Origin of the sequence: Lysobacter sp. CA199 (assembly GCF_052078715.1) — a bacterium.
In the GTDB taxonomy this organism is placed as follows: domain Bacteria; phylum Pseudomonadota; class Gammaproteobacteria; order Xanthomonadales; family Xanthomonadaceae; genus Lysobacter.
This window is the reverse complement of the sequence record NZ_JBQJIL010000007.1, coordinates 1-112,908: the sequence shown is the minus strand read 5'-3', so window position 1 is coordinate 112,908 and position 112,908 is coordinate 1. Positions and strand designations below refer to the sequence as shown.

The 112,908-nt window shown below is 66.5% G+C and carries 101 protein-coding genes, 1 pseudogene and 1 riboswitch (1 of these 103 only partly in view); of the genes and pseudogenes, 51 read left to right on the top strand and 51 right to left on the bottom strand.

The features are described from left to right. Window positions 1-2,332: the 3' portion of an ATP-binding protein gene (locus tag ACTOWJ_RS13820; RefSeq protein ID WP_441335209.1), read on the top strand. Its footprint begins 539 nt before the window's first position; 2,332 of the gene's 2,871 nt are visible here — the last part of the coding sequence; the start codon falls outside the window, past its left edge; it ends in the stop codon at window positions 2,330-2,332. Window positions 2,333-2,384: 52 nt separating this feature from the next. Then, on the top strand, window positions 2,385-2,795 hold the full coding sequence (locus ACTOWJ_RS13815; RefSeq protein WP_441335208.1) for a hypothetical protein: 411 nt from the start codon (window positions 2,385-2,387) through the stop codon (window positions 2,793-2,795). On the opposite strand, the gene ACTOWJ_RS13810 is transcribed toward ACTOWJ_RS13815, so the two are convergent. The 3 genes from ACTOWJ_RS13810 to ACTOWJ_RS13800 all read right to left on the bottom strand — a co-directional run bounded on the left by ACTOWJ_RS13810 (window position 2,792) and on the right by ACTOWJ_RS13800 (window position 5,134). Next, window positions 2,792-3,247, bottom strand: coding sequence for an ankyrin repeat domain-containing protein (locus tag ACTOWJ_RS13810; protein WP_441335207.1), 456 nt, complete (start codon window positions 3,245-3,247; stop codon window positions 2,792-2,794). The two genes, ACTOWJ_RS13815 and ACTOWJ_RS13810, sit on opposite strands and share 4 nt — an antisense overlap. Before the next feature lie 126 nt (window positions 3,248-3,373). Further along, window positions 3,374-4,105 carry an ankyrin repeat domain-containing protein gene (locus ACTOWJ_RS13805; protein ID WP_441335206.1) on the bottom strand — a complete coding sequence of 244 codons (732 nt, stop codon included), beginning with the start codon at window positions 4,103-4,105 and terminating at the stop codon, window positions 3,374-3,376. Between the two features lie 45 nt (window positions 4,106-4,150). Then, complete coding sequence (locus tag ACTOWJ_RS13800; protein WP_441335205.1) at window positions 4,151-5,134, bottom strand: hypothetical protein; 984 nt, start codon at window positions 5,132-5,134, stop codon at window positions 4,151-4,153. A 172-nt stretch (window positions 5,135-5,306) separates the two neighbouring features. On the opposite strand from ACTOWJ_RS13800, the gene ggt reads away from it, so the two are divergent. From ggt to ACTOWJ_RS13785, 3 genes are all read left to right on the top strand, one after another. Next, on the top strand, window positions 5,307-7,055 hold the full coding sequence (ggt, locus tag ACTOWJ_RS13795; protein WP_441335204.1) for a gamma-glutamyltransferase: 1,749 nt from the start codon (window positions 5,307-5,309) through the stop codon (window positions 7,053-7,055). Between the two features lie 452 nt (window positions 7,056-7,507). Beyond that, window positions 7,508-7,587, top strand: a riboswitch (S-adenosyl-L-homocysteine riboswitch). A 12-nt stretch (window positions 7,588-7,599) separates the two neighbouring features. Further along, window positions 7,600-8,607 (top strand): ATP-grasp domain-containing protein, encoded by a 1,008-nt coding sequence (locus ACTOWJ_RS13790; protein ID WP_441335203.1) that lies wholly within the window; start codon window positions 7,600-7,602, stop codon window positions 8,605-8,607. Window positions 8,608-8,733: 126 nt separating this feature from the next. Then, window positions 8,734-9,087: a gamma-glutamylcyclotransferase family protein gene (locus ACTOWJ_RS13785; protein ID WP_441335202.1), complete on the top strand. Its 354-nt coding sequence runs from the start codon at window positions 8,734-8,736 to the stop codon at window positions 9,085-9,087. 36 nt (window positions 9,088-9,123) lie between these two features. Here ACTOWJ_RS13785 and ACTOWJ_RS13780 read toward each other — a convergent pair whose 3' ends face one another. From ACTOWJ_RS13780 to tet, 8 genes are all read right to left on the bottom strand, one after another. After that, window positions 9,124-10,497 (bottom strand): XVIPCD domain-containing protein, encoded by a 1,374-nt coding sequence (locus ACTOWJ_RS13780; RefSeq protein WP_441335201.1) that lies wholly within the window; start codon window positions 10,495-10,497, stop codon window positions 9,124-9,126. After that, entirely contained in the window at window positions 10,494-11,036 is a 543-nt protein-coding gene (locus ACTOWJ_RS13775; RefSeq protein WP_441335200.1) for a hypothetical protein, read from the bottom strand. The genes ACTOWJ_RS13780 and ACTOWJ_RS13775 overlap by 4 nt, the downstream gene beginning before the upstream one ends. Before the next feature lie 196 nt (window positions 11,037-11,232). Continuing rightward, window positions 11,233-11,571, bottom strand: coding sequence for a DUF4189 domain-containing protein (locus ACTOWJ_RS13770; RefSeq protein WP_441335445.1), 339 nt, complete (start codon window positions 11,569-11,571; stop codon window positions 11,233-11,235). A 180-nt stretch (window positions 11,572-11,751) separates the two neighbouring features. Next, window positions 11,752-12,243 (bottom strand): DUF4189 domain-containing protein, encoded by a 492-nt coding sequence (locus ACTOWJ_RS13765; RefSeq protein ID WP_441335199.1) that lies wholly within the window; start codon window positions 12,241-12,243, stop codon window positions 11,752-11,754. Continuing rightward, on the bottom strand, window positions 12,240-13,364 hold the full coding sequence (locus ACTOWJ_RS13760; protein ID WP_441335198.1) for a type IV secretion system protein: 1,125 nt from the start codon (window positions 13,362-13,364) through the stop codon (window positions 12,240-12,242). Before ACTOWJ_RS13760 ends, ACTOWJ_RS13765 begins: the two co-directional genes overlap by 4 nt. A 43-nt stretch (window positions 13,365-13,407) precedes the next feature. Beyond that, window positions 13,408-14,148 carry a hypothetical protein gene (locus tag ACTOWJ_RS13755; protein ID WP_441335197.1) on the bottom strand — a complete coding sequence of 247 codons (741 nt, stop codon included), beginning with the start codon at window positions 14,146-14,148 and terminating at the stop codon, window positions 13,408-13,410. Between the two features lie 145 nt (window positions 14,149-14,293). After that, window positions 14,294-14,926, bottom strand: a complete 633-nt coding sequence (locus tag ACTOWJ_RS13750; protein ID WP_441335196.1) for a response regulator — start codon at window positions 14,924-14,926, stop codon at window positions 14,294-14,296. A gap of 376 nt (window positions 14,927-15,302) precedes the next feature. Then, on the bottom strand, window positions 15,303-16,484 hold the full coding sequence (gene tet / locus ACTOWJ_RS13745) for a Tet(A)/Tet(B)/Tet(C) family tetracycline efflux MFS transporter (protein ID WP_441335444.1): 1,182 nt from the start codon (window positions 16,482-16,484) through the stop codon (window positions 15,303-15,305). Window positions 16,485-16,593: 109 nt separating this feature from the next. Here tet and ACTOWJ_RS13740 point away from each other — a divergent pair, with 109 nt between their 5' ends. Next, window positions 16,594-17,217, top strand: a complete 624-nt coding sequence (locus tag ACTOWJ_RS13740) for a TetR/AcrR family transcriptional regulator C-terminal domain-containing protein (protein WP_441335195.1) — start codon at window positions 16,594-16,596, stop codon at window positions 17,215-17,217. Continuing rightward, the gene (locus ACTOWJ_RS13735) at window positions 17,198-17,773 is read left to right on the top strand and encodes a hypothetical protein (protein WP_441335194.1); all 576 of its coding nucleotides are present in this window, start codon (window positions 17,198-17,200) and stop codon (window positions 17,771-17,773) included. Before ACTOWJ_RS13740 ends, ACTOWJ_RS13735 begins: the two co-directional genes overlap by 20 nt. Before the next feature lie 37 nt (window positions 17,774-17,810). On the opposite strand, the gene ACTOWJ_RS13730 is transcribed toward ACTOWJ_RS13735, so the two are convergent. Continuing rightward, on the bottom strand, window positions 17,811-19,298 hold the full coding sequence (locus ACTOWJ_RS13730; protein WP_441335193.1) for an AAA family ATPase: 1,488 nt from the start codon (window positions 19,296-19,298) through the stop codon (window positions 17,811-17,813). 315 nt (window positions 19,299-19,613) lie between these two features. Between ACTOWJ_RS13730 and ACTOWJ_RS13725 the strand changes: the two genes are divergently transcribed. From ACTOWJ_RS13725 to ACTOWJ_RS13705, 5 genes are all read left to right on the top strand, one after another. Continuing rightward, on the top strand, window positions 19,614-20,522 hold the full coding sequence (locus tag ACTOWJ_RS13725) for an AEC family transporter (RefSeq protein WP_441335192.1): 909 nt from the start codon (window positions 19,614-19,616) through the stop codon (window positions 20,520-20,522). Between the two features lie 284 nt (window positions 20,523-20,806). Then, entirely contained in the window at window positions 20,807-21,436 is a 630-nt protein-coding gene (locus ACTOWJ_RS13720; RefSeq protein WP_441335191.1) for a nucleotide-binding protein, read from the top strand. A gap of 251 nt (window positions 21,437-21,687) precedes the next feature. After that, window positions 21,688-22,164 carry a SixA phosphatase family protein gene (locus ACTOWJ_RS13715; protein ID WP_441335190.1) on the top strand — a complete coding sequence of 159 codons (477 nt, stop codon included), beginning with the start codon at window positions 21,688-21,690 and terminating at the stop codon, window positions 22,162-22,164. Then, window positions 22,155-22,910 carry a YceI family protein gene (locus ACTOWJ_RS13710; protein WP_441335189.1) on the top strand — a complete coding sequence of 252 codons (756 nt, stop codon included), beginning with the start codon at window positions 22,155-22,157 and terminating at the stop codon, window positions 22,908-22,910. The genes ACTOWJ_RS13715 and ACTOWJ_RS13710 overlap by 10 nt, the downstream gene beginning before the upstream one ends. Before the next feature lie 12 nt (window positions 22,911-22,922). Next, entirely contained in the window at window positions 22,923-24,899 is a 1,977-nt protein-coding gene (locus ACTOWJ_RS13705) for a phospholipase D family protein (RefSeq protein ID WP_441335188.1), read from the top strand. A gap of 16 nt (window positions 24,900-24,915) precedes the next feature. Here ACTOWJ_RS13705 and ACTOWJ_RS13700 read toward each other — a convergent pair whose 3' ends face one another. Next, entirely contained in the window at window positions 24,916-25,329 is a 414-nt protein-coding gene (locus ACTOWJ_RS13700) for a hypothetical protein (protein ID WP_441335187.1), read from the bottom strand. Window positions 25,330-25,762: 433 nt separating this feature from the next. Here ACTOWJ_RS13700 and ACTOWJ_RS13695 point away from each other — a divergent pair, with 433 nt between their 5' ends. The 3 genes from ACTOWJ_RS13695 (at window position 25,763) to ACTOWJ_RS13685 (ending at window position 27,953) form a co-directional block, all read left to right on the top strand. Continuing rightward, entirely contained in the window at window positions 25,763-25,957 is a 195-nt protein-coding gene (locus tag ACTOWJ_RS13695; protein WP_441335186.1) for a hypothetical protein, read from the top strand. 429 nt (window positions 25,958-26,386) lie between these two features. Beyond that, window positions 26,387-26,746 (top strand): hotdog fold thioesterase, encoded by a 360-nt coding sequence (locus tag ACTOWJ_RS13690; RefSeq protein WP_441335443.1) that lies wholly within the window; start codon window positions 26,387-26,389, stop codon window positions 26,744-26,746. Window positions 26,747-26,906: 160 nt separating this feature from the next. Beyond that, the gene (locus ACTOWJ_RS13685) at window positions 26,907-27,953 is read left to right on the top strand and encodes a LacI family DNA-binding transcriptional regulator (RefSeq protein ID WP_441335185.1); all 1,047 of its coding nucleotides are present in this window, start codon (window positions 26,907-26,909) and stop codon (window positions 27,951-27,953) included. Window positions 27,954-28,038: 85 nt separating this feature from the next. Here the strand turns inward: ACTOWJ_RS13685 and eda are convergent, their stop codons facing one another. The 5 genes from eda to zwf all read right to left on the bottom strand — a co-directional run bounded on the left by eda (window position 28,039) and on the right by zwf (window position 34,160). Continuing rightward, window positions 28,039-28,686, bottom strand: coding sequence for a bifunctional 4-hydroxy-2-oxoglutarate aldolase/2-dehydro-3-deoxy-phosphogluconate aldolase (eda, locus tag ACTOWJ_RS13680; protein ID WP_441335184.1), 648 nt, complete (start codon window positions 28,684-28,686; stop codon window positions 28,039-28,041). Window positions 28,687-28,718: 32 nt separating this feature from the next. Then, entirely contained in the window at window positions 28,719-29,399 is a 681-nt protein-coding gene (locus ACTOWJ_RS13675; protein ID WP_441335183.1) for an HAD family hydrolase, read from the bottom strand. A 365-nt stretch (window positions 29,400-29,764) separates the two neighbouring features. Then, window positions 29,765-31,597 carry a phosphogluconate dehydratase gene (gene edd / locus ACTOWJ_RS13670; RefSeq protein ID WP_441335182.1) on the bottom strand — a complete coding sequence of 611 codons (1,833 nt, stop codon included), beginning with the start codon at window positions 31,595-31,597 and terminating at the stop codon, window positions 29,765-29,767. 309 nt (window positions 31,598-31,906) lie between these two features. After that, window positions 31,907-32,659 (bottom strand): 6-phosphogluconolactonase, encoded by a 753-nt coding sequence (gene pgl, locus ACTOWJ_RS13665; protein ID WP_441335181.1) that lies wholly within the window; start codon window positions 32,657-32,659, stop codon window positions 31,907-31,909. Next, window positions 32,643-34,160: a glucose-6-phosphate dehydrogenase gene (gene zwf / locus ACTOWJ_RS13660; RefSeq protein ID WP_441335180.1), complete on the bottom strand. Its 1,518-nt coding sequence runs from the start codon at window positions 34,158-34,160 to the stop codon at window positions 32,643-32,645. Before zwf ends, pgl begins: the two co-directional genes overlap by 17 nt. A 148-nt stretch (window positions 34,161-34,308) precedes the next feature. Between zwf and ACTOWJ_RS13655 the strand changes: the two genes are divergently transcribed. Genes ACTOWJ_RS13655 through nagA form a run of 3 tightly spaced genes read left to right on the top strand, consistent with a single transcriptional unit; the run spans window position 34,309 to window position 37,254 of the window. Beyond that, complete coding sequence (locus tag ACTOWJ_RS13655) at window positions 34,309-35,061, top strand: GntR family transcriptional regulator (RefSeq protein WP_441335179.1); 753 nt, start codon at window positions 34,309-34,311, stop codon at window positions 35,059-35,061. 35 nt (window positions 35,062-35,096) lie between these two features. Beyond that, window positions 35,097-36,107 (top strand): SIS domain-containing protein, encoded by a 1,011-nt coding sequence (locus ACTOWJ_RS13650; protein ID WP_441335442.1) that lies wholly within the window; start codon window positions 35,097-35,099, stop codon window positions 36,105-36,107. Window positions 36,108-36,120: 13 nt separating this feature from the next. Further along, window positions 36,121-37,254: an N-acetylglucosamine-6-phosphate deacetylase gene (gene nagA / locus ACTOWJ_RS13645; RefSeq protein ID WP_441335178.1), complete on the top strand. Its 1,134-nt coding sequence runs from the start codon at window positions 36,121-36,123 to the stop codon at window positions 37,252-37,254. A 51-nt stretch (window positions 37,255-37,305) separates the two neighbouring features. Here nagA and ACTOWJ_RS13640 read toward each other — a convergent pair whose 3' ends face one another. The 4 genes from ACTOWJ_RS13640 to ACTOWJ_RS13625 all read right to left on the bottom strand — a co-directional run bounded on the left by ACTOWJ_RS13640 (window position 37,306) and on the right by ACTOWJ_RS13625 (window position 40,343). Further along, window positions 37,306-37,788, bottom strand: a complete 483-nt coding sequence (locus ACTOWJ_RS13640; RefSeq protein WP_441335177.1) for a hypothetical protein — start codon at window positions 37,786-37,788, stop codon at window positions 37,306-37,308. 47 nt (window positions 37,789-37,835) lie between these two features. Continuing rightward, complete coding sequence (locus tag ACTOWJ_RS13635) at window positions 37,836-38,360, bottom strand: DUF6985 domain-containing protein (protein WP_441335176.1); 525 nt, start codon at window positions 38,358-38,360, stop codon at window positions 37,836-37,838. Between the two features lie 268 nt (window positions 38,361-38,628). Further along, window positions 38,629-39,567 (bottom strand): hypothetical protein, encoded by a 939-nt coding sequence (locus ACTOWJ_RS13630; protein ID WP_441335175.1) that lies wholly within the window; start codon window positions 39,565-39,567, stop codon window positions 38,629-38,631. Window positions 39,568-39,902: 335 nt separating this feature from the next. Beyond that, window positions 39,903-40,343 carry a hypothetical protein gene (locus ACTOWJ_RS13625; protein ID WP_441335174.1) on the bottom strand — a complete coding sequence of 147 codons (441 nt, stop codon included), beginning with the start codon at window positions 40,341-40,343 and terminating at the stop codon, window positions 39,903-39,905. A gap of 226 nt (window positions 40,344-40,569) precedes the next feature. Between ACTOWJ_RS13625 and ACTOWJ_RS13620 the strand changes: the two genes are divergently transcribed. Together ACTOWJ_RS13620 and ACTOWJ_RS13615 are read left to right on the top strand one after the other, a co-directional pair. Next, window positions 40,570-44,295 (top strand): indolepyruvate ferredoxin oxidoreductase family protein, encoded by a 3,726-nt coding sequence (locus tag ACTOWJ_RS13620; protein WP_441335173.1) that lies wholly within the window; start codon window positions 40,570-40,572, stop codon window positions 44,293-44,295. Between the two features lie 215 nt (window positions 44,296-44,510). Then, complete coding sequence (locus ACTOWJ_RS13615; protein WP_441335172.1) at window positions 44,511-45,002, top strand: hypothetical protein; 492 nt, start codon at window positions 44,511-44,513, stop codon at window positions 45,000-45,002. Between the two features lie 33 nt (window positions 45,003-45,035). Here the strand turns inward: ACTOWJ_RS13615 and ACTOWJ_RS13610 are convergent, their stop codons facing one another. Further along, window positions 45,036-45,788 carry an anti-sigma factor family protein gene (locus tag ACTOWJ_RS13610; RefSeq protein ID WP_441335171.1) on the bottom strand — a complete coding sequence of 251 codons (753 nt, stop codon included), beginning with the start codon at window positions 45,786-45,788 and terminating at the stop codon, window positions 45,036-45,038. A gap of 67 nt (window positions 45,789-45,855) precedes the next feature. Further along, complete coding sequence (locus ACTOWJ_RS13605; protein WP_441335170.1) at window positions 45,856-46,371, bottom strand: RNA polymerase sigma factor; 516 nt, start codon at window positions 46,369-46,371, stop codon at window positions 45,856-45,858. Window positions 46,372-46,498: 127 nt separating this feature from the next. Here ACTOWJ_RS13605 and ACTOWJ_RS13600 point away from each other — a divergent pair, with 127 nt between their 5' ends. Together ACTOWJ_RS13600 and ACTOWJ_RS13595 are read left to right on the top strand one after the other, a co-directional pair. Further along, on the top strand, window positions 46,499-47,584 hold the full coding sequence (locus ACTOWJ_RS13600) for a catalase family peroxidase (protein WP_441335169.1): 1,086 nt from the start codon (window positions 46,499-46,501) through the stop codon (window positions 47,582-47,584). Then, window positions 47,581-48,186, top strand: coding sequence for a cytochrome b (locus ACTOWJ_RS13595; protein ID WP_441335168.1), 606 nt, complete (start codon window positions 47,581-47,583; stop codon window positions 48,184-48,186). The genes ACTOWJ_RS13600 and ACTOWJ_RS13595 overlap by 4 nt, the downstream gene beginning before the upstream one ends. 21 nt (window positions 48,187-48,207) lie before the next feature. Here ACTOWJ_RS13595 and ACTOWJ_RS13590 read toward each other — a convergent pair whose 3' ends face one another. From ACTOWJ_RS13590 to ACTOWJ_RS13570, 5 genes are all read right to left on the bottom strand, one after another. Continuing rightward, window positions 48,208-49,581: a S41 family peptidase gene (locus ACTOWJ_RS13590; protein ID WP_441335167.1), complete on the bottom strand. Its 1,374-nt coding sequence runs from the start codon at window positions 49,579-49,581 to the stop codon at window positions 48,208-48,210. A gap of 65 nt (window positions 49,582-49,646) precedes the next feature. Next, on the bottom strand, window positions 49,647-50,054 hold the full coding sequence (locus ACTOWJ_RS13585) for a putative quinol monooxygenase (RefSeq protein WP_441335166.1): 408 nt from the start codon (window positions 50,052-50,054) through the stop codon (window positions 49,647-49,649). Between the two features lie 230 nt (window positions 50,055-50,284). Continuing rightward, window positions 50,285-52,180, bottom strand: a complete 1,896-nt coding sequence (locus ACTOWJ_RS13580; protein ID WP_441335165.1) for a M61 family metallopeptidase — start codon at window positions 52,178-52,180, stop codon at window positions 50,285-50,287. A gap of 296 nt (window positions 52,181-52,476) precedes the next feature. Next, window positions 52,477-52,842, bottom strand: a complete 366-nt coding sequence (locus ACTOWJ_RS13575; RefSeq protein WP_441335164.1) for a hypothetical protein — start codon at window positions 52,840-52,842, stop codon at window positions 52,477-52,479. A 45-nt stretch (window positions 52,843-52,887) separates the two neighbouring features. Beyond that, complete coding sequence (locus tag ACTOWJ_RS13570; protein ID WP_441335163.1) at window positions 52,888-54,573, bottom strand: NAD(P)/FAD-dependent oxidoreductase; 1,686 nt, start codon at window positions 54,571-54,573, stop codon at window positions 52,888-52,890. Window positions 54,574-54,884: 311 nt separating this feature from the next. Here ACTOWJ_RS13570 and ACTOWJ_RS13565 point away from each other — a divergent pair, with 311 nt between their 5' ends. Beyond that, complete coding sequence (locus ACTOWJ_RS13565) at window positions 54,885-56,474, top strand: glucan biosynthesis protein (RefSeq protein ID WP_441335162.1); 1,590 nt, start codon at window positions 54,885-54,887, stop codon at window positions 56,472-56,474. Between the two features lie 173 nt (window positions 56,475-56,647). Here ACTOWJ_RS13565 and mnmG read toward each other — a convergent pair whose 3' ends face one another. The 3 genes from mnmG to ACTOWJ_RS13550 all read right to left on the bottom strand — a co-directional run bounded on the left by mnmG (window position 56,648) and on the right by ACTOWJ_RS13550 (window position 59,940). After that, a complete protein-coding gene (gene mnmG, locus ACTOWJ_RS13560; RefSeq protein WP_441335161.1) occupies window positions 56,648-58,534 on the bottom strand; it encodes a tRNA uridine-5-carboxymethylaminomethyl(34) synthesis enzyme MnmG in 1,887 nt (628 codons plus the stop codon). A gap of 643 nt (window positions 58,535-59,177) precedes the next feature. Then, the gene (locus ACTOWJ_RS13555) at window positions 59,178-59,699 is read right to left on the bottom strand and encodes a hypothetical protein (protein WP_441335160.1); all 522 of its coding nucleotides are present in this window, start codon (window positions 59,697-59,699) and stop codon (window positions 59,178-59,180) included. An 82-nt stretch (window positions 59,700-59,781) separates the two neighbouring features. Then, on the bottom strand, window positions 59,782-59,940 hold the full coding sequence (locus ACTOWJ_RS13550) for a hypothetical protein (RefSeq protein ID WP_441335159.1): 159 nt from the start codon (window positions 59,938-59,940) through the stop codon (window positions 59,782-59,784). Between the two features lie 467 nt (window positions 59,941-60,407). Here ACTOWJ_RS13550 and ACTOWJ_RS13545 point away from each other — a divergent pair, with 467 nt between their 5' ends. The 10 genes from ACTOWJ_RS13545 (at window position 60,408) to ACTOWJ_RS13500 (ending at window position 71,174) form a co-directional block, all read left to right on the top strand. Further along, window positions 60,408-61,082, top strand: coding sequence for an ABC transporter ATP-binding protein (locus ACTOWJ_RS13545; protein WP_441335158.1), 675 nt, complete (start codon window positions 60,408-60,410; stop codon window positions 61,080-61,082). Window positions 61,083-61,086: 4 nt separating this feature from the next. Further along, on the top strand, window positions 61,087-62,067 hold the full coding sequence (locus tag ACTOWJ_RS13540) for an HlyD family secretion protein (protein WP_441335157.1): 981 nt from the start codon (window positions 61,087-61,089) through the stop codon (window positions 62,065-62,067). Then, entirely contained in the window at window positions 62,064-63,056 is a 993-nt protein-coding gene (locus tag ACTOWJ_RS13535) for an HlyD family secretion protein (RefSeq protein ID WP_441335156.1), read from the top strand. Before ACTOWJ_RS13540 ends, ACTOWJ_RS13535 begins: the two co-directional genes overlap by 4 nt. A 110-nt stretch (window positions 63,057-63,166) precedes the next feature. Continuing rightward, the gene (locus tag ACTOWJ_RS13530) at window positions 63,167-64,438 is read left to right on the top strand and encodes an efflux RND transporter periplasmic adaptor subunit (RefSeq protein WP_441335155.1); all 1,272 of its coding nucleotides are present in this window, start codon (window positions 63,167-63,169) and stop codon (window positions 64,436-64,438) included. Further along, a complete protein-coding gene (locus ACTOWJ_RS13525; protein WP_441335154.1) occupies window positions 64,435-65,685 on the top strand; it encodes an ABC transporter permease in 1,251 nt (416 codons plus the stop codon). The genes ACTOWJ_RS13530 and ACTOWJ_RS13525 overlap by 4 nt, the downstream gene beginning before the upstream one ends. 241 nt (window positions 65,686-65,926) lie before the next feature. Further along, on the top strand, window positions 65,927-66,907 hold the full coding sequence (locus ACTOWJ_RS13520) for a pyridoxal-phosphate dependent enzyme (protein ID WP_441335153.1): 981 nt from the start codon (window positions 65,927-65,929) through the stop codon (window positions 66,905-66,907). Between the two features lie 221 nt (window positions 66,908-67,128). Beyond that, the gene (locus ACTOWJ_RS13515; protein WP_441335152.1) at window positions 67,129-67,929 is read left to right on the top strand and encodes a V4R domain-containing protein; all 801 of its coding nucleotides are present in this window, start codon (window positions 67,129-67,131) and stop codon (window positions 67,927-67,929) included. 145 nt (window positions 67,930-68,074) lie between these two features. Then, complete coding sequence (locus tag ACTOWJ_RS13510; RefSeq protein WP_441335151.1) at window positions 68,075-68,824, top strand: MHYT domain-containing protein; 750 nt, start codon at window positions 68,075-68,077, stop codon at window positions 68,822-68,824. Between the two features lie 273 nt (window positions 68,825-69,097). Continuing rightward, window positions 69,098-69,526: a ketosteroid isomerase-related protein gene (locus ACTOWJ_RS13505; RefSeq protein WP_441335150.1), complete on the top strand. Its 429-nt coding sequence runs from the start codon at window positions 69,098-69,100 to the stop codon at window positions 69,524-69,526. Window positions 69,527-69,899: 373 nt separating this feature from the next. Beyond that, window positions 69,900-71,174: a clostripain-related cysteine peptidase gene (locus tag ACTOWJ_RS13500; RefSeq protein ID WP_441335149.1), complete on the top strand. Its 1,275-nt coding sequence runs from the start codon at window positions 69,900-69,902 to the stop codon at window positions 71,172-71,174. Between the two features lie 520 nt (window positions 71,175-71,694). Here ACTOWJ_RS13500 and ACTOWJ_RS13495 read toward each other — a convergent pair. The 5 genes from ACTOWJ_RS13495 to ACTOWJ_RS13475 form a co-directional block, all read right to left on the bottom strand. Further along, the gene (locus ACTOWJ_RS13495; protein ID WP_441335148.1) at window positions 71,695-73,146 is read right to left on the bottom strand and encodes an efflux transporter outer membrane subunit; all 1,452 of its coding nucleotides are present in this window, start codon (window positions 73,144-73,146) and stop codon (window positions 71,695-71,697) included. After that, on the bottom strand, window positions 73,139-76,309 hold the full coding sequence (locus ACTOWJ_RS13490; protein WP_441335147.1) for an efflux RND transporter permease subunit: 3,171 nt from the start codon (window positions 76,307-76,309) through the stop codon (window positions 73,139-73,141). The genes ACTOWJ_RS13495 and ACTOWJ_RS13490 overlap by 8 nt, the downstream gene beginning before the upstream one ends. Window positions 76,310-76,544: 235 nt before the next feature. Beyond that, window positions 76,545-77,762 (bottom strand): efflux RND transporter periplasmic adaptor subunit, encoded by a 1,218-nt coding sequence (locus tag ACTOWJ_RS13485; RefSeq protein WP_441335146.1) that lies wholly within the window; start codon window positions 77,760-77,762, stop codon window positions 76,545-76,547. Next, window positions 77,759-78,748, bottom strand: coding sequence for an SDR family NAD(P)-dependent oxidoreductase (locus ACTOWJ_RS13480; protein WP_441335145.1), 990 nt, complete (start codon window positions 78,746-78,748; stop codon window positions 77,759-77,761). Before ACTOWJ_RS13480 ends, ACTOWJ_RS13485 begins: the two co-directional genes overlap by 4 nt. After that, a complete protein-coding gene (locus tag ACTOWJ_RS13475; RefSeq protein WP_441335441.1) occupies window positions 78,745-78,984 on the bottom strand; it encodes a DUF2798 domain-containing protein in 240 nt (79 codons plus the stop codon). The genes ACTOWJ_RS13480 and ACTOWJ_RS13475 overlap by 4 nt, the downstream gene beginning before the upstream one ends. A gap of 633 nt (window positions 78,985-79,617) precedes the next feature. Between ACTOWJ_RS13475 and ACTOWJ_RS13470 the strand changes: the two are divergent. From ACTOWJ_RS13470 to ACTOWJ_RS13455, 4 genes and pseudogenes are all read left to right on the top strand, one after another. Continuing rightward, window positions 79,618-80,577: pseudogene (locus tag ACTOWJ_RS13470) on the top strand (LysR substrate-binding domain-containing protein); the annotation flags it as partial. 478 nt (window positions 80,578-81,055) lie between these two features. Continuing rightward, the gene (locus ACTOWJ_RS13465) at window positions 81,056-82,003 is read left to right on the top strand and encodes an RHS repeat-associated core domain-containing protein (RefSeq protein WP_441335144.1); all 948 of its coding nucleotides are present in this window, start codon (window positions 81,056-81,058) and stop codon (window positions 82,001-82,003) included. Next, a complete protein-coding gene (locus tag ACTOWJ_RS13460; RefSeq protein WP_441335143.1) occupies window positions 82,000-82,500 on the top strand; it encodes an OmpA family protein in 501 nt (166 codons plus the stop codon). The genes ACTOWJ_RS13465 and ACTOWJ_RS13460 overlap by 4 nt, the downstream gene beginning before the upstream one ends. 82 nt (window positions 82,501-82,582) lie before the next feature. Next, window positions 82,583-83,089 (top strand): OmpA family protein, encoded by a 507-nt coding sequence (locus ACTOWJ_RS13455; protein WP_441335142.1) that lies wholly within the window; start codon window positions 82,583-82,585, stop codon window positions 83,087-83,089. Between the two features lie 215 nt (window positions 83,090-83,304). On the opposite strand, the gene recD is transcribed toward ACTOWJ_RS13455, so the two are convergent. The 3 genes from recD to recC are packed head-to-tail and all read right to left on the bottom strand — an operon-like array spanning window position 83,305 to window position 92,095. Beyond that, entirely contained in the window at window positions 83,305-85,149 is a 1,845-nt protein-coding gene (gene recD, locus ACTOWJ_RS13450) for an exodeoxyribonuclease V subunit alpha (protein ID WP_441335141.1), read from the bottom strand. Further along, a complete protein-coding gene (recB, locus tag ACTOWJ_RS13445) occupies window positions 85,146-88,709 on the bottom strand; it encodes an exodeoxyribonuclease V subunit beta (protein ID WP_441335140.1) in 3,564 nt (1,187 codons plus the stop codon). The genes recD and recB overlap by 4 nt, the downstream gene beginning before the upstream one ends. Then, complete coding sequence (gene recC / locus ACTOWJ_RS13440) at window positions 88,706-92,095, bottom strand: exodeoxyribonuclease V subunit gamma (RefSeq protein WP_441335139.1); 3,390 nt, start codon at window positions 92,093-92,095, stop codon at window positions 88,706-88,708. The genes recB and recC overlap by 4 nt, the downstream gene beginning before the upstream one ends. A 459-nt stretch (window positions 92,096-92,554) precedes the next feature. Between recC and ACTOWJ_RS13435 the strand changes: the two genes are divergently transcribed. The 6 genes from ACTOWJ_RS13435 (at window position 92,555) to ACTOWJ_RS13410 (ending at window position 97,256) form a co-directional block, all read left to right on the top strand. Further along, complete coding sequence (locus ACTOWJ_RS13435; protein WP_441335138.1) at window positions 92,555-93,343, top strand: ABC transporter ATP-binding protein; 789 nt, start codon at window positions 92,555-92,557, stop codon at window positions 93,341-93,343. Beyond that, the gene (locus ACTOWJ_RS13430) at window positions 93,343-94,092 is read left to right on the top strand and encodes an MlaE family lipid ABC transporter permease subunit (protein WP_441335137.1); all 750 of its coding nucleotides are present in this window, start codon (window positions 93,343-93,345) and stop codon (window positions 94,090-94,092) included. The genes ACTOWJ_RS13435 and ACTOWJ_RS13430 overlap by 1 nt, the downstream gene beginning before the upstream one ends. Window positions 94,093-94,330: 238 nt before the next feature. Beyond that, window positions 94,331-94,897, top strand: a complete 567-nt coding sequence (mlaD, locus tag ACTOWJ_RS13425; RefSeq protein WP_441335136.1) for an outer membrane lipid asymmetry maintenance protein MlaD — start codon at window positions 94,331-94,333, stop codon at window positions 94,895-94,897. Beyond that, the gene (locus ACTOWJ_RS13420) at window positions 94,894-95,556 is read left to right on the top strand and encodes an MlaC/ttg2D family ABC transporter substrate-binding protein (protein ID WP_441335135.1); all 663 of its coding nucleotides are present in this window, start codon (window positions 94,894-94,896) and stop codon (window positions 95,554-95,556) included. Before mlaD ends, ACTOWJ_RS13420 begins: the two co-directional genes overlap by 4 nt. 1 nt (window position 95,557) lies before the next feature. Then, window positions 95,558-95,839 carry an STAS domain-containing protein gene (locus tag ACTOWJ_RS13415; protein WP_441335134.1) on the top strand — a complete coding sequence of 94 codons (282 nt, stop codon included), beginning with the start codon at window positions 95,558-95,560 and terminating at the stop codon, window positions 95,837-95,839. A gap of 352 nt (window positions 95,840-96,191) precedes the next feature. Continuing rightward, on the top strand, window positions 96,192-97,256 hold the full coding sequence (locus tag ACTOWJ_RS13410; protein ID WP_441335440.1) for an MlaA family lipoprotein: 1,065 nt from the start codon (window positions 96,192-96,194) through the stop codon (window positions 97,254-97,256). Window positions 97,257-97,467: 211 nt separating this feature from the next. Here ACTOWJ_RS13410 and rmuC read toward each other — a convergent pair whose 3' ends face one another. Next, window positions 97,468-99,069, bottom strand: coding sequence for a DNA recombination protein RmuC (gene rmuC / locus ACTOWJ_RS13405; RefSeq protein WP_441335133.1), 1,602 nt, complete (start codon window positions 99,067-99,069; stop codon window positions 97,468-97,470). 634 nt (window positions 99,070-99,703) lie between these two features. Between rmuC and ACTOWJ_RS13400 the strand changes: the two genes are divergently transcribed. From ACTOWJ_RS13400 to ACTOWJ_RS13390, 3 genes are all read left to right on the top strand, one after another. Next, entirely contained in the window at window positions 99,704-100,027 is a 324-nt protein-coding gene (locus ACTOWJ_RS13400; RefSeq protein WP_441335132.1) for a hypothetical protein, read from the top strand. Window positions 100,028-100,127: 100 nt separating this feature from the next. Beyond that, on the top strand, window positions 100,128-100,853 hold the full coding sequence (locus ACTOWJ_RS13395) for a hypothetical protein (protein ID WP_441335131.1): 726 nt from the start codon (window positions 100,128-100,130) through the stop codon (window positions 100,851-100,853). A gap of 18 nt (window positions 100,854-100,871) precedes the next feature. After that, window positions 100,872-101,108 carry a hypothetical protein gene (locus tag ACTOWJ_RS13390; RefSeq protein ID WP_441335130.1) on the top strand — a complete coding sequence of 79 codons (237 nt, stop codon included), beginning with the start codon at window positions 100,872-100,874 and terminating at the stop codon, window positions 101,106-101,108. A 111-nt stretch (window positions 101,109-101,219) separates the two neighbouring features. Here ACTOWJ_RS13390 and ACTOWJ_RS13385 read toward each other — a convergent pair whose 3' ends face one another. Then, complete coding sequence (locus ACTOWJ_RS13385; RefSeq protein ID WP_441335129.1) at window positions 101,220-101,885, bottom strand: hypothetical protein; 666 nt, start codon at window positions 101,883-101,885, stop codon at window positions 101,220-101,222. Between the two features lie 120 nt (window positions 101,886-102,005). Further along, on the bottom strand, window positions 102,006-103,175 hold the full coding sequence (locus tag ACTOWJ_RS13380; protein ID WP_441335128.1) for a class I SAM-dependent rRNA methyltransferase: 1,170 nt from the start codon (window positions 103,173-103,175) through the stop codon (window positions 102,006-102,008). A gap of 125 nt (window positions 103,176-103,300) precedes the next feature. Between ACTOWJ_RS13380 and ACTOWJ_RS13375 the strand changes: the two genes are divergently transcribed. The 5 genes from ACTOWJ_RS13375 (at window position 103,301) to ACTOWJ_RS13355 (ending at window position 106,752) form a co-directional block, all read left to right on the top strand. Then, window positions 103,301-104,083 carry a rhomboid family intramembrane serine protease gene (locus ACTOWJ_RS13375; RefSeq protein WP_441335127.1) on the top strand — a complete coding sequence of 261 codons (783 nt, stop codon included), beginning with the start codon at window positions 103,301-103,303 and terminating at the stop codon, window positions 104,081-104,083. Window positions 104,084-104,365: 282 nt separating this feature from the next. Then, window positions 104,366-104,737 (top strand): hypothetical protein, encoded by a 372-nt coding sequence (locus tag ACTOWJ_RS13370; RefSeq protein ID WP_441335126.1) that lies wholly within the window; start codon window positions 104,366-104,368, stop codon window positions 104,735-104,737. Then, on the top strand, window positions 104,734-105,495 hold the full coding sequence (locus ACTOWJ_RS13365; RefSeq protein ID WP_441335125.1) for a transporter: 762 nt from the start codon (window positions 104,734-104,736) through the stop codon (window positions 105,493-105,495). Before ACTOWJ_RS13370 ends, ACTOWJ_RS13365 begins: the two co-directional genes overlap by 4 nt. Before the next feature lie 21 nt (window positions 105,496-105,516). Next, entirely contained in the window at window positions 105,517-106,113 is a 597-nt protein-coding gene (locus ACTOWJ_RS13360) for a hypothetical protein (protein WP_441335124.1), read from the top strand. A 141-nt stretch (window positions 106,114-106,254) separates the two neighbouring features. After that, window positions 106,255-106,752 (top strand): hypothetical protein, encoded by a 498-nt coding sequence (locus ACTOWJ_RS13355; RefSeq protein ID WP_441335123.1) that lies wholly within the window; start codon window positions 106,255-106,257, stop codon window positions 106,750-106,752. A 35-nt stretch (window positions 106,753-106,787) separates the two neighbouring features. On the opposite strand, the gene ACTOWJ_RS13350 is transcribed toward ACTOWJ_RS13355, so the two are convergent. From ACTOWJ_RS13350 to ACTOWJ_RS13315, 8 genes are all read right to left on the bottom strand, one after another. Continuing rightward, a complete protein-coding gene (locus tag ACTOWJ_RS13350) occupies window positions 106,788-107,234 on the bottom strand; it encodes a hypothetical protein (RefSeq protein ID WP_441335122.1) in 447 nt (148 codons plus the stop codon). Window positions 107,235-107,615: 381 nt separating this feature from the next. Continuing rightward, entirely contained in the window at window positions 107,616-108,167 is a 552-nt protein-coding gene (locus tag ACTOWJ_RS13345) for an RHS repeat-associated core domain-containing protein (RefSeq protein WP_441335121.1), read from the bottom strand. A gap of 498 nt (window positions 108,168-108,665) precedes the next feature. Beyond that, complete coding sequence (locus tag ACTOWJ_RS13340) at window positions 108,666-109,061, bottom strand: hypothetical protein (protein ID WP_441335120.1); 396 nt, start codon at window positions 109,059-109,061, stop codon at window positions 108,666-108,668. A gap of 9 nt (window positions 109,062-109,070) precedes the next feature. Then, a complete protein-coding gene (locus ACTOWJ_RS13335) occupies window positions 109,071-109,448 on the bottom strand; it encodes an RHS repeat-associated core domain-containing protein (RefSeq protein ID WP_441335119.1) in 378 nt (125 codons plus the stop codon). Window positions 109,449-109,531: 83 nt separating this feature from the next. Beyond that, window positions 109,532-110,263, bottom strand: a complete 732-nt coding sequence (locus ACTOWJ_RS13330; RefSeq protein WP_441335118.1) for a hypothetical protein — start codon at window positions 110,261-110,263, stop codon at window positions 109,532-109,534. A 155-nt stretch (window positions 110,264-110,418) separates the two neighbouring features. Next, the gene (locus tag ACTOWJ_RS13325; RefSeq protein WP_441335117.1) at window positions 110,419-110,769 is read right to left on the bottom strand and encodes a hypothetical protein; all 351 of its coding nucleotides are present in this window, start codon (window positions 110,767-110,769) and stop codon (window positions 110,419-110,421) included. Window positions 110,770-110,772: 3 nt separating this feature from the next. Then, window positions 110,773-111,696 carry an RHS repeat domain-containing protein gene (locus ACTOWJ_RS13320; protein WP_441335116.1) on the bottom strand — a complete coding sequence of 308 codons (924 nt, stop codon included), beginning with the start codon at window positions 111,694-111,696 and terminating at the stop codon, window positions 110,773-110,775. Between the two features lie 15 nt (window positions 111,697-111,711). After that, window positions 111,712-112,251 (bottom strand): hypothetical protein, encoded by a 540-nt coding sequence (locus ACTOWJ_RS13315; RefSeq protein ID WP_441335115.1) that lies wholly within the window; start codon window positions 112,249-112,251, stop codon window positions 111,712-111,714. Window positions 112,252-112,908: the final 657 nt, after the last annotated feature.

Below are 112,908 nucleotides of genomic sequence, written 5' to 3'. Positions count from 1 at the left end.
CGCCGACATCGTGCGCAGCGAGCGGATCAGCATGGTGCGCATCGCGGTTTCGGTGCTGGCGCTGCTGATCGCCCTGCTGGTCGGTCGGCGGGTCCTGCGCAACGCCTCGCGCGGCATCGACCAGCTGACCTGGCTGGCGCGGCGCATGCGCGAGCACGACTACACCGCCGCGCCGGGCGAACTGCCGGCGGGCGAGTTGGGGGTGGTGATGCAGACCTTCATCGAGATGCGCCGCGACGTGCTCGGCTTCGAAACCGAACTGACCGGGCAACTGATCCGCAACGAACGCACCCGCGCCGAACTCGAACGCCGCGAACGCTTCCAGGCCTCGCTGCTGGATTCGGCGCAGACCGCGATCCTGGCGGTGGATTTCGAGGGCCGCTTCACCCTGGTCAACCCGTTCGCCGAACGCCTGCTCGGCATCCGCGAGGCCGAGGTGATCGGCCGCGAGCGTCTGCATTCGGTGTTCGAAACCCGCGCCCTGCAGACGCTGGCGGTGGAGTTGAGCACGCAACTGGGCCGGCCGGTGCCGGCCGACTGGACCGCGCTGCGCGAACTTGCGCGCGGCCTGGCCGCGCCGCGCGAAACCCGGCTGCGCCACCGCAACGGCACCTGGGTGCCGGCCCTGGTCGCGGTCTCGGTCACCGGCGGCGGCGAGGACGAAGCGCCGGGACTGCTGGTGATCGCCGCCGACCTGAGCGCGCTCAAGCGCCTGGAACGCGCCCTGCGCGCCAGCGAAGCGCGCGCGCAGGACGCCAGCCGCGCCAAGTCCTCGTTCCTGGCGGCGATGAGCCACGAGATCCGCACGCCGATGATCGGCGTCACCGGCATGATCGAGGTGCTCTCGCATTCGCGGCTCGACCCCGAGCAGCGCCACGCCCTGGACGTGATCCAACAATCTTCGCAGTCGCTGCTGCGGATCATCGGCGACATCCTGGACTTCTCCAAAATCGAAGCCGGGCGCCTGGAACTGGCGCCCGAACCGGTGGATCTGCCGGCGCTGCTGCGCACCACCGTGGCCGGGTTTCTCGGCGCGGCGGCCAGCCGCGGCGTGCAGCTGAGTTGCCACATCGACGAGACCGTGGCTCCGGCGCATGTGGGCGATGCGCTGCGGCTGCGGCAGATTCTCGGCAATTTTCTCTCCAACGCGGTCAAGTTCACCGAACGCGGGATGATCCAGGCCGCGCTGGAATACCAGGGCCCGGCTGAACCGCGCGAAGGCGAGGACGCGGCGCGCGACCGGCTGTGCCTGCGCGTGACCGACACCGGCATCGGCATCAGCGCCGAACAGCAACAACGGTTGTTCGAACCTTTCCAACAGGCCGAAAACGACACCAGCCGCCGCTACGGCGGTACCGGCCTGGGCCTGGCGATCTGCCGGCGACTGGCCGCGCTGATGGACGGCGAAGTACTCATGCACAGCGAGCCCGGCGTCGGCACGACGATGCGGTTGCTGGTCGCGCTGCCGCGCGCGGCCGCGCTCGCGCCCGAACCGACGGGGTATGTCGCAGCCGGCGAAACGCTGCAGCCGCGCGCGCTGCCCGATCCGGCCAGCGCCGAACGCGAGCGCAGTCTGATCCTGCTGATCGACGATCATCCGACCAACCGCCTGGTGATCGCGCGGCAGCTGGCGCTGGCCGGCTACGCCTGCGAAACCGTGGCCGGCGGCGAGGAGGGCCTGCAGCGCTGGCGCAGCGGTCGCTACGCGTTGGTGCTGTCGGACGTGCACATGCCGGGGCTGGACGGCTACGGCCTGGCGCAGGCGATCCGCGCGGAAGAAACCCGCACCGGCATCGGCCCCGGCGATACGCGGCGCACGCCGGTGATCGCGCTGACCGCTTCGGCGCTCAAGGGCGAAGCCGAGGCCTGTCTGGCCGCCGGTATGGACGAGTGCCTGATCAAACCGGTCGCGCTGACGCGCCTGGCGGCCAGCCTGCGCCGTTGGTTGCCGCATACCGCCGCGCCGGCCGAACGCGAGCCTTCGGCGCTCGAGGAAGGCCACGACCACACCCGCGTGCTCGACGTCGGCGTGCTGCAACGCCTGCTGGAGGACAGCGGCGGCGACGCGGCGCAGGTGCTGGAGGATTTTCTGTCCGCCAGCGCGCAGGACCTGCACGCGCTGCAGGCCGCGCGCAATCACGGCGACCTGATCGGCGTGCAGCGGCATGCGCATCGGATCAAGGGCGCGGCGCTGCTGATCGGCGCGCAGGAACTGGCCGAGGCGTCGCAAGCGCTGGAGCAGGCGGCGCACGCGCAGGACTGGGGACTGGTGCTGCCGCTGCTCAGCGATGTGGACACCGCACTGGAGCGGTTGCGGCGCTTGCCGCGCTGATTCGCCCCCTGCGCTACGCGCGCGGCCGTGCATGGGAGACGAGCGTCGAACGATGGCCTATGTGATCAAAACCCGGATCGACCGCCCGCGCGCCGAGACCTTCGTCTTCGACGCGCAGAAAACCATGTACGGCGGCAAACGCATCGTCGCCGGCGACACGGTGTACCTGTTCGCCAGCGAGAACGAGGGCGGCAGCGGACTGATCGCGCGCGGCGTGGCGATCGCGGCCGAAGCGGTGGCGCGGCGGCAGGACATCGAACGGCAAACCCCGCGCGTGAGCGTGACCGTGCAACGCACCGCGCTGGCGCGACGGCCGTTGGGGCGGACCGAGCTCAAGCGCCACACCGACTGGGACGACGGCCAGCCCGCGACCGAACTCAACTTCAAACTGTATCGCCAGGCGACCAACAAAATCGTCGGAGTCTCGGACGAAACCGCCGCATATCTGGACGGATTCTTCTAACCTGCGATCGCGGTTCGGGCGCGCGCGCTCATCGGGTCGGCGCCGTGTTCGAGCAGCGCGCGCAGATAGCGCGGGTCGTCGGCCATCGCCGCCAGATGCACCACGGTCATGCAGTCGTGCGCGGCCACCTTCGGATCCGCGCCGGCCGCAAGCAGCGCGCGCATGCCGGCAAGGCTGTGGTGATACAGCGCCCACTGCAACGGCGTGACGCCCTTGGCGCCGCGCCCGTCGACCTGCGCGCCGGCGGCGACCCGTTCGCGCACCCGCGCCGCGTCGCCGGCGGCCGCGGCTTCGGCCAGCTCGGCGGTGCGTGCGTCGGTGACGACTTCGCTGGCTCGCATCGATTGTTTCCCGAAGGCCGTGCCGGTCGCGCAGACATGCAGCATAAGCACGACGAACGCGGCGAGCATGCGCGTATCGGCGCTGCGGGTCAGCCGGCGGATGAGAAGCATGGCGCGAAGCCTCCGCGGAATGAGGACCTGGAAAGATGGCGCGGAAGGCTTTGGATGCTCGCCTTCGCGGCAATGACGGTCCGGTCGGAGGACGCCGGCTTCACAACACCCGGCGCCGCGCCCGCCTCAAGGTCCGCCCGTCTCCACCGCCACTTCGTGCTCCTCCAGCCAGGCCACCACCGCTTCGCGTTCGGCGCGGGCCTGCGGGTTGAGTTTGTCGGCCGGGATCTTGAACAAGAACGCCTGGAAACTGGCGCCCTGGCGATTGCGTGCGCGCGGATCGGCGCCGGCCTCGAGCAGGGCCAGTACCTGGCCGGACGCGTTGAGCTTGGCGGCTTGATGCAGCGGCGTGTTGCCCATGCGATCGGCGCGATCCGGGTCGGCGCCGGCTTTGAGCAGGGCGTCGAACTGGGTCTGGTAACGCGGCGCGGCGGCGTCGGCCAACGGGGTTTCGCCGGTTTCGGCGTGCGCCACGTTCGGGTCGGCGCGATGCGCCAGCAGGATCGTCAGGTATTGCGGGTCGTTGGCGATCGCCGCGCCGTGCACCGCGGTGCTGCCGCCCATGCCCGGCCGCGAGGGATCGGCGCCGCTGTCGAGCAGGGCCTGCAGCCCACGCGGGCTTTGCGCCAGCATCGCGTACTGCAACAAGTTCACGCCGCGGTCGCCGCGCGCATCGGGATCGGCGCCGGCCTGAACCAGCGTGCGCACGCGCGCCGCATCGCCGTCGGCCACGGCCTGCGCCAGTTCGGCGCTGCGCGGATCGGGAAAGGCCTGCTTGGCGTCCATCGCTTCTCCTCGACAGGCGACGCCGGCCAGGATCAGACAGATCGTCAACGCGGGAAGCGTGGCGGCGCGCATGCGTCGATTGTGGTCACCCGCGGCGGCTATGCCAAGCCGGCCCGGTCAATTCCACGGCTGCTGTTCTTTCATCGCCTCGATCACCGGACCGATGGCATGCAGCTCGCCCGGACGCTTGGCCTTGTCGGCCACGTATTCGGCGGTGCGCTTGGCCATCTCGATCGGGTTCCAGGTGAAGTCCGGCGCCTTGGGCGGATCCGGGTCGTCCAGGTTGATCTCGTGGCCCGGCGCGTCGGGAATCCCGTTGACCAGCGGCACGTCTTCCTGCGCGGCGGTGAGCAGTTCGCCGCCGATGTTGTAACGGCGGATCTGGCCGTTCTCGGCATCGGCCTTGACCGTGCCCGGGTCCAGGCCCAGATCGCGCAAGGTGTTGTCGTGCACGCCGGAGGCGTTGAAGGTCACCGCAGCGGTGTCGGTGGCCAGCGCCGCGGTCGCGGCCAGGCCGCCGCCGAGCGAATGACCGATGATCACCATGTCCTCGCCGAAGGCTTGCTGTGCGTCTTGAGCCAGTTGCACGGCCTGGTCGTACTGCTTGTCGTCCCAGCCGATGCCCTGGCGCGCGTTGGTGAGCCAGTCCTTTACGTCGTTGGAGCCCGCATAGGCGACCACGTATTTGCCGTCGCCGTCGGTGTAGATGCCGGCGCGGAAGCCGGTGTCGGAATTTTCCAGCGACGTGGGATCGATCCCGGCCTGGGTCAGCTGCGCGCCATCGAGCCGGGTCCAGTCGCCGACGGTCTTGGTGTCGGGCTTGTAGACGGCCTGCGCGAGCTCGGCCATCTCCAGGTCGATGGCCTGCGGATCCTGGCCGCGCAGTTGCTGATCGAACGAGGCCGGATCCGGCGCGGCATTGGCGGCCGGGTCCGGGCGCGCGGTCACTCCGAGCAACTGCGGGTGATAGCTGGCTTCCAGCGTGAACGGATCGGCCTGCGGCGGCTGCGGCAACACCGCCGGCTGCGCCGTGGGCGACAGCAGCTCGGCCTGGGTTTGCCAGTTGGGTTGAAGCTGGGACGGCTGCAGCTGGACGTTCATCTCGCCTTACTCCCCGATCGCTTGGGGGCCAACCTACGTGGGCGTATGCGGGCGCTACAACTGGGGCGGACCCGAGGGAGCCGCATTCATGTTTGACCGGCATCGACCTTCAGCCTACGCGGGCGACCGCGCGCCTGCGCTATCGTCGCGGATCGACCTGGAGAGACCCGCAATGTCATCACCTCACACCGCGTCCCGCCGCGGCACGGCCCTGCTCGCGCCGCTCGCACTCGCCCTGGCCTGCGCCTGCGCCCTGCCCGCTCCCGCCCACGCCGCCGACCGCATCAGCGGCCAGCCGTTCGCCACGCGCAGCGAGGTGTATGCGCCGCATGCGATCGCCGCGACCTCGCACCCGCTGACCACCCAGATCGCCCTGGACGTGATGAAGGCCGGCGGCAGCGCGGTCGACGCGGCGATCGCGGCCAACGCCGCGCTCGGCCTGATGGAACCCACCGGCAACGGCGTCGGCGGCGATCTGTTCGCGATCGTGTGGGATCCGAAAACCAAGAAGCTCTACGGCTACAACGGCTCGGGCCGCTCGCCCAAGTCGCTGACCCTGGCCGAATTCGAAAAACGCGGGCTCAAGGAAATCCCGCCGCACGGCCCGCTGCCGGTGACCGTGCCCGGCACGGTCGACGGCTGGTTCGCGCTGCACGAACGCTTCGGCCGCAAGCCGATCGCCGAGGACCTGGCGCCGGCGATCCGCTACGCGCGCGAAGGCCATCCGGTGCACGAGGTGATCGCCTATTACTGGAACGCCTCGGTGCCCCGTCTGTCGAAATGGCCGGGCTTCAAGGAGCAATTCACCATCGACGGACGCGCACCGCGCACCGGCGAGATGTGGAAGAACCCGAACCTGGCCAACACCCTGGAGCAGATCGCCAAGGGCGGGCGCGATGCGTTCTACAAGGGCGACATCGCCCGCACCATCGACGCCTACTTCAAGGCCAACGGCGGTTTCCTCAGCTACGAGGACATGGCCTCGCACCAGGGCGAGTGGGTCGAACCGGTCAGCAGCAACTACCGCGGCGTCGATGTTTGGGAACTTCCGCCCAACGGCCAGGGCATCGCGGCGCTGCAGATTCTCAATCTGCTGGAAGCCTACGACTTGAAGTCGTACGGATTCGGCAGCGTCGAGCACGTGCACTTGTTCGCCGAAGCCAAGAAGCTCGCCTTCGCCGACCGCGCGCGCTGGTACGCCGACCCGGCGTTCGAGAAGCAATCGCCGGTGGCCAAGCTGATTTCGAAGGACTACGCCGCGCAGCGGCGCAAGCTGATCTCGCTGGACAAGGCGCTCAAGGAAGTGCAGCCGGCCACGCCCGCGCAGCTCGACCAGGGCGACACCATCTACATGACCGTGGCCGATGCCGACGGCATGATGGTGTCGCTGATCCAGTCCAACTACCGAGGCATGGGCAGCGGCATGGCGCCGCCGGGGCTGGGCTTCATCTTCCAGGACCGCGGCGAGCAGTTCGTGCTCAAGCCGGGTCATCCCAATTCTTTCGCGCCGGGCAAGCGGCCGTTCCACACCATCATTCCCGCTTTCGCGACGAAGAAAGGCAAGCCGTGGCTGTCGTTCGGGGTGATGGGCGGCGCGATGCAACCGCAGGGCCATGCCCAGATCATCATGAATCTGATCGACTTCGGCATGAACCTGCAGGAAGCCGGCGACGCGCCGCGCATCCAGCACGACGGTTCGACCGAACCGGCCGGACAGGCGACGGTGATGAGCGACGGCGGCGAGCTGGATCTGGAAACCGGCTATTCGTACGAAACCGTGCGCGAGCTGATGCGCCGCGGCCACAGCGTGCGGTTCGCGCATGGGCCCTACGGCGGCTATCAGGCGATCATGGTCAATCCGAACGGCGGTTACATCGGGGCGAGCGAGTCGCGTAAGGACGGGCAGGCGGCTGGGTATTGATGGGCGTTGCCGGGAGAGTTTGCTTTGAGGCTTTGCTTTGGGGCTTTGCCTAAGGCTTTTGCTTTTGCTCGTCATTCCCGCGAAGGCGGGAATCCAGGGCCTTTCGTGCGAGAACGTTTGAAGTCTCTGGATTCCCGCCTTCGCGGGAATGACGGACTGGATGGACGACGCTGAAGTCTCTGGATGTTCGGCTCCGCCGAAATAAAGCAGAGCCCGCCTTCGCGGAAATGACGGCATGGGCAGTCGCCTCGCCAGCCATTGCGTCGCTTTCGACGATAGATTTTTGCGCCCGTCAAAAACGGCACGCTAAGCTTTCGCGAATTCGCATGCCATGCGCGCCGATACCGCCGTTCGTATTGACACCCGCCGAGCGGCTGCCGGACAGTAAGCGCGCATCGTCGTCAATACGATGCGATCCAGTTGCGCAAGCGCCCACGCGGCGCCGCGCAGTCCGGGCCGAGGGGTGCTGCGACGGAGCCCACACGCTCCGCCACGCTCGGTCCGCGATGCCGACCAAGGGCGCCCTCCCGATCAAGGAGGCGTCATGCCTGCGTCCAATACCGCAACTCCCACCGACCTGTCGCCCGACACCGCATCGAGCGGACTCGGGTCGGTCGCGTCTTCCCACCCCGCCGAACCGCTGCGGTTCGATCCTGCCCTGTCGATCGCGCTGGTCACCTCGAAAGTCCATCCCGAGGTCGATCCCGACGACGCCGGCCTGGTCGATGCGCTGCGCGCGCACGGCATCGAGACCACCGCGTGCATGTGGAACGATCCGTCGGTGGACTGGTCCGCGTTCGACGCGCTGCTGGTGCGCAGCACCTGGGACTATTTCCAGCACTACACCCAGTTCCTCGCCTGGTATGCGCACATCGAGTCGCTCGGCGCGGTCATCGTCAATCCGCTGCCGTTGCTGATCTGGAACAGCGACAAGCGCTATCTGCTGGATCTGGCCGCGCAGGACGTTCCGATCATCCCGACCGTACTGGCGCGCGGCGGCGAGCTGTCGACGGCGCTGGCCGCGATGAGCGGCGAGGTGGTGGTCAAGCCCAGCGTCAGCGGCGGCGCCTGGCATACGGTGCGCGGCTGCATCGGCAGCGCGCCGTTCGAACAGGCACTGGCGGCGCTGCCGCGCGAACTCGATTATCTGGTGCAGCCGTTCATGCCGCAGATCGTCGAACAGGGCGAGTGGTCGCTGCTGTTCTTCGGCGGCGTCTACAGCCACGCCGTGCTCAAGAAACCCGGCGCCGACGACTATCGCGTGCAGACCTATTTCGGCGGCACCTCCGATCCGACCGCGCCGACGCCGCAGATCCTGGCTTCGGCGCGACGCGCGCTGCAGGCGGTGGCCGAACTGGGCTATCGCGATCAGGCCTATGTGCGCGTGGACGGCGTGGTCGCCGACGGCGTGTTCCGGATCATGGAACTGGAGTTCATCGAACCGTTCCTGCACTTCGCCGTGCATCCGCCGGCCGCGCCCCTGTTCGCCGCGCAGTTGGCGCGGCGCTGGCAGGCGTTGCGCGCGCAGGCTGCCGCCATCGCGCAAGACTGAGCCGCAAGATCCGGGCGCGCTGCCTTCACCCAGCGTGCCCGGGCCCGCCTACGATTCCGCGGCCTCGAACCGTCGGGACCGGCGCACGATCGCGGCCGCGCGCCGCGACGACACCCTGGAGCGAGCATGAGCGACGAATTCACCGAGCGATTGTTTTCCTACGGCACCTTGCAACTGCCCGCCGTGCAGCAGGCCACTTTCGGCCGCTTGTTGCAGGGGCGCAGCGATGCCTTGGTCGGCTTTCGCCGCAGCATGGTCGAGATCGACGACCCACAGGTCGTCGCCACCAGCGGCCAGACCCATCACCCCATCGTCGAAGCCAGCGGCGACGCGCACGATCGCGTCGAAGGCTTGGTGTTCGCGATCAGCGCGCAAGAACTGGCGCGAGCCGATGCGTACGAAGTGGACGACTACGAGCGCGTGGACGCCGCGCTGGCGTCGGGCCAGCGCGCGTGGGTGTACGTGAAGCGGACAGGCTAGCGCCACGCGCACGCCGCGAGGCGCGTGGATCTCGGCTCAGACCGCGCGCGCGGCGGCGGAGCGGACCTGCTCGTGTGCGGGCTCCTGCATCGCCGATCCGGCCAGCGGCGGGTTCATCGCTTCAAGCTGTCGAAACGACTCGACCAGCGGCGTCGCGGCGGCGACCGCGGCCGACACTTGGGCGCGTTTGTGGCTCGGATCCCACAGATCGCCCTGGACCGCGAACACCATGGGCTCCGGCGCGCTGGCGGCGCCGGCGACGACATGATCCACCCGGTTCAAGCCCCGCTCTTTCGACGCCACCAGCAAACTCGCCGCGGTGCGCTCGCCGGTCTCGCCGGATGCGGCGCCGTGTGCTTGCTGCATCGCGTCCACGCCTTCGCGAATTCGCAGGTACATCGGATGGTCCGGATGCGTGGAATGACGAGGATCGTATGCTGGCGACGACGACGGCGCGGATGACGGCAGCGGCAGCGGCGACGGACGCTCGGACGGCTCGGGCGAGTCACGCGCCTTGTCCGGAAGGCGTCTGCCGATCTCGCCGGCCACGCCCTGCACGCCCGCGGCCAGCGCGGCACCGATGGAAACGCCTTCGCGTATGGCCAGGATGTCGCTTCGGTATTTCTCCAGCATGGGGCGGTGCGCTTCCGCCAAGTCCCGGCATCGTCCATCGCCGAGTACGGAACGATCCGCGCGTCCTTTGCCGTCGACGTCCAGGAAATGATGCATGCGATGCGAGTCGCCGCCGGTCACCGCGGCTTTCAGTGGATTGCGCAGGTCCCAACGATCGCCGTTGTCCTCGTATCCGGCCACCTTGAGCACATTGAGTTCGACAGGTTCGGCGTACAGCTTCACTTCGCCGAAATGCTTGCCGGCCGCGCTGACCACATCGCCGGCCATGACGTGATTGACGACCCGATCGCCGCCCTCGGCGATGCGGTAGTTCAAGCTGGCCGCGCCGTAGGGATTGAAGGCCTCGCCGCTCAGGCCGAGTTTCGCGGCGGTGATCTGGGCCAGGCAGCCGCCCAGCGAATGCCCGGTCACCGTCACCTCAGGCCGTTTGCCTGTGCGCTCGGCCTGGGCCAGCGCCATGTCCATCGCCAGCCGGGTAAGTTCCAGCGCATCGTCGGCTTGTGCGTTGACCCGCTTGGCGACCATCCCGCCATCGGCCAGGACGCCGTCCTTCACCGGCTGTTCTTTGAATTCGCTGCCGCGATGGGCAACCACGATCTCCTTCGTATCCTCGCGCTGATAGATCGTGCCCTGATACCCCGACGCGCGGTCGACGTGGGCGAGAACGGCGTAGCGGACGCCATCGATCACCGCGGTCCGCTGCTCGGGAACGCTCAGGTCGGGACTGCGATAGGCGTCCTGGGCGAGATTCGCGTATTGCTGGGTCGTCATGCTCATGGTTGCACCGCTTTGGCCGCGATCGTGATGGTGAACAGCTCGTCGCGCAGGCTCGCTTGGAATTCCTGCGGCTCGGCCAGTCCGTGGTCGGGATAGTTGGCGACCGCGGCGTTGCCCGGATAGCCGCCCCGCCAGTAGTGGTAGGTACGGCTGCGCGCGCCGGCGATGTCGTCCGCCGACAGCGTGGCGATGAACCGCGTTTCCTCGATGGCGCCGGTCGCCTTGAACCACACGCTGATTCCGACCGGCCGCATCCGGCACACGCCTCGTCCGAAGTAATCGCCATCGGCCACGCCGTCGAGGGCGACGCGGCCTTGGAACGTGCCGTCGCCGGACTTCTTCAAGGTCAGCGGAAGGAAAGTCGACACCGTCGTGGTCTGCACGCCGGAGAACGACTCGGCGGGAGGCAGGCAGTCCATATTGGCGACGTCGTACTGCATGGTGCCGCCCATCGCGGACAAGACACCCGGCGCGTCGCGCACGCCGATGGTGAGTTCGTGCACTTCGCGAGGATTTGGATTGGCTTGGTAGTTGGGCATCCGTGCTCCTGTTTGGTTCGAACAAGCGCTGACCATGAAGATCGACAGCGCAGTCAACGCGGGCAGTACCCGCGTGGTCGGCGATCTATTGCCGGTGGCATGTCGCGAACATTCGGCGGACGGCATCAGAACGCCTCCTTTTGTCGCTCATTACAAGCAGGCTTCGCTTCTTGACGAGTTCGCCAACGCGTGCACTTCATCGCACCCGGACCGGGAGGCTGCAGGCCTCGTAGTAGACGTGACAGTCGTCGTCTCCCCGCTTCATGCATGCATTCATTCCGAGTTGCGCGGCGGGTGCGATCTCTGGCGCATGGCCGTGGTTTGCGCCTGTGCGGCCCTGGATCGTCACGACACATTGGTCTTGGTAGGTGAACGTCACCTTGCACTTGTTTCCGCCTCTGGCCTTGCACTCGGAGACAGCGTCTCTACGGGCAAGCCGTTTGCTCTCGCGGCTGTCCACCGCGCCCATGGTTCGGTTGTCCGGATCCATCGCGATCGCGCCCCAGCGCGAATCCCAAACCGGCCTGCTCGACATTGCGCCTTGACCTCCCGATGGCATCGGTCCGCACGACATCGTGTTGGTGCCCTGATAGGGAATCATGCCCGCGGGACAACCACCTTCGGCACTGGCTGCACCTGGGAGGCAAGCCATCAACGTACTTACCCATAAGACGATCGTTGGGTTCATTTCTTCTCTCGAAAGGAATAGGACAGATCAATGAACCCGCTCGGACAGACTGCAGGCTGTGTAGTAGACGTGGCAGTCGCTGTCGCCTTGCGCCCTGCAGGCGTTCATTCCGAGCTGTTCGGCATGCTCGATCGACGGCGCATGACCGTGGTTCGCGCCCTGGCTGCCTAAGACCGTCACAACGCACTGGTCGTGATAGGTGAAGGTCACCTTGCACTTCACGCCGCCCCTGGACTTGCATTCGGATACGGCGTCTCCACGCGCACGCCGCTTACTTTCGCGACTGTTTACCGCCCCCATGATCCCGGCATTCGCGTCGGTCGCGATCGCTCCCCATCGCGATGCCCAACGCGGCCCGCCCGCGATGGTGCCCTGACTGGCCGATGGCATCGGTCCGCACGACATGGTGTTGGTACCTTGATAGGGGATCATGCCCGCGGGGCAACCGCCCTCGGCACTCGCGGATCCGACGACGCCCGTCGTCAACGCGCCTGTCAACCAGAAGACCGTACTGTTCATTTCTTTTTGATCTCGTTCGATCCGTAGGAATCCGCCTGGCCGGCAGACGTGTATCTGGCCGCGGTGTTGTAAGCGGCACCCGACGGGCTTTGACCGCTAGGCGCACCGGGTTGCGGACCGTTTGGCTGGCCATACGACCCCGGAGGCTGCCCCTGCGGCCCCGGCTGGCTGCCGGCGTTTGTGGCGAACGCCGAGAAATGCATGAAGTTGCCCAGCGCGCCATGGAAGAACATGCCGACCATCGGCGGTACCGAGATCAACAGCATGGTGAGGATCAGTCCGATGCCGCCTTGCTGGATCGCCAGCGACGTCATGCCCTCCGCTTCCAGGCCGCGTATGCCGGTCAGCGCCTTGGAGACCCAGAACGCCAGCGCGATCTTGCCGGTGAGCTTCAAGGCCATCGCCGACATCGCGCTGAGCGCGGCCATGGAAAAGAACGTCGCTACGCCCGACAGCAGCCATTTCCGGAACAGCTCCTGTGTCTGATCGAACATCAGACACAGGATGAACAACGGCGCGAGTCCGACGAAGAACGCGATACCGAACTTGTACATGAGCATCAGCGTGCCGACGGTCATCGGCACGCTGGCCGTACCGAAACCGGCCATCAACAGCGCGCGCGTCTTTTTCTCGCGCGTCTCGTCGTCGCCGTCGACGACCTGCACGGCGTCGATCGCGTTCATCGCGATCTGCATATACGCCAGATTCTCGTCGACGGAAGCCGCGGCGGTCTGGCCGCTCTTTCCGCTGACGAGTGCATGAATCTCGCCATCCAGGCCGGTGGTCAGCAGCCGATGCAGGTCGACGCTGCCGAAGCTCATGCCGGTGGCGAGCGACAGGATCACCACGACTTTGAGCGAGTTCACGACCAGCCCCATCATCGGCTCGCGCGATTGCCCGGTCGCGACGCGGTAGCCCATCGTGAGGAAGTACAAAGTCGCCAGACTCAGCGCCATGGCCGACACCCAGGCCATCGCGCGGCGCATCAGCGCGAAGCCGAATTGGTTTATTTCCGCGCTGAAGTAATCGTTGATGATCTTGTAGAACGCGAAATCCAGTACGCCCGACTGCGACATCGGCGTCAGCAAATCCAACAGTCCGTTGAACGACACAGTGTCCATGGTCAGATCCATCTTGATCGGGCGCACAGGCGGGCCCGCTTCGCTATTTCGACAACGCCGCCGCCAGCACGCCGGCCTGGATGACGTTGCCGATCAACGAATTCTTCTTGCCGTCGAGGGCGCGGTTGGCCAGGCGCGACTGGTCCCATTTGAGCGCCTCGATGTAGTCGTCGTAGGCCCTCATGCGCGCCTGCCAGTAATCCAGCTCCATCGAGGTGCGGAGCATGAAACGCTGGGCTTCGTTGTCGTTCGCCGCCAGATCGCCCTGGCGCGAGCCGGTGCCGTCGCGCTGTTGCTCGATCTGCTGGAATTCCTTGTTCCGGGCCATAAGGGTCCGGAGCATCTGCACGGACTCGTTGTATTTCATGTTCTGCGCATAGACCCTGCGCTGGCAGAGGTTCAGCTGTTCGTCGATGACGCTGCCGTCGAGCTTGGGCATGGCCATCTTGAACGCGCCGGCGAACGGCTCCTTGATCCCGCCTTGCCCGGGGCAGGCCTCGCGCATGCCGTAGTCCGCCGGCCGCGGCGGAAACGTGTCGGTCATCTGGGCCTGGCCGAAATTGAGGCGCTGCAGGCGGATGAGCTGTTGCTGGTAATGGTTCGCCGTATCGCTCCAACGTTGCGCGGTCTTGCCGAACTCCACCGCGTCCTTGGCGATCTGCCGCAGCTTGGCCGCGTAGTTCATCGGATCGTTGACCACGGTCTGGGCGCAGGCCTGACCGGCCCAGGCGGCGAAGGCGAACACGATCGCGACGGCGGTGGTTTGCAGCGCTCGGGAATTCATGCGGCCGCGATGCTTCATATCCGACTCCCTGTCAGTAGCTCACGCTCAAGGCGATCCGCCGGACTGTCGGTCCGAACGACCGGCCGTTCGCTTTGCGCGTACGCGCTGCGCGGATCGCGTCCGTGCCTTCGCTGTGACGCGGACGTCAATCGTCGAGCAGGTGGATCAAGCCTTTGTCGTACAGCTGCTTGGCCAGTTCGGCCTCGTGCTCGATGCCCAGGCGTTTGCGGGCTTTCGACCAATGGGTCCAGATCGTGTCGTAGTTGCGGCGCTGCCCTTCGGCGATGCGGCCGATCGAGCCGTGCCGCAGGATCAGCAGACAGACTTCGCGTTGTTTCGGCGTCAGCGCCGACCAGGAATCGGATTGCACCCGCGCAAAATCGATGCGCGGGTCGTAGAACACTTCGCCCGCACGCACTTGCGCGATCGCCTGCGCCATCGCCCACGCCGCGCTGCTCTTGAACACATAGCCGCGCACGCCCTCGGCGATCAGATCGACGGCCAGGAACGGACTCTCCTCGCCCGCATGGACGATCAAGTCGGCGCTTGCGCATAGCTGCCGCAGCGCCCGCACCAGGGCGATGCGCTGCAAGCCCGGCAACGCCGGATCGACGATCACGATGCAGGCGCCGAACCCGGACTGGCCCAGCAGTTCCAGCAATCGCTCGCTGGAATGCGCCATGTGAATCGCTGCGACACTGCATCCTTGCGATCTCCTCAACAAACGCTCGACCAGCCTCGCCATCGCGGGCTGGTGGTCCGCGACCACGTACTTCATGCACTTGTCCTTGTGCTTGTTTACGTTGGCGTCCTGCCAACTTTCAGTGGGTATAGTGTTGCCGAGCGAATGGGGTCTTGCCAAGACCGAAAAACTCCCCGCGCCGATGTGCCATCAGCGATGTTCTTTGGCACTTTTAGCTGCGCTGTATGGCGCATCATTTGCTGATCGCATCGACTTTCAGGCCTGTTTTCCAGGCCTGCGCGCGCAGCACTGCCGGCGACGCGGATCGGCGAGCGGACGCGATCTTTTTTTCTCGCTTGGCTCTTCAGCGACTGCTGTCGACAACGCGGTGTTCGCATTCGGCGCCGCGGAATCAACGCACGCCGACGCGTACGAAGTCGGCGACGACCGCGCGTCGAAGCCGCACGGACGCCTACGCGTTCGCGGGCGCCTCGCGCAAAGGCCGTGCACGCAGCAACGCGCGCAAGGTGGGCGCGCAGAACAGATACAGCCCCGCGCCGACCACCCACACCCAGCCGTCCCAGCGGCCGGCACCGGCGACGTAGATCGCGCCGAACAACAACGGGCCGATCACCCCGGCCAGACTGCCCAGGCTCGTCAGCACCCCTTGCAGCGCGCCCTGGCGATCCTCGTCGGTCTGCGCGCTGGCCATGGATTGCAACGCCGGCACGCCGACACCGCCGGCCGCGGCCAGCAGCAAGCCCGGCGCGACCACCCAGCCGCGCGTGGCCATGGCGAACACCAGATAGCCGGCGCCGTCGGCGAGAACCGCGCCGAGCAAGGTCCGCTCCGCGCCGAAACGCCGGCTGGCGCGTCCGGCGACCAGGGCCTGGAACACCGCGTGCATGACCCCGAAGGCGGCCAGCGACAGTCCGATCGTGGTCGAGTTCCAGGCGAAGCGATCGTTGCCATACAGCGCCCACAAGGTTCCCGGCACCTGGCCGGCCAGCTGCATCACCAGATACAGCCACAGCAGAGGCGTCAGCCGCGGCAGCCGGGCCAGGTCGCGCAGGGCGTTCCACGGCGCCAACTCGCGCCAGACGATCTCGGCGCTGCGCGGGCGCTCGGGTTCGGGCAGCGCGAACCAGGCCAGCGCCAGATTGATCGTCGCCAATCCGGCCGCGGCCAGGAACGGCGCCCGCAGCCACATCGCGCCGAGCAGGCCGCCGATTACCGGGCCGGCGACCAGGCCCAGGCCGAAGCAGGCGCCCATCCAGCCGAAGCGCTGGGTGCGTTGCTCCTCGCTGGAAATGTCGACGATGTAGGCGGCGGCGACCGAAGCGTTCGCGCCGCTGATGCCGGATACGGCCCGGCCCAGATACAGCAGCGACAGCCACGGTGCGCAGGCCATCAGCAGGTAGTCCAGTACGCCGCCGGCCAGCGACAACAGCAGCACCGGACGGCGGCCGAAGCGGTCGCTCAGCGCGCCCAGCGCCGGCGAGCAGGCGAACTGCATCAGCGCGTACAGCGCGGTCAGGGCTCCGACGTGCAAGGCCAGACTGCGTTCCAGGCCGAAGGATTTGAGCAGCTGCGGCAGGATCGGCGCGATCAGGCCGACACCGACGGCGTCGAGAGACACCGTCAGCAAGATCAGGCCGAAGGCCCAGGAAGCGGGAGTGCGCAAGGGAACCTCTCTATCAGCGATAGATTTTCGCAAATGCTAATCTATCGTCGATAGAGAGAGCAAGGCCGAGGGCGCCCGAATGAAGCTGCAACGCGAGACCGTGATCGCCGCAGGGCTGAAGTTGCTGAACGAGGTCGGCATGGACGGCCTGACCACGCGCCGTCTGGCCGAGGCGCTGAGCGTGCAGCAACCCACGCTGTACTGGCATTTCAAGAGCAAGCGCGACCTGCTCGACGCCCTGGCCAAGGCCATGCTGGCCGGGCACGCGCGGGTGGATTGGACGCAATGTGCCGACTGGCGCGACTGGATGGCGCGCGAATCGCGCGAGTTCCGCCGCACCCTGCTCGCCTATCGCGACGGCGCGCGCGTGCACGTCGGCACGCGGCCGGAGCCCGGCGACTACGCCGAGGGCGAAGCCGAACTCCAATACCTGGTCGCCGTCGGATTCAACCCGCCCGACGCGGTGCGGGCCTTGATTTCGCTGAGTTACTACACCGTCGGCTGGGTGCTGGAGGAACAGGCCGCGACCGAGGCCGGCCGCGGCCCGGGACAGCCCCTGGCTACCCCGGACCCGCAGCGCTATCCGCTGCTGACCCAGGCGCAATCGGTGCTGAGCCAGAACGATACGGACACCGATTACGAGTTCGGCCTGCGCGCGTTGATCGCGGGGTTCGAAGCCCTGCTTGCGCGGCCGCCGCGCTGAGGTCGGCGGGCCCGGACAGGTACGCTTGCGTCAACGCGGCCATGCGACAGCGCAGATGACTTCACTGCCCGGCTTCATCCTCGACGCTCTGCCCAAGCCGATCGGCGACTACCGCGATGTCTGCGACTTCGTCGCCCGGCTCAAGCAGGCGCTGGAAACCGAGATGCGTGTGCAGTTCCGCCGCGACGCGGACATGAACTACAACGCGGGGCAATCGCTGGCCCATGAATTACAGGGAACGCACAAGCCGTCGAACAGACGCTATCGGTTCGAGCCGCGCTTTTACCTATCGGCGAAGGCGCCGTTGTTCGCGGTGTATTGTTTCGATCGCCGTTGGGGCATGACCGATCGCGGCGGCGTTGGTCATCCCATCGCGCAGGAACGGCTGCCCGAAGCGATCCAGGCCTGGATAGAGCAAGCCAAAGCCGTGTTGATCCGCGAAGGATTGACTGAGGTGGAGCATCGGTATTTCCACCAGCCCGCTCCCGGCTGCTTCACCCAACTCGACGGGGCGCCGGCGACGGTATTCGAAAGTCTGTTCGCCGAGCTCGTTTGACACCTGTCATCTGGAGCGCCTGCCGGCGGCGCAAGATTCAATCCGCCGACACCGTCCGCCCGCGCGCCCACTCGCGCAGCGAGTCGACCTGTTCGGACATCAATACCGACAGCGGCCGGGTCTGCTTGAGTTCGGCGCGCAACTGGAAATCCGACAACGGCGCGCCGGCGGCATGCGCGGCGTACATCGAGGCGACGATGGCTTGTTCGATCTCGGCGCCGGAGAAGCCTTCGCTGGCCGCGGCCAGGCCGGGCACATCGAAAGATTCGGGCGTCAGCGAACGCCGGCGCAGGTGGATCGCGAACAACTCCGCGCGCACCTCGGCCACCGGCAGGTCGACGAAGAAGATTTCGTCGAAGCGGCCCTTGCGCAGCAACTCCGGCGGCAGCGCGTCGATCTGGTTGGCGGTGGCGACCAGGAACAGACGCGATTTGCGTTCGGCCATCCAGGTCAGCAGATAGCCGAGCACGCGCCGCGACACGCCGCCGTCGCCCTCGCCGGCATCGCCGGCCAGGCCTTTTTCGATCTCGTCGATCCACAGCACCGCCGGCGACAACTGTTCGGCCGAGGCCAGCGCGGCGCGCAGGTTCTTTTCGGTTTCGCCGTGGAACTTGTCGTACAGCGTGCCGAAATCCAAACGCACCAGCGGCACGCCGAAGCCGGCCGCGACCGCCTTGGCGATCATCGACTTGCCGCAGCCCTGCACGCCGAGCAGCAAAATGCCCTTGGGGGCATCCAGGCCGGGCGGCGCCTCGCCGGTGACGAACACCGCGCGGCGTTGTTCGACCCAGCGCTTGAGCCGGCGCACGCCGGCGACCTCGCTCATGCGCGCGCTGTCGTATTCGTAATGCAGATGGCCGGAGCGGTTGAGCAGCTCGAACTTGAGCTTGGCCAGCTCGGGCAGATCGTCGGCGTTGAGCGCGCCGTCGCCGAAGATCAGATGGCGGGCGATGCGGCGCGCGTCGACCGGGTCGATGCCGCGCAGATTGCGCACGATCTGCTTGACCGCTTCGCCGTCGGCCTCGACCCGGCGGCCGCCGTTTTCGCGCGCGTAGTTCTCCGCTTCCTCGCGCACCAGTTTCAGCAGGGCGTTGGCGTCGGGCAGGCGCGGGGTGTAGCGCACCGCCAGCGAATCCAGGTCCGGCGGCAGTTCCAGCTTGTGGCCGATCAGCACCAGCACGTGCGGCTGGCAGTCGCGACGCTGGGCGATCTCGCGCAGTTGCCGCTGAGTGCTGGCGTAGCCGAGGTAGGGATGCGCGTCGAACAGCAGGTAGATGCCGCGCTGGTCGGCGTCGCGGATCGACTGCAAGGTGGTGGAGATGTCGGGCGCGACGTCGGTCTGTTCTTCGCGATCCAGATCGACCCGGCGCAGGCCTTCGGTGATCGACCAGCGATACAGCGCGCGCCACACGTTCATCAAGGCCTGCCGGAACAGCTCGACCACGCGCGCTTCGTCGCGGGTCTCGATCACGATCAACGGGGTGTTGGAGCGGATCAGCGCGGTCAGATCTTGCAGGTCGCTCATGGGGCAGGTCTTCCGAGGAGGCGACATGATACGGCGCTCTTCGGGCGCGGGGTCGCCGAAGGGCGAAGGCAAAAGCGCAAATTTCCGCGTTCGCCGCGGCAACGCTGCTGCGCGGTGAAGAAAGCAACAGCAACGCCACCAGAACGATCGAGCCCCACCTACCGAGTTCCCCCCTTTGAAAAAGGGGGCCAGGGGGGATTTGCCCTTGCCTTTGTTCTTGCCCCCGAACCGCCCCCTCTACACCCAAAGCCGTCTTGAGCCCCTGCCCGGCAACCGTGACCATTCCCCCATCCGTCACGCGAACGCGACTCCCTCATGGCCTTCGACGCTTTCGCCCTGGTCCTGGCCATGCTGGCCCTGGGCTATTTGTTCCAGCGCCTGCGGGTCCTGCCCGACAACGCCGCGCAGACGTTGAACCTGGTGGTCCTGTACGTCTGCCTGCCGGCCGCGGTGCTGCGCTATGCGCCGCGCCTGCAACTGGAACCGGCGCTGCTGGGCGTGGCCGCGGTGCCGTGGCTGCTGCTGGGCGCGACCGTGCTGCTGGTCGGCGCGCTGTCGCGATGGCTCAAGTTCCGCCGCGACGAACACGCGGTGCTGCTGCTGACCGTGGCTCTGGGCAACACCAGCTTCCTCGGCTATCCGCTGACCCGTGCGCTGATCGGCGAGCACGCATTGCCGTATGCGGTGGTCTACGACCAGTTCGGCGCCTTCCTGATCCTGTCGACCTTCGGCCTGTGGGTGCTGGCCCGCTACGGCAGCGACACCCGCCCGAGCGGACGCGACATGCTGCTGCGGGTGGTGAAGTTCCCGCCGCTGTGGGCGTTGCTGATCGGTTTCAGCGTGATGCCCGCGCACCCGCCGAGTTGGATCGCCGGCGCGCTGCAGCGTCTGTCCGATGCGTTGCTGCCGATGGCGATGCTGACCATCGGCCTGGCGGTGAAGCTGACCTTGCCGCGCGAGGAACTCAAACCGCTGATCGCCGGGCTGAGCCTGAAACTGGCGCTGATGCCGGCGCTGGCCTGGGCGCTGGCGCCGCTGCTCGGCCTGCACGGCGAGATGGCCCGCACCACCGTGCTGGAAGCGGCGATGCCGTCGATGGTCACCGCCGGCGCGCTGGCCATCGCGCATCAACTGGCGCCGCGGTTGGCCGCGGCGATGGTGGGGTATGGCTTGTTGCTGTCGCTGATCACGTTGCCGTTGTGGGCGCGGGTGGCGGGGGGATGAGCGCCTCCCGGCCGGCCCGGCCCTGAACTGGCGTCCGGGCGGTCCGCCGCGTGGCCGCCTCCGGCTCGTGCCCCCGTGTGCGACCTGCGATAACGATGGGCGGCCGCAGCTCGTCAGTAGTCGTTCGGGTTCGCACTGACTCACCTCGCCAGCCGCCGCAACCGCGTCGCCAGGGGGCGACGATGACGGCGGCGGACCGGAACCGGGGCGTGGGCCGCCCCCATCGTGATGACCCGCTCCACATCTCCGGTGTAGGCTGCGCTTTCCATCCGGAGGGAGCTCGCATGAAGACCGTGCTGGTGGCCAGTTCCAAGGGCGGCGTCGGCAAGACCACGATCGCCACCCACCTCGCCGCGCAAGCGGCCCTGGAAGGCCTGCGTACGGCCCTGATCGACGCCGACCCGCAAGGCTCTTCAACCCGTTGGGCGCAACGCCGCTCGGTCCTGGAAAGCGCGGTATTGCCACTGGACGGCACCCGCAAAAAGGCCTGGCGCAAGCAACTGCCCGAGGACGCACAGCGCGCGATAATCGACGCCCCGGCCGGAGCCATGGCCGAGGACCTGGAGAGCTTCCTGGAGTTCGCCGACGCGGTGGTGGTGCCGGTGCAGCCCTCCACGCTCGACATCGAGGCCACCGTGCCCTTCCTCGACTCGCTGGCCCAGCACCCGCGGGTGCGCCGCGGCCAGCTGCGGGTCGGCCTGATCGGCAACAAGCTCAAGCCCTGGACCAACGCCTCCCAGCAGGCGGTCGAGCTGCTCAGCGAATGGCCCTACCCGGTGATCGGCCAGATCCGCGACAGCCAGGCCTATGTGGTCATGACCGCGCTCGGCAAGAGCCTGTTCGACTATCACTCGCAGCAGATCCGCGAGCATCAGGCGGACTGGCAGCCGTTGCTGAGGTGGTTGAAGAAGTGAGGCCGGGCTTCGGAGCGGGGTTTGAAAAGCGGGGTTGGGGGAGTGGGGAGTGTCGCGATCTGGGGGGTTCGGCCTGCGGCTGACGGGATCGCCGCAAGCCACCGACCACCCAGCCACCCCGGTCCCCCAACCCCGCTTTTCAAACCCCGCTTCTGATCCCCGCCCCGCCCCGCTACCCATCCGCCCCCTCGACAGGCATCCTCTACCCTGCGTTCGCGCACCCCCTTCATCACTCGATCCGGCTCTGACTCATGCGCGAACTGATCCTGCTCCGCCACGCCCACGCCGAACCGGCCGGCCAAAGCCAGGCCGACCTCGACCGGCCGCTGTCGGCCGAAGGGCTGGCCGAAGCCGAAGCCGCCGGCCGCTGGCTGGCGCAGAAAAAGCTCATTCCCGACTGCGTGCTGTGCTCGCCCTCGCGGCGTACCCGCGAGACCCTGGAAGCGGTGCTCGGCGCGATCGGCTACGTCGAACAGCGGATCGAACCGTCGATCTACGAAGCCACCCCCGGCACCCTGATCAGCCTGGCCGATACCCATATCGAGGCCGAGCGGCTGATGCTGGTGGGCCACAATCCGGGCCTGGAACGGCTGGCGGCGCTGCTGCACAGCGGCCAGTCGGGCGATTACCGCGGCATGCCGCCGGGCGGAATCGCGGTGCTCACCGTGCCGGCCGGGACCGGACTGGAACCGGGCGTGGCCCAGCTCAGCGAGTTTTGGTGGCCGTGAAACCCAAGCCGCCGCGTTTGCGGCGGCGGCACGGCAGTACCGCCGCACTGTGCAGTCTGGCCCTCGGGCTGTTGCTGATGGCGGCCGCGCACGCGGCTCAGGCTCAGGCGCCGACCGCGCAGGTCAGCCAACCGCTGACCCGCATCGCCACCGGGCGTCCGCCCGAACCCAAGACGAAGCAGCAAGGTTTCGACCCCGAGCACACCCGTTTCAGTTTCGAACTGCGCACCCGCTGGGGCCAGAAGATCGTCGGCGAGTTCCCGCGTTACGACGGCGAGGTCACCACCCTGGCCGACGGCCGCCATCAGGTGCGCATCCGTCTGGCCACCGCCGCGGTGGTGGTCGGCGAGTCCGAACGCTACGCGCGCATGGCCCGCGGCGAACGCTTCTTCAACGCCCCGCGCTATCCCTTCATCGAATTCCTGTCCGAACCGCATCCGGCCGATCTGGTCCGCGTCGGCGGCGCGTTGCGCGGCCGTCTGACCCTGCACGGGGTCAGCCGCATGGAAACCTTCATCCTGACCCCGGCGACCTGCGCCGCACCGGGCGAGGACTGCGACGCGATCGCTCACGGCAGCGTCAGCCGCGACGACTACAACCTCGATGGTTGGCAACTCGCCCTCGGCGACCGGGTACGCTTCACCATGCAGGTGCGCCTGCAATCCACGCAAAATAAGCTCATCCCGCCGAAACCCGCGCCGCCCAGGAATCCGGAGTCCGTTCCGGCCACGGTCCCGGAGCGTTAAGGAGCCACCCCGTTGAACCCCGTGTTGCGCGGCCTTGCGGCCCTGCTCGCCCTGTCCTTGTCGGCCTGCGCCTCGCTGAGCCCGGCCCAGCGCGACCGCGCCAGCGCGATCGCCGCGGCCGCGCGTTCGCAGCAGATCGACTGCCAGGCGCAGAACGCCTGCGCCCAGCCCTCGCCGCTGTCCGAGCTGGGGCGCAAGGCGATGGCCGAATCGACCCCGGAGCGCCCGCGCCATTACGCCCTGATCCTGGACCGCGGCCCCGATGCGCTGCTGGCGCGGATCAATCTGATCCGTAGCGCCGCCCACACCCTGGACCTGCAGACCTACATCTTCGACGAGGACGACGCAGCCAAGCTGGTGCTCGACGAATTGCTGACCGCGGCGCGGCGCGGCGTGCGCGTGCGCCTGCTGCTCGACCAGTTGGCGGCGATGCGCCATATCGAAACCCTGGCCGCGCTGTCGGGTGTGCATGCCAATTTCGAGGTCAAGCTGTACAACCCGGTGCTGCACCGCGCTCGCATCAGCTATCCGCAGTACGTGCTGGCCGCGGCCTGCTGCTGGCGCCGGCTCAATCAACGCATGCACACCAAACTGCTGCTGGCCGACGGCCGCATCGGCATTTCCGGCGGGCGCAATTACCAGGACGACTATTACGACTGGGACGACGAGTACAACTTCCGCGACCGCGACGTGCTGGTCGCCGGCCCGGTCGCCGACATCATGGGCACCGACTTCGAAGTGTTCTGGAGCGACCGCCGCAGCGTGCCAGTCGAGCGGTTGGCCGATGTCGGCACGCGCCTGATCGACGCCGGCGTGCCGGCCCTGCCCAAGGTCGAGTTCGAACGCCCGCAGCGCGCGCAAGCCATGCGCGAGGACGCCGCCGACAGCGCCAAGATCGATGCGCGACTGGTCGCCAACGCGATCGCGGTCGGCGCGGTGCGCTACATCTCCGACACCCCCGACAAACACCGCGAGGACAGCCAGGCCAACGCCGTGGCCACGGACTCGCTGCGCAACCTGATCGCCAACTCGCGCGAGGAAGTGCTGCTGCAGACGCCGTATCTGGTGCTGTCCAAATCGGCGCAGGAGTTGTTCCGCACCCTGCACGCGCGTCCGGACCGGCCGCGGGTGATCGTCTCCACCAACAGCCTGGCCGCGACCGACGCCTTCATCGCCTATGCGCTGTCGTACAAGTACAAGCGCCGCTACCTGCGCGAGTTCGGTTTCAACATCTACGAGTACAAACCCTTCCCCGCCGACGCGCCGATCGACATCGCCGCGACCGGTGCGACCTTGCCGGACCTGGGCCTGGACGGCATACCCGAACAGGACGGGCGCGGGCAACCCGAATCGGTGCAGGGCGCCGGCTTGGCCGAATCGCGACCGCGCTGCGGCGAGCTGGATCGCAGCAGCGTGGTCTACCGCCAGCGTTACCGGCAACCGCTGGCGCGCGAATACGCGGCGATGCGCTACGCGCGACGCCGCACCAACGAACCGGTGCCGCTCAAGCGCGCCGGCGTGCGCATCGGCATGCACGCCAAGTCGATGGTGATCGACGAACGCATCGGCGTGATCGGCACCCACAACTTCGACCCGCGCGGCGATCACTACAACACCGAAAGCGCGGTGGTGATCGACGATGCCGTCTTCGCCCAGGCGCTGGCCGCGAGCATCCGCCGCGACATCGCCCCGGCCAATTCGTGGGTGATCGCGCGTCGCGACAAACCGCCGATCTTCTCCGGGCTGGAGTACTCGATCGCGAAGATCTCCGAACACCTGCCGATCTTCGACCTGTGGCCGGTGCGCTATGCCACCAGTTACGAATTCGTGCCCGGCCCGGACTGCCCGCACCCGCTGTACCGCACCGACCCGGGCTTTCGCGCCTGCTACAAACCGGTCGGCGATTTCCCCGAGGTCAACCTCGGCGTGAAGAGTCTGACCACGCGGATGTTCACTGCGTTCGGGGCGGGGTTGGCGCCGATTTTGTGAGATGTGCCTGGCGACGCTAAGGCTTCGCCGCCCAGCCGTCTTCGGTCATTACCCAATACTTCTTGCCATCCCACAGTTCCAGGCCGATGCACTCGCCCACGGTGCCGGGGAAGGCTTTGCGCTCACTTTCGCAGACCGTCAGTAACGTCGCCAGAGCCGCGCCATGGAAGTCGCCTCCTTCCGCCGACGCCGCGAAGGCAGCGAGCAGCATTTCGTGCTGCGTGGGCAAGGGAAATGCCCGCAGAAACTCGTCGACCGCTTCTTGATCGTAAAGGGCCAGTGCCCCAGCGAGCCGCAGGCGACTCTTCAAACTCCATGCGTAGGGAAACGGCTCGGCGTAGTCCGGCCGCGACGCGGAAGCGCCCGCAATCAAAGGCACCGACGCGCGATACCAGTTCGCCGCGTCCGCGATGGTCAGCGAGTCCGGCATGGGAATGGGAAGCGGCAGCCCACTCGCGAACTCGGTGGTCGTAACGCGAACGGTACTGATACCAACTCGATGATCGACATGCGCGGAAGCTGAGGCGAGCCGGGACTAACGCTGGTGAGAATACATCGCATCGAGCGCCCTCATCCGCCCTTCGGGCACTTCGCCCGCTGCGAGGGAGCAGGACTCAGCACCGGCATCCGCCCGGGTTGCCCCGTCCCGGCCTTATAGGTCTTCAGTCATGGCAACCCTGCGTGCCCTGGGGCCATCTCTATCCATGAACCCGGACGGTGCGCGTCACCGCCCAGCCAGCCCAGAAGCTCCAGGGGCATGACTAAAGGGGGATATGACTTCCGACATATGGTCACTTCTACCTATGTGTTGTAGATTACCAACACACCGAAGCACTACTACCCCACGACACAGGACAGCCACCATGAACGCTCTGACCACCCGCACCGTCACCACCACTGCCGCCCAGGCCCCGACCACCACCCCCGTGAACGCCGCCCCGGTTCGTCATCAACACCGCCAGCGCGACTTCGGCGTCGGCTACGGCAACAGCAGCGGCTACGCCAGCAACCGCAGCTACGCCAGCAACTGGGTCCAGCCGCGCTTCCGTTTCGCTTAATCCTGGACCGTCGTCCATGGACCGGCTGTCCGCCGAGAACACCGATCGCAGTACCGGACGTTTCGCTTTCCGACCCGGACCGGCGCGCAAAGCCTCCTTTTTCCCCCGCGCGCCGTTCCGGGCTTTTTGAAACGCCCGGCCTCGGTCTCCAGGATTCGCCCGTCCCGCTTCACGCTTAGCCGGTATCCGTTGCTAGCCTGTATCAGATGCGTTTATCCGTAGCGCTTTGTTCCATCGGTTCCATCGGTTCGATTCCCCTCGGGCCCATGAGCCGACACGCCCCGGCTGGTCCGGCTGGCGCATCGCCGTTATCGTGAGGCGATGAACGCACCCGACCCGACCCACCCCGCGGCCCCGCCGGCCGCCAAATCCTTGTTCCGCGGCACCACCACCGTCGACGACCTCAACCGGCTCGCGCGCAACACCGCGATGGAACCGCTCGGCATCGTCTTCACCGAGATCGGCCCCGACTACGTCCGCGGCACCATGCCGGTCGACGCCCGCACCCATCAGCCCTACGGCCTGCTTCACGGCGGCGCATCGGTCCTGCTCGCCGAAACCCTGGGCAGCAGCGCCGGCAACCTGTGCTGCCCCGAAGGCCGGATCTGCGTCGGTATCGAGATCAACGCCAACCACGTGCGCGGCGTGCGCAGCGGAACCGTCACCGGCACCGCACGGCCGATCCACGTCGGCGGCAGCACCCAAGTCTGGGAAATCCGCATCGAGGACGAGGCCGGCCGCCTGGCCTGCATCTCGCGTCTGACCTTGGCGATCGTGCCCAAGCTGTGAATCGAACGCGGCGGCCGAAGGCCGATCGAATGCGCGTGCTCGACGGATGCCTCGCAGCATCGGCGGCGGTGGACTGGAGTAGGCTAGACGGCACGCCGCCACGCACCACCGGATACACCACCGGACCCGGCGATTCCACCCGCTCATTGCCGAGGCCTCGGTGCGCCGACCCACCATCAAAGATGTCGCCGAACTCGCCCAGGTCTCGTTGAAGACCGTCTCGCGGGTGATCAACGACGAATCCGGCGTGCGCGCCCGCACCCGCGCGCGGGTGCACGAGGCCATCGCCGAACTCGAATACCGGCCCGATCCGTCCGCGCGCAGCCTGCGCAGCGCGACGCCGTATGCGCTGGGCGTGGTCTACGACAATCCCAATCCGTACTACATCATCAGCGTGCAGAACGGCGTGCTCGCCGCCTGCCGCGAAACCGGCTACGGCCTGCAGATCCATCCCTGCGATTCGTCCTCGCCGCTGCTGGCCGCCGATCTGATCGATCTGGTCCAGGGCGCGCGCCTGGCCGGCCTGGTGCTGGCGCCGCCGATGTCCGAGCGGATGGAACTGGTCAGCGAGCTGGTCGCGCACGGCATCCGCCTGGTGCGCATCGTCTCGGCCGCCGAAGACCCCAAGGACGGCTCGCCCTGCGTCTGGGTCGACGACCGCGACGCCGCTTACGACATCACCGAACACCTGATCCAGCTCGGCCATCAGCGCATCGGTTTTCTGTGGGGCGGCAAATCGCACCGCTCCAGTTGGGAGCGCTACAAGGGCTATGCGCAGGCGCTGACCGATTACGGCATCGCCGAAGACGAGAACCTGGTGCTGCCGGGCGACTACTCCTTCGACGACGGCTTCCGCGGCGCGCGCCGTCTGTTCGCCCTGCCCGACCGGCCGACCGCGATCTTCGGCAGCAACGACGAGATCGCCGCCGGCGTGCTTGCCGCGGCCAAGTCTTCGGGCATGCACGTGCCCTACGACTTGTCGATCGCCGGATTCGAGGACAGCCCGTTCTCCAAGCAGTCGTGGCCGACCTTGACCACGGCGCGGCAGGCGACCGAAGAGATCGCGCGACATGCGGCGTACCGATTGATCTCCGAACTGCGCCGCGACGGCGGCGATCAACCGATGGCCGTGCCGCCGAACGAGGGCTTCAGCCCGATTCTGGTGGTGCGCGGGTCGACGGCGCCGCCGCGTCCGCTGCAGGGTTGAGCGCACGAAAGACGCTTCACCTTCTCGACGCATCTGTTCCCTCTCCCGCTTGCGGGAGAGGCAGACAAGCCGTGCGGCGTTCAACTCACACCTTCAACTTCGCCGCCTGCCGCGCCAACACTTCGATCTGCCCCCAGTCGCCGGCCTTGATCGCCGCCGCGGGCGCCACCCACGAACCGCCCACGCAGGGCACGTTCTTGAGCGCGAGGTAGTCGCGCACGTTGTTGACGCCGATGCCGCCGGTCGCGCAGAAGCGCAGCTCCGGCAAGGGCGCGCCGATCGATTTCAACGCCGCCGCGCCGCCGATCGATTCGGCCGGGAAGAACTTGAGCTGGGTATAGCCGTGTTCCAGCAAGGCCATCGCTTCCGAGGCGGTCGCAGCGCCCGGCAGCCAGGGCAGATCGATATCGCGCGCGGCGGCGATCAAGCCGGGCGAACTGCCCGGCGATACCGCGAACGTCGCGCCGGCTTTCAAGGCGTCGACGAAATCCGACGGCCGACGCACGCTGCCCACGCCGACCGCCGCGCCTTCGACCTCGGCGGCGATTGCGCGCACCGCGTCCAGCGCGACCGGCGTGCGCAAGGTCACTTCGATCGCGGGCAAGCCGCCGGCGACCAGCGCGCGCGCCAGCGGCACCGCGTGCTTCAACTCTTCGATCACCAGCACCGGCACCACCGGCGCCAGGGCCAGTACCGCGGCCACGCGTTGTTGCAGATCCTGCATCGAACTCATTGCTTGAACTCCCGTTGTTCGCTTCGCCGCGCTCAGGGGCGCGCGGCCACTTCGTCGATGTGCTTGAGCAGATCGGCCGGATCTTCGTACACGCGGAACGCGCCAGCGCGTTCGAGCTCGTCCTGGCCGTAACCGCCCGACAGCAGCCCGACGCCGAGCGCGCGTGCGCGGCGCGCCGCCAACAGATCCCAGATGCTGTCGCCGACTACGATCGAATGCTCGATGTCGGCGCCGAGTTTATCGGCCGCAGCCAGGAACAGGTCGGGATCGGGCTTGGCGTACTTGACCATGTCGCGGGTGATCACCACGCGCTGATCCGGATCGACGCCGAGCGCGACCAGGTTGTGTCGCGCGGTTTCCATGCGCCCGCTGGTGGCGATCGCCCACGGAATATCGTTGTCGGTCAGATAGGCGAGCAACTCGACCGCGCCGGGTAAGGGGCGGATCTGCGTCGCCTGACGGCTGTAGGCTTCGGCGTGCAGACGATGCAATCGCTCGATGCGCTCGGCGGTGATGTCGATTCCGGTCTCGCGCAGCAGAATGTTGGTGAACAAGCCGCCGCTCATGCCGATCTTGCGATGGATGCGCCACACCGACAGCGGAATGCCGTCGGCGTCCAGCGCCTGCTTCCAGGCCAGCACGTGCTGATAGACGCTGTCGACCAGGGTGCCGTCTAGGTCGAACAGGAAGGTGGTGCGAGCGGGGGCGGGCATGGCGTGCTCCTGGGAGCGGGGATTCGGGATTCGGGATTCGGGATTCGGGATTCGGGATTCGGGATTCGGGATTCGGGATTCGGGAAACAGCGTACTTACCTACCGTCATTCCCGCGAAGGCGGGAATCCAGTGACTTCAAACGTTCTCGCACGAAAGTCACTGGATTCCCGCCTTCGCGGGAATGACGATTTGGAGAGATGCCGCTGAAGTCTCTGGATTCCCGCCTTCGCGGGAATGACGATCTGGAGAGACGCCGCTGAAGTCTCTGGACCCCCGCCTTCGCGGGGAGGACGGCTTGAGAGGTTCGCGGAAACGCGCAAGCGCTTTATATCGGGTGCAGACATTCTTCATCGTGCCTGACGAATCAAACCGGCACCGCCCCAAACACCCCTGCCCCTCGATCCGCCGGCGCCGCATAATCGCGGAAGGCCGCAAACAACTCGCGGCCCACGCCGACATGGTGCGAAGACAGATCGGCCGTGACGTGCTCGCGCGCGGCCCAATCGGCCGGCTCGATCACGCTCAAGGTTCCGGCCACTGCATCGACCCTCAGCACATCGCCATCGCGCAGCTTCGCCAAGGCACCGCCGCTCATCGCTTCGGGGGTGACGTGGATCGCCGCCGGCACCTGGCCCGAAGCGCCGGACATCCGGCCGTCGGTGACCAAGGCGACCCGGTGGCCGCGTTTCTGCAGCACCGTCAGCGTCGGCGTGAGCTGATGCAGTTCCGGCATGCCGTTGGCGCGCGGACCTTGGAAGCGCACCACCACGATCACGTCGCGATCGAGCTCGCCGCGTTCGAAAGCCTGCTTGACCTCGTGCTGTTCGACGAACACCCGGCACGGCGCCTCGACGATCCAGCGGTCTTCCGGCACCGCCGAGACCTTGATCGCCGCGGTGCCCAGATTGCCGCTGAGCACGCGCAAGCCGCCGTCGGCACGGAAGGGTTCGGACACCGGCCGCAGCACCGCGGTATCGCAGCTGTGCGGCGTGCACGGTACGTACACCACTTCGCCATCCTCGCCCAATCGCGCTTCGACCCGGTAACGATCCAGACCCGGGCCGGCGACGGTCTGCACATCGCCGTGCAGCAGGCCGTGATCGAGCAGTTCGCCGATCAGGTACGCGAGCCCGCCGGCGGCGTGGAAATGATTCACGTCGGCGCTGCCGTTGGGATAGACCCGCGCCAGCAACGGAATCACCGACGACAACGCGTCGAAATCTTCCAGTCGCAGCTCGATTCCGGCCGCGGCCGCCATCGCGATCAGATGCAGCAGATGATTGGTCGAACCGCCGGTCGCATGCAGACCGATCACGCCGTTGACGATCGCGCGCTCATCGACGATGCGGCCGATCGGGATGTACTCGTCGCCCAAGGCGGTGATCTGCGCTGCGCGTTGCGCGGCCAGCACGGTCAGCGCATCGCGCAGCGGGGTATTGGGATGGACGAAGCTGGAACCGGGCAGATGCAGGCCCATCATCTCCATCAGCATCTGATTGGAGTTGGCGGTGCCGTAGAAGGTGCAGGTGCCCGGCCCGTGGTAGCTGCGCGCCTCGGCTTCGAGCAACTCGTCGCGGCTGGCTTCGCCGGTGGCGTAGCGCTGGCGCACGCGCGACTTCTCGTCGTTGGGCAGGCCCGAGGTCATCGGCCCGGCCGGTACGAAGATGCCCGGCAGATGGCCGAAATGCAGCGCGCCGATCAGCAGCCCCGGCACGATCTTGTCGCATACGCCCAGGTACAAGGCGGCGTCGAACATATCGTGCGAGAGCGCGATCGCGGTCGACATGGCGATCACGTCGCGCGAGAACAGCGACAACTCCATGCCTTCGCGGCCCTGGGTCACGCCGTCGCACATCGCCGGCACGCCGCCGGCGACTTGCGCAGTCGCGCCGGCTTCGCGCGCGGCGGCCTTGATCAGGTCGGGAAAGCGCTCCAGCGGCTGGTGCGCGGAGAGCATGTCGTTGAACGAATTGACGATGCCCAGGTTAGGCGCGTAACCGCTGCGCAGCGCCGCCTTGTCGCTGGTGGAACAGGCGGCGAAACCATGGGCGAGATTGCCGCAAGACAGCCGTCGCCGATGCGGGCCGCTGCTCTGCGCCGCTTCGATGCGGGCGAGATAAGCATTGCGGCGCGCGCGGCTTCGTTCCTGGATGCGGTGCGTGACTTGCGCGACAACGGGATGCAGTTGGGTATTCACGGGTACTCAGTCAGTGCGAGGCCTCTTCCGAGGAGGCCGAACAGTTCCCCCCTTTGAAAAAGGGGGGTTAGGGGGGGATTTGCTCTTCCTACACCTTCCTAAGAAGCAAAGGCAAAAGCAAATCCCCCCACGCCGCCATGCGGCGTGGCCCCCTTTGCTAAAGGGGGCGACAGCAAAGGCCGGAGCTGGGAGGGGAGGGAGCTATGGCCTGGCTGTCATGACGCCCAAAGATGCAGCGGGCGCCGAATACAAATAGAGCTTGACTAGATACGCAGTCGACGGACCGCAGCGACTGCGCGCCTCAATGAATCACGGACTCCAATACAAAGTAGGCGCCATCGGCGCGCCGCTCAACACCGAACGAATCGGCAGGGTGCAGCGCGGATCGCGCTGCGCGCCTTCGAGCACGGCGCGCTTCTTCTCGCCTTCGATATGCAGATAGATCGCCGGCGCGGTGAAGATCGCGCTCAAGGTCAGGGTCATGCGCGGCTCCGGCATCGCCGCGGTGCGCACCGACATCACCGGCGCGCGGCCGCACGGTTGCAGGCCGATCTCGCGCAACGCCGGGTTGTCGTAACCCAGATCGGGGAACAACGAAGCCACGTGGCCGTCGTCGCCCATGCCGAGCACGGCGACGTCGAGCGGCAGGCCTTCGTTGGCGATCTTGGTCAGCACCGGCATCAGCGCCATTTCCGGCGTTTCAGTGGGTCGGTACATCGGCAGCAGTCGCGCCACCGCGGCGTTGTTCTTGAACAGATGTTCGCGCAGCAACCGTTCGTTGGAACGCGGATGCTCCGGCGGCAGCCAGCGCTCGTCGATCGGCAGCACGGTCACCCGCGCCCAATCCAGGGTCTGCGCCGACAACACTTCAAAAAAACGCTTGGGCGTGTTGCCGCCCGATAGCGCGATCGACGCCTCGCCGTGGCGCGCCAGCGCCCCGCGCAGATCGGCGGCGACCTGTTTGGCCAGGGCCTGGGCGAGCTGTTCGCCGTCGTCGAACACACGTTCGTGCAAAGGCAGCGGCACCGGTTCGATCACTTTCAGCTCAGCCTGCATCTTCATGCCACGTTCTCCCATCGCGTTCGATCAGCGCCACCGCGGCGCTGGGACCCCAACTGCCGGCCGTGTAGGGACGCGGCGCCTCGGCGCCGGCGGCCCATGCGGCGCGGATCGGGTCGATCCACTTCCAGGCCGCGTCGACTTCGTCGCGGCGCATGAACAACATCGGGTTGCCGCGCACCACGTCCATCAGCAGACGCTCGTAGGCGTCGGCCTGGCGACCACCGAAGGCCGCGGCGAAACTCATGTCCAAGGGCACGTGGCGCAGACGCAGACCGCCGGGGCCGGGCACCTTGTTCATCAGCCACAGCTTCACGCCCTCGTCGGGCTGCAGACGCAGCACCAGCTTGTTGGGTTGCAGGCGGCTGGACGGATCTTGTTCGGTCAAATCTTCGAAGATCGAATGCGGCACCTGGCGGAAGGTCACCACGATCTCCGACACGCGTTCGCCCAGGCGCTTGCCGGTGCGCAGATAGAACGGCACCCCGGCCCAACGCCAGTTCTTCACCTCGGCCTTGATCGCGACGAAGGTTTCGGTGAGCGACTGCGCGCCGAGTTCCTGCACATAACCCGGCACCGCCGTGCCGTCGACCGCACCGGCCTTGTACTGGCCACGCACGGTGGATTGGGCGGCGTTGCCGTTGACGATCGGGCGCAGCGCGCGCAGCACTTTCAATTTCTCGTCGCGGATCGAATCGGCGGCGAGCGAGGACGGCGGCTCCATCGCCACCAGGCACAGCAGCTGCAACAGATGGTTCTGGACCATGTCGCGCAGCGCGCCGGATTTGTCGTAGTACGGCGCGCGCGATTCCACGCCCACCGTTTCGGCCACGGTGATCTGCACGTGGTCGATGTGCTCGGCCTTCCACAACGGTTCGAACAAGGCATTGCCGAAGCGCAGCGCGGTGAGGTTCTGCACCGTCTCCTTGCCGAGGTAATGATCGATGCGGAAAATCTGCGTTTCGGCGAACACCCGCGCCAGCGCATCGTTGATCGCATCGGCGCTGACGCCGTCCTTGCCGAGCGGCTTTTCCACCACCACGCGGGTCTTGGGATTGACCAAGCCGTGCGACTGCAAACGGTCGGCGACCACACCGAACAAGTCCGGGCCGACCGCGAGGTAGAACACCCGCACCCGCTCGGCTTCGGCGAATTCGGCGGAGAACTCGGGCCAGCCGTTGTCCGAGCTCAGATCCAGGCGCCGGTACAGCAGCAAGCCCAGAAAACCATCGAGCAACTCGGTGCGCTGGGCCTGATCGCCGGCGAAGTTGCGTAGCGCATCGCGCACTTTGGCGCGGTAGTCGTCGTCGCTGCGTTCGTCGCGGGCGATGGCGACGATGCGGGTGCCGGCGACGATCTGGCCGTCGGCGTAGCGGTGGAACAGCGCCGGCAGCAGCTTGCGCAGGGCCAAGTCGCCGGTGCCGCCGAAAATCACCAGATCGAACGGCGCCAACGGCGCCAGATGCGGGGCTTGCGAGGGAGTCGGCACGGAGTAAACGCTCATGGACGGGCTCGGACAGGTCTGGATAGAACCATACCAGCAAAGATACCAGTAAGATACCACTCAGGCAAATTAACTATAAATCAATTGGTTACAATCGCATGACAAGCCTTTGTTGCCGCCAATGGTCTGCGACTGGTATCTTTTTGCCATGCAGGCCTATCTGGAAAGCGAATTCCGCCGCCAGTCCGACGCGCGACGCGCGCCGGCCTATCAGCACCTGCGCCGGACCCTGCAGCACGCGATCGAGAACGGCGAACTGACCGCCGGCCAAGCCCTGCCCGGCGAACGCGAGATCGGCAAGTTGCTGGAGCTGTCGCGGGTCACCGTGCGCAAGGCCATCGCCGGTCTGGTCGCCGACGGGCTGCTGGTGCAGCGCCAGGGCGCCGGCACCTTCGTCGCCGAGCGCATCGTCAAATCGTTCTCGCGCCTGACCAGCTTCACCGACGATCTGCGCGCGCGCGGACTGGATCCGCGTTCGACCTTCCTCGAACGCGGCGTCGGCGAGGTCACGCCGGAAGAAGCGATGGCGCTGAATCTGTCGCCCGGCGCGCAGGTGATCCGTTACTACCGCTTGCGCACCGCCGAGAACGTGGCGCTCGCACTCGAGCGGACGGTGGTCCCTGTAGCGGTGCTTCCGAATCCTGACTTGGTGGAGAACTCGCTCTACGAAGCTTTCGCCAAGCTCGGCATCCGCCCTGCCCGCGCGCTGCAGCGTCTGCGCGCGATCGCCTTCGACGCCGAACAGGCGCGGCTGATGAACCTGCCCGAAGGCGCGCCTGGATTGTTCATCGAACGCCGCACCTTCCTCGACGACGGTCGCGTCGTCGAGTTCACCCGATCCTTCTATCGTGGCGACGCTTACGACTTCGTCGCCGAACTGCAGAGCGAAACCACTCCGTGAGCACCGACACCCTGCTGGACGCCACAAGCACGCGCATGTACGCCGAAGCCGACGAGGCCGGCGACGCGGTCGCCCGCCAGTTCAAGGCCAATGCCGACATCGTCGACGAGTTGGTCGAACGCCTGCGCGCGCAACCGCCGCGCTTCATCGTCACCTGCGCGCGCGGCAGCTCCGATCACGCCGCGACTTACGGCAAATACCTGTTCGAAACGCAGTTGGGCTTGGTCACCGCCTCGGCCTCGCCGTCGGTCGGCTCGGTCTATGCGATCAAGCCGAAACTCGACGGCGCACTGTTCGTGGCGATCTCGCAATCGGGCAAGAGCCCGGACCTGCTGCGCAACGCCGAGATCGCCAAGGCCGCCGGCGCGCACGTGGTCGCGCTGGTCAACGTGATCGACTCACCGCTGGCGCAGTTGGCCGACACCGTGCTCGGCCTGCACGCCGGCCCGGAAACCAGCGTCGCGGCGACCAAGAGTTATCTGTGCTCGCTGGCCGCGCTGCTGCAACTGACCGCGCGCTGGAGCAACGACGCCGGCCTGTTCAACGCCGTGCACGCCCTGCCCGATGCGCTGCGCGAGGCGACGAAACAGGATTGGTCGCCGCTGGTCGAGGGCCTGATCGATGCGCGCAACTTGTTCGTGCTCGGCCGCGGCCTGGGCCTGGGCGCGGCGCAGGAAGCCGCGCTCAAGTTCAAGGAAACCTGCGGCCTGCACGCCGAGGCCTTCAGCAGCGCCGAGGTCAAGCACGGGCCGATGGCGATCGTCGGCCCCGGTTTCCCGGTGCTCGCTTTCGCCCAGGACGACGGCACCGGCGACAGCACGGTCACGGTGGCACGCGAGTTCCGCCAACGCGGCGCGCCGGTGTGGCTGGCCGCGCCGGGCATCAGCGGCGGCGATGCGCTGCCGCTGGCGCGCTCTTCGCATCCGGCGATGACCCCGTTGATCACCGTGGCCAGCTTCTACAAGGCGGTCAACGCGCTGTCGGTCGCGCGCGGACACAATCCGGACCTGCCGCCGCATCTGAACAAAGTCACCGAGACGGTCTGAGGAAGCCATCGCCATGTCCGCTACCGCCTTCGTCAACGGCCGCGTGCTCAGCGAGCGCGGATTCGAATCCGATCTGAGCGTCATCGTCGAGGACGGTCGTATCGTCGCGGTGGTGCACGGCGCGGCGCCGAACGGCGCGCAAGCCATCGATCTGCAAGGCCGCTACCTCGTGCCCGGTTTCATCGACACCCAGGTCAACGGCGGCGGCGACGTGTTGTTCAACGACGCGCCCACGGTCGACGGCCTGCGCCGCATCGCCCAAGCGCACCGCAAGTTCGGCACCACCGGGATGATGCCGACCCTGATCAGCGACGACGTCGCGGTGATGGTGCGCGCGATCGACGCGGTGCGCGAAGCGATGCGGCAGAACGTGCCGGGCATTCTCGGCATCCACCTGGAAGGCCCTTACCTGGCCGCCGCGCGCAAGGGCGTGCACGACCCGGACAAGTTCCACACCCCGAGCGAGGACGAACTGAACCTGGTCGCCTCGCTCGGCGTCGGCAAGACCATGCTCACGCTCGCGCCCGAGCGCTTCGGCAACGACACCTTGCAGGCCCTGGCCGCGCGCGGCGTGCTGGTCTGCGCCGGCCATACCGCCGCCGACTACGACCGTCTGCGCGACGCCTTCGCCCACGGCGTGCGCGGCGTGACCCATCTGTACAACGCGATGACCCCGATGGCCAGCCGCGAACCCGGTGGCGTGGGTGCATCGATCGAAGATCCGAACAGTTGGTGCGGCGTGATCGTCGACGGCGAACACGTGCACGACGCCTCGCTGCGCATCGCCATCGCCGCCAAGCCGCGCGGCAAGATCATGCTGGTCACCGATGCGATGCCGCCGGTCGGCGGCGACAGCGAAGACTTCGTGCTGTACGGTCAGACCATGACCTGCCGCGACGGCAAGTGCACCACCGCCGAGGGCACCCTGGCCGGCTCCTCGCTCGACATGGCCGGCGCCGTGCGCAACACCGTGCAGCGCCTGGGTCTGCCGCTGGACGAAGCCTGCCGCATGGCCTCGACTTATCCGGCCGAGTTTCTCGGCCTGGGCCACGAATTCGGCCGCATCGCGCCCGGTTATCGCGCCGATCTGGTCGCGCTGGACCCGCAATTGCGCGTGACCGACAGCTGGATCGGCGGATCGCGCTAACCCGATTGGTGGCGCAACACCGCACCTGTCCGGCGGCATACCGGATGCGGCTCAATCCTTGGTAATCGCGCCATACGGCGACGCGAACGCCTCGACGAACAAGCCCCGCCCGGCCGCCGACCGCAGCGCGCGCGGGCAGGGCCCGGCGACGCCCACATACAGGTAGTAGTCGTAGCCGACATGCACGAAGGCGTCGTCGCTTTCCAACCTGCACCAGAACTGTTCGCGCAACATTCGGCGCAGCCAATCGCCGACCTGCTCCAACGGCAGCGCGGCGCCTTCGCCGAATGCGATCGGCGCATCGCGGTGATTCTCCAGTCCGCGCACGGTCAATGCGGCGACACCGGCTTCGTGCAGGAACTCCACGGCGGTATCCACATAGGCCGCTTCGACGCGCCGATATTCGGCTTCGGTCAAGACCACGCCGTCGAACGATCGGCCGATATCGCCGATCGAGGTCCAAGCCTCGCCGAGATAAGCGCCGGAGTCGTCGCGCAAAGCCGGATCGTATTTGGTGATTCGATACTCGTGCATCGCATTACTCCATCGAGCCCTGCATCGCACGTAATCCGCACCGGCCGTTACGACTGCGCGCGGTACACCAGGTGTTCCAGGCGCTCGTCCGCATACGCGTCGGCATTGCTCAGATGGCCGTCGTAAGGACCGACCTTGCTCACTTGTCTACCGCCCTTGAACACGATCTGCAGACCATGCTCGGGTTCCCAGTCGCAGTTGCATTCCAGCGAAATGTATACGCCGCCATCGCCGTGCGCGCGCCGCTCGACCATGGCCTCGAAGCCCAGTTGCACGTGTCGCCAGACCTCGGCCGGCGTGGCGATCTGCAGATAGGCCGGATCGCCGGGCTTGAAGTGCGCGTTGATGTCGCGGTAGTAGGCATGCACCGCATCGCTGGCGGCGAGCAGCACCGCATGCGGACTGGCGATGAAGGCCTCGACCGCGGCGTGGAAGTCCTCCGGCGCCTCGTCCTCGTCGTAGCCTTCGGGCACCAGTTCGCATTCGTGGCCGCCGAGGATCGACAAGGCCAGCGGCTGGCTGCAGCGGGCTTCGAACAGTGTCGCGGCGTCGTTGGAAGAACGGCTGGGCATCGGTGGCTACTCCATGGGTCGGGCGGCGGCCGGGATCAGACATCTCCGATTGTGTCGGCAGCAGACATCGCCCACGACAGACGGATTTCATTCGCGGCCGGCGTGCTCGCGGCGAAGGCCACAGCGCGCGACCCCGGAGCCTAGCGCAAGCGTGTTGCGCGGGCGACACGTTTGCATGAACGCATGCGAGTCCGCGAAGCGAACTCGCATGCCGCCGCCGGTCGCCACGAACCGGTCCGCGTGCGGACCGATTCGCGAGCGCACGGGCTCAGTTGTCGCCTTCGGACTTGACCGGCACCGGCTGTACCGGCGCCGCGGGCGCGGCGGCCGGCGCTGCAGGCGCGATCGGTGCGGCGACCGTAGCGGACGCCGCGACCGTGACTTCGGCGGTCTGCGTGGGCACGGGCGCGGACGCGACTGTCGGTGCAGGCACGGTGGCGGCGACCGGCGCCGCATCGCCGGCCGCGACCTTGACCGTGGCCTGGCCTTCCGGCGTGAAGCTGGCGATCAAGCCCGCGTACGGCTGCGGCACGCCGGCGAACTTGTCCAGCGGCACCATGAATTGATTGGTCGCCAGCACCTGCACGCAGTTCCAGCCCATCGCGGTGGTGTAGTCCTTGATCAACTTGGCGCCGTCGGCGAGCAACTGTTCGCGGGTCGGCGGCGTCTTATTGGCCTTGCTGTTGGCGGTGCAGGCCGCGTTGGACACCTGGCGGCCGTCCTTCGACACCAACTGCGCCTGGACCGAGTAGACCACCTGGTAGTTGTTCCAGTCGGTCGGGAAGTACACGTACATCCAACCGCCCGAACGCACATCGAGCACGTAGTCGGCTTGCGGATGAAGCGTGGCGATTTCCTTGGGCTTCTTGGCCTTGGTCGCGGTGGTGTCCACGGCCTGGACCTGCGCGCCGTAGGTCTGGCGCAGCGCTTCGCCGAGCTGTTGCCGCACCAGGATCGCCGGATCGGCGATGCCGTTCTCGCGCACCATGTCGTTGCCCGACTTGATCATCGCCGCCACGCCGAACAGGCCGAAGCCGGCCTTGCCGGCGGTCATCGCACTGAAGTCCGGCGCCTCGTGGAAGGTGACCGCGACGGTCTTGTCCTTGAGCGCGGCCGCATCGGCGGCGGCGAGCGGAATCAGCTTGTCCTTGGCGACAGCCGGCATGGAAGCCAGCGCGATCGCGCCGGCCAGCAGAGTAATTTTCACGATGTCCCCCTGTGTTTAAGTCGTCCCGCTCCCGAACCGGGACGTGCCGGCGGCGCGGATTCTCGGCCGTTTTCCCCCCGGCCGTAAAGCAATGCTAACTGCACCGCATTAAATGTGCCATTCGTCGCAGAAGCCTCCGACCGGGCCGCCCTCCTCTACAGGGACGAACTTGGCCGGCAGCCGGAGAGCTCGCAGCATTGCGGCCCGGAAGTCTCGGCGCTCACAGGAGCCGGGGTTGGCGATTGGGACCACGGCCGCTGACGTTTCGAGCCTGCATGGCTGGATGCCGGGTTCTGACGATGTCTGCATGGCGCGGCGAGATCGGCGCCAAGCTCTCAAAATCCGGTAGCCCGCTCCAACACCAGATGATCGAAGCGCGCCGCGTCGGGTCCGAGCAACTGCTGGCCCAGGCGAGTGCGCAGATCGGCCTGGAACGCATCCAGATCGAAATCCTTGAGTTTTTTCTTGCGGATGATGCGTGGGATTTCTTCCAGCATCGCGTCGTAAATCCATTGCCGTCGCTGCGCGTGAGTTGCGGCGATGAACCGGTCCAGGTCGAGCATCACATCCATGCTGAGCGCGGCACGATCCTTGTGGTAGCGATGGCGCTGAGAAGACGCGGTTTGCGCGTCGCAGCACATCAACATGACGCGGATGTCTTTGAGCCCCTCGCCGTAATGACGGTTCTGGAAAAACTCCTCGAGCCGCTCCACCGGGCGCAAGGCGTGGTCGATCTTGGCCGCCCAGTTGCTATACATCGTCAGAAAGAACTTCATCGATCGCCCCCATCTCCGGCCGACGCCGGTCCGGCCTCGCATTCAGGATAACGACGGTCGTCCCAGACCCGTGCTTCCCGGCACATCCAGTCGCCCTGGCGGCCGGATTGCGCATGATTGCTATAATTCCGAGTCTTTGCTCGGTCCCCGGCGCGCCACCGCCGACCCGCACGGATTGCCGAAACGCCCCGCCAGCCAACCCGCGGCACCGCCGCGAGAGCCCGCCATGACCAGCACCGCAGAACTCAGCTCGCCCTCGTCGGCGAATACGTCCCTGACCAACTCCGTCCTCGATCCGGATTACAGCCTCGAGCACAAGTACACCCGTCAGGAAGGCCGCATCTATCTGTCCGGCGTGCAGGCGCTGGTGCGCCTGCCGCTGATGCAGCGCCTGCGCGATCAGGCCGCGGGGCTGAACACGGCCGGTTTCATCTCCGGCTACCGCGGTTCGCCGCTGGGCGGGTTCGACCTGGAGCTGTGGCGCGCGCGCAAGCATCTGGAAGCCTCGGGCGTGAAGTTCACCCCGGGCCTCAACGAAGACCTGGGCGCAACCATGGTCTGGGGCACCCAGCAGACCAACCTGTTCCCCGGCGCCAAGGTAGAAGGCGTGTACGGCATGTGGTACGGCAAGGGTCCGGGCGTGGACCGTACCGGCGACGTGCTCAAGCACGCCAACGCCGCCGGCACCAGCAAGTACGGCGGTGTGTTGGCGCTGGCTGCCGACGATCACGCCTGCCGGTCCTCGACCCTGCCGCACGGCTCGGAGGGCGAGTTCACCAGCGCGATGATGCCGATCCTCAACCCGGCCGGCGTCCAGGACATCCTCGACATGGGCCTGATCGGCTGGGCCATGTCGCGCTACACCGGCCGCTGGGTGGGCTTCAAGACGATCGCCGAGACGGTGGAATCCTCCGCCTCGGTCGACGTCAATCCGCTCGCGCTGAACATCCTCACCCCGGAGGATTTCATCCTGCCGCCGGGCGGGCTGAGCATCCGTTGGCCCGATCCGCCGATGGATCAGGAAATGCGCCTGCACCAGTACGCGGTCAAGGCCGCGCAGGCGTTCGCGCGGGCCAACAAGATCGATCGCATCGTGATCGATTCGCCCAACGCGCGACTGGGCATCATCACCACCGGCAAGAGCTATCTCGACGTGTTGCAGGCGCTGGAGTACCTGGGTCTGGACGCGCGCGCGTGCTCGGACCTGGGCATCCGCGTGTACAAGATCGGCATGACCTGGCCGCTGGAACCGGTCGGCCTGCGCGCGTTCGCGCGCGGCCTGGACGACATCCTGGTGGTCGAGGAAAAGCACGCCTTCATCGAAAGCCAGATGAAGGAATCGATGTACAACTGGGACGGTGAGCGCCGTCCGTCGATCGTCGGCAAGTACGACGAAAGCGGCGAGTGGATCCTGCCCTCGACCGGCGAGCTGACCCCGGCGCGCATCGCCGGCGTGATCGCCCGCCGCATCCAGCGCTTCCATAACTCCGAGCAGATGGAGAACGTGCTGCGCTGGATGGAGGAAAAGGAAAGCGAGCTGGCGCTGCCGCGCGCCTCGTTCCCGCGCGTGCCGCATTACTGCTCCGGCTGCCCGCACAACACTTCGACCGTGGTGCCGGAAGGTTCGCGCGCGCTCGGCGGCATCGGTTGCCATTACATGGTGACGTGGATGGACCGCGACACCAACACCTTCACCCACATGGGCGGCGAAGGCGTGACCTGGTCGGGGCAGGCGGCGTTCACCGAGACCGAGCACGTGTTCCAGAACCTCGGCGACGGCACCTATTTCCACAGCGGCTCGCTGGCGATCCGCCAGTCGGTCGCCACCGGCGTCAACATCACCTACAAGATTCTCTACAACGACGCGGTCGCGATGACCGGCGGCCAACCAGTCGACGGAACGCTGTCGGTGCCGCAGATCGCCCATCAGGTGCGCTCCGAAGGCGTGCACACCATCGTGCTGTTGTCGGACGACATCGCCAAGTGGAATAAGCGCGAGATCTTCCCGAGCGACATGGAATTCCACGATCGCAAGGAACTCGACGCGGTGCAAAAGCGCCTGCGCGAGGTCAAGGGCACCAGCGTGCTGATCTTCGATCAGACCTGCGCCACCGAGAAGCGCCGTCGCCGCAAGCGCGGCAAGATGGTCGATCCGCAGAAGCGGGTGATGGTCAACACCCTGGTCTGCGAAGGCTGCGGCGATTGCGGCAAGAAGTCGTTCTGCGTGTCGGTGCTGCCGAAGGAAACCGAGTTCGGCCGCAAGCGCGAGATCGATCAGTCGAACTGCAACAAAGACTATTCCTGCGTGAACGGTTTTTGCCCGAGTTTCGTCACGGTGGAAGGCGGCGGCCTCAAGAAGAAGAAGGCCTCTTCGGCCAAGGACCGGTTGAACAACCTGCCGCTGCCGCCGCTGCCTTCGCTGGATCAGCCCTGGAACATCCTCATCACCGGCGTCGGCGGTACCGGCGTGGTCACCATCGGCGCGCTGCTCGGCATGGCCGGTCACTTGGAAGGCAAGGGCGCCAGCGTGCTCGACCAGACCGGTCTGGCGCAGAAAGGCGGCGCGGTCACCACCCACATCCGCATCGCCAAGACGCCGGCCGATATCCACGCGGTGCGCATCGCCGCGGGCGAAGCCGACCTCGTGCTCGGCTGCGACATGGTCGTGGTCAACGATTACTGGGCGCTGTCGAAAGTGCGCGCCGGCCGCAGCCAGGTCGTGCTCAACAGCTATGAGGCGATGCCGGGCACCTTCACCACCCGTCCGGACATGCAGTTCCCGGCCACGGATATCGTCGCCGCGATCAAGCAGGCGCTGGGCGGTCAAGATCCGCTGATCGTCGATGCGACCCAGCTGGCCACCGCGCTGCTCGGCGATGCGATCGCCACCAACCTGTTCATCCTCGGCTACGCCTGGCAACGCAGCCTGGTGCCGATCGCGTTCGACGCGCTGATGCGCGCGGTCGAGCTCAACGGCGCGGCGATCGAGATGAACAAGACCGCCTTCGCCTGGGGCCGCCTGGCCGCGATCGATCCGCGCGCGGTGGCCGAAGCCGCCGGCGTGACCCGCAAGGTGCAGACCCAGGCCGAAGCCACCCCGCACGAACTGCCGCATCTGGCGCCGGGCGAGTGGGAAGGCAACGAATGGGGCGCGACCTCGGCGCCGCGCGCCACGCGCAACGAAGACGAGTTGCGCCACTTACCGAGCTCGAATCCGTTCCCGCAAGCGGGAACGGGGGCGCAGGCCGACAGCGACAACCTCTCCTTCCTGCCGCTGGACGATCTGCGCCTGTCGCGTTCGCTCGACGAGCTGATCTCGCGCCGCGTCGCGTTCCTGACCGAGTACCAGGACGCCGCCTACGCCAGGCGTTACGCCGACTTCGTCGCCCAGGTGCGCGAAGCCGAACAGAAGCGCGCGCCGGGGTCGACCGATCTGGCCGAAGCGGTCGCGCGTTACTTCTTCAAGCTCATGGCCTACAAGGACGAGTACGAAGTCGCGCGTCTGTACACCAGCGGCGAATTCCAGCGCCGCCTGGAGCAGCAGTTCGACGGCGACTACAAGCTCAAGTTCCACCTCGCCCCGCCGCTGCTGGCCAAGAAGGACGCGCAGGGACGCCTGATCAAGCAGGAATTCGGGCCCTGGGTGTTCACCGCGTTCAAGTGGATGGCCAAGCTGCGCAAGTTGCGCGGCGGTACTTTCGACATCTTCGGCTACACCGAAGAACGCAAGATGGAGCGCCAGTTGATCGCCGATTACGAGCAGACCGTCGGCGGCCTGCTCGGCGCGCTGGACGGCGGCAACGTCGACCTGGCCGCGGAGATCGCCAGCATCCCCGAACACATCCGCGGCTACGGCCACGTCAAGGACGACCATCTGCACAAGGCCAAGGCGCGCGAGGCGGAGCTGTTGAAGGAATTCGGCAATCCGTTGCGGATCGTGCAGGCGGCCTGACACGCGGCGACCACGGCCGCGGCCTGGAGACAGGTCTGAAGGCAACGAGCAAGACCGGGGCCGCGCAAGCGGCCTCGGTCGTTTTCGGCGCGACCCAAGCCGCGCGCCAGGGTTGTACGATGCCGGGCAGGCGACCGTCCGATCCGCATCGCCGCGGGTACCGACGGACGCGCACGCGCTACGCTTCGCCGATCGACACGACAAGGACGACACCCATGCGACCGAGCTGTTCTCTTGTGCTGCTGTGCCTGCTGCCCGCCGCGATCGCGGCGGCACCCTCCACGCCGACGCCGCCGCGTCCGCCCCGGATCGCGCTCAGCGAGCTGTCGTTCGCCGGCATCGTCCTGGGCGACACGCAGGCCAAGGTGAAGAAGACGTTGGGCAAGCCCGGCGAAACGATCGGCCAGCCCGACGATCACGACTACATCTTCCGTTACCCCGGCCTGGACATCACCTTCTTCGATGAAGACAAGGTGGCCGGCCTGAGCAGCACTTCGCCGCGGCGCTGCACGCCGTCGGGCGTGTGCCCGGGGCAGACGCTCGCACAGGCGCATGCGCGGCTGGGCCGCGGCGCGCCGCCCGCGCCGGTCGACGATGCGGTCGAGTACTACGTCGAAGACGAGTCGTGCTGGCTGCAGTTGAACCTGGACGCCGACTCGGCGCCGCCCCAGCGGATCAAGACCTTGTCGGTGGTCTGCATCCCGTAGTCGGGCGCGGCCGCGTCCAAAGCGGCGGCCCGATCAGATCGCTACCTTCAGCGCGCGCGCGACCGCCGCGGCGCTGGCGGCATCGTCGCGGCTGACCATCGCGTAGTTGTAGCCGCCGCGCGACCAGTACTGGGCGAGCAGGTCGCCGTCGCGGCGATCGCCGCGCGGCAGCAGATGGCGGCGCGGCCCGGGCGGACGGATGTAGAAGCTGATCGCGTTGCCGCCGGCGTCTTGGTAGACCACCAGCGCCGCTGCGCCCTGATCGGTGGCGAGCATGCGCCCGCCCATCGGGGTGAAGCCCGCGCCGCTCAAATCGGGCAGTTTCATCGGTTCGCGGAAGTTGGCGTCCAGCCATGGCTGCAGATCGGCGGCGCGGTCGGGGCGCAGATCGTGGCGCACCGCGAACAGGCGGTGCGCCTGGATCGCATCGGCCATCGGTGCGACGGCGAGCGCGGGCGCTTCCGGCCGCGCCCACTCGCGCGCCTGCCAGCCGCCGATACCGCCGACGCCGATGCTCAGCAGCAGCGCCGCGGCCATCGCATAGCGCGCTAGGCGCCGACGGCCGAGGCCGGCGCGCAGGCGCGCGGGATCGAGCTCTGGCGCCGAGCCCAGCGCCTCGCCGGCCAAGGCCGCGCGCAGTTGCTGCGCATCGCGCTGCCAGGCCTGCACTTCGGCCAGCCGTTCGGGCTGGCGCGCCAGCCAGGCCTCGACCTCGGCGCGGCGCGGCGCGTCCAGGTGGCCGTCGATGTAGGCATGCAGATCGTGTTCGGTCGGGGGCGTGCTCATGAAACGCTCGGCTGAGTCGGAACGGTGAACGAACGGGAGCTTCGATACGCGGAAACCGGCGACGCGCTCATTTCAACAACCTCAACGCCGGCGCCACGATCTCGCCGTCGCTGAGCCGGCGCAGCGCTTGGCGCGCGCGCGACAAGCGCGACATCACCGTGCCGATCGGAACCTCGAGGATGTCGGCCACTTCCTGATAGCTCAGGCCTTCGACCGAAATCCACAGCAGCAGGCTGCGTTGTTCGACCGGCAACTGCCGCATCGCCTCCAGGGTGGAGCGCGCGAGCAACTCGCGCTCGGCCGAAGGCTGGCTGTCGGGCGCGCCGATGCCCAGCCGCGAAAGCAGCCCGGCGTAACGCTGCGAGCGGCGCTGCCCGTCCAGGAACTGGCGATAGACGATGGCGAACAGCCATGGCCGCAGCGCCTGCTCGTCGCGGCGGCCGCTCCAACCCACGATCGCGCGCTCCAGCGCGGACTGGACCAGATCGTCGGCGGCGTGCGGATCGCGCGCCAGCCAGCGCGCGAACCGCCGCAACGAGGGCAGCTGTTCGCGCAAGGCGGCATCGAGTTCGCTGGCGGACATGGGCGGGAACCGGCTGAGGAGGGGCTGTCCTGAGTGAGACGCCACTGGCCGCAGTTTATTCCGCGGCCGACGGAATAAGCCGCGTCCTCGCGCGTCGTACTCATATCGCAGCCCATCCGAGCCACGCATGCCGACGCCCGACAGTCCCGCCCCCACCCGCTCCCCGCCGCCGCGCGCGCTCGGCCGCTGGGCCTTGATCGCCTTCGCCGTCGGCGGCCTGGCCGCCGCGTTCGGCTATGCCGCCGGTCCCTTGGACCCGCACCGGCTCATCCCGAAGCGCATCGTCGACACGCTGCAGAACAACGGCGGCCTGCACCCGGGCTACCGGCGCAATCACGCCAAGGGGGTGTGCGTGATCGGCCGCTTCGACAGCAACGGCCGGGCCGCGGCGTACTCCAAAGCCGCGTTGTTCGCGCCCGGACGCACCCCGCTGGTCGGGCGCTTCGCCCTGCCCGGCGGCAATCCCTACGCTCCCGACGGCGGCGTGTCGATCCGCAGTTTCGCCCTGCGCCTGACCCAGGCCGACGGCCAGCAATGGCGCACCGGCATGAACAACATGCCGGTGTTTCCGGTCGCCACGCCGCAGGCGTTCTTCGAACAGCTGCAGGCCGGCGCGCCGGACCCGGCGACCGGCAAGCCCGATCCGGAAAAACAGAAAGCGTTCTTCGCCTCGCATCCGGAAACCGCCGCGTTCCGCGCCTGGGCCAAGGACCGCAAACCCTCGGCCAGCTATGCGACCGAGGCCTACTACGGGCTCAACGCGTTCTATTTCGTCGATGCCGGCGGCCACCGACACGCGGTGCGATGGCGCGTGGTGCCCGACAACGGCGCGGCCGCGGCGCCGCTGTCGGCACAGGACCAGGACGTGCTGGCGCGCGAGTTGAACCAGCGATTGGCGCAAGGCCCGCTGCGCTGGCGCCTGCTGGTGACGCTCGCCGCGCCCGGCGATCCCACCGCCGATGCGACCCAGGTATGGCCGGCCGACCGTCCGCAGATCGACGCCGGCACGGTAGTGATCGAACGCGCGCAATCGCAAGACGACGGCGAATGCCGCGACATCAACTACGACCCGTTGATCCTGCCCGACGGCATCATCGCCTCCGACGATCCTTTGCTGCCCGCGCGCTCGGCCGCTTACGCCGATTCCTACCGCCGCCGCACCGCCGAAGAAGCCCATGCCGGCGGCCGTCCGCCGCAGGAGGCCCACCGATGAACCGCGATCGGCAGATGTTCCGGTTGCCCGCACGCGTGCTGCATTGGCTGATGGCGGCGATGATTCTGACCATGCTGTTCATCGGCGCGGGCATGGTCGCGACCGTGTCGGACAAACACACCTGGTTGCTGGCGCTGCACAAGCCGCTGGGCATCGCGATCCTGGTCTTGGCGCTGCTGCGCCTGGCGCTGCGCTTGCTGCACAAGCCGCCGGCGTTGCCCGCCGACCTGCCGCCGCTGCAACGCTTCGCCGCCAAAGCTTCGCACGCGCTGCTGTACGCACTGATGTTCGCGTTGCCGCTGATCGGCTGGGCGATGCTCTCGGCGGGCGGCTATCCGGTGAGCCTGGGCGCGGGCGTGCTGCTGCCGCCGATCGCACCGTTCGACGCCAGCGTGTTCGCCGTGTTGCGCTGGCTGCATCGCAGCTTGGCGTATGTGTTGTTCGCCACGGTGTTGCTGCATCTGGGCGCGGCGCTGTACCACGGGCTGATCCGCCGCGATGGGGTGTTGCGCAGCATGCTGTGGCGCGGCGGCTCGCGCGGCTGCGATGTCGAACCGAATGTCCATGCGTCCGCGCCGGCCTCGCCGGTGGACGCGGACTGATCGGTCGACCTGTTCGTTTGGCTATGGCGCCGCACGCGGCGCCAGCAATTCGGCGATCGCCACTTCAGGATCGAACGGATCATCGCGCACGATCAGATCCGGTTCCAGCCAGATCGAGGCGCGCGGCACCGGCCGGTCGAGCACGAAGCGCGGCCAGTACACGCGCAGATCGCTGTTGGGCAGCCGGACGTCCTGCACATTGCCGCTCTGGCGGCTGCGCACGATGCCGCCGCGCGCGCCGGCCACGCGGCCGAAGCCGTAATCCTGCACGGTGTTGGCGAACAACACCGACGAGGAATACGTCGCCGGGCCCACCAGCACGATCAGCTCGCCGCTGTAGTGCAGCGGGTCGTCGCGCTCGGGCTCGATCACGCTGGTTTTCTCGCCGCGCACCACTTGCCCCACTACCTCATCGCCGCTGCGGAATTTTTCCAGCACGCGCTTGCGATAGGTCGAGCCGGTGCGGTACGGCCGGGTCGCGATGTGACGCAGGATGCCGCGCATCCACATGTCGTCGTCGCCGCCGCCGTTGTCGCGCACGTCGATCACCAATCGGCGCACGCCTTCGCGTTTGAGCTGGGCGAACACGTCGTCGGTGAAGGCGAAAAAACGTTCGCGATCGGGCCAGACGAAGCTTTCGATCCGCAACACCGCATCGCCGCCGGGACGCAGCTGCAAGCTGAAGTTGTCCTCGAAGCCATCCTCATGCGCCAACAACGCGGGCGTGCGCTTGGCGGCGGCCACGCGCAGCGGCCTGGCGCCGGCGCGATCGAGCACGATCGCGAACCGCGCTGGATCGCCGTACGCGCGCCAGTAGAAGTAGAACCAGCGGTCCTGCAGCAAACGCGTGCGGAACGCCGGAGTATCGCCGTGCACCAGCTCAAGCAACCGGCGCACCACCACGCCGCTGTCGACGCCGTCGATGCGCACGATGCGCGCGCGTGCCCGGTCGCTGACGCCGCCGCCGAGCTCGGCGGCGACGAACAGCTGCTGCGTGTCCGGATCGATCCGCACTTCATACGGGAACCAGCCGTTGCCGGCGGCTTGCTGCGCCTTGGCCAGGCCGCGCCAGTCCGGGTAACCGATCGATACATGGGCATCGGCAAGCAACGGATTGAGCCGGGCCAAGCGCAACCACGCCTGCTCGCGGGTCAACGGCCGGCGCAGGTCGCCGCGCAGATCGGCCAGGGCGCGGTCGAGCTCGGCCGGTGCGATCGAGTGGGCGAGGTCGGGATGCTGCTCGCGCAGGGTGGCGGCCACCACGTCCAGATCTTGTTGCAGTTGCTGCACGCTCAGCCGTTCGGCGGCGTACGCGGGCACGGCGAGACAAGCGGCCAGCAAACCGGCGAACCAGCCGGCGAATAGGGGGTAACAGGGAGAAGCCGTGGCGTCCATGCGGTGCGTTCCTGGCGATCGGTCGCCTTGGGATGCGCCGGCCCGACCGAAGGTTTAACCGCCGCTCAAGGCCCCAGACCCACGCCGCCGACCGGTTCGGTTTCGAAATGCGCCTCGAAGCCGGCGATCATCGGCTTGGCCCGCTCGATCGCCGCGCGCACCTTCGGCAGCGACAGCGAGGCGCGATGGCTGTCGGCGCTGTCCCAGACCTCGCTGATCCAGATCGCGTCGGCGTCCTTGGGATCGCGGGCGACGATGTAGTTCAGGCAACCGGGCATCTCGCCCACGTCGTCCAGCAGCAGCGCGATCAGCGCATCGCGCTGGCCGGGGGTGGCTTTCATCTTGCCGATCAATCCGTACATGGCGGCGGGGCCTTTGGTTGCATGGAAGGGAGCGCCGCCGCATCCGGGCAGCGCCAACGCGAGCGCTGCGACGCTGGTCAGAACGATGAAATCGCGGCGGCCGGAGGGCATGCGGGCGGGTCCGATGAGTTTCGCGGCGACGTTATCGCACAATTGCGGACAGATTGCGGACACGGACGGCCCTCACCCTGGCCGTCTCCCGGTCGCCGCACCTACTCCCTCTCCCGCTTGCGGGAGAGGGCTGGGGTGAGGGAATGAGCAATGCCGCCAGCCGGCGCAGTTACAGCCCCGCCACGCTTGTCCCGCAAGCCAGCCGCGGCGACCACCGCGCGCAGGCCGCATCACTTCGGCGCGAAAATCTTCGACAACCGGTCCGGCGTACCGTCGATGCGTTCGAGTTTGGGATAACGCAAACCGCCGCGGTAATCGATGCGCAAGGTCTTGAATACATCGGCGTTCTTGACGATCAACTCGATCGGATGCTGCCCGTCTTTGGCCGCGGTGACCGCGTCCTTGAGCCGCTCGCCGTTGGCCGCGTAACCGTTGACCGCGATCAACGTACTGCCCGGCGCGATGCCGGCGTTGAACGCCGGGCCGTCCCACCGCACCGCGTTGATGTTGCCTTCGCCGGTCAGATTCAATCCCAGCGAATAGGTCAGGTCGGTGTACTTGCGGTCGGCCTCGGCGAACTTGAGGAACTCGCTGGGCGTGTCGCTGAAGCTGAGCTTCCAGCCGCTCGCCGCCAGACCGTCCAGCGGCGCGGCCTGGGCGCCGATGCGCTCGCGCAGGAAGCCCGCCCAATCGAACGCGGCGACCTTGTTCAGCGCGGCGACCACGTCGTCGAATTGATACGGCTTGACCTGATAGTCGCCGTTCTCGCCGGCGAAGAAGCCGCGCGCGAAATCGTCGAGCGAACGCTTCTCGCCGCTGAGCGCGCGCAGCTTGGCGTCGACCGCGAGCCACACCAGCTGACCGCCGCTGTAGTAGTCCTCGCTCAATTGATAACTCTGATACGACTTCGGCCGGCGCATGGCGATCACCGGATCCAAGGTGGTGTCCTGGATCGAACGCCAGGCCAGCCCCGGACGGTCTTCGGCGTAACGCGCGACCACCATCGCCAGGGCGTCGCGCGCCAGTTCCGGCTTCCACAGGCCGGCGCGCGCGGTCAGCACGTAACCCCAGTACTGGGTCTGGCCCTCGTACACCCACAACAGTCCGTCGCTGAGCGGTTGATTGAAATTGCTTGCGGTGATGCCTGCCGGGCGGCGGTATTTGCCGTTCCACGAATGCACGAACTCGTGCGCGAGCAGATCGCGGCCGATGACGCTGGCGCCGTCCCAACCAGTGAAGTAGTCCGGATCCACGCCGTTCTCGCTGGAGCGGTGATGTTCCAGCCCATTGCCGCTCATCTGCGCGGACAACGAGAACAGAAAATCGTAGTGGTCGTACGGGTGCGTGCCGAACAATTTATAGGCTTGCTTGACCAGCTCGCGATGCAGCGCGATCTGTTCGGGCTTGGCCTCCAGGAACTTGGGCGCATCGGCGATCACGTTCAAGCGCACCGGCGTCTTGGCGCCCGGGTCCAGATCGATCTGCTTGTAGTGGCGCCCGGCGTAGACCGGCGAATCGAGCAGGGTATCGAAGGGCACGGTGCGATAACGCAATGTGTCGCCCTGGCGCGACTCAACCTCCAGCGCGGTGCCGGCCTGCCAACCGGCCGGCAGTTTCAGGGTCGGCGCGATCTGGATGCCGCGCGCGTAATAGCCGGCCGGATACAGCGCGACCTGGTTCCACTGCACGTTGAGCATGTCCGGCGTCATCACCACCCGGCCCTGGTTGTTGCCGGTCGGAGTGAGCATGTCGAAACTCAGTTCCAGCTCGCTCACGCCTTCGGGCACGTCGAGCCGGAAAGCGTAGACGTCGAGCGGATCGCGCGACCATTCGATCGGCCGGCCGTTGCCGCGGATGCGCAGGCCGGCAAGCTTGTCGATCGGCCCGGTCGGCGAATGATTGCCCTGAATCCACTGCGGGAACAGCAGGGTCAGCGGCCCGGCCTGGACCGGAATACGCTGGCGCGCGTGCAGCACGCGCCGGGCGATGTCGGTGGCGTCAACCTCCAACTGCAGCGTGCCGGGATACGGCGTATCGCGCGGCGCCGCGGTCTGTGCGTTCGCGGCCGGCCACGGCAGCGCGGCGGCGATCAACAAGGGCAACAGGGCCAAAGAGGGTCGGGACATGCACGGACTCCGGCGAGGCACAGGACTGGATCGGACATCCTAGCCATGCTTCCGCGCTTGCCCCCTGCCATTCGGCATGGGCGCGCGCCGGCGGATCGGGGCGACCGATTGCGCACAGGGCTTGCGCAGGATGGGGACAACCCGGTCGATGGCTGGGCCGGGCGGGTGATCGGGCCGGCGATCGGGTCGGAAAGCGTCGGGCCTGAAGGCCCTCCCACAAGAGACTTCGAAGCCACGAGGTTTGTTGTGGGAGGGCCTTCAGGCCCGACGCTTTCCGGTCCGCCCCCGCGACCCCATCACGGCGACTGAGCGATCCCGGCCGGCTCGGCCTTGAGCAAGAACACCGTGCGCTCGCGGCCGGTCCGAACCTCGCGCATATGCCACAGCTCGGCCGGCGAGAAATGTCCGACTTGCACGAACGCTTCGAGACGATCGCGCAGATACTCCAGCGAATCTCCGTCCACCGCGATCAGGCAACGCAAAGCCTCGATGCGAATCCATTCCTGCGCCGACGGCTGCAGACGCACCACGAACCCGCGGCCGTCGCGAACCGCCGCGGTGTCCAGCGTCCCGTCCCGAAGCGCCTGCAACCACGCCTGCGCATCGGCGCGATCCACACGCAGCTCCACGCCGGCGCGGTTATTGACCGCGAACTCGATCATCGCCGCGCCGAAGCGGGCCTTGCCGATTCAGTGAACCGACGCGGATCAGGCCGCACGCCCGATCGCGCTCATCAGGCTCACCGCCACCGCCTCGGCCGCCTTGATCCCGTCCACCGCCGCCGACAGGATGCCGCCGGCGTAACCGGCGCCTTCGCCGGCCGGGAACAGGCCGCGGGTGTTGAGGCTGTGGCCGTCGACGCCGCGGGTGATGCGCAGCGGCGAGGAAGTACGCGTTTCCACCGCGGTCAGCATCGCATCGGGCATCGCGAAGCCCTTGAGCTGCTTGTCGAACGCCGGCAACGCTTCGCGGATCGCGGCGATCGCGTAATCGGGCAGCGATGCGCTCAGATCGCCCAGCCGCACGCCCGGCGTATACGAGGGCTGCACGGCACCGAGCGCGGTCGACGGGCGTCCGGCGAGGAAGTCGCCGACCGTTTGCCCCGGCGCTTCGTACTCGCCGCCGCCGAGCGCGAACGCCTGCGCTTCCCAATGCCGCTGCAGGGCGATGCCGGCCAGCGGCGAGCCGCTGGCGTCGTAGGGCGTGTAATCCTCCGGCGTGATCCCGACCACGATCGCCGCATTCGCGTTGCGCTCGTTGCGCGAATACTGGCTCATGCCGTTGGTGACCACCCGGCCGGGCTCGCTGGCCGCGGCGACCACGGTGCCGCCCGGGCACATGCAGAAGCTGTAGACCGAACGGCCGTTGCGGCAGTGGTGCACCAGTTTGTAATCGGCCGCGCCGAGAATCGGATGGCCGGCCTGCGAGCCGAAGCGCGCGGCGTCGATCAGCGATTGCGGGTGTTCGATGCGGAAGCCGATCGAGAACGGCTTGGCCTCCATGTACACGCCGCGCTCGTGCAGTATCTTGAAGGTGTCGCGCGCGCTGTGGCCGACCGCGCAGACCACGTGATCGGCGCGCAGCTGCTGGCCGTCGGCCATGACCACGCCGCGCAGCTGGCCGTCTTCGATCAGCACGTCCTCCACGCGTTGCGAGAAACGGATTTCGCCGCCCAGCGATTCGATCGTCGCGCGCATGTTCTCGACCATCGACACCAGGCGGAAGGTGCCGATGTGCGGCTTGCTGACGTAGAGGATTTCTTCCGGCGCGCCGGCCTGGACGAATTCGGTCAGCACCTTGCGGCCGTGATGCAGCTTGTCGCTGATCTGGCTGTAGAGCTTGCCGTCGGAGAAGGTGCCCGCGCCGCCTTCGCCGAACTGCACGTTCGACTCGGGATTGAGCACGCGCTTGCGCCACAGGCCGAAGGTATCGACGGTGCGCTCGCGCACCGCCTTGCCGCGTTCGAGAATGATCGGGCGAAAGCCCATCTGCGCCAGGATCAGGCCGGCGAACAGCCCGCACGGTCCCATGCCGATCACGATCGGCCGCAGCGGCAAGCTGGCCGGGGCGCGTGCGACGAACTTGTAGCCGGTGTCGGGCGTGGGCATGACCTTGCCGATGACGGCCGGTGCGGCGGGCTTTTTCGCGCCCGGTTTCGGCGCGGGTTCCGCATCGGGGCCCAGGCGCACGAGGACCTCGGCTTCGCGCGGCGTGTCCACGTCCAGGGAATAGATCAGCTCGATGCCGCCGCGCTTGCGCGCGTCGTAGCTGCGCTTGGCGATGGCGTGGCCGGCGATGTCGGCCGCGGCGATGCCCAGGCGGGCGGCGATAGCGTCGGTGAGCGCGCGCTCGCTGTGGTCCAGCGGCAGGCGGAGGTCGGTGAGTCGGAGCATGGCGATATTCTAAGAGGCTTCGACGGTGAGCGCTTTTAGTGCGCCGGGTGGGCTTCGGTGGATGCTGCGTCATGAGCCCTCAGTCCAGCCCTCTCCCGCAAGCGGAAGAGGGAGCAGTGCGTCCTGAGGGAACAAGACGTGCAATGACCTCCACCGCTTCGGCTCCCTCTCCCGCTTGCGGGAGAGGGCCGGGGTGAGGGCACGCGAAACCACAATCGCGACGCCCGCCCCATCCTAAACACCGCCCTAACCACGGCCGATGCCGGATTGGCTAGCATGCTCAACCCCCTAGCCACGACGTCGCCTGCCCCATGATTCGACGCCAGTTCCTTCAATCCGCGGCCGGCGCCCTGGCCTGCTTCGGCCTGCCCCTGCCCGCGCTGGCCCTGACCGGCCCGGCGCCGACCAAGCTCGGCGCGCCGCAGCCGTTCGATTTCGCCGCGCTCAAGGGCCAGGCCCGCGCGCTCGCCTCGAAGGCTTACGTACCGCGCAGCACCACCCTGCCGCCCGCGTTGGCGGCCTTGAACTGGGATCAGTACCAGTCGATCCGTTTCCGCCGCGATCACGCCCTGTGGGGCGACGGCGACGGCAAATTCCTCGCCCAGTTCTTCCATCTGGGCCTGTTCTTCAAGTCGCCGGTGCGCATGTACGACCTCGCCGACGGCCAGGCGCGCGAGATCGCCTACGACCCGGAAATGTTCGACCGCGCGCGCAGCGGCATTCAAGCCAAACCGCTGCCGGCCGACCTGGGCTTCGCCGGTTTCCGCCTCAATACCCGCAAGGACCCCGAACGCGATTTCGCCGCGTTCCTGGGCGCCAGTTATTTCCGCGCGGTCGGCGTGGAAGGCCAGTACGGCCAGTCCGCGCGCGGTCTGGCGATCGACACCGGCACCGGCCACGCCGAGGAGTTCCCCGACTTCATCGCTTACTGGCTGGAACGTCCCGCGGCCGGCTCCGACACCGTGGTGGTGTACGGCCTGCTCGATTCGCCCAGCATCGCCGGCGCCTACCGCTTCGCGATCACACCGGGCGAGGTGCTGTTGATGGACATCGACTGCGCCTTGTACCCGCGCAAGACCATCGAGCGGCTGGGCCTGGGCCCGTGCACCAGCATGTATCAGGTCGGCGAGAACGACCGCCGCATGGACTGGGACTGGCGCCCGGAGATCCACGACACCGACGGTCTGGCGATGTGGACCGGCGGCGGCGAATGGATCTGGCGGCCGCTGTGCAATCCCGAACATCTGCGCTTCAACATGTTCAGCGACGAGAACCCGCGCGGGTTCGGCCTGCTGCAGCGCGATCGCAACTTCGATCATTACCAGGACGACGGCGTGTTCTACGAGAAGCGCCCGTGCCTGTGGGTCGAACCCAAACAGAGCTGGGGCGCGGGTTCGGTGCAACTGGTCGAAATTCCGACCTTGGACGAAACCTTCGACAACGTCGTCGCGTTCTGGAATCCGCGCGAGAAGCCGCAGGCCGGACAGGAGTTGTTGTACGGCTATCGCCTGTACTGGGGCGCACAGCCGCCGGCGGTGCCCAAGCTCGCCCATTGCCTGGCCACCCGCACCGGATTGGGCGGGCGCATCGGCTTCAAGCGCGATTACTACTCGCAGCGTTTCGCGGTGGATTTCGCCGGCGGACCGCTGGCGCAGCTGGCCAAGAGCAACGCCACCGTCGAACCGGTGCTGCAGATCGGCAAGGGCAAGCTGGAAACCGTCTCGTGCCGGCCGCTGCACGAAATCGGCGGCTACCGGGTGATGTTCGACGCGGTGCCGCAGGGTGATTCGACCGAGCAGATCGATCTGCGCTTGTTCTTGAAGAACGCCAGCGGCGCGCTCAGCGAAACCTGGCTGTATCAATGGTCGCCGCCGCCGAAGGGTGAGCGCAAGGTGTATTGAGCCCACGACGATATCGCGACCGCTCCCTGTAGGAGCGGCGCAAGCCGCGACTGCGCCAACACGGCTACGACGAAACCCACGACGCAGTTGTATTGGCGCAGTCGCGGCTCGCGCCGTTCCTACCATCGGAATTGCGGCATCGATTCGACCTGGGTAGAACGCGCCCTACCCGCTCAAGCCACCTGCGAACGCCGCGCCCGCGTCAGATGCACCAGCAGCAACGAGATCGCCGCCGGGGTCATGCCGGGAATGCGCTGGGCCTGGCCGACGGTCTGCGGCCGCACGCGTTCGAGTTTCTGCTGCACTTCCAGCGACAAACCGCGCACCCCGGCGTAATCGAAACCATCGGGAATCGGCGTGCCTTCGTTGCGCTGCTGGCGCTCGATCTCTTCGCGCTGGCGATCCAGGTAACCGGCGTACTTGACCCCGATCTCGACCTGCTCGGCCACCTCCATCTCGGCCACCGCCGGACCCAGCGACGCCACCTGCATCAGCTTGGCGTAATCCAGTTCCGGGCGCTTGAGCAGATCGCGCGCGCTGCATTCGCGGCTGACTTCGATGCCCAGAGTTTGAGCGATCTCGCGGCCCAGGGCATTGTTCGGCGCGGCCCACACCGCCGCCAGCCGCGCGCTTTCGCGTTCGACCGCCTCGCGCTTGCGCTCGAACACGCTCCAGCGGTTTTCGTCCACCAAACCCAACTCGTGCCCGATCGGCGTCAGGCGCAGATCGGCGTTGTCTTCGCGCAGTTGCAGCCGGTACTCGGCGCGCGAGGTGAACATGCGGTACGGCTCGCTGGTGCCGTGGGTGATCAGATCGTCGACCAGTACGCCGATATAAGCCTCGTCGCGGCGCGGGCTCCAACCCTCGACGCCGCGCACGAAGCGCGCGGCGTTGACGCCGGCCAGCAGGCCCTGCGCGGCGGCTTCTTCGTAACCGGTTGTGCCGTTGATCTGGCCGGCGAAGAACAGGCCGGCGACGGCCTTGGTCTCCAGCGTGGTCCTCAAGCCACGCGGGTCGAAGAAGTCGTACTCGATCGCGTAACCGGCGCGGGTGATGTGCGCGTTCTCGAAACCGCGGATGCTGCGCACCATATCCAGCTGCACGTCGAACGGCAGCGAGGTCGAGATCCCGTTAGGGTAGATCTCGGCCACGTCCAGGCCTTCGGGCTCGACGAAGATCTGGTGGCTGGCCTTTTCGGCGAACCGCACCACCTTGTCCTCGATCGAGGGGCAGTAGCGCGGGCCGATGCCTTCGATCTGGCCGGTATACAGCGGCGAGCGATCCAACGCGCCACGGATGATGTCGTGGGTGCGCTCGGAGGTGTGGGTGATCCAGCACGAGACCTGACGCGGATGGTCGGCGCGGGTGCCCAGGAAGGACATGACCGGACGCGGATCGTCGCCCGGCTGCTCTTCCATCACCGAGTAGTCCAGGCTGCGCCCGTCGATGCGCGGCGGCGTGCCGGTCTTGAGCCGGTCGACCACGAACGGGCCCTCGCGCATGCGCGCGGCCAGCGCGGTCGCGGGCGGGTCGCCGGCGCGGCCAGCGGCGTAGGTGGTCTGGCCGACATGCACCTTGCCGGCGAGGAAGGTTCCGGCGGTCAGCACCACCGCCGGCGCGACGAAGCGCAGGCCGGTCTGGGTCAGCACGCCGGTGACGCGGCCTTGCTCGAAAGCGATGTCGTCGACCGCGGCCTGGAACAAGGTCAGCCCCGGCTGGGCCTCGACCGCGCGGCGGACGAAGGCGCGGTACAGCGCGCGATCGGCCTGACAACGCGTGGCGCGCACCGCCGGACCCTTGCTGGCATTGAGCCGGCGCCATTGGATGCCGGCCGCGTCGGCCGCGCGCGCCATGACCCCGCCGAGCGCGTCGATCTCCTTGACCAGGTGACCCTTGCCGATTCCGCCGATGGCCGGATTGCAGCTCATCGCCCCGACCGTTTCCACCGAATGGGTCAGCAGCAACGTGCGCGCACCGGCACGCGCCGACGCCAGCGCGGCCTCGGTACCGGCATGGCCGCCGCCGACCACGATCACGTCGTATTGATAGAAGTCGTTCATGGCGGGGATTCGGGAATGGGGAGTGGGGATTCGCAGAAGCGAAGCCGGCGCCGGATAGCCGGCGCGCAGAGAACGGGGATATCGAATTGTCTCACGGGCTCCGGCCAATCCCGAATCCCGACTCACCAATCCCGGCTCTCAGTTGGCACGGATCATGCGTAGCTTTTCATGCACCTTGCGGGGCAGGCGCTAGACGCCGGCTGGAATTGGAACAGGGGCTGGCCAAGCGCTCGCGGGGGAAGCCGGGGGGCCGAATGTCGGGGGACATTCGGCCCCTTTTTATTGCCTGGGCTGTGGCCGCGGGGAAAACGCCGCATGACGCCACCAAGGCGCCGGCCGCTTCACGCGGCCCGTAGCGAACCCATTGATCTCAAAAGCAAAAAGCGCGCGTGGATACGCGCGCTTTTTGCTTTTCCCGTGCGAGCGGGAGAATGGGCGCCGACGCCTGACGGGGACGGAACAGGGGGGATCCGTGATTCCTCGCCAGGCGCCGACATGGAAGCCTGTGCTTACCGAAAACGTCCAAATACGACGCAAGCGGTCAGTAGCGGTAGATTGCGGTCACTTCGGCTTGAACGCAAGTGCGCGCCGTTCCAATTTCGGCGACTGCCGGGGCACGCCCCGGCAGTCGGCAAGACACGGTTCAGCGTTCGGCGTTGCGCCATTCCTTCCAACTGCGGCCACCGTCGGCACGGCCGGACGGAGCCGCGGGCGCGGACATACGCGGCTGCGGCATCGCACGCGGCTGCGAGACGCCTGGATCGCGAGGCGCCCAGGCGCCGCCGCCGACCGGACGCGCATCGCGCCAACCCACCCCGCCATCGGCGCGCGGCGGGCGCGGCGTGGACGGATTCTCGGGCCGGTTCGGCGGACGGTGCGGGCGGTTGGGGTAATAGCGCGGATAGCCGTAGCCGTACGGATAACCGTAGTACGGGGAGTAGCCGTAGCCGCCATAGCCGCCGTAGCCGCCGTTGCGATAGCGATAAGACTCGCCGTACGGGTAATACCCGTAACCGGGGCCGTAACCGCCGTAGTAGTTGTAGTCGACGCTGGGACGGCCGTAGTAGTACGACCCGCCGCCGCCACCGCCGCGCAAGGTGTAATCGGATACGCAGCCCGCCAGCAGGGCGGCTGCGACTAGAGGAACGATCAGTTTACGGATCATGGTAGACCCCCCGGACAGGATTCCAGAGTCTGCCTGATGCGTTGAACTCGGGCTTAACTCAGCCCTACCTTATTTATACGGTTCAGGCCGGAGCCTTGGCCGTCGGCGGTGCGCTGTCGCGAAGCTCGATCTGCGGAGCCGCCTTGCCGGCCATATCCGGCACGAACCGCGGCGGCTCATCGCAGCCGGCCAGCAGCACGACCAGACTCAAAGACAGGCATACCGAGAATTTACGGAGCATGGGATATCCCCTAGTTATGGGCGTCGACGGAAGGCCGCGCCTTGAATATTGTCCGATCGCAGGCGGCGCGAGCGGAACGTGGGTGCGGCCATCGTGACCCATTCGGCGCGAGGCATCCAGTGGTGGACGGCGCCGTTCCGGGGCGATGCGAAGCTCCCACCGAGCCTGCCTAGGCGCGATGCCGCCTTGCGGACGGTTCCATAAACTAGCCATGAAGCGCGCGGAGATTGCGGCACGGGTTCACAAATCGTCCAGCGGGTAGCGACCGCCGACGGGCTCGATTCGGGTGGCTGCGGCGACAGCGGGTTAAGCTTGCTCCGGCTCCGTCTACGCTGTGCAACGGCGCGCCGGGAACCTTGGCGCGATCGCCGCGGTCGATTCATGCATCACTTCTCATGCATCACTTCGGCAGCCGCGAACGCGGTGTGCCGCCTGGCTCACTTCAACATCTTGGCACTTGGTTTTCGATGATCGAATTGGATGCGGTCCATCGTCGCTACGAAATGAACGGGCAAGCGGTGAATGCGTTGGCCGGCGTGGATCTGAAGATCGCCGCCGGCGAGTTCGTGGCCATCACCGGCGCGTCGGGTTCGGGCAAGTCGAGCCTGCTCAACATCCTGGGCTGCCTGGATCGGCCCACCCGCGGGCGTTATCTGATCGAAGGCCGCGACGTGGCCGAATTCGACGACGAGGCCGCCAGCGACATCCGCAATCGCCGGATCGGTTTCGTGTTCCAAAGCTTCCACCTGCTGCCGCGCTTGAGCGTGCTGGAGAACGTGTTGCTGCCGCTGCGCTTCCACCGGGAACCGCCGGCCGACGCGCACGAGCATGCGCGCGAACTGCTCGCCCGGGTCGGCCTGGCCGAACGCAGCACGCACCGGCCCAGCGAGCTGTCCGGCGGCCAGCAGCAACGTGCGGCGATCGCCCGCGCCCTGCTGCTGCGACCGGCGCTGCTGTTGGCCGACGAACCCACCGGCAATCTGGACTCCAAGAGCGCCGCCGACGTGCTCGACCTGATCGGCGAAGTCCATTCCGGCGGCCAGACCGTAGTGCTGGTGACCCACGATCGCGAGCTGGCCGCGCGCGCGCCGCGCGAGGTACGCCTGCACGACGGCAAGGTCGATCATGATTCGGCAGCCTGAGCGCATGCGCGCGAACGCCGGCGCGACCGTCCTGCTCGCGGCGTTGGCTGTGGCGCCGGCGGGCGCGGCCGTGCTCACCGGCGAAGTGCGCTCGGTCGGCGCGCAGACCATCTACACCCCGCAATCCAACAGCGCGCCGGTGGCGATCCGCTACTTCGTGCCAGAAGGCCAGGCGGTCAAGGCCGGCGAGGTGGTGTTGCGCATCGATCCGGGCCAGGCCGGCACGCAGATTCCAGAACTCGACGCCAAGATCGAACAGGCCCGCGCCAAGGCCGCCAAGGAACTGGCCGAACTGGAGGTCAAGGCGGTCGATGCGGAAGTCGCGGTCGCCGAAGCCGAAGCCGCGCTGGCCACGGCCGAGATCGAAGCGGCGATTCCGCGCGCGCTGATCTCGCAACTCGATTACGACCGCCACCAGGGCGAGTTCGACAAGACCACCCGCGAGCACCGGCTCAAGCGCGAACAACTCGACGCCGCGCTGACCGCGGTGGCGCGGCGCAAGCAAGACGGCGAACTGGAAGTCGGCAAGCTGTCGAGCCAGCGCGATTACTACCGCGCGCTGCTGCGCCAGGCCGAAGTGCGCGCCGAGCGCGACGGCATCGTCCTGCACGGCTTCAACAACAACTGGATCGGCGGCCGCATCGACGAAGGCAGTTCGACCATGCCCGGCAGCCGCGCCGGCGAAGTCGTCGGCAGCGGCGGCGGCATGCAGGTACGCGCCTGGGCGCTGGAACCGGACCGGCGCGGCCTGCGTGTCGGCCAAGCCGTGCGACTGAGTTTCGACGCGTTACCGCGCACCCACGTGCAGGGCACCATCGTCGCGATCGCCGGCGCGCCGGACCGCAAGTCCGAATGGGGCGAAGGTCGTTACTTCACCATCGACATCCAATTGCCGGCCGCGCATGGCCTGAGCCTGTTGCCGGGCATGAGCGTGCGGGTCACCGCCACCACCGCGGCGGCGAACGCCGCGGGGGCGTCGCGATGAGCCGCGCGCGCATCGCACCTTCCATCGCGGCGTTGCTGCTGACAGTCGCGTTGCCGGCGGCCGCCGCGCCGCTGCGGGTGGACGGCGAGGTCTACGCGCGCCGCACCTCGCCGCTGATGCCGCCGAGCGTGGATCGCATGTGGCAGTTCAACATCACCCAGCTCGCCACCGACGGCGCGCCGGTCAAGCGCGGGCAACCGGTCATCAGCTTCGACAGCAGCGACGTGGTCAAGCAGCTCAGCGAAAAACAAAGCCAACTCAAGGAAAAACAGAGCGAGCTGGAAAAGCTCGATCTGGAACTGGCCGAACGCGAACGCAGCGAACGCCTGGCCACCTCCGAAGCCCAGGCCGCGCTGGACAAGGCCCAGCGCAAGACCCAGCAACCGGCCGAGCTGATCGCCGGCATCGAGTACCGCAAGCTGCTGGTCGCGCGCACGCAGATGGAACGCAAGATGACCCTGGCGCGCAAACGCGAAACGCTTTCGGCCGAGCAGCGCCGGCAGGAACGACGCCTGCTCGCGGCCGAGCGCGCGCAGTTGCAGGCCGATGTCGACCGTCTGCAGCGTTCGCTGGCGGCCTTGAACGTGATCGCCCCGCGCGACGGGCTGATGATGCACCGGAGCAATTTCGAGGGCGAAAAATACGATGTCGGCTCGCAAGTCTGGGTCGGCCAGACCGTGGCCGAGATTCCCGATCTGAGCACCCTGGCGGTGCGCGCCGAATTGGCCGAGCGCGATCTGCAGAAGGTGCGGGTCGGCACGCCGGTGCGGATCGTGGTCGAAGGCGGCGCCGGCAGCGTGCTGCGCGGACGCATCGCCTCGGTCGGTCGCGCGGTGCGCAGTAAATCGCAGGTGCAACCGGTGCCGGTGCTGGATCTGGACGTGCAGCTCGACGATGCGCGCGCGCCGTTGCGGCCCGGGCAGGCGGTGCGGGTGGAGATCGCCGAATCCGGCGCGGGAAAGGCGGCGCAGCGGAGTGCCGGGCGATGAACGCAGGGGTCACGGCAGGGGCGAATCGTGAGGCTCGGAAACCGGATTCTTCGCGCTTCGCGGAACGGTTTGCGCCGATTTTGCGCTGCGTTCGGGTTGTGGCGTCGGGCGTGGTTCTCTGCCTCTTCGTTTGGCTCGCCGCCTGCTCGCGCGACACCGCGCCGGCGGCGACCGAAACCGTCGCGCAGGCGCCGCTGCAACTCAGCGTACGCGGCGAAGGCGAACTCAAATCCGCCAAGTCCACCCCGCTCAATGTCCCCGGCCGCAATTGGGCCTCGCGTCAGGTCGACTGGATGCTGCCGGAAGGCAGTGCGGTCAAGAAGGGCGATCTGATCGCGCGCTTCTCCGCCGAGCAAGGCAAACAGGAACTCGCCCAGACGCTGATCGACGTGCAGCGCAATCTGCTCGCTCGCGCGGCCAAGCAGGGCGAGTTGGAAACCGCGCAGAGCAAGGTCGCGGTCGATCTGGCCCAGGTCGCGGTGCAGCTCGGCATCGCCGAGCGTTACGCCAACGCCGATCTGAGCACGATGGCGCGCAACGAAGTGCTCGACGCGGTCCAGGACCGGCGCTTTCTGACCGAAAAACGCGGCACCCTGGAATGGCAGCGCGATCAGGCCGACGTGCGCGGCGGCGCCGAACTAGCGGTGCTCGATGCGCAGCGCGCGACGTTCGATATCGCCGCGAAAACCCGCCAGTCCGATCTGGACGCGCTGGAATTGCGCGCGCCCAACGACGGCGTGCTGATGCTGTCGACCAACTGGTCCGGCGACAAACCCAACGTCGGCGCGACCCTGCGCGCGGGCTTCGACTACGGCAGCCTGCCCGACGCGTCGGCGATGGAACTCGACTTGAGCCTGCCGCAGATCGAAGCGCAGGGCGTGCACGTCGGCAACGCGGTGGAGATGTTTCCGGTCGGCCGGCCCGAGCAGAAGATCGTCAGCAAGCTCAGCTGGGTCGCCAGCGCGGCCAAGGTGCGCAGCCAGGAAAGTCCGGTGAAATATCTGAGCATGAAGGCGTCGATTCCCGCCGAGGCGATCGCGCGTTACCGACTGGTGCCGGGTCAGCGCCTGCAAGCGCGGGTGATTTTGTTCGACGCGCGCGCGTTGAGCGTGGCCAACGTGGCCATCGACAGCGACGACGGCCGCGATTATGTGCGAGTGCGCGAAGGCAGCGATTTTCTACGCCGTCCGGTCAAGCTGGGCGTGCGCGGACCGGCGCGCTCGCAGGTGCTGTCGGGCCTGAAGCCCGGCGATGAAGTGCTGCTGGCCGAGGCCGGCGCGATCGAAACCGCACCCGCGCCGAAAGAACCCGCCGGTGACGAGGCCGCCACGAAACCACCGGCCGCACCGGCGCCGCGCGCAAACCAGGCGGCGCGTCCATGAGCCGCATCGCGCACTGGCTGCCGTCGATCTGGCGCGAGGCGGTCGAGGAACTGTGGCGTCGCCGCCTGCGCACGCTGCTGACCCTGCTCGGCATGATCTTCGGCGTCGGCGCGATCGTGGCGATGCAGGCGGTCGGCGAAGGCAGCCGGCGCGAAGCGCTGCGTCTGGTCGAGAGCCTGGGCTTGAACAATCTGATCGCCGAAGCCAAGCCGCAGGACGAGAACAGCCTGCGCGAAACCCGCGCGCGCAGCCTCGGCCTGAGCCTGGCCGATGCCGACGCGGCGCTGGCGGTGGTGCCCGGCGCGGAGCGCTACGCCGCCGAGAAACCGATCCGCACCCATTCGGTATTCAGCGACAGCGGCCGCAGCGATGCGCAAGCCAGCGGCGTGAGCCCGGATTACTTCGCCCTGTCATCGCTGCGCATCGCCAAGGGCCGCGCGCTGAGCGACGCCGACGACCGCGCCTTGGCCGCGGTGGCGGTGTTGGGCCATCAGGCGGCCGCGGACTTGTTCCCCGGCGCGAATCCGATCGGACAATACCTGAAGGTCAACCACGTCTGGCTGGAAGTGATCGGCGTGCTGGCCGACCGCGATCTGAGCAAGGACCAGTTCGAAGGCGTGCAGTTGGGACTGGAGAGCAACCGCGTTTATCTGCCCTTGGCCAGCGCGCGAGCGCGTTTCAAATTCCAGCCGCAGGAGGACGAGATCGACCGCTTCCTGCTGCGTTTACGCGATCCCTCGCAACTGGCGACCGGCGCGCGCGTGCTGTCGACCGTGCTCGGCCAGCGCCACGCCGGCATGGCCGATTTCCGTCTGGTGGTGCCGCAACAGTTGTTCCAGCAACATCAGAAGACCCAGCGCATCTTCCGCGTGGTGATGGGCGCGATCGCCGGGGTGAGCCTGCTGGTCGGCGGTATCGGCATCATGAACATCATGTTGGCCAACGTGCTCGAACGCCGGCGCGAGATCGGTTTGCTGCGCGCGCTGGGCGCACGCCGGCGCGACGTGATCGCCCAGTTCCTGCGCGAAGCCACGGTGATCTGCGTGGCGGGCGCGGCGCTGGGGCTGTTGTTCGGTGTGTTGCTGGCTTATCTGATCGCTGCCTTCGCCGGTTGGCAGGTGGCGTGGGCGCCGATCCCGGTGTTGTTGTCGGCGCTGTTCTGCGCCGCAGTCGGCTTGGGCTTCGGCGTGTACCCGGCGCGACAGGCGGCGCGGTTGGATCCGATCGCGGCGCTGCGGCACGACTGAGGTTTCGCGGGGTGCGCGCTGGCAACGGCAAAAGCTCAAATCCCCCGCGCTCGCTGCGCGAGCGCCGCCCCCTTTTTCTAAAGGGATGGAATTGGCCGGTGCAGCAAAGCTTGCGGGACATAAGCGAAGGGCTGTGCTAACACGCTTGCCCGCAACGCACCGCTGAGTTCACGGGGCCAGGAGGATTCGTTTTTTGCTCCTACCCCATCAGCCCCACCGCACACTGCGCTACGCTTGCGCCATGACCGACCCCGACACCACCGCGCCGACCTACGCCGACATCCTCGCCGCCGCCGCGCGCATCGCGCCGCATGCGCACGTCACGCCGGTGCTGCGATCGCGCGCGATCGACGCGCTGGCCGGCTGCGAACTGCACTTCAAATGCGAAAACCTGCAACGCGGCGGGGCGTTCAAGTTCCGCGGCGCCTGCAATGCGGTGTTCTCGCTCAGCGACGCGGATGTGGCGCGCGGCATCGTCACCCAGAGTTCGGGCAATCACGGCGGCGCCATCGCCCTGGCCGCGCGCCTGCGCGGCGGCCGCGCGATCGTGGTGGCGCCGCACAACACGCCCAAGGTCAAGCTCGCCGCGATCCGCGCCTACGGCGCGCAGATCATTCATTGCGAACCCGATCAGGCCTCGCGCGACGCGGCCACCGCGCAGGTGCTGGCGCAGACCGGCGGGGTGCTGGTGCATCCGTTCAACGATCCGCGGGTGATCGCCGGTCAGGGCACGGCGACCTTGGAGCTGCTCGCCAGCGCGCCGTCGCTGGACGCGGTGATCGCCCCGGTCAGCGGCGGCGGTCTGCTGTCGGGCACGGCGATCGCCGCGCACGGCCACGATCCGGACATCACGGTGTACGGCGCCGAGCCGGCCGGTGCCGCCGACGCCCACGACTCCCTGCGTGAAGGCCGCCGCATCACCGGACGCAAGGCCGACACGGTCTGCGACGGGCTGCGCGCGGAACTGGGCTCGCTCACCTTTCCTATCCTTCGCTCACATCTGCGCGACATTCTGCTGATCGACGACCGCCAGGCCATCGCGGCGATGCGGTTGATCTGGGAACGCATGAAGCTGGTGGTCGAGCCGTCCGGCGCGGTGCCGCTGGCGGCGGTGCTGGCCCACCCGGCGTTGTTCGCCGGCCGGCGCGTGGGGCTGATCGTCTCCGGCGGCAACGTCGATCTGGATCTGGCCGCCGAGTGGTTCGCGCCCAACGGCGCTTGACCGGTTTTCGGTGCGCTTTGCGTTTGTTATGCGGTGTGTTTCTCGACGCATAGGTAAAGCCGCATAAAACGCGTAAAAACCGGGCTTTTCTGTGATCTCGGTTTATGTTTTTTGTTAACGCAGCTGGCACGCTGCGCCATCGCGCGCCAGTGCCTTGGCCAGGGTGCGCGACTCAAACGAGTCGGAAAGACGGACCTGCGCACAGGCCAGGGGAGTTCTAAATGGTGGATGTCGAGTTTCGCGTGGTGTCCGACCGCCGCGACGGCCTCTTGCTCGCACTGGGGCAGGTGGTCATCGCCAACGGATTCACGTTGCTGCGCCAGCGCATGCTCAACAGCGAGGAAGGCGTGGTGCTGGTCATGATCGTGCGCGGTCCGGCCGAATCCCTGCTCATGCTCGAAGAGAAACTGGGTACGCACCATCTGGTGCAGAGCTTCGAAGCTTCGCCTTACGAGCCCGCGCCGAGCGCGCCGGCTCCGGCGCCCGCGCCGCGGGCGGCAAGCAGCGGTAATACGGCGGCGGCGGTGGCTTCCGCTGGTGGTGGCACGGGTGGAGCGGCGGCGGGGCATGCGACTGCGCCGATCGATACGCAGCGCGTGGAAACTCTGTTACCCCAGTTGGCCCGCAACTATCCCAACATCCTGCTGCAACTGGTTGCGCTGGAACGCGAGCTGCCGCCGCCGCAGCGCGAGGCGACCTTGCGCTACATCGGCCAGCGCGTCGGCGCGTGGGTCTACAAACGCGATTTCGCCCTGGGCGGGCAACTGCCCTTGGCCGACTCGGTGCGCCGGATCGCCCTGCCGGCGATGCGCCAACTGGTCCAGGCCGAGCTGCACGACGACGTGCTGCGGGTGCGCAACAGCCCTTTCTGCCATCGCGGCGAAAGCGGCGAGTGCTGCCATTTCCTGCGCGGCATGCTCGGCGGCCTGCTGGAGGGCCAGCACGGCGTGCACGTACATGTGATCGAAAGCCAGTGCCGCAACACCGGCGCGGAGGCCTGCCGCTTCGAATTCGAAAGCTGACCGGACCACCGGTCGATCGCCACGGTCATGGACTGCCGTGGCGCACAGCACGCCGGGCAGGCGCCGGCGTGCGTTGTCGCCGCGGCGCGGGACGGCGTCGAGGCGATTCATTGCCGCTCAACCCATCCACCTCAGGGGGTTCGCCATGCCGCTCGATCATGCCATCCAATGCATCCACGATCCGTTGCTGGTCATCTTGTCCTATGTAGTGTCGGTGCTGGGATCGTTCACCGCCCTGCAATTGGCGATCGCCATCCCCAACGCCAGCGGTGGGACGCGATGGCGCGCGGTCACCGCGGCCGGCGTCGCCATGGGCGGCGGCGCGATCTGGGCGATGCACTTCATCGCCATGCTGGCCTGCCGCATGAACGTGGAAGTCACCTACGACCTGCCCGTCACCCTGGGTTCGGCGGTGGTGGCGGTGGTCTCGTGCATGGCCGGCCTGGCCATCGCCGGCAGCGGCGTGTTCAATTGGGGCAAGCTGATCGTCGGCGGCGTGCTGATGGGCCTGGGCGTGACCGGCATGCATTACGCCGGCATGGCCGCGATGCTGATGCCCGCCGACACGGTCTACGACAGTACCCTGGTGATGACTTCGGCCGCGATCGCCATCGTCGCCTCGATCGTCGCGCTGTGGCTGGCCTTCAACCTGCGCGGCTGGGGCCAGATGCTCGGCAGCGCGCTGGTGATGGGCGTGGCGGTGTGCGGCATGCACTACACCGGCATGCTCGCGGCCAGCTTCGTGCCGAACAAGGCCGGCGCCGCGGCCCTGGCCGGCGGCGTCAGCGGCGGCTATCTGGGCGTGGGCATCTTCGTGGTCACCACCGCGCTGTTGGCGGCGGTGCTGACGATCAGCCTGCTGCGCCAGCGTCAGCGCGCGATGGTGCGTATCTGAAGGTGCTGATCTGTCTGAAGGTGCTGATCTGAAGGTGCTGATCTTGAAGGTGCTGATCTTGAAGGTGCGGGTCTGAATCCGCAGGTGCGCGCTTACCGGTAGGCCGATGGCGCGAAGACCGGTCGGTTCGCCGGAAACGAGAAAGGCCCGCCTGGCGCGGGCCTTTTCTTTGGCAATGGGACGCCGTCGCCGCCGGTTCCGTGGCGGCGTTCTCGCCGCCGCCCGGATGCGCCATCATGTCCCCGCCCCGCCCCATCGCGCAGGATGAAGCTCATGAAGATCGACGGCACCCGCAGTCACGACCGCGCCACCGAGCTGGTGCTGTCTTATTACGCCGCCTTCAACCGCGCCGATTGGGACGGCATGCTCGCCACGCTGGCCGAGACCGTGGCGCATGATCTGAACCAGGGCGCGCGCGAACAAGGACGCGAGGCCTTCGCCGCGTTTCTCGAACGCATGGCGCGGCATTACCGCGAACAACTGCGCGACATCGTGGTGATGGTCTCGCCCGACGGCACCCGCGCCGCGGCCGAGTACGTGGTGCACGGCGAGTATCTGAACACCGACGACGGACTGCCCGAGGCGCGCGGCCAGCGGTACGTCTTGCCGGGCGGCGCGTTCTTCGAGATTCGCGAAGGCAAGATCGAACGCGTCAGCAACTACTACAACCTCGGGCATTGGATCGCGCAAGTCGGCGCATAAGCCGAGCGCCGCCGTTGGTGGCCGCGTGCCTGCGGCCGAGGCGCTGGACTGGTTCGCACCGCCCGATCCGCGGATTCGGATGCGAACGACGATGTGGCCGATACCGCCGCTGGCGCCGCGGCCGATCGCATGTGCGACGTGCATGCGAGCCAAACTCGAACCGCCGATCTCAAGCGCTTGCACTCGCGCTTGTCGGCACAGTTACGAGTTCTTCAATCGCGATCACACTAAGAAGGCCGAAATCCATTGGATCGGGCAGGGGGACCATGCGCCCATTCGCGCTTTTATCTACAGCGAATGCGCGTTCGCCTTTCGCCGCGCGCGCGACGCGCATCGCGCGCGCGGCCTCCCTCCCTTCTCAGGAAATCGACCGATGCAACTGTTGAACAAGGCACTTCTTGCCGCGGCGGTATTCGCGTGCTGCGGTGCGGCGACCGCCGCCAAGGCGCCCAAACCCGCTGCGAAAGCCACCCAGGCCGAGTGGAACATCCTGGTGTTCATGAACGGCAAGAACAATCTGGAACCGTTCACCGTCCACAACTGGAATCAGATGGCCAAGGTCGGCAGCTCCGACAAGGTCAACATCCTGGTCGAATACGGCCGCATCGCCGGCTATGACGACAGCAACGGCAACTGGACCGGGGTCAAGCGCTTCCGGGTCAAGAAAGGCGACAAGCCGACCGCCGCGGGCGCGCTGATGGACCTGGGCAAGTCCAAGTTGAACACCGACATGGGCGATAAGGAAACGCTGGCGAACTTCATCCAGTGGGGCACGCAGAAGTATCCGGCCAAGCGCACGATGCTGGTGATCTGGAACCACGGCCAGGGCTTCCGCGCCGCGCCGGGCGCGAAGAACACGCACCGCTCGGTCTCGCACGACGAGGAAACCGACAACATCATCTACAACGCCGACGTGGCCGATGCGATCAAGACCGCGCTGGGCGACAAGAAACTGGACATCGTTTCTTTCGACGCGTGCCTGATGGCGATGATCGAACCGGCCTACGAACTGCGCGATCGCGCCAAGTTCCTGGTCGGCAGCGAAGAACTCGAACCGGGCGATGGCTGGGATTACGGCTTCCTCGCCAATCTGGCCAAGCAGCCGGCCACGACCGAAGCACAGGCGCTGGGCCAGTGGGTGGTCGACAGCTACAAGGCCTATTACACCAACAGTCCGCAAGGCCACACCACGTTGTCCTCGATCGATCTGAGCAAGACAGGCCTGGTCGCCGACGCGCTCGATACGGTCGCCGAAAGCCTCACCACCACCGCCGAGAAGCAGGCCGCACGCGATGCGCGCAAGGCCATGACGCCGTACGAGACCTCGTACGGCGTCGATATCGGCGCGTGGCTGGCGACCTTGAAGACCAAGCCGATCGATGCCGACAGCAAGGCCGCGGTGCGCGATGCGCAGGATGCGCTGAAACTGGCGATCAAGAGCAACTACAGCAGCGGCAACAAGATCGGCAGCAAGTTCTACGGCGACACCGGTCTGGCGGTGTTCTTCCCGCAGAGCGCCAAGGAGTTCAATTCCGACTACTCCAGCGACGGCTACAAGGTCAGCAACACCGACCGGCCGATCAGCTACGTGCGCGAATCGGCGTGGCCGGGCTTCCTGAAGACGGTGTTCTCGGTTCCGACCGACTGAGTATGTCCGGCTCGCAACGTAGGTGAATACGGCGGAAGCGAAACATCGCTTCCGCCGTTTCGCCTCGTGCGCGCATTCGATCGCTGCAGGAACTGGCGACGCCGCCGGCGTACCCGCGAGACGTCGCTAAAAAACCGACGAGACGGCCGCGTCGCCTGCGGCGGCTGCGCGCTACCAGGTCGCGTAGCCGGCTCACCGCTGGCGGTCGGAACCCAGTGCCGCGACGCGGTGGCGCCGCGACCGGCCCGTCGGACCGAGGAAAACGCTGGTGCCGGGATTCGTATTGCGAAGACGCTCTCGCGATCGGCGCTCGCGAATCCCGACAGGGAATAAAAAGACCGACGACGGGTCACGGCGAATAGAGAGGGGAAGGGGGCCTCGCCGTGCCCGGGGATCGTCGGTCAAGGGAAAGTGGGTGGGGCGCGAGCGGGGGACAAGAGCGCGACGGGGGAACGGTGGTCGCGCTGCGAATCCACAGTTCCCCAACCCCGCTTTATCGATTCCGCTTCACCCCAGAGCCTCAGCGACCCGCCACGCCCTCGCGCACCGGCTCGCGTCCCGGCCAACCGCCGGCCATCGCCTTGTACAGGGCGATCGCGCCGGTGACGCTGCGGGTACGGCCGTCGGCGAAGGCATCCTGCGCCTGCAGCTGGGTGCGTTCGGCGTCGAGCACTTCGAACAGGTCCGCGGCGCCGGCTTCGTAGCGCACGCGCGCCAGTCGCGCGGCCTTGGAGCCGTCCTGCGCGGCGCGTTCCAGGTGCTGGTCCTCGACCCGGGCGCGCGCATAACGCACCAACGCGTTCTCGGTGTCTTCCAGCGCCAACAACACACTCTGCTGGTAACGCGCCAGTTCGCCTTCGGCGGTGGCGTCGGCGGCCTTGATGCGCGCACGCACGCGGCCGATGTCGAGGAACGACCAGTCGATGCCCAGCGCGACCAGTCGGGTCTCGCTGGCGCGTTCGAACAAGGCGCTGGTGTCGATGGCCTGCGAGCCGATCAGCCCGCTGAGGGTGAAGCGCGGGAACAGATCGGCGGTGGCCACGCCGATGCGCGCGGTGGCCGCGTGCAGGCGGTGCTCGGCGGCGGCGACGTCGGGACGACGGCGCAGCAGTTCGCCGGGCGTGCCGGCATCCAGACGCGCGGGCAGCGACGGCAACGCACTGGCCTGGTTGAGCTCGGCGACCAGCGCATCGGGCGTCTGCCCGGTCAGCACCGCCAGGCGGTGCTCGGTGACTGCGACCTGGGCTTCCAGGTTCGGCACCCGCGCCAAGGTCGCTTCGAGCTGGGCCCGGGTGCGCGAGGTGTCGAACTCGGTGCCGCGGCCGGCGTCGAAGCGCGCCTGCACCAGACGCAGGGTCTCGGTCTGGTTCTCGGCGTTCTCGCGCGCGACCCGCAGGCGTTCCTGCAGGCCGCGCAGCTCGACGTAGCTGCGCGCCACTTCGCCGACGATGGAGACCTGCATGGCCTGCAGATCGGCCGCGCTGGCCCAGGTTTCGGCGCGTTCGGATTCGACGTTGCGACGCACGCGCCCGAACAGATCCAGTTCCCAGCTCACGTTGGCCTGGGCGCTGTAGCTTTCGTTGTCGCGGCCGGCATTGGACACGCCGGGCATCTGATCGGAGCTCGAACGCGTGTCGCTGCCGCTCGCGCTGCCGGTGATGGTCGGGAAACGGTCGAACTTGGCGCCGCGCAGCAAGGCGTTGGCGCGGTCGTAATTGGCCAGGGCGATGCGCAGATCGTGGTTGGCCGACAGCGATTCCTCGATCAGGCGGGTCAGCAGCGGATCGTCGAACCCGCGCCAGAACTCGGCGTCGGGCTCGGGAGCGACGCTACCGTCGGTCGCCGCCTGCGCATCGGTGCGGGCGAACTTGTCCGGCGTGGCCAGGGTCGGCCGGACATAGTCCGGACCGACGGCGCAGGCGGCCAGTGCCAAGGTCAGCACGGCGATCGCGGGGAGTTTGAGATTACGCATGGACGGTCTCCGAAGCGTTGTGGTGGTCGCCGTGCGAGACCAGCTTGTTGCCGACCAGCTTGCGCAGAGCGACGTAGAACACGGGGGTCAGGAACAGACCGAACAAGGTCACGCCCAACATGCCGGCGAACACGGTGATGCCGGTGACCGAGCGGATTTCCGCGCCGGCGCCGTGCGAGAGCACCAGCGGCACGGTGCCGGCGATGAAGGCGATGGAGGTCATCACGATCGGACGCAGACGCAGGCGGCACGATTCCAGCGCGGCTTCGACGATGCCCTTGCCCTGCAGTTCCAGTTCGCGGGCGAACTCGACGATCAAGATCGCGTTCTTACATGCCAGGCCCATCAACACCACCAGGCCCACCTGCACGAACACGTTGTTGTCGCCGCCGGTCAGCCACACGCCGAGCAGCGCGGACAGCATGCACATCGGCACGATCAGGATCACCGCCAACGGCAGGGTCCAGCTTTCGTACAGCGCGGCCAGCACCAGGAACGCGAGCAGGATGGCGAGCGGGAACACAATCAACGCGGCATTGCCCTGGCTGGCCTGCTGATAGCTCAGGTCGGTCCATTCGATTTCCATGCCGTGCGGCAACACCTTGGCGGTCACGTCCCGGACCACGTCCATGGCCTGCGCCGAGGACATCACGCGCGGATCGACGTCGCCGGCGATGTCGGCGGCCGGATAGCCGTTGTAGCGCAGCACCGGGTCGGGGCCGAAGGTCTGCTTGACGCTGACCATCGAACCGATCGGCACCATCTCGCCGCGGTCGTTGCGGGTACGCAGGTTGGCGATGTCCTCGACGCTGTCGCGGAACGAACCGTCGGCCTGGGCGATCACCTGCCAGGTGCGGCCGAACTGATTGAAGTCGTTGACGTAGGCCGAACCCAGGTAGGTCTGCAGGGTGTCGAACAACTCGGTCAGCGGCACGCCCTGCGCCTTGGCCTTGACGCGGTCGACTTCGGCGTCGAGCTGCGGCACGTTGGCCTGGTAGGTGGAGTTGGCGTAGCCCATGCCCGGGGTCTGCATGACCGTGCCCTGGAACGCACTGACCGCGTTCTGCAGCGCGCCGTAACCCAGATTGCCGCGGTCCTCGATGAACATCTGGTAGCCCGCGCCGTTGCCAAGGCCCAGAATCGGCGGCGGCATCAGGCCGAAGGCGAAGCCTTCCTGGAAGCCGGCGATCTTCTGATTGAGCTCAGCGGTGATTTCCACCGCGCTGCGGCTGCGCTGACTGAACGGCTTGAGCGGCAGGAACGCCACGCCGGTGTTGGGCGTGTTGGTGAACTGCACCGCGTTCAAGCCCGGGAAGGCCATCGTGTGCTGCACGCCTTCGATCTTGCCGGCGACGTCGGTGACCTTCTTCAACAGCACGTCGGTGCGGGCGATCGAGGAGCCTTCCGGCAACTTCACCGCGGCGATCAGGTACAGCTTGTCCTGCAGCGGGATGAAGCCGGCCGGCACGAGCTTGAACATGAAGCCGGTGCCCAGCAGCAGCAGGGCATAGACCACGAACACCGCGCCGCGCTTGCCGAGGATCCGCGAGATCGAGCCCTGGTACTTCTTCGAGCTGGACGCGAAGAAGCGGTTGAACGGACGGAAGATCCAGCCGAACAGGCGGTCGATCAGACGCGTCGGCGCATCCTTGGGCGCGCCGTGCGGCTTGAGCAGACGCGCGGCCAGCGCCGGCGACAGGGTCAATGAGTTGATCGCCGAAATCACCGTGGAGATGGCGATGGTCACCGCGAACTGCTTATAGAACTGGCCGGTCACGCCCGACAGGAACGCCATCGGCACGAACACCGCGCACAGCACCAGCGCGATCGCGACGATCGGCCCGGACACTTCCTTCATCGCCTGGTGCGCCGCTTCGAGCGGGCTCAGGCCTTCTTCGATGTTGCGCTCGACGTTCTCCACCACCACGATCGCGTCGTCGACGACGATGCCGATCGCGAGCACCAATCCGAACAGGCTCAGGGTGTTGATCGAGAAACCGAGCAGATACAGCGCGGCGAAGGTACCCACGATCGACACCGGGACCGCGATCAGGGGAATGATCGAGGCGCGCCAGGTCTGCAGGAACAAGATCACCACCAGCACCACCAGCGCGATCGCTTCGAGCAGGGTGGTGACCACGGCCTTGATCGAGTCGCGCACGAAGATGGTCGTGTCGTACACCGCCTCGTACTTGATGCCTTCCGGGAAGCTCTTGGCCAGGCGATCCATGTTGGCGATCACCTGTTCCTGGATCTCCAGCGCGTTGGCGCCGGGCGACTGGAAGATACCGATACCGACCGCGTTCTTGCCGTCGAGCTGCGAACGCAGGCTGTAGTCGCCGGCACCCAGTTCCAGACGCGCGACGTCGGACAGACGGACGATTTCGCCGTCGGCGCCGCTCTTGACCACGATGTTGCCGAACTCTTCCTGGCTCTGCAGACGGCCCTTGGCGTTGATCAGCGTGAGGAACTCGCTGTTGGGCATCGGCTCGGCGCCGAGCTGACCGGCCGAGACCTGCACGTTCTGCTCGCGCATGGCGCGCAGCACGTCGCCGGCGGTCAGACCGCGCGAGGCGACCTTGTCCGGGTCCAGCCACACGCGCATGGCGTAGTCGCCGCCGCCGAAGATCTGCGCATCGCCGACGCCCGACAGGCGCGCGAGCTGATCCTTGACGTGCAGACGCGCGTAGTTGCGCAGGTACAGCGTGTCGTACTTGCCGTTGGGCGAGGTCAGATGCACCACCATCAAGAAGACAGGCGACTGCTTCTGCGTGGTCACGCCTTGCCGCCGCACGTCCTCGGGCAGTCGCGCCAGCGCCTGGCTGACGCGGTTCTGCACGCGCACCGCCGCATCGTCCGGATCGGTGCCGGGGCGGAAGGTGACGGTGATCGCCAGCACGCCGTCGGAACCGGCGACCGACTTGATGTACATCATGTCCTCGACGCCGTTGATCGCTTCTTCAAGCGGCGTGGCGACGGTCTCGGCGATGACCTTGGGGTTGGCGCCCGGGTACACCGTGCGCACCATCACCGACGGCGGGATGACTTCGGGATATTCGCTGATCGGCAGGATCGGTATCGCGATCAGGCCGGCGGCGAAGATCACGATCGACAATACGGCTGCGAAGATCGGCCGATCGATGAAAAATTTGGAAAAGTCCATGACGGATTCCTTGGTGCGGTGTTGAGCCGCATGAGTCCCCGGCCACGCGCCGTGGGGGCGTGGGCCTTGATTGCTTGAAACCTTACGATCGCGTTTGCTTCGACTCGTCATTCCCGCGAACGCGGGAATCCAGCGACTTCAAACGTTCTCGCCCGAAAGGCCCTGGATCCCCGCTTTCGCGGGGATGACGAACCAGGGCGTTCGAAGGTTCTTTAAGTTACGTATGCCGTCGCGATCACAAAGCCCCGGCCGCCGCGCCCGGCGGCGCCGGCAACGGTGCCGGTGCGCCCATCGCGATGGTCTTCGGCGCCACCGGCATGCCCGGGAAGAACACCTTCTGCACGCCGTGGACGATGACCTTGTCGGTCGGCTCCAGGCCCGAGGTGACCACGCGCAAGCCGTCGATCACCCGGCCCAGCACCACGTCCTTGCGCACCGCCGCGTTCTTCGGGCCCAGTACGTACACGTACTTGCGGTCCTGATCGGTCAGCACCGCCTTGTCGTCGACCAGCATGGCCTTGAAGTCGCCGCTGCCTTCGAGCTGGACGCGCGCGAACAGGCCCTGGGTGAAGATGCGATCTGTGTTGTCGACCACCGCGCGGGCGCGGATGGTGCCGGTGCGCGGATCGACCTGGTTGTCGGTGAAGTCGACCGTACCCCGGTGCGGATAGCCGGCTTCGCTGGCCAGGCCGATGCGGACCGGGTTCTTGTTGTCCTCGCGCTCGCCCTTGCGGGCCAGTTCGTTGTAGCGCAGGTAGGTCTGCTCGTCGCTTTCGAAGTAGACGTACATCGGGTTCTGCGAGACCACCGAGGTCAGCACGGTCTGGTCGGCCGAGGCGAGATTGCCGACGGTGATCAGCGCGCGGCCGGCGCGGCCGTTGATCGGCGAGCGCACTTCGGTGAAGGTCAGATCGAGCTGGGCCGAGGCCACCGCGGCTTCGGCCGCGCGCACCGCGGCGTTGCCGCCGGTGCTGGCGGCGCGGCGGGTCTCGAACTCTTCGCGCGAGATCGCCTTGGCTTCGACCAGGGTTTGTGCGCGCTTGTCTTGGGTCTGGGCCAGACGCGCTTCGGCGCGTGCCTGTTCCAGCTGCGCTTGGGCGCGGTTGAGCTCGGCGCGGTAACGACGCTGATCGATCACGAACAGCAGGTCGCCCTTCTTGACCTCCTGACCTTCCTTATAAGCGATGCGATCGACGTAGCCGCTGACGCGTGCGCGCAGTTCGACCGACTCCACCGCGCTGACGCGACCGGTGAACTCGTCCCACTGGCGGACCTGCTTGCTCAGCACCTGGGCGACGCTGACTTCCGGCGGCGGCGGCGCGCCTTCCGGGGTCGCGGCTTGACTGCCGCAGCCCACGGCGGCCAGGGCAATGACGACGCTCGCGGTCAGCGCGAGCACGGAGAGTCCGAGGCCGGGTCGGCCGGAACGGACATTGAAGTGACTGGTGCTCATCGGGGGGTGGGTTCCTGGTTGGGATTCTTGGAAGTCAACGACTTGAGCAGCGCGCGCGCGTCCTGCAGGCAGCGTTGCGATTTTTCGTCGGACGCGCTGTCCGGATCTTGCGCACACGCAGGAGACGGAGCGGTCTTGGGTACGGTGTCGAGGCTGGTAGTGGACGGCGCTGCGTGCCGTTGGTTCGGGTCGGTGTCGCTAAGCGGAGCGTGGCTGGCGGGCGCGCCGGCATCGGCGCGGCTGGCGGGCGGCGAAGGGACGCGAACCCGTGGCGGCAACACCGACGGCGACACCACGCGCGAGGCGTAGGGCACGATCGGCCGGGGCGGTTCTTCGCTGATGTCGTGATCGATCAAGGCCATCGCCCGCTGGCCGACGGACAAGGCGCTGGGCCATTCGGGGCAGGAATGGCGTTGGTTGAACTCGGTGCACACCGGCGTATCCACGGCCAACAGCTGCACACGCACCGCGAGTTGGCGCGCTTCGTCGTGCAGCACGCGCGCGAGCATGCGCAACGCGGCCGCGCCGATCGAGCGGTGGCCGTAACCGGCCCACGGATGCTCGCTGCCGGGACCGCCGATCAGCACGTAGGTGCCGCCGCGATCGTGTTCGGCCAGCAACGGCAGCAGGTGGCGCGCAGCGGCGAGGTGGGGGAGCAGATCCTCGTCGAGCTTGCGGCGCAGGAACTCGGCCGGGTTATCGAGCAGGCGGCCTCGTTCGGCGCTGCCGCAGACCGCGGCGACCACGCCCGCGAGCGGGCGACCGAGCTTGCGCAGGGCGCGGGCAAGCTTGGCGCCGGCTGCGTCGTTGGCGACGGAGCCGGCGATGGTGGTCAGGTCGGCGTGGGGGTAGCCGGCCTTGAGCGCCTTGAGTTCGCCTGCCTGGCGCGCGACCGCGATGACCGGCCGGCCGCTGTCGATCGCGGCCTGCACGACCCCGCGGCCGACGCCGCCGGTGGCACCGAGTACAACCAATGGAGCTTTCATTGTCCCGCTCCCGGGACTTTTTCTCCCACGACCGGGACGATCAGATGACGCTTGTCATCCCGGGTGTAGTGCTTGAGCAAAGCGCTCACCGCGGGCATCAGCAGCATCGCCGCGGGCAGGGCGATGGTGAACGCCAACACCCAGGCCAGCATCCAGGCTTCCTCGGCGCCCTGGGCGAGGCCCTGGCGGAAAACGACCACAGCCAGCCCGATCAGGGCGGACATGGCCACCAGCATCAAAGGTAGAAAAGCGAATCGGGCTTGGCGGGGGCTCAACATGGCGGGGGACCTCGTGTCGATCTGCGGCACAGAGTAGAGATGAGAACAGCACTTGATTAGCCCGCGATTAAGGGAATAATTGTCCCGGCAACGGTCCAATGTCCCTTCGGCCCCCTTGAATGGCCCGGGGGCAGCCCCTACGCAAAGGAGCAGGGGCGGTCCGGGAGTCCCGGAAGGGGCTCCACCGTGCTGGCAGGACGACGAGGCTACTGTCGGCCTTCAGCCCGGGCGGCGGCAGTGGATGAGATCAGCCGACGCCGGTGACAAGCGTCATCAGCAAGCAAGGCCGGTCGGAACCGGCGGCAATGCAACCGATCAGACGGCGCCGACTCACCGGTCGCGGCGCCGGAGCGATTCACCGCTTGTGATTCATTCGCTTCGATTCGTCCGCACCTGGCCGGCGCACCCGCACGCACCCGCACGCATTCGCTCGCTGCTTCAGATCCGCAACGCCAGATCCGCAACGCCCGACCCGATCACGACTTCGCCGCACATCGCCACATCCGTTTACATCGTTCAAGCGCAAGCTTCTGCAACCGCATTCGCGCGCGCCGTCTCTTACTCGATTCACTATCCAGGAGGCCATCCCCCATGGCTCACGATCTCAACGACACCTTGATCTTCGTGAAGGTGGTCGAAAGCGGCAGCTTCATCGCCGCCGCGCGCGTCCTGCGACTGCCCAAGACCACGGTCAGCCGCAAGGTGCAGGAATTGGAAACCCGCCTGGGCGCGCAACTGTTGCACCGCACGACCCGCAAGCTCGGCCTGACCGAGGCCGGCAACATCTACTTCGAGCACTGCCAACGCATCGCCCGCGAGCTGGCCGAAGCCGAAAGCGCGGTCGGTCAATTGCAGGGCGGCCCGCGCGGCTGGCTGCGCATCACCGCGCCGTATTCGGTCGGCATCACCTGGATCGCGCCGCTGCTGGGCGAATTCCACGCGCGCCATCCGGAAGTGCGGGTGGAGATGAACCTCAGCAACGAAACCGTCGACATGATCGACAAGGGCATCGACGTCGCGCTGCGCGTCGGCGATCTGCCCGATTCGAACTTGATCAAGCGCCGCCTGGCGATCTTCCGCACCCAGATCTACGCCAGCCCCAACTACCTGGCCCGCCACGGCGAACCGCTGCATCCCGACGACCTGCGCCATCACCGCACCCTGGCGATGCCCAAGTCGCGCCGCAACAACGAATACGTCTGGCCGTTGAGCGACGGCGAGCGCACGGTCGACTACGTGATCGATCCGGTGATGGTCGCCAACGACCCGGGCCCGCTGCGCGGCGCGCTGCTGTGCGGCGAGGCGCTGATGCTGGCCGCCGACGTCACCGTCAAGGCTTTCGCCGAACAAGGCTACGTGCAGCGCGTGCTGGCGGGATGGACCGGGCCGGAATACGAATTCAACGCTGTGTTTCCGCGCGGGCAGGTGCAATCGCCGAAGGTACGGGCCTTCGTCGACTTCTTGGTCGAACGCCTGAACTTCGACGCCGACTACATGCAGGTGCTGTGCCCGGACGCCAAGCGTTTCCGCAAGGCCTCCGAGGAAGCCGAAGCGGTGCTGGCGCACAGCCTGGCCAAGGAAGCCGGCGAACCGCGCACGATCGCCGTGCCGGTGGTCGAAGCGATCGAAGCGATCGCCGAGGCGGTGGACAACAAGCGCTCGGGCAAGCCAGCGCGCGCCGGCAAGCACCTGGAGCAAGAGCCTTCGCGCAAGGACGACACGCCGAGCGATGAGGATGCGGCGTTGGTCTAAGCGCACCGACTCACCCGCCAAGAACATTCGTTATGACCAGCCGCCTCTGCGAAGAGGCGGCTTTCTTATATGCATTTTTTGTATTTTCTGTTGCAAAACTAAACGCGAACTTCGCCACGATTGATTGCGTTCGGCACCTACCACCCCGTCCCGCTTCACGGCCTGCTTGCGCGATGCGACTCGATCTGGCGATCATCGCTAAAGGCGACATCGCTCAGCGACGGAACCAAGTGGATCCGTTCCGCCGCGATCCACGGTGTGAACTCGGAGATTACGCATGAAAGGAATTCTGGCGCTGGGGCTGCTGACTCAACTGGCGACCACCGTAATGAACGCTCGCGCACAAACCGTCGTCGAGTACGTCCATACCGATGCACTTGGATCGGTTGTAGCGATCACCGACGCGAATCAAAGCGTAATAGAGACCAATGACTACGAGCCTTATGGCCGACTGACGAACCGTTCCGCGGTCGACGGCCCGCAATACACTGGGCATGTCGCCGACTCCGCCACCGACTTGTTGCACATGCAGCAACGCTACTACGATCCGGCTCTTGGCCGATTCCTGTCGGTGGATCCGGTCACTGCCTATTCCGGCAACAAGGCAGGTTTCAACCGATACTGGTACGCCTCGGGCAATCCGTACCGATTCACCGATCCGGATGGAAGATGGTTTTGCGAAGGCTCGCGCGCCCGGTGCGCCGTGGCGCAAGCTGCGGCGCGACGCATAGATACGGCATTAAAGAACAACAACCTATCGCCGCAAGAGCGAACACAGCTCAACGGAGCTCGAAATTACATTGGCGATTACAACGCACCCGACAATAAAGTGGTGATCAAATTCGGTCCCGCCCCAGCGGGGGCATCTGGATACGTTGATGTCAGAGGCGATCTTGTGCTCGACGAGAACAAAGCGAAACGAGAGGCCTGGCAAGGAAACGGGGCCAGCGGCCAGGAAAATACAGAAAATGCTCTGGCCAGGAATATTACGCACGAAGCCGATCATGCGTTGCGCTTTGCCAATAAAGAATCGATAACACGTATGAATCGAGAAGTCGAAGGTTATCGAGCGGCCGCTATCTATCAGAAAGCCAGTGGCTGGTTAGATCAGTCAAACAACGCGTGGGATCCCCGTAACGGGGGCATCGACGAAAACGTGCTTAAAGCACAGGCCAGATTTTCGGTCGGCACGAGTTGCGCGGCCGGAGGATGCGAATCGCCATGAGCAAGACACTGCTTGCGTTTTTCCTGATCGGCCTCTCCCTTGTCACGACTTCATGCGTGAACACAGCCGTGGAACGTACGCCCCGGTCGGATATCCTTCATCTGGAAGGTCCCGAACTGAAAGCTGCGCAGTTTGAAAGCGGCCGCCCCAGGATCGGTGAAGATCTCGACCAATCCGTGCAACACCCGGAGATCACTCTTCAGTTGATGCGAGACAACCTGGGATTGCTCAAACGCCTGCCCTCGGAAAAATTCAAGATCATCGGGTCGACAGACGATAGAGAATGTGCCGGCGACGAGTGCATCCAGCTTTCTCAACGCCGGGCATCAGCATTGATAGACTGGCTGATTCGACAAGGTCTTCCCGCTTCGATGTTGATACCGGAAGCACGCGGCCCTTACATGGGCCTCGCAGGTCCGCATACCGAAAGGAATCGCCGCATATCACGTCGCGCCGACATACAGATAGTGGTGACCGAGGGGGACCAGGAAAAGTGATCCGCATTATGCTGGTTTTGCTTTCTTAGCGGCCTGTGCGATCGAGCACGCATCCGGTTACCGCCACATGATGCGACTAGGCATGCGCGAACATTTGACTATCGCTTTTCGGGTCGGACTGTGTCTCATCGCCGTCTCATGCGCCAATTCGCAAACGTCGCAATGGAAGGGCTCGCAGATCCTCCACATGGAGAGCCCCGAATTGCAGACTGTGCAGTTCAAAAGCGGCCGCCCAGGCATCGGCGATGATTTGTTCCAGTCTCTATTGGAACCCAACATTGCTCTTCAGCAGATGCGAGAAAACGCAAAGCTGATAAAACGCATAAGCAATAAACAGTTCAATGTGATCGGATCGACCGACGACGTGGAATGCGCAGCCGTTGAATGCGACAGGCTTTCTCAGCGTCGAGCCACCGCGGTCGTCGATTGGTTAATCAAACACGGCGTACCCAAGTCGAGCCTCATACCGAAGAGCCAAGGACCATATATGGGTCCCGGAGCCGCATACACGGAAGGCGAGCGTCGTATTTCGCGTCGTGTCGAGATACGGATATTCATCAGCGATGCCGAGAGGCAATCTTGGCGATGAATCGAAGACCACGATAGTTGGCTGTACAAACCACTCAGTCGGATCTGGTTCTGGCAACGACACGGAGGAATTGCCGATGGTTCCCTCGCATAAGACTACGGCGGCATTAGCGTGCCCTACAGAGACTTCCTGGACGCGCTTCGCATCGCCACCGCTTCATGCGCGAACCCGCAAAAGAAGCACCGGCAAGATTCACAGATCCTCCCGGCGAACGCTCAGCCCTCCGCCAACCGCCACGACAAGCCCGAGACCCGCGCCGCATGCCGCGACAAGGCCAGCCGCAACACCGCTTCGCCGCCGGCCAGATGCAGTTCGCGTTTGGCCCGGGTGATGCCGGTGTAGAGCAGCTCGCGCGAGAGGTGGCGCGCATCCTGGCGCGGCAGTTGCAGCCAGACGCTGTCGAATTCCGAGCCTTGCGATTTGTGCACGGTCATCGCGAATGCGCCGCTGTGCGCGGGCAAGGCGGAGGGGTGGAAACCGCGCACGCCGTCGCTGCCGCCGGCGAACCAGGCCACCGTCGCTGCGCCGGGCGTGTCGCGGCCGTCGTCGTCGCGCGGCCGCAGGCATACGCCGATATCGCCGTTGAACAGTCCGTGGCGGTAGCTGTTCTCGGTGATCAACAACAAGCGTCCGTGGAAGTAAGCCGAGCGATGCAGGCCGGCCAAGGCTTCCTCGATGCGCGCATTCAACGGCGCCGCGCCCTGGCCGCCGTCGCGCAGCGCGGTCAGCAGACGCAATTTGGCCGCGCGTTGCAAGGCTTGCGCGGGATCGGCGGCGTCGCCGATCGCGCGCCACGCCGGCAATAATTGCTCGCGCCCGGCGCCGATCAGCGGGTCGTACACGTCTTCGTGGAAATGCACGCCGGCCAAGGCGCCGCCGCGCAGCAAGGCGAGCACGGCGTCGGCGTCGCCAGTGCGGGTGGCTTCGGCCAGCGGCGCCAAGTCGAGGCTGTCGGCCTGGCGATAACCGCGACGCAGATGCACGCGGTACGGGCTCAACGGCGCCGGCTCGGCGCGCGAGGGCAGATCGCCGAGCAGCGGCTGCAGGCGCGAGGCCAGCGGCGCCGGCACGCCGTCGTCGTCGCCGGCCGCGTCGACGATCGCAGCGAGCACGTCGCCGGCCTCCACCGACGGCAGCTGATCGCGATCACCGAGCAGGATCAGCCGCGCGCCTTGCGGTACGGCCTCGACCAGCTTGCACATCAGCGGCAGATCGACCATCGAGGCCTCATCGACCACGACCACGTCGAACGCCAGCCGATGGCGCGCGTCGTGACGGAAACGCGGGCTGTCGGGCACGCTGCCGAGCAGGCGATGCAAGGTGCTGGCGTGTTGCGGCAAGGCGTCGCACCAAGCGTCTTCGATGCCGTCGAGTCCACGCAGACGCTCGCTCGCCGAGCGCAGGCTCTCGGCCATGCGTTCGGCCGCGCGTCCAGTCGGCGCGGCCAGCGCGATGCGCGGCGGCGCCACGCCGTCCAGGCGCGCCTGCGCGATCAGCAACACCAACAGGCGCGCGATGGTCGTGGTCTTGCCGGTGCCCGGCCCGCCGGTGGCGAGCAAGAGCGATTGCAACAACGTCAATGCCGCGGCGCGCGCCTGGCGGTCGTCGTCGCGCGCCTGCGGAAACAGGGCGGCGAACATCGGCGCCAGCGTGTTCAGATCGGCCGGCGGCGGCTCGAACGCGGCGATCCGGCGCAGGCCTTGGGCCAAACGGCGTTCGTACTCGCGATAACGGCGCAGATACAACAGGCCGCGTTCGAGCACCAACGGCGCGCCGGCATCGGCGGCCTGCTCGGCCTGCGGCGTGGCGACCCAGCGCGAAGCGGCCAGCGCCTCCAGCCATTGTTCGCCCTCGGGCCATTCGATCGCGGCCTCGCTGAGCAGTTGCGGGCGCCGCGGGTCGAACGCGGCGTGGCCGCGCGCGATCGCCTGCGAGGCCAGCGCCGCGGCGGCGAGCACCGCATCGGGCGTGTCGCGGTCGAGCCGTCGCAGGGCCTGGGCCAACGCATGGTCGACCGTGCGCAGCGCGCCTTCGCGATACAGCGTATCGAGCAGGCTCATGGCGCCATCCCGGCGAACAGCGCGTCGACCGCATCGACCAGTTCGCGCGACGGCTTGTCCGCGTGCACGCCCGCCGTCGCGTCTTCGCGGTCGAGCCCGCGGCAGAACAGATAGCGCACGCCGCCGAAATCGCGCGCGTAGTCGTAGTCCTCGCCCAGGCGGAAGCGCAGCCAACGGTGCAAGGCGATGGTGTAGATCAACGATTGCAGGGTGTACTCGCTTTCGCTCATCGCCCGCTCGACCTGCGCGGCGGTGTATTCGGGCAGGCGATTGGTCTTGTAGTCGAGCACGTAATAGCGCCCGTCGAAGGCGTAGATCAGGTCGATCTTGCCGGTCATCAAGCCTTCCAGCCGCCGGCGCAGGCCGAAAGCGCGGCGCTCGCGCAACCAGCCGTGCGCGTGCAGGGTCGCCAGCAACGCGTCGACCGGCACCTGTTCCAGGGCGAAGTGGAATTCCATTTCGTTGCGGCGGTCGCGCTCGGGCACCTCGCACAGGCGCGCGCCTTCGGGCAGCGCCGCGGTGAGGGTCATGCCCACCAGCGACGTCAGCAGCGGCAGGCCCTCGTCGATGTCGGACTCGGTGTAGCCCTCCGCGCGCATCGCCGCGGCCAACACCTCCATCGCGGCTTCGGGCGCGGGCTGTTCGGGTTGCCAATCGCGCCACTGGACGAAATCCACCCGCTCCAGCGCGTTGTGCACCACGTTGCCGAAGCGGCTGCCGGAGTAGCGCGCGTCGAACGGCGTCGCCGGCACCACCGCGGTCTCCGGTTCGTCCTCGGCGCCGCGCTCGTCCAGCACGGCCGCGGCCATGCCGTCGTCTTCATTGGTCAGTTGGGTGAAGCTGTACACCCACCAATCGCGCGGTACCGCACGGCGCGCCTCGCGCGCGGGCGGCACCACGCCGGTGGCGGGCGCCGGCAGCGGCGCGGGCGGCGGTTCCGGCGGCGCGGCGTCGACGAGGATCTCGCCCGGATGCGCGCCAGCCAGGGCATCCAGATCGCTCAGCATCGGCGACAACGGCGACAGCGCGGCCAGATACAGTGGACCGCTTGCGATCCACAACGCATGCCGCGCGCGGGTCAGGCCCACGTACAGCAACCGCGCATCCTCGGCGCGCGCTTCCAGCGCGGCACGTTCGCGCGCGACGCTCCAGTCGGGAACCTCCGCGTCGGTACCGGTCGCTTCGGTCTGCAATTGCAACACCCGGCCGTAACGCGGATCGGGGTATTCGCACCAACGCCCGCCGCGCGGTTCGCGGCCGATCGCCACGAACGGCATGAACACCAGCCCGAACTCCAGGCCCTTGCTCTTGTGCAGGGTCAGGATCTGCACCCGGTGCGCGTCGGACTCCAGACGCAGCTGTTGCTTCTCGTCGCCGTCGTCGGCCTCGGCGATGCGCAACCGCAGCCAATCGCGCAAACCGTGCAGGCCGAGCGAACGGGCATCGGCCTCCTGCAAGGTTTCGCCAAGTTGCATCAGATTGGTCAGGCGGCGCTCGCCGTCGTTCAAGCCCAACAGACGCGGTGCCTGTTCGGCGCACAGATCGGCGATCAACGCCAACGGCCCGTGCCGCTGCCAACGCTCGCGCCAGGCCAGCGCACGCAGCTGCCAATCGCGCTGCAGGTTTTCGTCTTCGCTCAAGCGCGCGATCGCCGTGCCGTCCAGGCCGATCAACACCGTCGCCAGCGCCGCGCGCAGGCGGCCGCCATCGCCGGGATGCAGCAACGCATCGAACAAGGCCAGGATCTCCATCGCCTGTTCGGTCGCGAACAGGCTGCGCCGGCCGGCGGCGACCGCGGGAATGCCGGCGGCGATCAGCGACTGCTGGATACGCGAGGCCTCGTCGTGGCTGCGCACCAGCACGGCGATGTCGGCCGGTTGCAACGCGCGGCCCTGGATCGACGCGCGGCCTTCGCCGGCGTCGCGCAGCCAGCCGTGGATCGCTGCGACGCAGGCGCGCGCGGCCAGCTCGCGCGATTCGGGCGACTTCCATGAGCCGCCGCCGTCGGGCTCGGGCAGCGCACGCACGGTCAACGCCGGCGCCGGCGCGCCACCGCGCTGCAAGTCCGCGTCGGCGACCGCGCCGCCGGCCTGCACTTCGCGGAAGCCGATGCGCGGATCGACGAAGGCGGCCTGGCCGGCCTGCGCGTACAAGGCCGAAATCGCGCGCAGCACCGCCGGACGCGAACGGAAATTGTGCTCCAGCGGCGGCGCCGGCTCGGCCTGCGCGGCGGCCGACAGATAGGTGTGCACATCGCCGCCGCGGAAACCGTAGATGGCCTGCTTGGGATCGCCGATCAGAAACAGGGCGCGCGCGCCGAACACGCGCTGGAAGATCATCCATTGGCGCGGATCGGTGTCCTGGAACTCGTCGACCAGCGCCACCGCATACTGCTCGCGCAGACGCTGCGCCAGCGTTTCGCCGTGCTCGCCCTGCAAGGCCTGGGCGAGTTCGGCGATCAGATCGTCGAAGCTTTGCACCCGGCGGGTGCGTTTGAGTTCGCTCAGGCGTTCGCGCGCGGCGTCGCGGACGCGGTGGACCAGGGCGACCGTCTGGCCGGCCAGCCATTGCGCGCGTTGCTGCGCGCGCTGCAGATACGCGGCCACCGCCTCGAACAACGGCGACACCGGCGTCGCCGCCTCCTTGCCTTTGTTGGTCTTGGAGGCCAGCGCGCCCGGCGTGAGTTTTTCCAGCCGCGGGTCGGGCGCCTGGGCCAGGTCGTCGTTGAGGCACCACTGATTCAAGGCCGTCCACAACTCGCCGGGCAGGTTGGCGCGGTAACTGTTGCCGTTGAGCACCTTGGCGGCGATCGCCGCGTCCAGACGCGCGAACGCCTCCTCGCCGTGTTCGCGAAACCCGGCGCGCAGGGCGGCGCCGGCCTCGATCAACGCCGGCAACGGATCGTCCGAACGCGGCGGCGCCGGCGGCAGCAGCCGCGGCGTGCGCAACAGCGCGCCCAGATCGGAGGCCAACGCGGCCGGTCCGCCCGGCCATTGCAACGACAGCAGTTCGGCGTCGCCGGTCTCGCTACCGAATGCGCGCCACAGATCGACCGCGATCTCGTCGAGCAGTTCGCGCTCGCTGCCGATCATCTCCGGCGCGGCGAACGGCTGCCCGGTTTCCAGCGCATGCTCGGCCAGCACCCGCGCGCAGAAGCCGTGGATGGTGACCACCGCGGCCAGGTCGATCTCGCGCGCGGCGCGTTGCAGACGCACGCGCAAGGCCGCGGCGCCTTCGGTTTGCGCCTGGGCGATGACCAGCGCGCGGGTGATCGCGCGTTCGGCGTCGTCGCCGTGCGCCGGCAGCGCCGGCAGCGCCGGATCGTCCGCGGCGATGCGCGCGGCCAACAACAGACGCCGGCGCAGGCGCTCGCGCAGTTCCTGGGTGGCCGCGTCGGTGAAGGTCACGGCGAGAATCTCGCCGACCTGCAGACCGCGCTCGATCACCAGCCGCGCGACCAGCGTCGCCAGCGTGTAGGTCTTGCCGGTGCCGGCGCTGGCCTCGATCAGGCGCAGGCCGTCCAGCGGCAGGTCGAGGAAGGGATCGCGGACGGCGTTCATGCGCCCTCGTCCGCATCGCGGCCGTGGACCACGGCGTCGAACACGCGCTTGGCGATCTCGCGGAATTCCTCGCCCAGTTCGGCATCGGCGAACGGATCGCGTCCGCGCAGCGCCAACCGCACGCCGGGCGGGCTGGCCTCGCCCCAACTGCGCGCGCTGCCGTGCCATTGCGCTTCGGCTTTGTACCAGCCGTCCTTGTTCTGCGCGGCGGCTTCGTACCACAGCCAGCCGGCGCGCGGCAGGAACGGCAGCGGAATGCGCAGGCCGTAATCGCGCAAACGCAGCAAGGCGCGCAGTGCGCTCTTGGCCGCGTCCGGGCTCAACGCCGGGCGCAGATGCGGACCAGGGCCGTCGGTGGCCTGGGCGAACTGCGCCAGCGGGCGCGGATCGCCGAGCGCGGACAACACCAGCCAGTCCAGGCCATGGGCGATCTGCGAGGGCCCGTGCAAGGTGTCGAAGCGCAGCCGCGCCAAGCCGCCGGGATAGACGTCGTCGAGCCGGCCGAGCAGGCGCGCATCGCCCAGATCGAGTTCGAACGGCAGCGCCTGCGGCGGTCCGCCACGCCAGCGCGCGAACGCATCGGCGTACGGCCGCACCTGGGCGAGCAAGGCATCGAGCTGGCGCCGTCCCAGCGGCCCGCTCGGCAACAACGCGCGCGCGCGCAGCGAGGCCTGCAGGCGCTCGCGATCGATCGCGCCGTCGCCGGCCAGCACGTCCTCGAACACCGCGCGCTGCAGTTGCTGCCGGAACAATCCCGGCCCCGGCAGCACCAGCGGTTCGACATCGTCGGCCGCGTCGATTTCTTCCGGCAGCTTCAGGCCCAGGCGCTGGCGCAGGAAGGCGCTGGGCGGATCGCGCAGGAAGCTGCGCAGGTCCTGGTAGTTGATCGTGCCCTCGCCCGCCGCTTCGCCGTCGGGCGGCAACGGATCGCTGAGCCACGGCCCCAGTTCGCCGCGCTGCGCGCGCGCGCCGGCGTCCACCGCCGGCCGCCACTCGCTGCGATAACTGAAACGGCGCGGTTCGGCGTCGCCGCGCGCATCGGCGCCGGCGCCGAACGCGGCCGGCGCGAACGGCTGCAGCGGCTCGCGCACGGTGAACTGCGCGCGCACCCGCGCCGGGTCGGCGTGGTAGCGCGCGATCACGTCGAGCAATTCGGACACCAGGGTCGACGGTTCCCGCTGGCTGCCGTCGCGCGGATCGGCGCCGAGGTAGCTCAGATAGAAGGTGTCCGACGCGGCGGCGAACAATTGCAGGAACAAGAAACGGTCGTCGTCGCGCAAGGAGCGGTCGCCGTGACGGCGCGCGGCGGTGCCCAGTTCGGCGGCCAGGCGGTTGAGGCCGCCGGCCGGATCGCGTCGCGGATAGTCGCCGTCGTTCATGCCGAGCAGGCAAATCACCCGGAACGGAATCAGGCGCATCGGCACCATGCGGCCGAAGCTGACCCCGCCGGTGAGCAGCGGCGCGCGGGTGTCGGCCTCGGCCAACGCGGCGCGGAAATGCGCGCGCACCACTTCCGGCGGCACCGTGCCGTCGAAGCCGGCGCGCAGGGAGTCGGCGGCGAAGCTTTCGATCAGCGTGCGCAGCCGCTCCAAGGTGCGTTGATCGGCGCTATCGCGCGCGCGCTCGGGCAACAGCGCGCGCAGCAGGCCGAGCAGGCGGTCGGCCCATTGCGTCGGGCTCAAGTCCGCCGCCAGGCCGCGTTCGAAGCGGGCGAGCACGCGCAGCAGCCGGATCAACGCGTCCAGCGCATCCAGCGACGCGCCTTCGAGTTCGGCGTACGGCGCGATGCCGGCGACCAACCGATCGCCCGTATCTTCATCGCCGCAGGCGTGGCCGATCAGCAACCGGTCCAGCGCGAACGCCCAGGTGTAGGCGTCGTCGCCGGGCGCGTCGTGACGGCTGCGATGGGCCGCATCGATGCCCCAACGCGCGCCCGCATCGCCGAGCCAGGTGCGCAGGCGATCGAGGCCGGCGCTGTCCAGGCCGGCCTGATCGGCGATCGCCGGCGTCGCCAGCAGATCGAGAATCTCGCTCAGGCCGAAGCGCGACACCGGCAGGGCGAGCAGGCGCAGGAACACTTCGGCCAGCGGCTCGGCCGCGAGCGGGCTGACGTCGGCCAGCGCATACGGGATGAAACCCGGGCGGCCGGCGAGTCCGCCGAACACCGCGGCGATGTGCGGCGCGTAAGGATCGATGTCGGGCGCCAGCACGGCGATCTCGCGCGGCTGCAGCGGCGGATCGAAACGCCGGCCTTCGGGCGAATCGCGGTCGAGCAGCGCCTGCAACTGGTCGTGCAGCACCTGCACTTCGCGCAGGCGGGTGTGACAGGCGTGGACTTGCACGCTGGCATCTTGGCGATCGAGCGAGTCGCGCCACGGCGCGGCCGGCAGCGCGCGCCGGTGCAACAGATCGCGCTGCAGGCGTTGCAGCAGGCTGTCGCGCGCCGGATCGTCGTGGCGGCTGTCTTCCGGGTCGGCGTAGGCAGCGATCTCGCCGGAGGGATGCACCACTTCGTAGCCGCCCAGCACCGCCATAAAGTCACGGCCGGCCGCGCCCCAGGCCTGCAGCAGCGGGTTCTCATCCTCGCCGAACGCGGCTGCTTCGCCCTGGCGCAGGCGTTCGGCCAGGCTGCCCAGATCGCCCCAGTACTTGCGCGTGGGCGTGGGCAGATAGAAATGCAGGCTGCCGGCCAAGGCCTGGGTCGCGATCACCCGCAGCACGTCTGGCGAGATGTTGAGCGTGGCGAAGGCGAACAAACGCGGCGGCAGGCCGCGCGGAATCGCCGGCTCGCCTGCATGAGCGCCGCCGAAGCGCGCCAGGTAATCGTCGATGCGGCGCGCGCGGTAGCGGCGTCCGGCGGCGACGCGGCGCCACAACGCGGCCTGGGCGTCGTTGCGCTCGCGGCCGGCGTCCCAGGCCAGCAGCCAGTCGCGGCGCCAGGCCTGGTATTTCTCGAACAACGAGGCCAGCTCGCCCGACAGCGACCAGGCCTTGATCGGGTCGTCGCCGTCCAGGTACGCGCGCAACGGCGCCAACGCCGGCTCGCGCAACTGCGAGGGCTGGGACAAGTTGGCGTAGACGCGCCAGCGCAGCGCGGCCGCGTCCAGATCGTCCTCGCGCGCAGCCGCGCCGTCGGCTTCGTTGGCCTCGAGCGCGCGCTGCACGAATTCGCCCGGGGTCAGGAACTCCAGATTGGCGGCGATGCCGTGCGCCTGCGCCAAGGTGGCCTGCAACCAGCGCCGCATCGCCACCTGCGGAATCAATATCGTGTCCGGCGCCAGCAAGGCCTGCCCGGGCGCGGGCGTGCGCAGTTCCTGCGCCAACAGTCCGGCCAGCACGTCCAGCGCATTGGAGTGATAGAGACGGAAATCGGGGTGCGCGGGCATTCGGACATCTTGCCGCATGCGCGCGATGGGCGGCGTGGTGCGGTGTGGCGGTTGTGGGTGCGCGGCCTAAGAGCAAATCCCCCTGCCCCCTTTTCAAAGGGACGGGACGAATCGAAACAGCAAAGCCTGGGTAGAAGACCGACGCGTCTCATTAGCGCGCCCTGCCTCCATGCGGTCATGGATTCGCGGCGATCGGTTCCCTTTAGAAAAGGGGGCCAAGGCGATTTACTTCCTTGTGCTCACACGTCCACCCACTTAAACCCGTTTTAATCGCTCCTCATCACACTCCGAATCCAAGCACCGCCCCGGACCGGCGATGCACTCGCCCGCACGAGCCGGCCCAGCCGGCTAAGCTGCGACAATGCTTCACGCTCCAACCCTGTTCAGCCTCGCTGCGCCAAGCTGCGCCGTTTTGCAGCCATTAACTTCTCCGCTGGTTCCGCACCGGATGCCTCCCGCATGACGACGCCATCGCCCATCGTCCGCCTGACCGACCTGCGCCTGGATCGCGGTGGCCGTAGCGTGCTGCGCGGAATCAATCTGTCGGTGCCGCGCGGCAGCATCGTCGCCGTGCTCGGCCCTTCGGGCAGCGGCAAGTCCACCCTGCTCTCGGCGCTGACCGGTGAGCTGGCGCCGGCCGCGGGCAAGGTCGAGGTGCTCGGCCAACAGGTGCCGCAGAACCAGCGCGACCTGCTCGAGCTGCGCAAGGGCATCGGCGTGCTGCTGCAGGGCAACGGCCTGCTGACCGACCTCACCGCCGCCGAGAACGTGGCCCTGCCGCTGCGCGCGCACACCAGGCTGCCCAATCCGCTGATCCAGCGGCTGGTGCTGATGAAGCTGCACGCGGTCGGCCTGAGCGCCGCCGCCGACGCCTACCCGCGCGAGCTGTCCGGCGGCATGGCCCGCCGCGTCGCGTTGGCGCGCGCACTGGCGCTGGACCCGCCACTGATGATCTACGACGAGCCGCTGACCGGCCTGGACCCGATCGCCTCCGGCGTGGTCATGAGCCTGGTCCGCCGGCTCAACGACACTTTGGGCCTGACCAGCATCGTAGTCACCCACCACGTCCACGAAACCCTGCCGGTGGCCGACCACGCCATCGTCATCGCCAATGGCGGCATCGTGTTCTCGGGCACGCCGGCGCAGTTGGAACACAGCCAGGACCCGCTGGTCCGCCAGTTCCTGCGCGGCGAGCCCGACGGCCCGATCGGCTTCGACGCCGCGCCGCGCACCTCGGAGGCCGCCTGATGCCCTTCATTGAAGCGACCCGCTCGCTCGGCCGCGCCGGCCTGTTCTCGCTGTCGGTGCTGCGCGCGTCCAAGCCGACCCTGGACTTTTTCCGCGAGCTGATTCGCGAGATTTACAAGATCGGCGCACGTTCGCTGCCGATCATTGCCGTTGGCGGTGCGTTCGTCGGACTTTCGGTGACCTTGCTGGGCTACCGCGCACTCGATACTTATGGCGCGGCCAACCAGGTCAGCGCCATGCTGGGCCTGGGCCTGTACCGCGAACTGGGCCCGGTGCTGACCGCGTTGCTGTTCATCGGCCGCGCCGGCAGCTCGATCGCCGCCGAACTGGGGCTGATGCGCGCCACCGACCAGATCACCGCGCTGGGCCTGATGGCGATCGACCCGGTCGGCAAGGCGGTGGCGCCGCGGTTCTGGGCAGCGGTGCTGTGCGTACCGTTGCTGACCGGCTTCTTCTGCAGCTTCGCCATCACCGCCAGTTTCTTCGAGTCGGTGCACGTGATCGGCCTGGAGGCCGGAACGTTCTGGCAGGTGCTCAAGGACAGCGTGGATTTCCACAACGACTTTCTGATGGCGTTCGTGAAGTCGGCGGTGTTCGGCGGGACCGCGGCGCTGGTCGCGGCCTATGTCGGCTTCCATGCCGAGCCGACCATCGAAGGCACCTCGGTGGCGACCACCCGCGCGGTGGTCAACGCTTCGTTGCTGGTGCTGATGTTCAACTTCGTGATGTCGGCGTTTTTGTTCAAGTAAAGCTGTTCCCTTCTCCCGCTTGCGGGAGAAGGCGCCCGTCAGAGCCGGCCCCCGCGAAGGCGGGGGCGGATGAGGGCAAGAGTGAGGTTGCTGCGCGTTGCCCGCGCGCCCTCACCCCAATCCCTCTCCCGCAAGCGGGAGAGGGGCTTCAGTCAAATTCGCGACACCCACACCGTTTCAGACATACCGTTTCCACAACCGCGTTGATCTGCGCGGGTTTTATCCCCAAGGTGATGCCATGTCCGTCCGCAGTCCCCGCATCGAATTCGCCGTAGGCGCGTTCCTGCTGCTCGCCCTGGCTTCGCTGCTGGTGTTGGCGATCGCCTCCACCAACGGCAAGTTCGGCTTTGGCGGCGACAGCTACGAGGTCAAGGCCAAGTTCACCACCATCGGCGCGCTGCGGCCGAACGCGCCGGTCAAGATCGGCGGCGTCACCGTCGGCCAAGTGTCCGACATCTCGCTGGACCCCAAGAGCTTCAACTCGGTGGTGACCCTGGCGATCTACAACCGCTACAACAAGCTGTCGGCCGACACCGCCGCAGGCATCTTCACCAGCGGCCTGCTGGGCGAAAGCTATGTCGGGCTGACCCCCGGCGGCGACCCGGACGACCTCAAGCCCGGCGACGAGATCTACCTGACCCAACCGGCCGTCGACCTGATCCAGTTGGTCGGCAAGTACATGTTCAGCGGCGGTGGCGCACAAGGCGGCAACAGCGGCGGCAACGATGCCGCCAAGCCCGCCGACGCCGCCGTCCCCGACTACCTCAAGGGCGAAGCCGCCCCCTCCGACGAGAGCAAGAAATGAAGCGCATCCTGACCGCCACCGTCCTCGCTTGCGCCCTGCTCGCCGGCGCGCCCTCCCTGGCTTTCGCCCAGGCCACCGTCGCTCCGGGCCAGGCCACGCCGGCTGCCGGCTCGCCCAGCGCGATGGTGCTGAGCAACAGCACCCGCATCCTGTCGACCCTGGAGTCGCGCCGCGCCGAGTTCAACAAGAACCGTGCCGCGCTCAGCGACTTCATCACCACCGAGTTCAACCAGGTCTTCGACCGCGACTACGCCGCGCGCCTGGTCCTGGGCACCCACGGCCGCGGCGCCTCCGACGCCGACGTCAAGCTGTTCGCCGACGCCCTGACCGGCAGCCTGATGCAGCGCTACGGCTCGGCCCTGCTCGACTTCAACACCCGCCTGCAGGTCCGGATCAAGTCCGAGACCCCGCTGCGCGGCGGCGCCATCGTCAAGGTCTCCAGCGAGTTCCTGCGCCAGGGCGGCGAGCCGATTCCGGTCGACTACCTGCTGCGCAAGAACGGCGCGCAGTGGAAGGTGTTCGACGTGATGGTGGAAGGCGTCAGCTTCGTGCAGACCTTCCGCAACCAGTTCGATACCCCGCTGAATCAGAAGTCGATCGCCCAGGTCGCCGCCGACATCAAGGCCGGCAAGCTGCAGGCCCAGGCGAGCGGCAACTGAGATGAGCGCGGCGAGCGTGCGCAGGGACGGCGAGGCGCTGGTGTTCGGCGGCGCGCTCGACCGTGCCGCGGCCGCCGCGCTGTGGCCGCAAGCGCGCGGTCTGGCGGCCGGCGCGCGCCGGTTCGACCTGACCCAGGTGAGCTCGGTCGACAGCGCCGGTCTGGCGCTGCTGGCCGAACTCGCCACGCAGGCGCCCGACGTGGCCGTGCTCGGCGAACCCGCCGGTCTGGCCGAGTTGCGTGCGGCGTATCGGCTCGATGCCTCGCTCGGTTTCGGTCGCTGATCGTGCGCCATCCGGCGACCGGCGTCGCATAACCCACTTCGTTGCGGTCGCTGACGCCCACGGACGTGGCCTGGCCGCCCCCACCGTTGTCCTGGAAGACTAGACTGCAACCATGCGCCCCCACGCACTCCCCTTAGCGCTGGCTCTGGCCCTGACCGCGCTGCATTCCGTCCCGGCTCTCGCGCACGACGCGAGCCCGGCCCCTGCGGCTCCCATTGCCACCGCAGAAGCGGCGCAGGCCGACGTCTCCGCGGCCCAGGCCGCGATCGTCGCCGAACCGTTGGCGATCGAACCCGACTACGCGGCGAATGCCGCCGAAGCGATCGAACCTGCGCAAGCCGGGTCGGTGCCGATGCAGCCGCTCCCAGCCGCGGTCCAGACCGACTCCGCCGCCGCGCTGGCCGCTGCCGGGGTGCAGATCGATGCGCAAGCCGCCGACGCGGTCGCCGCCGATGACGGCTCGCACGATCCGGCCATCCCGGCGTTCGACGTCGCCGAAACCATCGACGGCCTGGCGCTGAGCCCGCTGTCGCTGGACTACGCCCTGGCCCAGATCGACCCGGCCAACGCCCCGCCGAGCGGCGGCACGGTCGACCCGACCGACCCGCGCACCGACGCCGAACGCGATTTCGACGACATCTACGGCACCCAGACCTACGATCCGGTCGCCGACCCCACCCTGCCGGCGCCGGCCAACGTGCCCAGCGCCTACGATCCGTGGGAGAAGTACAACCGCCGCATGCACCGCTTCAACATGGCGGTGGACCGCGGCGTCGCCCGGCCGCTGGCGCGCGCTTATTCCAAAGTGGTGCCGCGTCCGATCCGCCTGGGCGTGAGCAACTTCTTCAACAACCTCGGCCAGCCGGTGTCGATCCTCAACGCGCTGCTGCAGGGCAAGCCCAAGCAGGCGTTCCAATCGCTGGGCCGCTTCGCGCTCAACACCACGCTCGGCATCGGCGGCATCTTCGATCCGGCCACCGCCGCCAAGCTGCCCAACCGCAGCGAAGACTTCGGCCAGACCCTGGGCATCTGGGGCTGGAAGCGTTCGCGCTATGTCGAACTGCCGTTCTTCGGCCCGCGTACCGTGCGCGACACCTTCGGCATGGTCGGCGACGCACCGCTGAGCCCGCTGCGCCATATCGAACGCGACCGCATCCGCATCCCGCTGCAGGGCTTGCAGCTGGTCGACGTGCGTGCACAACTGCTGCCGCTCGACAGCCTGCGCGAAGGCGCCGAAGACGAGTACGCCTTGATCCGCGATTCGTGGATGCAGCGCCGCGACTACCAGATCTTCGGCGACCGCATGGAAAAGAACGGCGAGACCCAGTTGCCCGAGTACCTGCAGGACGACAGCAACCCGAGCGTCCCGGCCGATGCGATGCCGATCATGCCGACCGACGGTACGGGCGTGCGCTGATCGCGACAGATTCCAAGCGCTTCGCTGAAAACACGAACGGCCCGGATGCGAATCCGGGCCGTTTCGCTTTGGGCTGCCGCGTCGATGGGCGGCGGCCTGTAGGAGCGGCGCGAGCCGCGACCGCGAAACCCACTTACGACGCAACCGGCCGCCTCGCGGTCGCGGCTCACGCCGCTCCTACAGGCAGATAGGCGCGATCGCCGCCATCGGGTTACTTCGCGTCGTCCGACTCAGGCAAACCCCCTGCGTCTTCGATCGGCTGCGCGCCGTCGGAGTCGGGGTTTGCGTCCGCGTTCGCTTCGATCAGGACCGTGCCGTCGGCTTTCGCCTCGTCCTCATCCACCGACAACTCCACCAGCTTCGCCGGCAACGCCCGGTTCGGCTTCACCCCCATGTCGCGCAGCATCTCGGCCTGACGGATCACGCTGCCCTTGTTGCGGCTGAGCTTGTCGCGCGCGCTGTCGAAGCTGTCTTTCGCCTGATGGATGCGCTCGCCGACCTTTTCCAGATCGGCCACGAACGAACACAGCCGGTCGTACAGCTGCGCGCCACGCTTGGCGATTTCCTGCGCGTTGCGGTTCTGCGCTTCCTGCCGCCACAGATGGGCGACGGTGCGCAGCACGAACAACAAGGTCGACGGGCTGACCACCAACACGTTGCGCTGCCAGCCGTCCATGAACAAATTGCGGTCGTGAGTCACCGCGAGCATGAAGGCCGGCTCCACCGGCACGAACATCAGCACGAAATCCAGCGAACGCAGTCCGTACAGATCCTGGTAGCGCTTCTCCGACAAACCGCGCATGTGCTGGCGCACCGATTCGATATGGCGCTTGAGCGCGCGCGCGCGCAGGTCTTCGTCTTCGGCGCTGGTGAACTCTTCGTACGCAGTCAGCGAGACCTTGGAGTCGATCACCAGGTGCCGGTCCTCGGGCAAGTGCACGGTCACGTCCGGACGGCGCTCGCCGTCCTCGGTGCCGTGGCTTTCCTGCACGTCGTATTCCTCGCCCTTGCGCAGGCCGGCCGATTCCAGCACCCGCTCCAGAATCAGTTCGCCCCAGGCGCCCTGCGCCTTGCTCGAACCCTTGAGCGCAGTGGTGAGGTTCTTGGCGTCTTCGCTCAGCGATTGGTTCAAGGCCATCAACTGACGCACCTGCTCGCCGAGCGCGGTGCGGTCGCGGGTTTCGTTGTCGTAGACGGTTTCGACCTTGGCCTGGAATTCGGCGAGCTTTTGCTGCAGCGGATCGAGCAGCAGGCCCAGGTGGCTGCGGTTCTGTTCGGTGAAGCGCTTGCTCTTCTCTTCCAGGATCTCGTTGGCCAGATTCTTGAACTGGTTGCTCAGCTCGTCGCGCACGTCCTTGAGTTGGGCGATCTTTTCCTGCGCCTGGTTGCGTTCGGCGTCGAGCTGGGTATTGAGCCGGCCGACTTCGACCGTGCGCCGGCTGAGCTCGGCGGCGACCGCGTCGCGCTCGCGTTCGAGCTGCTCGAACTCCAGCCGCAGCCGCTGCAGGGCCTGCTGTTCTTTGTCGAGTTCCGCGCCGGTGCGGCCGATGGCTTCGCGCAGCAGGCCGCTGTCGCGCTGCAACTGATTGCGCACGGCGTCGGCCTCGTCCAACCGGGTCTGCAATTCGGGAATCCGCGCGCTGCGCTCCAGCAATTGCGCACGTTCGGTGTTAGCCGCATTCAACTGCGCGCCCAACTCGCCGCGCGCGGCCTCCAGCGCCCGCGCGGCGCCGGCGCGGGCGAGCAGCCAAGCGAGCGCGGCGCCGATCAACAGCGCGAGAACAATGGCGATCAGGACAACGGTCGGCGACATCAGGGACTCATGGAACGTGCGGAAGAAGGGCCGTTCCGTGGCCGGACGCCCGCATCGGGGCGTGTTGAAGACGGACACGGAGTGCGTGCCTAGTCTAAGCGTCCAGTCTAAGCCGATGAGTCTCAGGTCCTGCGACGGGCTTGCGTGTTGTCGAACGCCGTGCCGACACGGCGCGTGGCTTGCCGCGCGGTGCCGCGACGGGTGGATCGCACGGGCGGTTCGGCGTGGGCGTGGGCGTTCATCATCTCGCGCTTGCCCGCCGCAGCCACGCCTGTCGAACGAAGCCGGCACGAGACCGTCTTCAGACGCTTCGTGCATAGGCGGAACACTTCAGCGCCGGCCTCGGACCGCGATTCTTCCAAGCCAGCCGAGGCGATACCCGTCGTGTCAGCCACCCACCTGATAGCCCGGACCCAGCACGTCCCACCCTGCTCCTCCCCGCGCTGGCGAGGATCCAGGTCGCCATCGAGGCGGCCCCATCGGCCCTCAAGAGCAAACAGCGATACCCGTCACAAATGCCCATCCGGCCACCCCCGCTGAGTTCCATACGGCACAGGATCGGCGGCAGCGATTGTGCCAATCTTGGCCAATCCACCGCCCGGCGTTCGCCGGAGCGTGCGCAAGGGACGCAGCCATGAACCCGCAAGATCCCCGGCTCTACGCCGACCCGCGCGGCGTCTGGCGCGACGACGGCGCCGGCCGCGTACACGGCATCCGCTGGCACGACATCGACGGCATCGACGGCTATGCGATCGACACGGTCGAGCGCAAGCTGGTGTTCCTCGAGCTGGGCACCGCCGCCGGCGAGAGTCTGGAACTGCGCACCGATTGGCCGGGCTATCGCGAAGTGGCCACTGCGTTGAGCGTGCATCTGCCGGGGCTGGACGTGGAAGCGCTGCGACGTTTGGAGCACGCGCGTCCGGAAGATCCGCCGGCGGTGTTGTGGTGGAAGGACTGAACAGCACCCGCGCCGACTCGCATCGGTTGGATGTATTGCCGACTGTCCGGCCCACCGCCCAGGCTGCGGCGATAGCACAAGCGCTCAGGGATGTCCGCTCATGAATCCGTCGTCTTCCCCATCGTCGAGCGATGTCTCTGGCGGCCGCAGCGCTCGCGTTCCGTCGCTGTCCAGATCGCTGTCGTACGCCGCTCGCATCGCTTTCGTGGTGTCGCTCGTCGTCGCGTTCACTGTATTGAAGCCGGACACGTTCGCCAAATCCGAAGGGCCACCGCGCGCGGCGACGGCCACGGAACAGCGCGCGATTCTGATCGCGGTTGTTGAAGATCTGCAACCGGTGTGGCAAGCGACGTCCGGCGCTGCTGACGCGGCGCGACGTCGCCTCGTCATGGAAGACGCTACCGTTGCCGTATGCGCCATGCCTCGGCAAAGCTCCGATCCTTGCGTGGAGTTACTGCCGGATTCGACCGACCACCTGGCGAGATCCTTGAGCGCGCCCAAGGCGTTGGTCGATGCACTGTCGCACTTCAATGCCAAGCCACAAGCCCTGGACATCCGCACGCTGCCCGACATCATTGCTGTCGACCGCGAGCGCCTGGCGGCTGTCTTCAAAAAGGGAGACTGGCCGGAGTTCCACCGCACGTATCCGCAGGCCAGTGGAATCCTCAGCGTCAGCCGGCCGGTGATATCGGCGCGCGGCGACCAGGCCTTGCTGTATGTCGCTCATGTGTACGGCAACTTGGGCGGGAGGGGCTGGGTCGCATTAGTCGAACTGCGACAAGGGCAGTGGAAGATCTTCGGCCGCGTCGAATTGTGGATCAGCTGAAGGGTGGGATGACACCGAATGCAACGCATCGACCAACGCGATTGGGCCTGGATCCTGTACGCCGACGGCGAGCGGCGTTATCTGTCGGTGCTGTGCGGCACCGTCGCCATGTACGAACTGATTTTGGAACTCGACGCGGCCGAACGCGCGCGCCTGCAAGAGCCCGGCTTCCTCGATGCGCTGGCGCGCGAGGTTTCGTATCGGCCCGACGCGTTCAAGGCACGGCATGTCGCCGGGCTTCAATTGATGGATTGAGTCGCGATGGAGCTTCGCGCTGCAACCCTCGCCAAGCGCCTCGATCGCCATGTCGGAGGTACGACGCTCGCCGTGGCGCCCGGGCCGCGTCGCGGCCCATCGCTCAGACCGTCATTTGCGCGGAGGCTTGATCCGCGCCCGCTCTGGGCAGAAGTCAAATAACCCTTTTTTGGCGCACCGCGCTTCGAGCGTATTCGCCACGATGGTCGCTATGTCTTCCACGCTCTTGAGCTGAATCTGTTGCACGTAGCCCATGACTTGCGTCGTGGTGATATGCGCTTTTTCCAATGTCACCTCGCCCAGTGACGCCCGGTCCCCCGGCGCGTACAGCGACAACGTGATCTCGCTCGGCCCGCTCCGCGACAACAGATAACCGTTGTAGCTCAGCAGATACCGGTTGTTGTATTCGGCCGCGGATTGGGTCGCGCGCCAGAACGCGCTGGCGTTGTCCGGGTAATCCTTGTCGTCGATCGAACCCGGGGCCTCGACCAACTCGATATCGAAACCACGTCGCTTCAATTCGTCCCGCAAAACGGTCGGCAGCGTCCGGCATACGAGATACGCGCTGGAGGGCGGCCGATCCGGAGCGGGACGCTCGCGGGGTGCGCCCATGCTGTGGTGGCCGCAGATGCCATACAGGTAGGCCGCTTCGATCAGTATCGGATCGATCCGAACATCGGCCGGTATCGTTTCGCTCCGCCCCGCCTGGGCGACTCCGCACAGGGACACCACCAGGGCGATCAAAGCCAGCCACCGGTAAAAACGTTTATCGCGCATGACACATCCTGAGTTTTTCGTCCTTGGGCCCGGTCGATCCGTCCGGGCACTTTTCATCGTGGCGCGGCGTCAGCGGAGCCATCGGCGATGATGGCAACGCATACCCGGCTCAGCGGTTCGTCAATCCAATACCCGACAAAACACCGCCTTCAAATACCGCGACTCCGGCACCTGCGCCAGCCACGGATGATCCGCGCCCGCGCCCGACACTTTCAGCACCTGCACGGTGCGCCCGGCATAGAACGCGGCGCGGCGCAGCATGTCCAGGAACTGGTCTTCGCTGACCAACCCGGTGCACGAGAAGGTCGCGAACAAACCGCCCGGCTTGACCACGCCCAGCGCCAGCTTGTTCATGTCCAGATACTTCTTGAGCGCGGCGATCACCTGCTCGCGATCGCGCGTCATCTTGGCCGGATCCAGGATCACCACGTCGAAGCGTTCGCCCGCGTTACCCATGTCGCGCAGGTACGGGAAGATGTCGGCCTGGACGAACTTGACGTTGGCGCCGTTGAGCTTGGCATTGCCCTTGGCGATGCTGAGCACGTCGGCGTCGATGTCCACGCCGATCACTTCCTCGGCGCCGCGCACCTTGGCGTACACGCCGAAACCGCCGGTGTTGCAACACAAGTCGAGCACGCGCTTGCCGGCGACCTGTTGCGACAGCCATTCGCGGTTCTCGCGCTGGTCGGCGAAGAAACCGGTCTTGTGCGCGCCGGCCGGATCGGCGCGGAACTTGATGCCGTACTCGGTGATGGTCGACGGCGGTACCGCTTCGGTGCCGCGGAAGTCGAAGCTTTCCTGCTTCTGCACATGCTCGTCGGCGAAGGCGTAGAAGCGGCAACCGGGGAACTGCACACGCAGCGCGTCGTAGATCCATTCGCGGTGGCGGAACGCGCCGGCGCTGAAGTACTCGACCACCAACAGATCGCCGTAACGGTCGACCACCAGACCGCTGATCCCGTCGCCCTCGCTGTGCACCACGCGCCAGGCGTCGCTGACCTCATCGAGCTTGAGCACATCGCGACGCAGCGACACCGATGCGGCGATCTTGCGCGCGAACCAGTCGGCATCGACCTCGATGTCCGGGTCGTTCTCCAACATGCGCAGAGAGATGCGCGAGTGGCCGTTATAGAAGCCGCGGCCGATCCACACCCCGTCCACGCCGACCACGTTGACGATGGTGCCGGGCTTGGGGCGTTGGTCGGGCTTCTCGACCAGGCGCTGGAAGATCCAGGGGTGGGTGGATTTCCAGGCGTTCTTGAGGCGTACGGTGGGGATTTCGGTAGTCATCCGTCCATTCTACCGGGGCCGCCCCCCGGCCCGATGCTTGACCGGTTGCTCAGTCCCGCCGGCGGGACAAAGAAGCCCAGCCGATCCGGCTTGTTTTGGCCGGCCACGGTGCCAATCTGAACCTTATGCACCTGCCCACCGACGCCCCGATCCCCGACACCCCGGCCCAGCGCAAAGCCGATCGCGCGCGGCTGATCCGGGCCCTCAACCTGAGCCTGGCCTTCGTGCTGGCGCTGGTCGCGGTGTTCAGCGCCCAGGGCGGCTTCGACGTGCGCGCCTTCACCGTTCAGCCCTGGTCGGTCGAAGGCTTGATCGGGCTGCTGACCGCGCCGCTGCTGCACGGCTCGATCGAGCATCTGGCGGCCAACGCCACCTCGCTGTTGTTGCTGGGCACCCTGGCCGGGGCGGTGTACCCGAAAGCCACCCTCCGCGCCCTGCCCTTGATGTGGCTGGGCTCGGGGCTCGGTGCCTGGCTGTTGGGCGAACCGGGCAGTTATCACCTGGGCGCCAGCGGCCTCACTCATGGCCTGATGTTCCTGGTCATGACCCTTGGCCTGCTGCGCCGCGACCGTTCCTCGATCGCCGCCGCCTTCATCGCCTTCCTGCTCTACGGCGGCATGCTGCTGACCGTGCTGCCGCGCGAAATGGGCGTGTCCTGGCAAGCCCACCTGGGCGGCGCGGTGGCCGGCGTGATCGGCGCCTTCGTGTTCAAGCTCAGCGACCCGCTGCCGCCGCGCAAGCGCTACAGCTGGGAAGACGAAGAAGACGCCGAGCTGGTGCCGCTCAACGACGAACTCGAACCGCCCAGCCCGCGCCAAGTGCCGGTGCTGTGGAACCGTCCGGAGCCGGACGATGTGCAGTCGGGGGTGGTGTTGCGGTTTCCGCCGCGCAGCGGTAGTCAGGAGTAGTCCGTCACCGCACGCAGCGGCTGTAGGCCCGGCGAAGGCCGCGACATTTGTGAGTGGCCGCTGACGTGTGCTTACAGGGTTGCGCGCGCCAGGTGATTCGAACTCTGACGCACAGCCGTTCGCGATAAAGCGTGGTCGCGCCGAGGCTTGATCCGAAGCACCCCGCGCAGGCTACAGTGGCGCTGCGTCCAAGCAGCGCAAGCACCGGTCGCCGGGTTCGGCCGATCGCGAATCTTCCGGTTGCGTGACGTGATCCGTTCACCGCCTGCCCCGGAGCCCGTCATGCGTCGCCTGTTCGCACCGCTCGCCCTCGTGCTGCTGTTCGCCGCCGTTCCGCCGGTGAATGCCGGCGTCGCCTGCCATATCGAAGGCCAGGTCGGCGGCCAGATCATCAACGAATGCACCGAGTCGGCGCTGCCGATTCCGGAAGCGCAGATGAAGGAACAGTGCAACGGCCAGATACCGGGGCTGGAGCAACTCGGCGGCGAAGCCAACGCCACACTCGTCGCCGCCTGCCCGGCCGGCGCCAACGGCGTGTGCGATTCGCCGATGGGCGCCCAGGCCAAGATCTACTACTACAAGCGCAATGCCGAACAATTGGCGACGATCCAACGCTCCTGCGAAATGCAACGCGGCAAGTGGACCAAGCCATGAGTCGCGTCGTCGCGGCCAGCCTGATCCTGAGCGCGGCCGCGACCGCGATGCCCGCGCACGCCGACGCGCCGTCCTTCGACCGGCCTGGCATCGCGTTTTCCACCGGCACTTTGCCCAAGGGCGCGTTCGCCTGGGAGCAAGGCCTGCCCGATTTCGAGCGCGACGACGACGGCGGCGCGCGCAGCACCACTTCCAGCGCCAACACCAATCTGCGTCTGGGGCTGAGCGATAGCGTCGAGCTGCAATTGGCGACTTCGCCGTTCAATTACCTGCGCGAACGCGACGGCGACGGCCGCCGTTCCAGCCGCGGCGCCGGCGATACCGGACTGGCGCTGAAGATCGCCCTGCCCTCCTCGCGCGACAAGTTCTCGTGGGCCGTGCTCGGGGGCGTCACCGCAGCCAGCGGCGACCGCGAATTCAGCAACGGCGCCACCCAGTACTCGCTCGGCACCACCCTGGGCTACGACTTCAACGACACGCTGTCGGGCGCGCTGTACTTCAACCTGGACCGCAGCGACGGCCTGGACACCTGGAGCTGGTCGCCGAGTTTGAGTTATGCGATCAGCGACCGCGTCGGCGCCTACATCGAAGCGGGTTGGACGCACGCCGACCATCAAGCCACTACCTCGGTCGCCGGCGTCGGCGTTACCTTCATGGCGACCCCGCGCATCCAGCTCGACGCTTCACTCGATGCCGGCCTGGACCGCGACAGCCCCGACCTGCAGGGCGGCGTGGGCGTGGCCCTCTATTTCGACTGACTGACCACTATCGAGACGACCATGGACGATCGCAATCTCTACGCACCGCCGGCCAGCCAAGTGGTCGACGCCCCCGGACCGGTCGACCGCAGCAGAGAGTTCTACGTCGTCTCGGCGCGAAAGTTCTGCCTGCTGTTCTTCTTCACCTTCTCGCTGTACCAGTTGTACTGGTTCTACGCGCACTGGTCGCGCTACGGCAACGCACATCGCTTGAACCTGTGGCCGGTGCCACGTTCGCTGTTCTCGTTGCTCTTCGCCCACTCGCTGGCCAACCGCATCGACGGATCGCTGCGCGTCGCCGACCGCCGTTTCGACTGGACCCCGGCGCTGCCGGCGACGGTGTACGTGATCGCGCAACTGATCAGCAACGTGATCGATTACCTGCCCTGGCCCGAAGCATCCACCGCCTACGTCGACGCGATCACCCTGTCGATGATCCTGCCCACCGGCCTGGCGCTGCTGCGCATACAGCGCGCGGCCAATGCGGCCTGCGGCGATCCGCAGGGCGAATCCAACCATCGGCTCACGCCGGCCAACTATGTGTGGCTCGCGATCGGGGTGGTGGTGTGGGGGTTGATCGTGTTGGGGCTGGCGTTGCCGGCTTTGCCTGAGGGCTGAAGCCGGCGCCCACCGACCCGGAATCTCGATAGACGATTCCTTGCTCAGCTGCTGGCCCTGATCTACTTCAGCTCCGAACCACGCCGCCAAACTTCTTGGGGCTCAGGGCCTGCGCGATTTTCGCCTTGGACAATAAGACGGATGCACTGCGAACTGGATACGCTTGTGCGTATCGGCGGCGAGGCGATCCGGGTCGCCGAAAACTCCATAGGAGATAAAACCACGCAACTCGGCACCCGGCTCTATCCGATGCTCTCCGCATCCACCGGGACAATACGCGCTCAACAACGTACTGCGCGCAGACAAGGTTTCATTCCGGGTGATCAACGCAACGGTATCGTTCTGCGTCGGAAGTTGGCCATTGCAACTACCTATTTGCGGGTCAAAGTAACGCTGCTGCATATAGCTAAGACCGGTCGCGGTGTCACTGACATGGCCGGTATACCCCGTCCCGTCTTGGACCGGATGATTGATCTGCGCCCCATATGGTTCGTACTCGGTACGTTCAATGACGTTCTGATTGGCATCAGTCACCGCAACCGGGCTACCGAGTGCGTCGGTGTGGATGCACTCAACGATCGTCTGCGCGGTAATGGCTGGTGCCGAACCGAGCCTGACGCTGACACTGTCTTTTGTTAGAGGGTACCGGATTCTTTTCAGAGCAAATCGTTGGATTAGTTGCTCTTATCACGCTTGGCTCTGCATTTCGTAGGAAAGCCACTGTTGTTCATCGATTCTACCGCAAGCCATCGTCCATCCCCGCGCGAGGCAAGATGGAAGGTTCCGCATGCATAAACTTTCGGCGGCGGCTTCGACTCTACCTGCGAACGAAGTGCCATTTCGTAGAAGTGCGGATAGCTGGAGCGCATAAGCGCCTCAGATGGCTCAAGCGGAATTCCGGTTTTTTCACGAGAGCAATCGATCAGCTCCATGCCGTGAGGATTCGCGCGTATGCACGTGGCTATCGCTATATGCTTTCCATCCAAAGAGGCTCCATCGCCGATCAATGTTTCGAATTGGGTTTGCGCAGATACCTCGTTAGAGTTGTAATCACACGAGCTAAGGCATAGTCCGCCTACGACCAAAATGCCTAGCAGGCTAAATTGCAGGGCAGTGCTCATGGGCCGCAGCCATAACGGCACGAGTTGCGCACGGATCTGGCAGCCTGATCTTCAATTTTCCCCATATCAAAGCCCCCTTTTTGAGTCCAAAACTTTGTGGGTGGTCGAACCTAAGACCTTGAGCCAAAACAGCCTCGGAGATTCCTGCGCGACGTTCGTCATTTGTATGGAACGATCTGCTGTGAGGCTCGTAACTACCTGCTGCTCGGCTTAGTTGCTCCCACCGGCCATGCCAACCTTCATGGGCAGTAGGCTGCAACCATGAAGTCCTGCCCCCTTTGGCCTAAACTTGAAGCTGAGCTATTAAGGGCTGAGAAATTAACCCTGAGAATTCCGCCTTTAGCAAGGCCAGTCCAAGAGCCTGCATTTGTGGGCGTGTTGTTAATTGACCCCATTTCCATCATCCCGCGTGCCGAGCGTTTTTACGATGCCGGCAAGCAGAGTCTTCGCGTTTCCTTTGGAATTGGCTAACGCCTTGTTAATCAAAGTCATTCCGCGGTCGAATTGCAAGCACTGGGTTTTTGTGGCTTGGCAAGCATAACGTCCATCAGGATCGATGAATCGGTAGGGATTGTTGTTTGCGTACTTGTAACGATTAAAATTCGCTCCAGTACCACTGCTCGCCGTTACGGGGTCGACTGACAAGAATCGTCCGATCTGCGGATCGAAGTATCGCTGCTGCATGTACGACAGCCCAGTAGCCGCATCACCCACATGGCCGGTATACCCCGGCCCATCCTGGACCGGCCGAGTGATCTGCGCTCCATACGGCTCGTACTCGGTGCGCTCGATGACGTTCTGATCGGCGTCGGTCACCGCGACCGGACTGCCGAGCGCGTCGGTGTGGATGTACTCGACGACTGTCTGCGCTTGCGCCGCGAAACCCGCGATGGCGAGGGACGCCGCCGCCACAAACTTGGATATCCATTTCATGTCTATATCCTCCGGTCAGTCCATTGGCTCAGTGCGTTGGGTGGCCGGGAACGGCGGGGTTGACCACGCCGAGCAACCTCCGGAACCGCAGGCGCGCACCGCGTAGTCGACGAACTCCACAGGACCTTGTCGCCTTGCTGGATAGTCTTTAATGAAATCGCTAGTCGCAAAGATTCGCGTTCACGCGTATTCCGTCGACTTGATAACCTAAAGACGAAGTACCCGTAGCACTACCTGGTTGACTGAAGGAAGCGCCGATAAGCGTTATCTACTCGCCGTCGGAGCGAGCGTACTTCTGCGCGAAATCCTCTGGCAACGCCAGCGCATAGCAAGACCTTTCTTGATCCAAGCCGAGCTGCCACTTGGCGTCGACACGAAGCGTTCCACTGACTTGGCAATGTTGGCCAAGAATACAAACACTCCTCTCGGCGACTGGAGTTCGAGTCGCACAGCTGGACGCGGCAAAAATCAAAGCAGAGATCAACAACCTGATGTGCATCATCCGCCTGATTTTGGTTTCGCCAAATCTTCAATCGTTCGATCGAAGAACCTAAGCATCTCAAGCGAGTCGAAGAATTTCCCATATGAGTTGCCGACGGGGATAACATGCTCTCGACCGTCCACACAGATCAGATTCAACGCCAGGGATTCCTTGCCATTAGGCAGTCGAACTTCGAGAATTGAATCGAATCTGATCTCCTCGGAACCATTCGACCCTGCCCAAACCAGACCATAGTCGAAGAACCAAAGATCTCCTTGTCCAACGGGATTCTGATACTGGCCTAACAATGCGCCCATATCACGGGTCTGAGGGCATTCCCCCGCCGATTCAGCAACGCCCTTGTAAGCCGCCATACGACGGAGAATGCGATGGCTTCTTGTCGCCGCACTCATACCTCCTCCTCAAAATACTCGAATGACCGATTCGACGCATAGCTTGCCTTCGTACGAGCAAGCAGCGCGCCCATCCGGATCAATGAACTTATAGGGATTGTTATTGGCATACCAGTAACGGTTGAAGTTCGCACCTGTGTCCCCACTTACCGTCACGGGAGCGACTGATAAGAACTTTCCGATGCTGGGATCAAAGTAACGCTGCTGCATGTAGGACAGTCCCGTCGCTGCATCACTGACATGCCCGGTATAGCCCGACCCGCCTTGCACTGGTCGATTGATCTGCGCGCCATACGGCTCGTACTCGGTACGCTCAATGACGTTCTGATTCACGTCGGTCACCGCGACCGGACTGCCCAGCGCATCGCTGTGGATGTACTCGGTCACAGGCCCCCGCCGTCGGACGGGTTTGGAGTGCCCATTCACTAGCCCAGGTCGGCGGTATTTAGTAGCGCTTTGCTTCTTCGCGACTACGCTTCCAGAGAACCAAACTTCGTCGCGGCCTCCCGGAAGCCCATCGGAAAGGAGCCTGTCATAAGCTGGTCTTTCTGCCCCGTCGATACATAGTAGGACATCAGACTGAGCAGCCCTTTCTGTTCCTCGGCAGATTTTGGATCCGAGGAAATAGCAGCTTTCTTCAGCCACGCGACGGCGGCGGTGGTGTCGGCGATGTAAAGGTAGTCGCCGCCCTGCGGAAGAGTCTGCGCCGTTACACATATGCCGGTGTTAAAGCCTACATCTCGCAGTGTCGCGGTCGAAAAATCATTCCTGCGAAATTCATTTGTCGAGCGCCCGAGCGATCGCACATCATCGATAAGAACTCTGCCGTGAAATACGGCAGTACTGATTGTAGTGTTGTCAAACACGCATTCGATAAGCTCAAGATTAGGCGCAATCACATTCCGAAGAACTGAGTCAACGAACCGACATCTTGTAAGCCTCGCGTTTCCTGCCACCGTAAGCTTGAGATCGCAGCGATCGAAAACGCAATTCTCGAAGTACGACATGTCAGGACCAGATCCAAGACAGGCCTGTCTTGAGCGAATCCTCGTAAATACGCAGTCTTGCAACCTGCTTCCTTGGATGCGGAAAGAATCTACCTGCAGATCGGAAAAAGCGTCGCCCTTGCGGTCGGTCTTGATCTCTAGTGATGTCAGCTTAGTGGTGTCGACATTGCCGATTGTCCTTGCAATGATCTTCATTTGCGAAACCTCATGTTAAGCATCATCACGGCAACGTATAGGGCATTCCCCAGCCGATTCAGCAACGCCCTTGTAAGCCGCCATACGACGAAGAATGCGATGACTTCTTGTCGCCGCCCTACGCATCATCGATTTCTACCCATCGCATAGTCGTTTTAGCCAGCGGAAATTGAGCCAAAGTAACTGTGCCCGCGACTCTTCTGACCAATCCTTTCACACTGCAGGCGCCATACAGGAATGAATTCGTCTAGCTTTTTGTCCGCCACATGATTTGAACCTGAATAAACGAAAACTCCTTGGAAGACACTTGCTCCCACTAGGCTGGCGATCTCCTCGAATACCAAACAATCGATAGCCACCGAAACGTATTCATTTTTCTCGTCCTCCACGCCAAGTTTCTCGCGCCGGAAGTAACGGCACTCGGCATCAAGCCGTACCAATCCCTCAGCCTCGCCGTCGTAGTAATCTACGGCAATAACTAGATAATTCTCAGAATTCGCTGTCATCACTCATCGCCCCAGGACACGGTTAAATCTCTTAGCATCCTCTTTTGTAACAGGCTTCGGCATCTCGATCGTCTTGTGATTCTTATCGCCACGCACAGGGGTGTCATGCACCTTGAATCCTGCAGCCTCAAGCTGTCCGCATGTCGCGCTTGAACATGGTCCACCGGGTTTTGTAGTACTCCCCGACACACCATGAATCCGAATGCTTGAGGCCTCTGCTTCCATTGATTTTCTTTCCAAACGAGTCGCAGTCTCTGCCGAATCCCCTTGTCTGTAAATGATCTGAGAACTCCGAGATGCCGCCGAATCAAGTTCACGGACCACCGGAGCCGCCCTATCCCCCATGGGTCCAAGCAGGCCTATGCCCGCGCTAACGATGTTCCCAAGTGTCGGATTATCGATCGCCTTCGATATTGCTATGGCGTCACCAATACCCGGGAGCGACTCAAGCGCTAGTTGGCGGCCTTGCTCATGGGCGTTCACCATCCCGCTGTTATCCGGACGATTCCAGGTTCCGTTTGGACCATGCGCCTGACGGCCATCCGGGTCCGTGAACTTGTACGGATTGCTATTGGCGTACCAATAGCGGTTGAAGCTCGCACCCGCCTCTGCATTGGCCGCTACCGGATCAAGACTCAGGAACCGTCCGATGTCTGGATCGTAATAGCGCTGCTGCATGTACGACAGCCCAGTCGCCGCATCGCTGACATGCGCTGTATAGCCCGGCCCATCTTGCACTGGTCGATTGATCTGCGCGCCATACGGCTCGTACTCGGTACGCTCAATGACATTCTGATTCACGTCGGTCACCGCGACCGGGCTGCCCAGCGCATCGGTGTGGATGTATTCCACCACCGTCTGTGCGTGTGCTGTGGAGGCAGCGACGGCGAAGATCGCCGTCGCTACAAACGTGAATATCCATTTCATGTCGATGTCCTCCGGTCAGTCCATTGGCTCGGTGCGTTGGGTGGCCGGGAACGGCGGGCTCGACCAGGTTGAGCAGCCTCCCGAACCGCAAGCGCGCACCGCGTAGTTCGACGCGCAGTACTCGCTCTTCGACCTGGATGCGATTTGATTCAATGGGCCGCGGTACAACAGCGCGCCGGTGTCCGACGACTGCAGTTCGTAGTTGGTGGTTTTAGCGGCCGCCGTCCATTTGATGGTGCAAGTCTGATTGACGAGTCGACCGTTCAAGGTCTGCCTTAAAAGGTCAGCGAACGTGATGGTCGGCGTCGACGGCGGCAGATCCACGGTGATGAACTGCGCATCGCCGTACGGCCCGCAACCGGCGGGATTGCAGCCGCGGACGCGGTAGCCGTAACGGCCGTCGCCACGGTTCCACACGGTGGCGCCGCCGCTGCCGTCCTGATGAATCAGCGTCCAGGCCGCGCCTTCGCGGCTTTCCTCCAGTTGATAGACCGTGGCGGTCGCCACGCCGGTCCAGCCCACCCCGAACCTACCGGTGTCGCCACTGGCCGGCACGCTGACCCATGGCGCGACGGCCGGAGGCTGATCGTTTGAAACCTATCTATTCAACGCGCTCAATTTTTTCAATATAGATTGTCTTTGCGCTGCAGCCACCAGCCTCTGTCCGCCGATCTTTTATGTCGTACCACGATAAAGTGGGATCTTGTGGTCGCAATATTGCTTCACCCACCAACTTGACCCGTTTGCCGTCCCATTTCGATGCGTTCTGAAGAACACCCATCGAGTTCTCGAAACCTTGTTTTGCTCTACCGAAATCGTCTGCTCCCCACTAATTGCTCGTTGCCTTTGTCTGCCCTCAAAGCCACTCGCTATTTTGCAGCGCTGATTTGAGCTAACGACTACTACGACGTTCCGGCGAACACCGCTCGTGACGTTGGATGAAATTCTGATTGGCATCGGTCATCGCGACCGGCCCGTCCAGCACATCACATCACTGTGGATGTACTCGGCCACGGACCACTACGCTCGGAGGGGGTTGGGAGTGCTCAATCGTTAGCCAAGGTCGCGTTGTGCTTAGGGCGGGCCTTATATGGGCGCCTCCGGGAAAGCAAGCCGTTGATCGGATGATGGTCAGATAGCAGGACTGCGGTCTTATATCCGGCCTGTTGTGCGGCGCGAATGCCCGCTGGCCCTGATGGATTTCGCTGACGA

Bases quoted from the DNA above. Each gene is read 5' to 3' on its own strand.
- ACTOWJ_RS13815 (WP_441335208.1), top strand. From the start codon at position 2,385: ATGGCCTATGTGATCAAAACCCGGATCGACCGCCCGCGCGCCGAGACC.
- ACTOWJ_RS13810 (WP_441335207.1), bottom strand. From the start codon at position 3,247: ATGCTTCTCATCCGCCGGCTGACCCGCAGCGCCGATACGCGCATGCTC.
- ACTOWJ_RS13805 (WP_441335206.1), bottom strand. From the start codon at position 4,105: ATGCGCGCCGCCACGCTTCCCGCGTTGACGATCTGTCTGATCCTGGCC.
- ACTOWJ_RS13800 (WP_441335205.1), bottom strand. From the start codon at position 5,134: ATGAACGTCCAGCTGCAGCCGTCCCAGCTTCAACCCAACTGGCAAACC.
- ggt (WP_441335204.1), top strand. From the start codon at position 5,307: ATGTCATCACCTCACACCGCGTCCCGCCGCGGCACGGCCCTGCTCGCG.
- ACTOWJ_RS13790 (WP_441335203.1), top strand. From the start codon at position 7,600: ATGCCTGCGTCCAATACCGCAACTCCCACCGACCTGTCGCCCGACACC.
- ACTOWJ_RS13785 (WP_441335202.1), top strand. From the start codon at position 8,734: ATGAGCGACGAATTCACCGAGCGATTGTTTTCCTACGGCACCTTGCAA.
- ACTOWJ_RS13780 (WP_441335201.1), bottom strand. From the start codon at position 10,497: ATGAGCATGACGACCCAGCAATACGCGAATCTCGCCCAGGACGCCTAT.
- ACTOWJ_RS13775 (WP_441335200.1), bottom strand. From the start codon at position 11,036: ATGCCCAACTACCAAGCCAATCCAAATCCTCGCGAAGTGCACGAACTC.
- ACTOWJ_RS13770 (WP_441335445.1), bottom strand. From the start codon at position 11,571: ATGTCGAGCAGGCCGGTTTGGGATTCGCGCTGGGGCGCGATCGCGATG.
- ACTOWJ_RS13765 (WP_441335199.1), bottom strand. From the start codon at position 12,243: ATGAACAGTACGGTCTTCTGGTTGACAGGCGCGTTGACGACGGGCGTC.
- ACTOWJ_RS13760 (WP_441335198.1), bottom strand. From the start codon at position 13,364: ATGGACACTGTGTCGTTCAACGGACTGTTGGATTTGCTGACGCCGATG.
- ACTOWJ_RS13755 (WP_441335197.1), bottom strand. From the start codon at position 14,148: ATGAATTCCCGAGCGCTGCAAACCACCGCCGTCGCGATCGTGTTCGCC.
- ACTOWJ_RS13750 (WP_441335196.1), bottom strand. From the start codon at position 14,926: ATGAAGTACGTGGTCGCGGACCACCAGCCCGCGATGGCGAGGCTGGTC.
- ACTOWJ_RS13740 (WP_441335195.1), top strand. From the start codon at position 16,594: ATGAAGCTGCAACGCGAGACCGTGATCGCCGCAGGGCTGAAGTTGCTG.
- ACTOWJ_RS13730 (WP_441335193.1), bottom strand. From the start codon at position 19,298: ATGAGCGACCTGCAAGATCTGACCGCGCTGATCCGCTCCAACACCCCG.
- ACTOWJ_RS13725 (WP_441335192.1), top strand. From the start codon at position 19,614: ATGGCCTTCGACGCTTTCGCCCTGGTCCTGGCCATGCTGGCCCTGGGC.
- ACTOWJ_RS13720 (WP_441335191.1), top strand. From the start codon at position 20,807: ATGAAGACCGTGCTGGTGGCCAGTTCCAAGGGCGGCGTCGGCAAGACC.
- ACTOWJ_RS13715 (WP_441335190.1), top strand. From the start codon at position 21,688: ATGCGCGAACTGATCCTGCTCCGCCACGCCCACGCCGAACCGGCCGGC.
- ACTOWJ_RS13700 (WP_441335187.1), bottom strand. From the start codon at position 25,329: ATGCCGGACTCGCTGACCATCGCGGACGCGGCGAACTGGTATCGCGCG.
- ACTOWJ_RS13695 (WP_441335186.1), top strand. From the start codon at position 25,763: ATGAACGCTCTGACCACCCGCACCGTCACCACCACTGCCGCCCAGGCC.
- ACTOWJ_RS13690 (WP_441335443.1), top strand. From the start codon at position 26,387: ATGGAACCGCTCGGCATCGTCTTCACCGAGATCGGCCCCGACTACGTC.
- eda (WP_441335184.1), bottom strand. From the start codon at position 28,686: ATGAGTTCGATGCAGGATCTGCAACAACGCGTGGCCGCGGTACTGGCC.
- ACTOWJ_RS13675 (WP_441335183.1), bottom strand. From the start codon at position 29,399: ATGCCCGCCCCCGCTCGCACCACCTTCCTGTTCGACCTAGACGGCACC.
- pgl (WP_441335181.1), bottom strand. From the start codon at position 32,659: ATGAAGATGCAGGCTGAGCTGAAAGTGATCGAACCGGTGCCGCTGCCT.
- zwf (WP_441335180.1), bottom strand. From the start codon at position 34,160: ATGAGCGTTTACTCCGTGCCGACTCCCTCGCAAGCCCCGCATCTGGCG.
- ACTOWJ_RS13655 (WP_441335179.1), top strand. From the start codon at position 34,309: ATGCAGGCCTATCTGGAAAGCGAATTCCGCCGCCAGTCCGACGCGCGA.
- ACTOWJ_RS13650 (WP_441335442.1), top strand. From the start codon at position 35,097: ATGTACGCCGAAGCCGACGAGGCCGGCGACGCGGTCGCCCGCCAGTTC.
- nagA (WP_441335178.1), top strand. From the start codon at position 36,121: ATGTCCGCTACCGCCTTCGTCAACGGCCGCGTGCTCAGCGAGCGCGGA.
- ACTOWJ_RS13640 (WP_441335177.1), bottom strand. From the start codon at position 37,788: ATGCACGAGTATCGAATCACCAAATACGATCCGGCTTTGCGCGACGAC.
- ACTOWJ_RS13635 (WP_441335176.1), bottom strand. From the start codon at position 38,360: ATGCCCAGCCGTTCTTCCAACGACGCCGCGACACTGTTCGAAGCCCGC.
- ACTOWJ_RS13625 (WP_441335174.1), bottom strand. From the start codon at position 40,343: ATGAAGTTCTTTCTGACGATGTATAGCAACTGGGCGGCCAAGATCGAC.
- ACTOWJ_RS13620 (WP_441335173.1), top strand. From the start codon at position 40,570: ATGACCAGCACCGCAGAACTCAGCTCGCCCTCGTCGGCGAATACGTCC.
- ACTOWJ_RS13615 (WP_441335172.1), top strand. From the start codon at position 44,511: ATGCGACCGAGCTGTTCTCTTGTGCTGCTGTGCCTGCTGCCCGCCGCG.
- ACTOWJ_RS13610 (WP_441335171.1), bottom strand. From the start codon at position 45,788: ATGAGCACGCCCCCGACCGAACACGATCTGCATGCCTACATCGACGGC.
- ACTOWJ_RS13605 (WP_441335170.1), bottom strand. From the start codon at position 46,371: ATGTCCGCCAGCGAACTCGATGCCGCCTTGCGCGAACAGCTGCCCTCG.
- ACTOWJ_RS13600 (WP_441335169.1), top strand. From the start codon at position 46,499: ATGCCGACGCCCGACAGTCCCGCCCCCACCCGCTCCCCGCCGCCGCGC.
- ACTOWJ_RS13595 (WP_441335168.1), top strand. From the start codon at position 47,581: ATGAACCGCGATCGGCAGATGTTCCGGTTGCCCGCACGCGTGCTGCAT.
- ACTOWJ_RS13590 (WP_441335167.1), bottom strand. From the start codon at position 49,581: ATGGACGCCACGGCTTCTCCCTGTTACCCCCTATTCGCCGGCTGGTTC.
- ACTOWJ_RS13585 (WP_441335166.1), bottom strand. From the start codon at position 50,054: ATGCCCTCCGGCCGCCGCGATTTCATCGTTCTGACCAGCGTCGCAGCG.
- ACTOWJ_RS13580 (WP_441335165.1), bottom strand. From the start codon at position 52,180: ATGTCCCGACCCTCTTTGGCCCTGTTGCCCTTGTTGATCGCCGCCGCG.
- ACTOWJ_RS13575 (WP_441335164.1), bottom strand. From the start codon at position 52,842: ATGATCGAGTTCGCGGTCAATAACCGCGCCGGCGTGGAGCTGCGTGTG.
- ACTOWJ_RS13570 (WP_441335163.1), bottom strand. From the start codon at position 54,573: ATGCTCCGACTCACCGACCTCCGCCTGCCGCTGGACCACAGCGAGCGC.
- ACTOWJ_RS13565 (WP_441335162.1), top strand. From the start codon at position 54,885: ATGATTCGACGCCAGTTCCTTCAATCCGCGGCCGGCGCCCTGGCCTGC.
- mnmG (WP_441335161.1), bottom strand. From the start codon at position 58,534: ATGAACGACTTCTATCAATACGACGTGATCGTGGTCGGCGGCGGCCAT.
- ACTOWJ_RS13555 (WP_441335160.1), bottom strand. From the start codon at position 59,699: ATGATCCGTAAACTGATCGTTCCTCTAGTCGCAGCCGCCCTGCTGGCG.
- ACTOWJ_RS13550 (WP_441335159.1), bottom strand. From the start codon at position 59,940: ATGCTCCGTAAATTCTCGGTATGCCTGTCTTTGAGTCTGGTCGTGCTG.
- ACTOWJ_RS13545 (WP_441335158.1), top strand. From the start codon at position 60,408: ATGATCGAATTGGATGCGGTCCATCGTCGCTACGAAATGAACGGGCAA.
- ACTOWJ_RS13540 (WP_441335157.1), top strand. From the start codon at position 61,087: ATGCGCGCGAACGCCGGCGCGACCGTCCTGCTCGCGGCGTTGGCTGTG.
- ACTOWJ_RS13535 (WP_441335156.1), top strand. From the start codon at position 62,064: ATGAGCCGCGCGCGCATCGCACCTTCCATCGCGGCGTTGCTGCTGACA.
- ACTOWJ_RS13525 (WP_441335154.1), top strand. From the start codon at position 64,435: ATGAGCCGCATCGCGCACTGGCTGCCGTCGATCTGGCGCGAGGCGGTC.
- ACTOWJ_RS13520 (WP_441335153.1), top strand. From the start codon at position 65,927: ATGACCGACCCCGACACCACCGCGCCGACCTACGCCGACATCCTCGCC.
- ACTOWJ_RS13515 (WP_441335152.1), top strand. From the start codon at position 67,129: ATGGTGGATGTCGAGTTTCGCGTGGTGTCCGACCGCCGCGACGGCCTC.
- ACTOWJ_RS13510 (WP_441335151.1), top strand. From the start codon at position 68,075: ATGCCGCTCGATCATGCCATCCAATGCATCCACGATCCGTTGCTGGTC.
- ACTOWJ_RS13505 (WP_441335150.1), top strand. From the start codon at position 69,098: ATGAAGATCGACGGCACCCGCAGTCACGACCGCGCCACCGAGCTGGTG.
- ACTOWJ_RS13500 (WP_441335149.1), top strand. From the start codon at position 69,900: ATGCAACTGTTGAACAAGGCACTTCTTGCCGCGGCGGTATTCGCGTGC.
- ACTOWJ_RS13495 (WP_441335148.1), bottom strand. From the start codon at position 73,146: ATGCGTAATCTCAAACTCCCCGCGATCGCCGTGCTGACCTTGGCACTG.
- ACTOWJ_RS13490 (WP_441335147.1), bottom strand. From the start codon at position 76,309: ATGGACTTTTCCAAATTTTTCATCGATCGGCCGATCTTCGCAGCCGTA.
- ACTOWJ_RS13485 (WP_441335146.1), bottom strand. From the start codon at position 77,762: ATGAGCACCAGTCACTTCAATGTCCGTTCCGGCCGACCCGGCCTCGGA.
- ACTOWJ_RS13480 (WP_441335145.1), bottom strand. From the start codon at position 78,748: ATGAAAGCTCCATTGGTTGTACTCGGTGCCACCGGCGGCGTCGGCCGC.
- ACTOWJ_RS13475 (WP_441335441.1), bottom strand. From the start codon at position 78,984: ATGCTGGTGGCCATGTCCGCCCTGATCGGGCTGGCTGTGGTCGTTTTC.
- ACTOWJ_RS13465 (WP_441335144.1), top strand. From the start codon at position 81,056: ATGAAAGGAATTCTGGCGCTGGGGCTGCTGACTCAACTGGCGACCACC.
- ACTOWJ_RS13460 (WP_441335143.1), top strand. From the start codon at position 82,000: ATGAGCAAGACACTGCTTGCGTTTTTCCTGATCGGCCTCTCCCTTGTC.
- ACTOWJ_RS13455 (WP_441335142.1), top strand. From the start codon at position 82,583: ATGCGCGAACATTTGACTATCGCTTTTCGGGTCGGACTGTGTCTCATC.
- recD (WP_441335141.1), bottom strand. From the start codon at position 85,149: ATGAGCCTGCTCGATACGCTGTATCGCGAAGGCGCGCTGCGCACGGTC.
- recB (WP_441335140.1), bottom strand. From the start codon at position 88,709: ATGAACGCCGTCCGCGATCCCTTCCTCGACCTGCCGCTGGACGGCCTG.
- recC (WP_441335139.1), bottom strand. From the start codon at position 92,095: ATGCCCGCGCACCCCGATTTCCGTCTCTATCACTCCAATGCGCTGGAC.
- ACTOWJ_RS13435 (WP_441335138.1), top strand. From the start codon at position 92,555: ATGACGACGCCATCGCCCATCGTCCGCCTGACCGACCTGCGCCTGGAT.
- ACTOWJ_RS13430 (WP_441335137.1), top strand. From the start codon at position 93,343: ATGCCCTTCATTGAAGCGACCCGCTCGCTCGGCCGCGCCGGCCTGTTC.
- mlaD (WP_441335136.1), top strand. From the start codon at position 94,331: ATGTCCGTCCGCAGTCCCCGCATCGAATTCGCCGTAGGCGCGTTCCTG.
- ACTOWJ_RS13420 (WP_441335135.1), top strand. From the start codon at position 94,894: ATGAAGCGCATCCTGACCGCCACCGTCCTCGCTTGCGCCCTGCTCGCC.
- ACTOWJ_RS13415 (WP_441335134.1), top strand. From the start codon at position 95,558: ATGAGCGCGGCGAGCGTGCGCAGGGACGGCGAGGCGCTGGTGTTCGGC.
- ACTOWJ_RS13410 (WP_441335440.1), top strand. From the start codon at position 96,192: ATGCAGCCGCTCCCAGCCGCGGTCCAGACCGACTCCGCCGCCGCGCTG.
- rmuC (WP_441335133.1), bottom strand. From the start codon at position 99,069: ATGTCGCCGACCGTTGTCCTGATCGCCATTGTTCTCGCGCTGTTGATC.
- ACTOWJ_RS13400 (WP_441335132.1), top strand. From the start codon at position 99,704: ATGAACCCGCAAGATCCCCGGCTCTACGCCGACCCGCGCGGCGTCTGG.
- ACTOWJ_RS13395 (WP_441335131.1), top strand. From the start codon at position 100,128: ATGAATCCGTCGTCTTCCCCATCGTCGAGCGATGTCTCTGGCGGCCGC.
- ACTOWJ_RS13390 (WP_441335130.1), top strand. From the start codon at position 100,872: ATGCAACGCATCGACCAACGCGATTGGGCCTGGATCCTGTACGCCGAC.
- ACTOWJ_RS13385 (WP_441335129.1), bottom strand. From the start codon at position 101,885: ATGCGCGATAAACGTTTTTACCGGTGGCTGGCTTTGATCGCCCTGGTG.
- ACTOWJ_RS13380 (WP_441335128.1), bottom strand. From the start codon at position 103,175: ATGACTACCGAAATCCCCACCGTACGCCTCAAGAACGCCTGGAAATCC.
- ACTOWJ_RS13375 (WP_441335127.1), top strand. From the start codon at position 103,301: ATGCACCTGCCCACCGACGCCCCGATCCCCGACACCCCGGCCCAGCGC.
- ACTOWJ_RS13370 (WP_441335126.1), top strand. From the start codon at position 104,366: ATGCGTCGCCTGTTCGCACCGCTCGCCCTCGTGCTGCTGTTCGCCGCC.
- ACTOWJ_RS13365 (WP_441335125.1), top strand. From the start codon at position 104,734: ATGAGTCGCGTCGTCGCGGCCAGCCTGATCCTGAGCGCGGCCGCGACC.
- ACTOWJ_RS13360 (WP_441335124.1), top strand. From the start codon at position 105,517: ATGGACGATCGCAATCTCTACGCACCGCCGGCCAGCCAAGTGGTCGAC.
- ACTOWJ_RS13355 (WP_441335123.1), top strand. From the start codon at position 106,255: ATGCACTGCGAACTGGATACGCTTGTGCGTATCGGCGGCGAGGCGATC.
- ACTOWJ_RS13350 (WP_441335122.1), bottom strand. From the start codon at position 107,234: ATGAGCACTGCCCTGCAATTTAGCCTGCTAGGCATTTTGGTCGTAGGC.
- ACTOWJ_RS13345 (WP_441335121.1), bottom strand. From the start codon at position 108,167: ATGAAATGGATATCCAAGTTTGTGGCGGCGGCGTCCCTCGCCATCGCG.
- ACTOWJ_RS13340 (WP_441335120.1), bottom strand. From the start codon at position 109,061: ATGAGTGCGGCGACAAGAAGCCATCGCATTCTCCGTCGTATGGCGGCT.
- ACTOWJ_RS13330 (WP_441335118.1), bottom strand. From the start codon at position 110,263: ATGAAGATCATTGCAAGGACAATCGGCAATGTCGACACCACTAAGCTG.
- ACTOWJ_RS13325 (WP_441335117.1), bottom strand. From the start codon at position 110,769: ATGACAGCGAATTCTGAGAATTATCTAGTTATTGCCGTAGATTACTAC.
- ACTOWJ_RS13320 (WP_441335116.1), bottom strand. From the start codon at position 111,696: ATGAAATGGATATTCACGTTTGTAGCGACGGCGATCTTCGCCGTCGCT.